Source organism: Bacteroides sp. AM54-2NS, from assembly GCF_003602935.1.
Lineage (GTDB): Bacteria > Bacteroidota > Bacteroidia > Bacteroidales > Bacteroidaceae > Bacteroides > Bacteroides xylanisolvens.
The window spans coordinates 57,672-147,196 of the sequence record NZ_QTMZ01000012.1 but is presented as its reverse complement, the minus strand read 5'-3'; the positions used below and the strand labels follow the sequence as shown (position 1 = coordinate 147,196).

The 89,525-nt window shown below is 43.2% G+C and carries 65 protein-coding genes, 1 tRNA gene and 11 pseudogenes (1 of these 77 only partly in view); 41 read left to right on the top strand and 36 right to left on the bottom strand.

Annotation, left to right across the window (positions count from 1 at the left end; genetic code table 11):
* Window positions 1–206 precede the first annotated feature (206 nt).
* Window positions 207–1,673 (bottom strand): family 10 glycosylhydrolase, encoded by a 1,467-nt coding sequence (locus DXA05_RS10055; RefSeq protein ID WP_128859131.1) that lies wholly within the window; start codon window positions 1,671–1,673, stop codon window positions 207–209.
* Between the two features lie 109 nt (window positions 1,674–1,782).
* Here DXA05_RS10055 and DXA05_RS10050 point away from each other — a divergent pair, with 109 nt between their 5' ends.
* The 3 genes from DXA05_RS10050 to DXA05_RS10040 are packed head-to-tail and all read left to right on the top strand — an operon-like array spanning window position 1,783 to window position 3,930.
* Window positions 1,783–3,213, top strand: coding sequence for a carbon starvation protein A (locus DXA05_RS10050; protein ID WP_118407255.1), 1,431 nt, complete (start codon window positions 1,783–1,785; stop codon window positions 3,211–3,213).
* A complete protein-coding gene (locus DXA05_RS10045; RefSeq protein ID WP_004300962.1) occupies window positions 3,210–3,440 on the top strand; it encodes a hypothetical protein in 231 nt (76 codons plus the stop codon). Before DXA05_RS10050 ends, DXA05_RS10045 begins: the two co-directional genes overlap by 4 nt.
* A 4-nt stretch (window positions 3,441–3,444) precedes the next feature.
* Entirely contained in the window at window positions 3,445–3,930 is a 486-nt protein-coding gene (locus tag DXA05_RS10040) for an outer membrane beta-barrel protein (protein WP_087323871.1), read from the top strand.
* A 94-nt stretch (window positions 3,931–4,024) separates the two neighbouring features.
* Here DXA05_RS10040 and uvrA read toward each other — a convergent pair whose 3' ends face one another.
* The gene (uvrA, locus tag DXA05_RS10035) at window positions 4,025–6,796 is read right to left on the bottom strand and encodes an excinuclease ABC subunit UvrA (RefSeq protein ID WP_128859130.1); all 2,772 of its coding nucleotides are present in this window, start codon (window positions 6,794–6,796) and stop codon (window positions 4,025–4,027) included.
* Between the two features lie 94 nt (window positions 6,797–6,890).
* On the opposite strand from uvrA, the gene DXA05_RS10030 reads away from it, so the two are divergent.
* Complete coding sequence (locus tag DXA05_RS10030; protein ID WP_044918767.1) at window positions 6,891–8,399, top strand: family 10 glycosylhydrolase; 1,509 nt, start codon at window positions 6,891–6,893, stop codon at window positions 8,397–8,399.
* 110 nt (window positions 8,400–8,509) lie between these two features.
* Here DXA05_RS10030 and DXA05_RS10025 read toward each other — a convergent pair whose 3' ends face one another.
* The 4 genes and pseudogenes from DXA05_RS10025 to purL form a co-directional block, all read right to left on the bottom strand.
* Complete coding sequence (locus DXA05_RS10025; RefSeq protein ID WP_004300958.1) at window positions 8,510–9,058, bottom strand: chromate transporter; 549 nt, start codon at window positions 9,056–9,058, stop codon at window positions 8,510–8,512.
* A 118-nt stretch (window positions 9,059–9,176) separates the two neighbouring features.
* Window positions 9,177–9,719, bottom strand: coding sequence for a chromate transporter (locus DXA05_RS10020; RefSeq protein WP_004300957.1), 543 nt, complete (start codon window positions 9,717–9,719; stop codon window positions 9,177–9,179).
* Window positions 9,716–13,724: pseudogene (locus tag DXA05_RS10015) on the bottom strand (response regulator). Before DXA05_RS10015 ends, DXA05_RS10020 begins: the two are co-directional and overlap by 4 nt.
* A gap of 268 nt (window positions 13,725–13,992) precedes the next feature.
* Window positions 13,993–17,697 (bottom strand): phosphoribosylformylglycinamidine synthase, encoded by a 3,705-nt coding sequence (gene purL / locus DXA05_RS10010; RefSeq protein ID WP_009040525.1) that lies wholly within the window; start codon window positions 17,695–17,697, stop codon window positions 13,993–13,995.
* Between the two features lie 258 nt (window positions 17,698–17,955).
* On the opposite strand from purL, the gene DXA05_RS10005 reads away from it, so the two are divergent.
* From DXA05_RS10005 to DXA05_RS09955, 11 genes are all read left to right on the top strand, one after another.
* Window positions 17,956–18,609: a LysE family transporter gene (locus DXA05_RS10005; RefSeq protein ID WP_004310295.1), complete on the top strand. Its 654-nt coding sequence runs from the start codon at window positions 17,956–17,958 to the stop codon at window positions 18,607–18,609.
* An 11-nt stretch (window positions 18,610–18,620) separates the two neighbouring features.
* Window positions 18,621–19,166: a DUF4924 family protein gene (locus DXA05_RS10000; RefSeq protein WP_004310296.1), complete on the top strand. Its 546-nt coding sequence runs from the start codon at window positions 18,621–18,623 to the stop codon at window positions 19,164–19,166.
* Window positions 19,167–20,033, top strand: coding sequence for a dTDP-4-dehydrorhamnose reductase (gene rfbD / locus DXA05_RS09995; RefSeq protein WP_004304426.1), 867 nt, complete (start codon window positions 19,167–19,169; stop codon window positions 20,031–20,033).
* A gap of 171 nt (window positions 20,034–20,204) precedes the next feature.
* Complete coding sequence (locus tag DXA05_RS09990; RefSeq protein ID WP_347812596.1) at window positions 20,205–21,704, top strand: peptide chain release factor 3; 1,500 nt, start codon at window positions 20,205–20,207, stop codon at window positions 21,702–21,704.
* Window positions 21,705–21,781: 77 nt separating this feature from the next.
* Window positions 21,782–22,372: a sigma-70 family RNA polymerase sigma factor gene (locus tag DXA05_RS09985; RefSeq protein ID WP_004300948.1), complete on the top strand. Its 591-nt coding sequence runs from the start codon at window positions 21,782–21,784 to the stop codon at window positions 22,370–22,372.
* A gap of 10 nt (window positions 22,373–22,382) precedes the next feature.
* A complete protein-coding gene (locus DXA05_RS09980; RefSeq protein WP_128859128.1) occupies window positions 22,383–23,222 on the top strand; it encodes a FecR family protein in 840 nt (279 codons plus the stop codon).
* 983 nt (window positions 23,223–24,205) lie between these two features.
* Window positions 24,206–24,466, top strand: coding sequence for an OadG family protein (locus tag DXA05_RS09975; protein WP_004311386.1), 261 nt, complete (start codon window positions 24,206–24,208; stop codon window positions 24,464–24,466).
* Window positions 24,467–24,492: 26 nt separating this feature from the next.
* The gene (locus tag DXA05_RS09970; protein ID WP_128859127.1) at window positions 24,493–26,328 is read left to right on the top strand and encodes a biotin/lipoyl-containing protein; all 1,836 of its coding nucleotides are present in this window, start codon (window positions 24,493–24,495) and stop codon (window positions 26,326–26,328) included.
* Entirely contained in the window at window positions 26,328–27,563 is a 1,236-nt protein-coding gene (locus tag DXA05_RS09965; RefSeq protein WP_004300937.1) for a sodium ion-translocating decarboxylase subunit beta, read from the top strand. The genes DXA05_RS09970 and DXA05_RS09965 overlap by 1 nt, the downstream gene beginning before the upstream one ends.
* Window positions 27,564–27,694: 131 nt before the next feature.
* A complete protein-coding gene (locus DXA05_RS09960) occupies window positions 27,695–27,958 on the top strand; it encodes a hypothetical protein (protein WP_049703533.1) in 264 nt (87 codons plus the stop codon).
* Window positions 27,948–28,289 carry a hypothetical protein gene (locus DXA05_RS09955; protein ID WP_008025994.1) on the top strand — a complete coding sequence of 114 codons (342 nt, stop codon included), beginning with the start codon at window positions 27,948–27,950 and terminating at the stop codon, window positions 28,287–28,289. Before DXA05_RS09960 ends, DXA05_RS09955 begins: the two co-directional genes overlap by 11 nt.
* 107 nt (window positions 28,290–28,396) lie before the next feature.
* On the opposite strand, the gene DXA05_RS09950 is transcribed toward DXA05_RS09955, so the two are convergent.
* The 6 genes from DXA05_RS09950 to DXA05_RS26475 form a co-directional block, all read right to left on the bottom strand.
* Window positions 28,397–29,668, bottom strand: a complete 1,272-nt coding sequence (locus DXA05_RS09950) for a TolC family protein (protein WP_165861507.1) — start codon at window positions 29,666–29,668, stop codon at window positions 28,397–28,399.
* Between the two features lie 48 nt (window positions 29,669–29,716).
* A complete protein-coding gene (locus tag DXA05_RS09945) occupies window positions 29,717–32,749 on the bottom strand; it encodes an efflux RND transporter permease subunit (RefSeq protein ID WP_008644861.1) in 3,033 nt (1,010 codons plus the stop codon).
* Between the two features lie 66 nt (window positions 32,750–32,815).
* Window positions 32,816–33,871 (bottom strand): efflux RND transporter periplasmic adaptor subunit, encoded by a 1,056-nt coding sequence (locus tag DXA05_RS09940; protein ID WP_004300926.1) that lies wholly within the window; start codon window positions 33,869–33,871, stop codon window positions 32,816–32,818.
* 189 nt (window positions 33,872–34,060) lie between these two features.
* Window positions 34,061–34,156 carry a smalltalk protein gene (locus tag DXA05_RS26480; RefSeq protein WP_149939068.1) on the bottom strand — a complete coding sequence of 32 codons (96 nt, stop codon included), beginning with the start codon at window positions 34,154–34,156 and terminating at the stop codon, window positions 34,061–34,063.
* A 49-nt stretch (window positions 34,157–34,205) separates the two neighbouring features.
* On the bottom strand, window positions 34,206–34,715 hold the full coding sequence (locus DXA05_RS09935) for an HU family DNA-binding protein (protein ID WP_087322471.1): 510 nt from the start codon (window positions 34,713–34,715) through the stop codon (window positions 34,206–34,208).
* Between the two features lie 36 nt (window positions 34,716–34,751).
* On the bottom strand, window positions 34,752–34,898 hold the full coding sequence (locus DXA05_RS26475; protein WP_008771318.1) for a hypothetical protein: 147 nt from the start codon (window positions 34,896–34,898) through the stop codon (window positions 34,752–34,754).
* 50 nt (window positions 34,899–34,948) lie between these two features.
* On the opposite strand from DXA05_RS26475, the gene DXA05_RS09930 reads away from it, so the two are divergent.
* A complete protein-coding gene (locus DXA05_RS09930) occupies window positions 34,949–35,143 on the top strand; it encodes a DUF4248 domain-containing protein (RefSeq protein WP_004304415.1) in 195 nt (64 codons plus the stop codon).
* On the opposite strand, the pseudogene DXA05_RS09925 reads toward DXA05_RS09930, so the two are convergent.
* The 6 genes and pseudogenes from DXA05_RS09925 to DXA05_RS09895 all read right to left on the bottom strand — a co-directional run bounded on the left by DXA05_RS09925 (window position 35,140) and on the right by DXA05_RS09895 (window position 42,078).
* A pseudogene (locus tag DXA05_RS09925) lies at window positions 35,140–36,216 on the bottom strand (Fic family protein). The gene DXA05_RS09930 and the pseudogene DXA05_RS09925 overlap by 4 nt on opposite strands.
* A gap of 142 nt (window positions 36,217–36,358) precedes the next feature.
* Window positions 36,359–38,158 (bottom strand): DnaB-like helicase C-terminal domain-containing protein, encoded by a 1,800-nt coding sequence (locus DXA05_RS09920; protein WP_004314206.1) that lies wholly within the window; start codon window positions 38,156–38,158, stop codon window positions 36,359–36,361.
* A 28-nt stretch (window positions 38,159–38,186) separates the two neighbouring features.
* Window positions 38,187–39,491, bottom strand: a complete 1,305-nt coding sequence (locus DXA05_RS09915; protein ID WP_128859125.1) for a Lin1244/Lin1753 domain-containing protein — start codon at window positions 39,489–39,491, stop codon at window positions 38,187–38,189.
* Between the two features lie 321 nt (window positions 39,492–39,812).
* Window positions 39,813–40,184: an SH3 beta-barrel fold-containing protein gene (locus DXA05_RS09910; RefSeq protein ID WP_284515501.1), complete on the bottom strand. Its 372-nt coding sequence runs from the start codon at window positions 40,182–40,184 to the stop codon at window positions 39,813–39,815.
* A gap of 319 nt (window positions 40,185–40,503) precedes the next feature.
* A complete protein-coding gene (locus tag DXA05_RS09905) occupies window positions 40,504–40,935 on the bottom strand; it encodes a hypothetical protein (RefSeq protein WP_004314211.1) in 432 nt (143 codons plus the stop codon).
* Window positions 40,936–41,670: 735 nt separating this feature from the next.
* Window positions 41,671–42,078 carry a hypothetical protein gene (locus DXA05_RS09895; RefSeq protein WP_004304410.1) on the bottom strand — a complete coding sequence of 136 codons (408 nt, stop codon included), beginning with the start codon at window positions 42,076–42,078 and terminating at the stop codon, window positions 41,671–41,673.
* 193 nt (window positions 42,079–42,271) lie between these two features.
* On the opposite strand from DXA05_RS09895, the gene DXA05_RS09890 reads away from it, so the two are divergent.
* Window positions 42,272–43,486, top strand: coding sequence for an ATP-binding protein (locus DXA05_RS09890; protein ID WP_128859123.1), 1,215 nt, complete (start codon window positions 42,272–42,274; stop codon window positions 43,484–43,486).
* 152 nt (window positions 43,487–43,638) lie between these two features.
* On the opposite strand, the gene DXA05_RS09885 is transcribed toward DXA05_RS09890, so the two are convergent.
* Window positions 43,639–43,893 (bottom strand): type B 50S ribosomal protein L31, encoded by a 255-nt coding sequence (locus tag DXA05_RS09885; protein ID WP_004300906.1) that lies wholly within the window; start codon window positions 43,891–43,893, stop codon window positions 43,639–43,641.
* Window positions 43,894–44,326: 433 nt separating this feature from the next.
* On the opposite strand from DXA05_RS09885, the gene DXA05_RS09880 reads away from it, so the two are divergent.
* Window positions 44,327–45,331, top strand: coding sequence for a class II fructose-bisphosphate aldolase (locus DXA05_RS09880; protein ID WP_004300904.1), 1,005 nt, complete (start codon window positions 44,327–44,329; stop codon window positions 45,329–45,331).
* A gap of 184 nt (window positions 45,332–45,515) precedes the next feature.
* Here DXA05_RS09880 and DXA05_RS09875 read toward each other — a convergent pair whose 3' ends face one another.
* The 6 genes and pseudogenes from DXA05_RS09875 to DXA05_RS09850 form a co-directional block, all read right to left on the bottom strand.
* Window positions 45,516–46,676 (bottom strand): sodium ion-translocating decarboxylase subunit beta, encoded by a 1,161-nt coding sequence (locus DXA05_RS09875; RefSeq protein ID WP_004300899.1) that lies wholly within the window; start codon window positions 46,674–46,676, stop codon window positions 45,516–45,518.
* Between the two features lies 1 nt (window position 46,677).
* Window positions 46,678–47,109, bottom strand: a complete 432-nt coding sequence (locus tag DXA05_RS09870) for a biotin/lipoyl-containing protein (RefSeq protein WP_004300895.1) — start codon at window positions 47,107–47,109, stop codon at window positions 46,678–46,680.
* A gap of 24 nt (window positions 47,110–47,133) precedes the next feature.
* A complete protein-coding gene (locus DXA05_RS09865; RefSeq protein ID WP_004314216.1) occupies window positions 47,134–48,054 on the bottom strand; it encodes an OadG family transporter subunit in 921 nt (306 codons plus the stop codon).
* 31 nt (window positions 48,055–48,085) lie between these two features.
* A pseudogene (locus tag DXA05_RS09860) lies at window positions 48,086–49,509 on the bottom strand (acyl-CoA carboxylase subunit beta).
* Between the two features lie 157 nt (window positions 49,510–49,666).
* Window positions 49,667–50,070, bottom strand: a pseudogene (mce, locus tag DXA05_RS09855) (methylmalonyl-CoA epimerase).
* A gap of 175 nt (window positions 50,071–50,245) precedes the next feature.
* Window positions 50,246–51,244, bottom strand: coding sequence for a GNAT family N-acetyltransferase (locus DXA05_RS09850; protein ID WP_128859122.1), 999 nt, complete (start codon window positions 51,242–51,244; stop codon window positions 50,246–50,248).
* 150 nt (window positions 51,245–51,394) lie between these two features.
* Between DXA05_RS09850 and DXA05_RS09845 the strand changes: the two genes are divergently transcribed.
* Entirely contained in the window at window positions 51,395–51,937 is a 543-nt protein-coding gene (locus tag DXA05_RS09845; RefSeq protein ID WP_004300877.1) for a carbonic anhydrase, read from the top strand.
* An 89-nt stretch (window positions 51,938–52,026) separates the two neighbouring features.
* Here DXA05_RS09845 and DXA05_RS09840 read toward each other — a convergent pair whose 3' ends face one another.
* Window positions 52,027–52,251 (bottom strand): hypothetical protein, encoded by a 225-nt coding sequence (locus tag DXA05_RS09840; RefSeq protein WP_008026002.1) that lies wholly within the window; start codon window positions 52,249–52,251, stop codon window positions 52,027–52,029.
* A gap of 180 nt (window positions 52,252–52,431) precedes the next feature.
* On the opposite strand from DXA05_RS09840, the gene DXA05_RS09835 reads away from it, so the two are divergent.
* The 5 genes from DXA05_RS09835 to DXA05_RS09815 all read left to right on the top strand — a co-directional run bounded on the left by DXA05_RS09835 (window position 52,432) and on the right by DXA05_RS09815 (window position 55,262).
* Window positions 52,432–52,968, top strand: a complete 537-nt coding sequence (locus DXA05_RS09835; RefSeq protein WP_008771322.1) for a nitroreductase family protein — start codon at window positions 52,432–52,434, stop codon at window positions 52,966–52,968.
* A 2-nt stretch (window positions 52,969–52,970) separates the two neighbouring features.
* Window positions 52,971–53,306 (top strand): hypothetical protein, encoded by a 336-nt coding sequence (locus tag DXA05_RS09830; RefSeq protein ID WP_004314220.1) that lies wholly within the window; start codon window positions 52,971–52,973, stop codon window positions 53,304–53,306.
* A gap of 7 nt (window positions 53,307–53,313) precedes the next feature.
* Window positions 53,314–54,108 (top strand): Rossmann-like and DUF2520 domain-containing protein, encoded by a 795-nt coding sequence (locus tag DXA05_RS09825; protein WP_128859121.1) that lies wholly within the window; start codon window positions 53,314–53,316, stop codon window positions 54,106–54,108.
* On the top strand, window positions 54,089–54,610 hold the full coding sequence (locus DXA05_RS09820) for an HAD-IIIA family hydrolase (protein WP_008026011.1): 522 nt from the start codon (window positions 54,089–54,091) through the stop codon (window positions 54,608–54,610). Before DXA05_RS09825 ends, DXA05_RS09820 begins: the two co-directional genes overlap by 20 nt.
* 70 nt (window positions 54,611–54,680) lie before the next feature.
* On the top strand, window positions 54,681–55,262 hold the full coding sequence (locus tag DXA05_RS09815) for a Maf-like protein (protein ID WP_128859120.1): 582 nt from the start codon (window positions 54,681–54,683) through the stop codon (window positions 55,260–55,262).
* 143 nt (window positions 55,263–55,405) lie between these two features.
* On the opposite strand, the gene DXA05_RS09810 is transcribed toward DXA05_RS09815, so the two are convergent.
* The 8 genes and pseudogenes from DXA05_RS09810 to pheS all read right to left on the bottom strand — a co-directional run bounded on the left by DXA05_RS09810 (window position 55,406) and on the right by pheS (window position 65,483).
* The gene (locus tag DXA05_RS09810; RefSeq protein WP_256145408.1) at window positions 55,406–57,613 is read right to left on the bottom strand and encodes a tetratricopeptide repeat protein; all 2,208 of its coding nucleotides are present in this window, start codon (window positions 57,611–57,613) and stop codon (window positions 55,406–55,408) included.
* 7 nt (window positions 57,614–57,620) lie between these two features.
* Window positions 57,621–58,805 (bottom strand): DUF418 domain-containing protein, encoded by a 1,185-nt coding sequence (locus DXA05_RS09805; RefSeq protein ID WP_004314226.1) that lies wholly within the window; start codon window positions 58,803–58,805, stop codon window positions 57,621–57,623.
* A 129-nt stretch (window positions 58,806–58,934) separates the two neighbouring features.
* A complete protein-coding gene (locus DXA05_RS09800; protein ID WP_049703497.1) occupies window positions 58,935–59,978 on the bottom strand; it encodes a porin in 1,044 nt (347 codons plus the stop codon).
* Between the two features lie 24 nt (window positions 59,979–60,002).
* Window positions 60,003–60,980 (bottom strand): MetQ/NlpA family ABC transporter substrate-binding protein, encoded by a 978-nt coding sequence (locus tag DXA05_RS09795; protein ID WP_128859119.1) that lies wholly within the window; start codon window positions 60,978–60,980, stop codon window positions 60,003–60,005.
* A gap of 117 nt (window positions 60,981–61,097) precedes the next feature.
* Window positions 61,098–62,356: pseudogene (locus tag DXA05_RS09790) on the bottom strand (phosphoglycerate kinase).
* A 93-nt stretch (window positions 62,357–62,449) separates the two neighbouring features.
* Window positions 62,450–63,127, bottom strand: coding sequence for an endonuclease III (gene nth, locus DXA05_RS09785; protein ID WP_118407267.1), 678 nt, complete (start codon window positions 63,125–63,127; stop codon window positions 62,450–62,452).
* On the bottom strand, window positions 63,124–64,323 hold the full coding sequence (locus DXA05_RS09780; RefSeq protein ID WP_049703500.1) for an MFS transporter: 1,200 nt from the start codon (window positions 64,321–64,323) through the stop codon (window positions 63,124–63,126). Before DXA05_RS09780 ends, nth begins: the two co-directional genes overlap by 4 nt.
* A gap of 141 nt (window positions 64,324–64,464) precedes the next feature.
* Window positions 64,465–65,483, bottom strand: a pseudogene (gene pheS / locus DXA05_RS09775) (phenylalanine--tRNA ligase subunit alpha).
* Window positions 65,484–65,603: 120 nt separating this feature from the next.
* Here pheS and DXA05_RS09770 point away from each other — a divergent pair.
* Both DXA05_RS09770 and DXA05_RS09765 read left to right on the top strand, forming a co-directional pair.
* A complete protein-coding gene (locus DXA05_RS09770; RefSeq protein ID WP_055236113.1) occupies window positions 65,604–66,620 on the top strand; it encodes an energy transducer TonB in 1,017 nt (338 codons plus the stop codon).
* 665 nt (window positions 66,621–67,285) lie between these two features.
* The gene (locus DXA05_RS09765; protein WP_117683591.1) at window positions 67,286–67,498 is read left to right on the top strand and encodes a hypothetical protein; all 213 of its coding nucleotides are present in this window, start codon (window positions 67,286–67,288) and stop codon (window positions 67,496–67,498) included.
* A gap of 20 nt (window positions 67,499–67,518) precedes the next feature.
* Here the strand turns inward: DXA05_RS09765 and DXA05_RS09760 are convergent, their stop codons facing one another.
* On the bottom strand, window positions 67,519–68,145 hold the full coding sequence (locus DXA05_RS09760; RefSeq protein WP_128859118.1) for a hypothetical protein: 627 nt from the start codon (window positions 68,143–68,145) through the stop codon (window positions 67,519–67,521).
* Window positions 68,146–68,187: 42 nt separating this feature from the next.
* Window positions 68,188–68,261: transfer RNA gene (locus DXA05_RS09755), tRNA-Ala, on the bottom strand.
* A 117-nt stretch (window positions 68,262–68,378) separates the two neighbouring features.
* Here DXA05_RS09755 and DXA05_RS09750 point away from each other — a divergent pair.
* The 15 genes and pseudogenes from DXA05_RS09750 to DXA05_RS09680 form a co-directional block, all read left to right on the top strand.
* Window positions 68,379–68,681, top strand: coding sequence for a DUF4286 family protein (locus tag DXA05_RS09750; RefSeq protein WP_004312687.1), 303 nt, complete (start codon window positions 68,379–68,381; stop codon window positions 68,679–68,681).
* Window positions 68,678–69,244, top strand: coding sequence for a crossover junction endodeoxyribonuclease RuvC (gene ruvC / locus DXA05_RS09745; protein ID WP_004312686.1), 567 nt, complete (start codon window positions 68,678–68,680; stop codon window positions 69,242–69,244). Before DXA05_RS09750 ends, ruvC begins: the two co-directional genes overlap by 4 nt.
* A 56-nt stretch (window positions 69,245–69,300) precedes the next feature.
* A complete protein-coding gene (pulA, locus tag DXA05_RS09740) occupies window positions 69,301–71,307 on the top strand; it encodes a type I pullulanase (RefSeq protein WP_128859117.1) in 2,007 nt (668 codons plus the stop codon).
* Window positions 71,308–71,749: 442 nt separating this feature from the next.
* Window positions 71,750–73,395: pseudogene (locus tag DXA05_RS09735) on the top strand (sialate O-acetylesterase).
* 21 nt (window positions 73,396–73,416) lie between these two features.
* Window positions 73,417–74,901, top strand: coding sequence for an MFS transporter (locus tag DXA05_RS09730; RefSeq protein ID WP_055236097.1), 1,485 nt, complete (start codon window positions 73,417–73,419; stop codon window positions 74,899–74,901).
* A 29-nt stretch (window positions 74,902–74,930) separates the two neighbouring features.
* Window positions 74,931–76,067: an endo-1,4-beta-xylanase gene (locus DXA05_RS09725; RefSeq protein ID WP_128859116.1), complete on the top strand. Its 1,137-nt coding sequence runs from the start codon at window positions 74,931–74,933 to the stop codon at window positions 76,065–76,067.
* Window positions 76,068–76,279: 212 nt separating this feature from the next.
* A pseudogene (locus DXA05_RS09720) lies at window positions 76,280–77,256 on the top strand (glycoside hydrolase family 43 protein).
* 303 nt (window positions 77,257–77,559) lie between these two features.
* Window positions 77,560–79,701 (top strand): alpha-glucuronidase family glycosyl hydrolase, encoded by a 2,142-nt coding sequence (locus tag DXA05_RS09715; protein WP_128859115.1) that lies wholly within the window; start codon window positions 77,560–77,562, stop codon window positions 79,699–79,701.
* A gap of 60 nt (window positions 79,702–79,761) precedes the next feature.
* A pseudogene (locus tag DXA05_RS09710) lies at window positions 79,762–80,204 on the top strand (VOC family protein).
* A 117-nt stretch (window positions 80,205–80,321) separates the two neighbouring features.
* Complete coding sequence (locus DXA05_RS09705) at window positions 80,322–81,788, top strand: ATP-binding cassette domain-containing protein (protein ID WP_128859114.1); 1,467 nt, start codon at window positions 80,322–80,324, stop codon at window positions 81,786–81,788.
* A 95-nt stretch (window positions 81,789–81,883) separates the two neighbouring features.
* A complete protein-coding gene (locus DXA05_RS09700; RefSeq protein ID WP_008026044.1) occupies window positions 81,884–82,399 on the top strand; it encodes a sigma-70 family RNA polymerase sigma factor in 516 nt (171 codons plus the stop codon).
* A gap of 641 nt (window positions 82,400–83,040) precedes the next feature.
* On the top strand, window positions 83,041–84,108 hold the full coding sequence (locus DXA05_RS09695; protein ID WP_128859113.1) for a FecR family protein: 1,068 nt from the start codon (window positions 83,041–83,043) through the stop codon (window positions 84,106–84,108).
* A 19-nt stretch (window positions 84,109–84,127) separates the two neighbouring features.
* Window positions 84,128–87,720 (top strand): annotated as a pseudogene (locus DXA05_RS09690) (SusC/RagA family TonB-linked outer membrane protein).
* A 22-nt stretch (window positions 87,721–87,742) separates the two neighbouring features.
* Window positions 87,743–89,170: a RagB/SusD family nutrient uptake outer membrane protein gene (locus DXA05_RS09685; protein WP_087317781.1), complete on the top strand. Its 1,428-nt coding sequence runs from the start codon at window positions 87,743–87,745 to the stop codon at window positions 89,168–89,170.
* A 16-nt stretch (window positions 89,171–89,186) separates the two neighbouring features.
* Window positions 89,187–89,525 (top strand): annotated as a pseudogene (locus tag DXA05_RS09680) (zinc-dependent metalloprotease); it runs 2,149 nt beyond the window's last position.

Here is an 89,525-nt window from a genome sequence, read left to right as displayed (position 1 = left end):
AAGCGGTAAAAAGGCAGATGTACAATAGGGCAGGAAGCAAACTACTGAGAGCCAAGATTCTTTATTCACAATAGAAGAAGTACCACCAAATTTGACGAAGAACCCTTTTTCAACTTTATAGTAGGAAAAACTTTCGTTCATTTCTGCACCGTTTCATTCTTTTTTATACTGTTTTGAAACAAATAAGTCGATTCTAAATACTTGGTTTACTGCTGGACCGTTTGCTCCTGTGTCGCTGTACTTTCATTTCCATAGCGGTCAATAGCCGTCACTGCGAAGTGCTTTTTTGCATTCCAAGGCAGGATAGGGGCATATACGTAACTCGTCTCTCGAATATTTTGTGCAACGATATTTTCTGGTCGGTTGATATCTACCGGATAATCATTAGAAGCATAAATAACATACATGGGCTTGTTGCGCTGATCGTTATCAGTAGCAGCCTGCCAGGTTAATTCCGTATATCCATTATCAATGTGAGTAACTTTCAGTACAGAAGGAGCAGTTGGCGCAACATTATCTAACCATGGCATCGGAGGCTGTAAAGCAGGGTATGCATAAAAATTCTCGGATAATTCATCATAAATCCCCTGCGTGTTCTCCATCAGGTATTTCACCCGGTAATGCCCTTCACCCGCCATTTTCTGCTTGCGGATAAAGTTCATCTGACGATCTATTTCGTCGCGTGTCCATTTACCTTCATCGGGATGGAGAAAATAAATGCCGAGTCCCGGAATCACCTGCCGTCCGTTGCTCTGTTCCTGCCAGTCGAGGGCGAAAGGGTAGAAATTGTTTCCCTGGAAATACATCATCGGATAAATTTGATCCATAATACCTTCTCCCATCCAACCTTGCGGGTCCTGATAAACGGTAAAGAAAGCATTCCATCCCCGGGAGGGGTAACGAGAAGTATCACGGTATTTACCTACCGGGCAGGTACTAACTTTCACCCAAGGTTTCATAGCTTTTATACCTTTATATATATAACGTACAATTTCGGAGATATTATCCCGGCGCCACTGATTCAGTGTGCGTCCTTTATTGTATCGTCGGAAATCATATTTATCAGGAAAAAGAGGAGCATTCTCCGGATAACGCAGATAGTCGAAATGCACTCCGTCCACATCATAACCGCTAACGACTTCCCGCACCAGTTTCATCAAATACTCCTTCGTTGCCGGATGTCCCGGATTGAGGAAATATTCGCGCTTGTAAGGAACGCATATTTCTTTCATCCGCTTGGTGACAGACTGACTGCCGAGCGAAGCAACATGCTTCTTATTCCCTAGTGGGATAGTTACCATCCAGGCATGACATTCCATCCCTCGCTTATGACATTCTTCAACGGCAAAAGCCAGTGGATCATATCCCGGATTTCCTCCTGGCTTTCCGGTCAGGATCGAATTGAAAGGTTCGATTGCCGAAGGATATAATACATCTCCACGAGTACGGGTTTGAAATAGGACAGTGTTGAAGTTGGCAGCCTTTAACTTATCAAGAATATCTATTAACTCTTCTTTCTGCTTGCGGATTGTTTGAGGGTTTGTCGCACGTGTGCGAGGCCAATCCAGTCCGTACACCGCTGTCACCCATGCGGCACGAACTTCGTGCTTGGGTTGCGCAACAATTGAGAGGAAAGGATACAAAAGTGAAAGAATGAAAATAGTATAGTGCATATTCTTTATTTTTTGTTTTAAATCCCTGCAAAGTTAGTAAAAGTGTCGGTATTGTTGGGCTGTTTCGTGAGATTATGTTACATTTGCCAAGTTAAAAAAACGACACGCTATGATTACATTTACTCTATGCCTGCTGGCGTTGATAGTAGGCTATTTTACGTATGGACGCCTGATGGAACGCGTCTTTGGTCCTGACGACCGTAAAACACCGGCTCTTACCAAGGCGGATGGAGTGGACTATATTCCATTGCCCACCTGGAAGATTTTCATGATTCAATTTCTCAATATTGCCGGATTAGGTCCTATTTTCGGAGCAATCATGGGAGCGAAATTTGGTAGCTCTTCATACTTGTGGATTGTGCTGGGAAGTATTTTTGCGGGGGCAGTGCATGATTATTTTGCCGGAATGCTTTCTTTGCGTAATGGAGGTGAAAGCCTGCCGGAAATTATAGGTCGTTATTTGGGACTGACTACCAAGCAGGTGATGAGAGGATTTACTGTCATTTTAATGATTCTGGTGGGGTCAGTTTTCGTTGCAGGTCCTGCCGGATTGTTGGCAAAACTCACTCCGGAAAGTTTGGATGCTACGTTTTGGATTATCGTTGTATTTGCATATTATATTCTGGCTACTTTGCTGCCTGTTGATAAAATAATAGGTAAAATCTACCCATTGTTTGCGGTTGCCTTGTTGTTTATGGCAGTAGGCATTTTGGTGATGCTCTATGTTAACCATCCGGCTTTGCCGGAGTTATGGGACGGATTGCAAAATACGAACCCGGAAGCGAGCGAACTTCCTATCTTCCCGATTATGTTTGTGAGTATTGCTTGTGGTGCCATTTCAGGTTTCCATGCTACGCAAAGCCCATTGATGGCCCGTTGTATGACTTCGGAACGGCATGGACGTCCGGTATTTTACGGTGCAATGATTACCGAGGGCATTGTTGCTCTTATTTGGGCTGCTGCCGCTACTTATTTTTTCCATGAAAACGGAATGGAAGAAAGCAATGCTTCTGTTATCGTTGATGCCATCACAAAAGAATGGTTAGGGGCAATCGGCGGAGTACTCGCTATTTTGGGGGTGATTGCCGCTCCGATTACTTCGGGAGATACGGCCTTCCGTTCGGCACGTCTGATTGTGGCGGACTTCTTGGGAATGGAGCAAAAAAGTATGCGCCGTCGTTTGTACATTTGTATTCCGATGTTTGTAGTGGCTATTGGTTTGCTTTTGTATAGTTTGCGTGATGCAAACGGATTTAATATGATATGGCGTTATTTTGCCTGGGCAAATCAGACATTGGCTGTGTTTACCTTGTGGGCTATAACAGTTTTTCTGACGGTATCCAAGAAACCTTATATCATCACTTTGATACCGGCACTGTTTATGACATGTGTATGTTCTACTTATATATGTATTGCTCCTGAAGGATTGGGACTTTCGCATACAGTTTCCTATGGCATTGGTATAGTGTGTGTAGTAGTTGCGGCAGTTTGGTTCTATATCTGGATGAATAAGCAAAAAACAAGAAAATTATCAGAATGAAGAAAATAAGAAAATCAACAGGAGTGGCGCTTGCATTCCTTATTTATGTATCCGTAACAGCGGCTTATTTGTTGCCTCGTAATACGGAGGTCAGCCTGACAGAGAAAATAATTACGGTGGCAGTTTCTTATGTCATCGTTCTTCTTCTTTGGCTGGTGCTTCGGAAAAAGGAACAAATGCGCGAACGCCGCAAAAAAGACGAACAATCTATTCACTTAAAAAAGTAAGTTTATGAAGAAATTAGCTTTGGCTCTTTGCTTATTGGCAGTCTCTTTTACTGCACAGGCGCAATTTGAGAAAGGAACTACGATTATTAATCCTTCATTATCGGGGTTGGACTTTTCGTATAGTAAAAACGATAAAGCAAAATTTGGAGTTGGTGCACAGGTCGGTACATTTTTTGCCGAAGGTATTGCCTTGATGGTAAATGCCGGAGCCGACTGGTCGAAACCGATAGACGAATATACATTGGGTACCGGAGTACGTTTTTACTTTAATAAAACCGGTATCTATCTGGGTGGCGGACTCGACTGGAACCGTTTTCGCTGGAGTGGTGGAAAGCATCAGACAGACTGGGGACTGGGTATCGAAGCCGGATACGCTTACTTCCTTTCGCGTACGGTAACCATTGAACCTGCCGTTTATTATAAATGGCGTTTCAATGATGGAGATATGTCACGTTTCGGTGTGAAGATTGGATTCGGTTTCTACTTGTAAGAGAGATTGATTTTTTCATATATTAAGCTTGCAGATATAGAACTTCTGCAAGGGCTTAATTACATAGATGTATTATTATAGTTTTGACGATTGCTTATCCTAGTTTTTCTTTCAGAAACTGCCCTGTATAGCTTGCTCCGCAGGCAGCAACTTCTTCCGGAGTACCTACTGCTACGATATTTCCACCTTTATCTCCACCTTCCGGTCCGAGATCGATTACATAATCGGCACATTTGATAACGTCCATGTTATGCTCGATGATGACGATGCTGTGTCCCCGGCGAATCAACGCATCGAAAGCATCCAACAGTTTGCGGATATCATGGAAGTGTAGTCCCGTAGTCGGCTCGTCGAAGATAAACATCGTCGGGTCGGCTTTCTCCTGACTTAAATAAAATGCGAGTTTGACACGTTGGTTTTCACCACCGGAAAGGGTAGAAGAAGCCTGTCCTAATTTGATATATCCTAGTCCTACGTCCTGCAGAGGAAGTAACTTCTTCACAATTTTCTTCTGTCCATGTTCGTTGAAGAACTCAACCGCTTGGTTGACGGTCATCTCCAATACATCGTAGATGCTTTTATCGTTGAATTTCACTTCCAGCGTGTCGGATTTGAAGCGTTTTCCATGACAAGATTCACACTCCAATACCAAGTCTGCCATAAACTGCATTTCTACAGTGATGGTTCCTTCTCCTTTACACTCTTCGCAACGTCCGCCTTCACTATTGAAACTGAAGAATCCGGGGGTATATCCCATTTGTTTCGCCAAAGGCTGTTCGGACCATAGTTTGCGGATTTCGTCGTAAGCCTTGATGTAAGTCACCGGATTTGAGCGCGATGATTTGCCAATCGGGTTCTGGTCTACAAATTCTACATTCCGCAGGTCACGCAAACTTCCTCCGATTGAAGAGAATTCTCCCGGTCGGTCACTACATTCGTCTAATTCACGCTTCAATGCCCGGAAGAAAATATCTCTCACCAATGTACTCTTACCGGAACCGGAAACACCGGTAACAACTGTCATTACATTGAGAGGGATACGCACGTTTACTCCTTTCAGATTATTCTCACGTGCGCCTTTCAATTCTATATAATTATTCCACGGGCGGCGATGATCCGGAACAGGTATTTCATCTTCTCCTAAAAGATAACGTACCGTATAGCTGTTGCTTCCCTTCTTTAAATCCTTCATATCTCCCTGGTAGACAACTTCTCCGCCCAGGCGTCCTGCATTGGGACCTATATCAATAATGTAATCCGCTGCACGGATAATCTCTTCATCGTGTTCTACCACCACTACCGTATTTCCTAATTGTTGCAGTTGGCGCAATACATGGATCAGGCGGTCTGTATCACGGCTATGCAGTCCGATGCTTGGCTCGTCGAGAATATAAAGACTACCTACAAGGCTACTTCCCAGCGAGGTTGCCAGATTGATACGCTGGCTCTCTCCACCCGATAAGGAATTACTAAGCCGGTTCAAAGTCAGATAGCCCAAACCTACATCAATTAGAAAACGAATCCGGCTATTTATTTCAACCAGGATACGTCGGGATACGTTGTTGTCGTGTTCGTCCAGTTCCAAATGATCGAAGAATTCCTTCAGCTCTGTGATAGGCAAATCTACCAGTTCGGAAATGTTTTTTCCACCCACTCGTACATATCCGGCTTCCGGTTTCAGGCGGGTGCCGTGGCATTTCGGGCAAAGCGTCTTTCCCCGGTAACGCGCCAGCATCACCCGGTATTGTATCTTATATTGATTCTCTTCCAGCATCTTGAAAAAATCATTGATGCCGTGGAAATATTGGTTGCCCTCCCAAAGTAACCTGCGTTGCGCGTCTGTCAACTCATAATAAGGAGTGAAAATGGGGAAGTCGAATTTCTCCGCATTATGAATTAATTCTTCTTTCCATTCACCCATCTTTTCGCCACGCCAGCATACGATAGCTCCTTCATGCACCGATAATGAACGATCCGGAACGACTAAGTGCTCGTCGATGCCGATTACTTTGCCGAATCCTTCGCACGCCGGACAAGCGCCGATAGGCGAGTTGAATGAAAACATCTGGTCGTTCGGTTCTTCAAAGATGATGCCGTCCGCTTCGAATTTAGTGCTGAAAGTATGAAGTTTCGTAGTTCCATCCGATAGAAAAAAACGCAGCATACAGGTTCCGTCGCCTTCATACATGGCTGTTTCGGCAGAATCAGTCAGCCGGCTGATGGCGTCTTTGCTGTTGGCAACAGCCATACGGTCCACCAGTAGATATACTTCATCACCTGCCACAGGCGTATATTCATCAATACGCTTCATCTCACCGTTCACTTCGATACGGTTGAACCCTTGTTTCAGGTCTATCTCCAGTTGCTGTTGCAAGGTGCGGTCTTCACGCAGGCGGATGGGTGTCAGTACCGTATATCTTGTACCTTCCGGGTATGAGAGCATGCAGTTGACAATGTCTTCTGTAGAGTGCTTCTTTACTTCTTGTCCGCTGATGGGGCTATACGTTTTCCCTACCCGTGAATATAACAGGCGTAGATATTCGTAAATTTCAGTCGAGGTGCCCACAGTAGAACGGGGATTGCGGCTGTTCACTTTTTGTTCGATAGCAATGGCGGGAGGAATCCCTTTGATAAAGTCACATTCCGGTTTGCTCATTCGCCCCAGGAACTGGCGCGCATAGCTGCTTAAACTTTCCACGTAGCGGCGTTGTCCTTCTGCGTAGAGCGTATCAAAAGCAAGAGATGATTTTCCCGAACCCGATAATCCGGTGATGACAACAAGCTTGTTGCGGGGAATATCTACATCGATGTTTTTTAGGTTGTTGACGCGTGCGCCTTTGATCGAAATATAGTTGTTTTCTGACATAAAATACTCCTTTTTTATGGTAGTCGGCAAAGTTAGCGAATTTATCGGGAGTTTGTATTATCTTTGCGTCACATTATTACGATTTAAGAATATTATGAAGCTGAAAAACTATCTTTTACTTTTAGCTCTTCTTCTGGTGGTAGGAGTGAGGGCACAGGTGCCATCAGGCAATAAATATCCTAAACGTGAATTCCGTGGAGCGTGGATACAAGCTGTTAACGGTCAGTTTCGTGGCATTCCCACAGAGAGGCTGAAACAAATATTGATTAGTCAGTTGAACTCTCTTCAGGAAGCTGGTATTAACGCAATCATCTTTCAGGTACGCCCTGAAGCGGATGCATTATATGCTTCCCAGCATGAACCGTGGAGTCGTTTTCTGACAGGAACGCAAGGTCAGATGCCTTCTCCTATGTGGGATCCGATGCAGTTTATGATTGAAGAATGTCAGAAACGGAATATGGAGTTTCATGCCTGGATCAATCCTTACCGTGTGAAGACCTCATTAAAAAATAAGTTGGCGCCGGAGCATATTTATCACCAGCATCCGGAATGGTTTGTTACTTATGGCGATCAGCTATATTTCGATCCGGCACTTCCCGAAAGCCGGGAGCATATCTGTAAAATTGTGACCGATATTGTGTCTCGTTATGATGTAGATGCTATTCACATGGATGATTATTTCTATCCTTATCCGGTTAATGGATTGGATTTTCCGGATGATGCAAGTTTCGCCCGTTATGGTGGAGGTTTCACCAATAAGGCAGATTGGCGTCGTAGTAATGTGAATGTGTTGATAAAGAAGCTTCACGAAACGATTCGTGGCATCAAGCCTTGGGTGAAGTTTGGTATCAGTCCGTTCGGTATTTATCGTAATCAGAAGAGCGATCCATTGGGAAGCAACACCAATGGTTTGCAGAACTATGATGATCTTTATGCCGATGTACTCCTTTGGGCACGTGAAGGATGGATTGATTATAATATTCCGCAAATTTACTGGGAGATTGGCCACAAAGCTGCCGACTATGAGACATTGGTGAAATGGTGGGCTACTCATTCGGAAAACCGGCCGTTGTTCATTGGTCAGTCGGTGCCAAAGACAGTTCAGTTTGCCGATCCGCAGAATTCTTCTATCAATCAGCTTCCCCGCAAGATGGCTTTGCAACGTGCTTACCAAACAATCGGAGGTAGCTGTCAATGGTATGCAGCAGCTGTTGTTGAGAACCAGGGTAGATATCGCGATGCTTTAATCAGTGAATATCATAAATATCCTGCTTTGATTCCAGTCTTTGATTTTATGGATGATAAAGCTCCGGGCAAGGTACGTAAAATGAAAAAGGTATGGACGGAAGATGGCTATATCCTTTTTTGGACAGCTCCGAAAGCTGATACAGAGATGGATAAGGCAGTTCAATATGTAGTCTATCGTTTTGACAGTAAAGAAAAGGTGAATTTGGACGATCCTTCTCATATTGTAGCTATCACGCGCAATCCATTCTATAGACTTCCTTATGAAACAGGAAAAACAAAATGCCGTTATGTAGTGACAGCTTTAGATCGTTTACATAATGAATCGAAATCCGTAAGTAAGAAGTTAAAACTGTAAAGGTATAGAATAAACAACGATAAAACGTGAACACTCTGCTGAATGATAACGCAGTTTATTCACCGTTTTTTTGTTTACTGTTTTTTTGTTTACTGTTCAGCCGCTCGTTATTAATAGAGCAGCAAACCTGCAATACCACAGGCGATAATCATTAATATCGGATTGGCTTTATATTTTCTTGTTCCGATGAATGCAATCAGAAAGATAATGATACTGATAACGAATGAATAAGTATCTTCCGTAGGCGAACCGAAGTTTTCTGCGTTCATTAATACCAACGCGGCGGAGGCGAGTAATCCGACTACTGCCGGGCGTAATCCATTAAAAATAGATTCTACTATCGGATGTTTCTGGTATTTTAGGAAGAATTTACTGATGGTCAACATCAAGATGAAAGAGGGAAGGACTACGGCAAAGGTAGCAATGATGGAACCCCATACGCTACCCGTAGAAGTAAACCCTACATAAGTAGCTGCGTTGATACCAATAGGTCCTGGAGTCATTTGGCTGATTGCGACAATATCCGTGAACTCCTGCGAACTCACCCATCCATAGCGGGTTACCACTTCGCCTTGAATCATGGAAAGCATGGCATAACCGCCACCGAAGCCAAAGAGCCCGATCTTGAAAAATGTATAGAATAACTGTAGGTAAATCATGTGATTAATAATTTATTATATAATAATTTTAGGCATGGATTACACGGATTTCCCGGCTTTTAGAATTATGAATCTGTAAAACAACAGCGTTAATCCGCGCCTTCTCAACTCTCCATTCTCAACTCTCAACTTTTCTAAATTTCCCCCACAGGAAACCTCCTACACCGGCCGCAATAATAATCCAGATAGGGGAGAAGCCCAACAGCCAGATTAATATTGCCGAGACAACAGGAATCCACAGATTGTAGCGGTTGATTTTTGCGGATCGTCCCATGGTAAAGGTCGGCGCCGCGATGAGTGCCACCACTGCCGGGCGAATTCCTTTAAAAATACGTTCCACTATCGGATTGTCTTTGAAACTATGAAAGAACAGGGCGATAGCCAATATAATAATGAAAGACGGCAAAATTGTTCCCAATGCTGTGATAATACTTCCCCGGATTCCACGCAGCTTATATCCTATAAAGATAGAAATATTGACTGCCAAAATTCCCGGTGCGGATTGGGAGATAGCCAGCAGATCGATAAAATCTTCCTGCGCAATCCATTTCCGTTTGGTGACAATTTCATTTTCAATCAGTGGCACCATTGCATATCCTCCTCCAATAGTAAAGGCGCCTATTTTAAAAAAGATTCCAAATGCTTCGAGATAAATGTTCATTCTTTCTTTTCTCCTCCTTCCTTACTAACTGCTTTTTTCTCTTTGCCATATTGACTGGGACTTACATTATAATGCTTCTTAAATACTTCGCGGAAGTACTTGGCGTCACTGAATCCCGTCATTTCTGCAATTTCTGTTATGCTATGTGTGTCTTCTTTTAGTAATTGTACGGCACGTTTCAGACGAATCAGCCGGATATAATCTCCCGGTGCCTGATCGGTTAATGCCCTTAATTTATTGTAAAAACTTGTGCGACTCATTCCCATCAGGCTGCATAATACATCTACCGTGAGAGCAGGATTGTCAATGTTATCTTCCACGTTCTTTTTGACGTTTGCTATGAATTTCCAGTCAATGTCTTGCGAACAGTTGATGCAGTCTTCATCATTTTCCTCATCATTCAGATCTAAATTTGCGAATTTGCTGCGCAATAGTGCACGGTTAGCCAGCAGATTGGCAACATTAGCTTTCAATATACCAATATTGAATGGCTTCACAACGTATTCATCCGCACCAATCTGAAGTCCCGAGAGAATATCTTTCTCATTATTCAAAGCAGTCAGCAGGATAACAGGAATGTGGGAGGTTTCGATATTATTCTTGATAGCTTGGCATAATTCATCCCCCCGCATTTCAGGCATCATAATGTCTGAAATAACCAGCTCTGGTTTGTACTCGGGAATAATCGTCAATGCTTCTTTTCCATTGGAGCAAACCTGTACGAAATACTCCTCGGATAACGTTTGCGACAGATAGTTGCGCAACTCATCATTATCTTCCACAATCAAGATGCGACGATGATTAATGTTCTCTTTCTTTTGTGCATTTTCGTAAATTTCAGGTGATGGAGGCGGAACGTTATCAATCGTATTTTCTATACGCTGTTTGCTCGGAGTTGCCAGATGTGCTTTCCGGAAGCGCTTGCTGTCTTTAGGGAATGTTATTTTGATAACCGATCCCTGGTTTTCGATGCTTGACAGATTAATCTTTCCTTTATGCAGGCGGACTAGCTTCCATACAAGCATCAGTCCGATACCACTTCCTGTTACTTTGGAATTAATAGCATTGCTGCCACGGAAATGAAGTTTGAACAATTTCTTTTGTTCATTGGCCGGGATGCCGATTCCTGTGTCTCTGACTTCCACGCTCCATGAGTCAGATGTTTCTGAAACGAAAACCTGTACATTTCCATTTTCCGGAGTATATTTCAGTGCGTTCGAAATGATGTTCTTAAAGATAGATTCCATCTTTTCTTTATCAAACCATACGTTCATATACCTGAAATTACTTTCATAAGTGAAGTTGATATGTTTGATGTTGGCGTACTGCTGGAACGCGTTGAATATTTCATTCATAAACGTGTTTAGCTCATGCTCTGAAATATATAATTCGGAAGAATATACGTCCGCTCTTTCAAAGTTGATAAGATTGGTGGTAAGACGTAATAGGCATTTACGTTTCGTAATGCCGTATTCATGTTCGAAATACCTTCTTTACTCAACTCCTCTTTCTCGCGTAGTTCTTCCAAAGGTGCTTTGATAAGCGTCAATGGGGTACGGATATCATGTGCCGTATTGATAAAGAAGTGTATTTTCTCATCGGAGACTTTGCGTTGCTTCCTCAAAATCAGTATACGCAATAGGACGATGGCAATGAGACAAAGGATAGCTGTATAAACCAGCATGGCCCAGAATGTCAGCCAGAAAGGTTGGGCGATAACAATATCCATGCTTCTTTCTTCAAGCATGACACGTTTGTCTTCATTGGAGATAGCACGTACTCTTAGTGTATATTTGCCCGGCGCAAGATTGGTGTAACGAATTGTATTCTCGGTTCCGGGTTTGCTCCATTTATCATAGAAACCTTCTAGCCTCCAAGAGTAAAGAATATTGGAAGGATAGTCATAGTTGATGGAAGAAACCTGCAAAGAGAATCTGTTTTGATTGTATTTTAACTTTAGTACCTTTGTATCATTGATGCTTGCTTTCAACGGAGAATCCTCATCACCCGGATAGATTGTTTGATAAAAAAGCTTGAAATCGCTGAAAATCATTTTAGAAGAATAACTTCTGGGCAATTTCATATCCTTGTCAAATTCCACTGCTCCGTCAGAACTGCCTAAAATGAATTTATTGTTTTTCCGTAACGTACCTGATAGCGCATTGAAATGGGTGGTCATCAATCCCATATCTTTGGTCCAGTTATAGAATTTTTTCTCATTGGGATAAAAACTTGTCAATCCGCTTTCTGTACTCATGATTATATCTTTGTCCGCATCCGATAATATGGTATAGATATTATTGGATATCAAAGCACAGTTTTCCGTGTGGTAATGAGTGAACAGTTTTTTATTAATATCGTAAATCAATAGTCCCGACCCGCTGGTACCTATATACAATGAACCGTTTTTTGCTTGGTACAGGGAATAGATATAGCTCGACTCTACCGGAAGTTTTATGCGCTCGAATTTTCCGGATTCTTTATCTAAAAGACATAGGCCGGTGGCACTACCGATCCACATACTTTTTTCATCTTTCTCAACGATGGCGGTAATGGAATTTAATCCATCATAAAACCGTACTTCCTGCGTCTTCAGATTAATACGCTTGAGGTTGTAGAATCCTCCCGACCAGATATAACCCTGCATATCTGTACGAATATCACGTATATATTTATCCGGTCGCTTGTTTGTATGAGTGTACAAAGGCGGCATGAAATAGCTGACACTGAACGTTTTCTTATCTATCTGGTAAGCACCGGAAGAGTACCCGCCTGCCCAGATAATTCCGGGAGCCACTTCGCATATAGTAAGAAAGATATGGCTTTTATTACCTTGCGACTCTTCAAAAGCACTAAGCACCGATCGCCATTGTCCGGTCTTTGAATTAAAAAAACTGATGCCATTGTTCGTTGCAAACCATAAATCTCCCTCTCTGTCTTCAATAATGGCATTTACTTGATCGTTGATTAAAGACTGTTTGTTACCGATGGAGTGCTTAATCCATTTGTAGCTCGTATAACGGTTGTTTTGTATCGTGATTCCGATGGGATAATTAGCCAGCCATATCCGTTCTTCATCATCCACAAAAATGTCATTGATACTGTTACCGTTCATGCCACAATTACTGTTATAATCAGCCACAATTTCGGGTACTATTTGATAAGTATCCATATTTATTTTGTGTACTCCTCCGCCATCGGTAGCTATTAATAACTCTTTGTCATTTAGCGGCTTGAACCGTGTGATACTGATATCTTTCAGGTTATAATCCGGTCGTATGACGGATTTGGTATTCATATCATAAACCATAATTCCCCGCAAGAAAGTGCCGATGAATAGTTTCCGAATCTTTTTGTCGAAGTGTAAATCGCTTACTTGGGCTTTCACGCTCTCCAACTTATCGCAATTGATAAGTTTCAATGCGTTGTTTTCTAATTGGGCATAATGAATCCCCATTTCCGTACCGATGAAGAAATGCGATTCGTCTATTTGTTCAATATCAGTGATTTCTTCACTTATATCATTCTTTATATGGGTGACTTGTTTGGTGTCCGTATTATAGAGAAAGATAGTATCTTTATTGCATAGCCAGATGTGTTTGTTCTGGTCGAGCCAGGCATAAGTGACCGGGTCCGGCTGTTCGCTGAAACTTTCCATCGGTAATTTATATACAAGACTGAAGCAGTCGTGAATCTGGTCATACCGGAATACTTTTCCTTTTTTCCCGATTTCCCATAAGACTCCTTCCTGATCAATATAAAGCCAGTTTAGATTTAACAGAGAGTTCACTTCTGCGTCACCATCCATTAACTTATATCGTTTAAACTCTTTTCCATTGTATCGATCAATACCTTCGTGCGTGAGGAACCACATGTATCCGGTTTTATCTTTTTGAATGCAGTAACCCGCCGGTTACTTAACCCATCCTCCACTCCGAGATATCGATACGTCTGCGCGACACAAATTAGAGGAAACAATAAGATTAGAAAAAGCCATTTTTTCATACAAATAGGACTTTTAAGGGTTATTGAATCTTTTATGAGGGGGAAAGTTTGACAAAATTAAGAAGATTTTTTGATATTACAAAATTTTGATGAAAGATAACAGCGCTCCAAAAATGAAGAAAATAGACTATTTTATAACTATTTGTATATACTGTTTGTTTTCGGTATTTTGGTATCTATCAGAAGTCTTCCGGTAGAATGGAAAGTTCCGTAAAATAAGAGGCTGGCACTATTTAAAGTACCAGCCTCTGTAAAATATGGAAATGATTTATTTCATTTTCGCTTCCACCCACTTGCGGGCATTGACAAACGCTTCTATCCATGGAGTAACCTGATCGCTGTTCTTGCGGTCGGCCGGATAGCAACCGTTCTGCCATGGGAAGATGGAACGTTCCAAGTGAGGCATGATAGCCAAGTGGCGTCCGTCTGCGCTGGCCAGTGCTGCGATAGAATAATCGGAACCGTTCGGATTGCCCGGATATTCATCATAGCTATACTTCGCTACTACATTATATTTATCTTCGTCATATGGCAAAGAGAATTTTCCTTCTCCGTGAGCTACCCAGATACCCAGTTTGCTTCCACTTAAAGAGCCGAACATCACACTGCGGTTAGTCGGGATAGTAAGACCAAGGAAGCGTGATTCGAATTTGTGTGAATTGTTATGTAGCATTTTTCCTTTCTTCTTCAGTTCCGGGTTGATAAGATTGAGTTCCATCATCAGCTGGCAACCGTTGCAGACACCCAATGACAATGTATCTTCGCGTGCATAAAATTTATCCAATGCTTCTTTAGCTTTCGGGTTGAACAGGAATGCGCCTGCCCATCCTTTAGCAGAACCCAGTACATCGGAGTTAGAGAAACCACCGCAGTAAACGATCATGTTTACGTCTTCCAGTGTTTCGCGTCCGCTGATGAGGTCGGTCATTGTAACGTCTTTTACGTCGAAACCTGCCAAATAGAGTGAGTAAGCCATTTCGCGCTCACCGTTTGTACCCTTCTCACGGATGATAGCCGCACGGATACCGCTTGGGGTACGACGATCCGGAGTGATACCGTATTGAGAAAGCTTACCTTTGAATTCCGGCATGAAAGCGAATTCAACAGGTTGCATCTTATAGTTTTCAAAACGTGCTTTTGCGCAACCGTTCATAGATTGTTTGCGGTCGAGCAGGTAAGAAGAAGAATACCATACGTCACGCATATAATCGATACCAAACTGGTAAGTAGCACCGTCTTTAGATACCAAAATGTGGCGTTCGTCAGTCGGTTTACCCAGCTTTATATAGCCTACGCCTGCATCTTCCAGAATCTTCTTCACTTCATCCTTATGCTTGTCGCTGATCTGGATAACGATACCCGGATTTTCAGCAAACAGAATCTTAACGATATCCTGTTCTTTCATCTTGTCGAGGCTGATTTCCATACCGCCTTCTACATTAGAGAAGCACATTTCGAGCAATGTAGTGATCAAACCACCGGCAGAGATATCGTGTCCTGCAAGAATCAATCCTTTGTTGACAAGTTCCTGTACGGCAAGGAAAGCATCACGGAAATATTCGGCATCTTGTACGCAAGGTACTTCGTCACCAACTTTACCCAGAGATTGTGCAAAAGCCGAACCACCCAGTTTCAGTTCATCGAAGCTGAAGTCAATATGATAAAGCGTAGTCTTTTCATTGTTAACCAATACCGGAGATACCACTTTCTTCACGTCGGAAACTTCACCACCGGCAGAAACAATCACAGTTCCCGGAGAAATCACTTTCTCGCCGTTCGGATACTTCTGTGTCATAGATAGAGAGTCTTTTCCGGTAGGAACATTGATCTGCAGCGCGCAACAGAAATCGCTTAAAGCTTTTACAGCGGTGTACAGACGGGCATCTTCACCTTCTTGAGAGCGGCAAGGCCACATCCAGTTGGCAGACAGTGAAATGCTATCCATACCTTCCGCCATTGGAGCCCAAACAAGATTGGTCAGCGCTTCGGATACAGAAAGAATAGAGCCGGCAGCCGGATCAGCCAATGCTGCTTGCGGAGCATGTCCGATAGAGGTAGCGATACCTTTCTCGCCACGGTAGTCGAGTGCTACGACACCGCAGTCGCTCAACGGCAACTGAAGTTCACCCTGACATTGCTGACGAGCCACTTTGCCTGTTACCGAACGGTCTACCTTGTTTGTCAACCAGTCTTTGCAGGCTACAGCTTCAAGCTGCAATACATTCGTCAGATATTCATGTAGTTTAGACAATTCGTATTTCGGCATTTCATAATGACGTTCTACGGTCTTGTCTACCATATAGGTTTTGGGAGAAGAACCGAACATCTGTTCTACGGCAAGGTCGAACGGACGTACACCGTCAGCCTGTTGGAAAGCGAAACGATGATCACCGGTTGTTTCACCGACTACGTACATTGGAGCGCGTTCGCGTTCGGCAATCTTACGTACATGTTCAATAGCCTCTTCTTTAATCAGCAGACCCATACGTTCCTGACTTTCGTTAGCGATGATTTCTTTGGCAGACAAAGTCTTGTCACCGATAGGCAACTTGCTCATATCGATCAAACCACCACATTCTTCCACGAGTTCGGACAGACAGTTTACGTGTCCGGCAGATCCGTGGTCATGGATAGAAACCACCGGATTCACCTCTTCTTCGCAAAGAGCGCGTACTACGTTGTTGGCACGTTTCTGCATTTCTGCGTTGGCACGTTGCACAGCGTTCAACTCGATACCGCTGCTGTAACGACCGGTGTCAACAGAAGATACGGAACCGCCACCCAGTCCGATACGATAGTTGTCACCACCGATTACTACCACTTTATTTCCTGCTTCCGGTGTACCTTTGAGGCAGTCACGTTGTGTACCGTAACCAACACCACCGGCGAGCATGATGACTTTGTCGTAACCATAAACTTCTTTGTTTTCTGTATGTTCGAAAGTCAGTACTGAACCGCAGATCAGCGGCTGACCGAACTTGTTACCGAAGTCGGAAGCACCATTGGATGCTTTGATAAGAATTTGTTCCGGAGTTTGGTACAACCATTTACGTACCGGAAGAATCTCTTCCCACTCGCGTCCTTCTTCTGTGCGCGGGTAAGAAGTCATGTAAACAGCAGTACCTGCAATCGGCCATGAACCTTTACCACCACCCATACGGTCGCGGATTTCACCACCCGTACCGGTAGAAGCACCGTTGAATGGTTCTACAGTAGTAGGGAAGTTATGAGTTTCCGCTTTCAGTGAGATAACACTCTTGATGTCCTTTACCTGGAAGAAATCAGGTTTTGAATGATCTGCCGGAGCAAACTGTTCCACAACCGGACCTTCAGCGAAGGCTACGTTATCTTTATAAGCAGAGATTATTTTATTCGGATTTTCCTGTGTCGTCTTTTTAATCATTTGGAACAGAGAAGATTCCTGCTCTACACCGTCGATGATAAACGTTCCGCCGAAAATTTTGTGGCGGCAGTGTTCGGAGTTGATTTGTGCGAAACCGAATACTTCAGAGTCGGTCAGCTTCCGTCCGAGGTCCTTTTCTACTTTCTTCAGGTAGTCCATTTCTTCTTTGGAAAGAGCCAAACCTTCTTTTTCGTTGTACACTTCGAGATCTTCAATGTAGATGATTGGTTCCGGCTGACGGTTTGTCGTGAATACGTTTTGGTCGAGTCCTTTGTACATGCGTTGGAGCATCGGGTCGTAATCGGCATTTTCGTCCTTAACAGGGAAGTACTCCTCGATGCGGCTTATGCCTTCGAGCCCCATGTTTTGGGTGATTTCTACTGCGTTTGTACTCCAGGGAGTGATCATTTCGCGGCGTGGGCCAACGAAACAGCCTTTCAGGTTTTCTTCACTTTCCATCACGGCTTCGCCAAAAAGCCAGCAGAGTTTATTACTTTCGTCAGGGGTGAGCTGATGGTTGCTCTCTACGGCAATCACGCTCTTGGAAGGGGTTCTGAAAAAAAGAATCATGTTGTATATTTACGATTTTACGATTTACGATTTTACGATTGAAGTTCCTGCAGGAGAAACTCTTCTCTTTTTCTGTGGCGCAAAGATAATCAATTTCGTTGGTGGTAGGAAAAAAATAGAGAATAAATTCCTATACCTTATTTAATATGTTTATTTTCGATGTACGTTTTACTTATTATCGCTATATATAGTGATTCTTGTGTGGAAAAAACGTTAATATACTATCCCCATATCACAAAAAAGTGCGATATTTGCGACATGATTCAGATAGAGACAATATTCGATATATTAGTGAAAGGCTTTATTATTGGCGTTGTTGTGTCCGCACCCCTCGGTCCGGTGGGCGTATTATGCATCCAGAGGACTTTGAATAAGGGGCGTTGGTATGGATTTGTAACAGGTCTGGGAGCCTCTTTGAGCGATATAGCATACGCTTTGCTCACCGGCTACGGGATGAGCTTTGTGTTCGATTATATTAATAAGAATATTTTCTATCTGCAATTATTGGGGAGCATCATGCTACTCCTTTTTGGTATATATACCTTTCGTAGCAACCCGGTGCAGTCCATTCGTCCGGCTTCCTCCAGCAAAGGTTCTTATTTCCATAACTTTATTACCGCATTTTTCGTCACTCTCTCCAATCCCTTGATAATCTTTCTGTTTATCGGACTTTTCGCCCGTTTTGCCTTTGTGCAGCCGGGGGTGCTGGTCTTTGAAGAGATCACGGGATATCTTGCAATTGCTATAGGAGCATTGACCTGGTGGTTGGGTATCACTTATTTTGTGAATAAGGTGCGCACTAAATTCAATTTACGTGGTATCTGGATACTGAATCGTGTTGTAGGAAGTATCGTAATGCTGGTATCTGTTGCCGGATTGATTTATACTTTGTTGGGAGAGTCACTTTATTAAGAGATAACATAATGAATCAGATAGCACAACAACTGAAAGAGAAGAATATTGCCGAATACCTTATATATATGTGGCAAGAGGAAGACTTGATCCGTGCCAATCATTGTGAACCGGAAGAGATGGAGGCAAATGTAATTACCCGCTATCCGGAAGAACAGCGGCCTGCCATGCGAGAATGGTATACCAACCTGATTACGATGATGGGCGAGGAAGGAGTACGGGAAAAGGGTCATCTGCAGATTAATAAAAATGTAATTATCAATCTGACAGAGTTGCACAACGCATTGTCCTCTTCTCCTAAATTTCCTTTTTACAGTGCTGCTTATTTCAAGGCATTACCGTTTATCGTAGAATTACGGAATAAAAACGGCAAGAAAGATGAACCCGAACTGGAAACCTGTTTTGAAGCGTTGTATGGAGTACTCCTGCTTCGTCTTCAAAAGAAGCCTATCAGCGAAGGAACTGCCAAGGCAGTGGAAGCTATCACTAGTTTCCTTTCTATGTTGGCAAATTATTATGATAAAGACCGTAAAGGTGAATTAAAACTGGATGAATAAATGAGAATTTTAGTAACGGGTGCCAACGGTCAGCTTGGCAATGAGATGCAGGTGCTTGCGAAAGAGAACCCGCAACATACGTATTATTTCACAGATGTGCAGGAACTCGACATCTGCGACAAGCAAGCTGTGTGGACTTATATGGCAGAGAAGCAGATTGAGCTTGTTGTTAATTGTGCTGCTTATACAGCTGTAGATAAAGCTGAAGATAATCAAGAATTAGCATACAAATTGAATTGTGAAGCACCGAAACAACTGGCAAGTGCGGCCCAAGCCAATGGTGCTGCCATGATACAAGTATCTACTGATTATGTATTTGACGGTACTGCGCATACTCCATACACGGAAGACTGCAATCCTTGCCCGGATTCTGTATACGGCACCACTAAACTGGAAGGAGAAAAGGAGGTAATGAATCACTGCGAGCAAGCAGTCGTTATCCGTACCGCATGGCTCTATTCTATTTTTGGCAATAATTTCGTAAAGACGATGCTTCGTCTTGGAAAAGAGCGTGACAGCCTGGGAGTTGTTTTCGACCAGATCGGGACTCCGACGTATGCCAATGACCTGGCACGGGCCATCTATGCTATTATTAATAAAGGTATTGTTCGCGGTATCTACCATTTCAGCAATGAGGGAGTTTGTTCCTGGTATGATTTCACGGTAGCTATTCATCGTCTGGCAGGAATAACCACCTGCAAAGTGAAACCTTTGCATACAGCCGAATATCCCGCGAAAGCAAACCGCCCGGCATATTCCGTGCTTGATAAAACAAAAATAAAAACAACGTTCGATATAGAGATTCCTCATTGGGAGGAGAGCCTCAAACAATGCTTGATAAAATTAGGAATGAAAAATGAAGAATGAAGAATTTCGATGCGGCTTTATAGATAGCGTAACAATTCTTCTTTCATCATTCATCATTCATCATTCATCATTCTTCATTCTTCATTCATATTAATATATGGCAGATAATACAGAAATTTTGAGACGGCGACGTTCGCCATTATTGCGCATCCGGATGCCGGTAAGACATCATTGACGGAAAAGCTATTGCTTTTCGGTGGTCAGATACAGGTAGCAGGTGCTGTAAAGAGTAATAAGATTAAAAAGACGGCTACGTCCGACTGGATGGAAATCGAGAAACAACGTGGTATTTCGGTAACGACTTCCGTGATGGAGTTCGACTATCGGGATTATAAAATCAACATTCTCGATACTCCGGGTCACCAGGACTTTGCTGAAGATACATACCGCACACTGACTGCTGTAGACAGTGTTATCATCGTTGTAGACGGTGCGAAGGGGGTGGAAACGCAGACGCGTAAACTGATGGAGGTATGCCGCATGAGAAAGACTCCGGTAATAATCTTCGTCAACAAAATGGACCGTGAAGGAAAAGAACCGTTCGACTTGCTCGATGAACTCGAAGAAGAACTGATGATTCAGGTTCGTCCCTTGTCCTGGCCGATAGAGCAGGGAGCACGTTTCAAAGGAGTATACAACATCTACGAACAGAAACTGGACTTGTACCAGCCATCCAAACAGATGGTAACGGAAAAAGTGGCAGTCGATATTCATACGGAAGAACTGGATCAGCAGATTGGCAAGCCATTGGCAGACAAGCTGCGTGGTGATCTGGAACTGATCGAAGGTGTTTATCCCGAATTTGATTCGGAATCCTATCTCGCAGGAGACTGTGCACCTGTATTCTTCGGATCAGCGTTGAACAACTTCGGTGTGCAAGAGCTGCTGAACTGTTTCGTGGAGATAGCTCCCAGTCCTCGTCCCGTACAGGCAGAAGAGCGTGAAGTGAATCCCGACGAACCGAAATTCACCGGATTCATCTTTAAGATCACAGCCAATATTGATCCCAATCACCGTTCTTGTGTGGCATTCTGTAAGATTTGCTCCGGCAAGTTTGTCCGCAATGCTCCCTATGTGCACGTTCGTCATGGAAAGACCATGCGTTTTTCATCGCCCACCCAATTTATGGCACAGCGTAAAACAACGATTGACGAAGCCTATGCAGGAGATATTATCGGTCTGCCGGATAATGGTACCTTTAAGATTGGCGATACGCTGACAGAAGGTGAAATGCTTCATTTCCGCGGATTGCCGAGCTTCTCGCCGGAGATGTTCAAGTATATTGAAAATGCCGATCCGATGAAGCAGAAACAGTTGGCGAAAGGTATCGATCAGTTGATGGATGAAGGTGTGGCACAGTTGTTTGTCAATCAGTTCAATGGCCGTAAGATTATCGGTACGGTGGGACAGTTGCAGTTTGAGGTCATTCAGTACCGTTTGTTGAATGAATACAATGCGTCCTGTCGTTGGGAACCAGTAAGCCTTTATAAGGCTTGTTGGGTAGAAAGCGATGATCCCGCAGAACTGGAAGCTTTCAAGAAACGTAAATACCAGTATATGGCGAAGGATAGAGAAGGGCGCGATGTGTTCCTGGCAGACTCCGGTTATGTACTTCAGATGGCGCAGATGGACTTTAAACACATCAAATTCCACTTTACAAGTGAGTTTTAAAACATATTCCGTTGATTTTAACTAAAAAATCAGGTAAAAAAAGGAAAAACATATCTCATATAAATGAGTGAATAGAAATGAAGACACTATCCTGGGATAAAATTCAGCAAGGGGATGAAGAGGCATTCCGGCAGCTTTATGAGCAATATGCAGATTTACTGTATGGATATGGCATGAAGATAGCCGGTGATGATACGCTGGTGACCGAGGCGATACAGTCGTTGTTTGTTTACATCTTTGAGAAAAGAGAAACTTGCGCGGCACCTCAATCCATACCCGCTTACTTGTGTGTTTCGTTGAGACACATGATAGTGAACGAACTGAAAAAAGAGAATAGTGGATCATTCAAATCACTGGATGAAGTAGGCACAAACGAATATCAGTTTGATCTGGAGATCGATATTGAAACTGCTATTATCCATTCAGAGTTGGAAAAAGAACAGCTGGAAGTTTTGCAGAAAGAGCTGAACAATTTGACAAAGCAACAGCGGGAGGTATTGTATCTTAAGTATTATAAGAAGATGAGTCCGGAAGAAATAGCCCAGGTGATGGGACTCACTTCACGTACGGTTTACAATACTACTCATATGGCTATCTCCAGTTTGCGGGAGCGTATGAGCAAATCTTTCTTGTTGTTGGTAGCAGCTAATTTGTGGATTTTTAATTGAGGTGTGAGATATGGAAAAGTGGACAGAATCTTTAGATAAATACTTAGAAGAAGGAAAACTTCCTCTGGTTGGCGAAATCTTTTCTCGTAAAAAAGAAATAGGTGATAAGCTGAAGTTGCAACGTGAGGAGAGCCATAAGATCGCCTTAAGCCGGGGAAGAAAGCAAGGTGCGGGGAGAAGTTTCTCTTTCTCATGGGGAGTGGCAGCGGCAGTTGTCCTTCTTTTGGGGATAGGCGGTTACTTCCTGGCAGAAGAAAAGGTGGTGACTGATAACACTGCTATGAACTATGAATTGCCGGATGGCAGTACTGTGCAGGTGATGGAAAATTCCCGCCTGACTTACAATCATATCACATGGCTTTGGGAGCGCAAATTGCAACTATTGGGTAAAGCCTCTTTTAACGTAACCAAAGGCAAGACATTCACGGTCCGTACAGAAGCCGGCGACGTAACCGTACTGGGAACGAAATTCCTCATCGATCAGCAAGGAAAGAAGATGACCGTCAACTGTGAGGAAGGAAGTGTGCAAGTCGAGACTGCTGTAGGTAAGCGTACATTGCTTGCCGGGGAAAGCGTTCATTGCGATGAGAACAAGATTGTGCCGGTAGAGAAAAAGGCAGAAGAATCGGAGTTCCCCGAGGTGTTGGGGTATGAAGACGATCCGCTAATAAATGTAGTGGCAGATATTGAGCATATATTTGAAGTAACAGTCGTCGGACATGAGAAATGCGAGGGGCTGACCTACAACGGGACGGTCTTAACAAAAGACCTGAACGCCACACTGGAAAAAGTCTTTGGATCGTGTGGAATCAGTTATCAAATTCGAGGGAAAGAAATTATTTTAAAATAAAAAAAGCCTCTTCTGACTATCCAGAAGAGGCTTTTTTGTTTTTCTTCAAATTTTCTTCATTTTTTCTTGGTAAAAAAACAACGGATGCTTCTCTTTCTAATAGATGAGCTATTTAATGATATTTGAAGAAAACGGTAGAATTGATTAGAAGATTAAATGTTGTAGAAGAAATTAGAAATTATCCGGCAGAAATAAGGCCGGGATTCAGAACAAACAATAGATGTTTTATAGAGAATTACAAGCTAAACTCAAAACAAACAATAGATGCTTTTTATAAAATTTAAATTTAACCCAAAACAAACAATGTTTTAAAAGAAATGCAAACTAGGGCTCAAAGCAAACAATAGACAGCGGCAGATGAATTATTCCTGCCACAAACGTAAGCCGGAAAGATTCCCTCATCGGACGTGATATGAGCTTTAGAGGCTTGTTTTTTCCGATTAAACAGACTTAGTTGGCTTAAAAAAAAGGGTTTTTCAACTAGACTGCTACGCTAATTAAAAGAATGAAAGCCGTGATGGCCCATGAGAGGTTTAACAAGACCGGTTTTTTATCTGGTAGTTTAATAGTAGGTTAAGAGGGTATGAAACCAGAAAAGGGCTGAACCGGTCTATCATTGAGTATTTTTATTTAATAATTGTTTTATCAGAGTGTGAGAGAAAGTTGAGGGGCTTTCTCTCACATTTTTTGTAGGAACAATAGATAGGACGATTTACTATTGGACTATTTACCATTTACTATTTGGGTTATGCAATAGAAGCAGATAGTAAATAAGATAATGGGAATTTAGTTTAGATGTGGATGGCACGCTAAATCATAAATCATAAATCATAAATCATAAATCATTAAACTTCCCCAGTTTTCCAATCAGAGAAATGACGTTTTTATACATTATATTCCTTTCTTAATTTATTTTATAATAAAAATTTGGTATTTTCGGACGCTTTTTAGACGAACAACTTAAAATACTAATAGTTTATTATATGGAAAATATCGAAACAGCGATCCTGCTGATGGTGGTCGGAATGGCTACCGTGTTTGTTATTCTGCTGATTGTGATTTGTTTAGGTAAGTTGTTGATTACATTAGTCAACAAGTATGCTCCTGAAGAAGTGGTTCCTGTGAAGCGGGAAGCATCGCAAGGTCCTGCCCCTGTTCCGGGAAACATCTTAGCCGCCATTACAGCTGCTGTAAATGTGGTGACACAAGGTAAAGGAAAAATCACTAAAGTAGAAAAATTATAAATCTATAAAGAATATCACTGAAAGACATGAAAAGAGAAGTAAAGTTTAGTTTGGTTTTCCGAGATATGTGGCAATCTGCCGGAAAATACGTACCTCGTGTAGACCAACTCGTAAAGGTAGCTCCTGCCATCATTGAAATGGGCTGTTTTGCCCGCGTAGAAACAAACGGCGGAGGTTTTGAACAGGTAAATTTATTGTTTGGTGAAAACCCGAATAAAGCGGTACGCGAATGGACAAAACCGTTCCACGAAGCCGGTATTCAAACCCACATGCTCGACCGCGCACTGAACGGACTCCGTATGAGCCCCGTTCCGGCAGACGTCCGCAAATTATTCTACAAAGTAAAGAAAGCACAAGGAACAGACATTACCCGTACGTTCTGCGGATTGAACGACGTGCGTAACATTGCTCCTTCCATCACATACGCAAAGGAAGCAGGCATGATTTCGCAATGCTCGCTTTGCATCACTCATTCGCCTATCCATACCGTAGAGTACTACACCAATATGGCGCTGGAACTTATCAAACTGGGAGCAGACGAAATCTGTATCAAAGACATGGCAGGTATCGGCCGTCCTGTATCGTTAGGTAAGATCGTAGCAAATATCAAGGCGGCACATCCCGAAATCCCCGTTCAGTATCACAGTCATGCAGGTCCCGGATTCAATATGGCAAGCATCCTCGAAGTATGCGAAGCCGGTTGCGACTACATCGACGTAGGCATGGAACCACTATCATGGGGAACAGGCCATGCTGACTTGCTTAGTGTGCAGGCGATGCTGAAAGACGCCGGATATCAAGTGCCCGAAATCAATATGGAAGCCTACATGAAAGTGCGCGGCATGATTCAGGAATTTATGGACGACTTCCTCGGCTTGTATATCAGCCCGAAAAACCGTCTGATGAACTCTTTGCTGATTGCTCCCGGACTTCCCGGCGGTATGATGGGTAGTCTGATGGCCGACCTTGAATCCAATCTGGAATCAATCAATAAATATAAGGCAAAACATAATCTGCCGTTTATGACGCAAGACCAGTTGCTCATCAAACTCTTTGATGAAGTAGCATACGTATGGCCTCGTGTCGGTTATCCTCCATTGGTGACTCCGTTCAGCCAATACGTGAAGAACCTCGCCATGATGAACGTGATGGCCATGGAAAAAGGAAAAGAACGTTGGGGAATGATTGCAGATGATATCTGGGATATGATTCTGGGTAAAGCCGGACGTCTGCCGGGCAAACTTGCTCCCGAAATCATTGAAAAGGCAGAACGTGAAGGCCGTAAGTTCTTTGAAGGTGATCCGCAGAATAATTATCCCGATGCTCTCGACAAATATCGCAAACTGATGAAAGAGAACAAATGGGAAGTGGGACAGGACGACGAAGAACTCTTCGAATATGCTATGCACCCGGCTCAATATGAGGCTTACAAGAGTGGCAAAGCAAAAGAAGACTTCCTGGAAGACGTAGCCAAACGTCGTGCCGAAAAAGATAAATCTCCGGAAGAAGATGCCAAACCGAAGACACTGACCGTACAAGTGGACGGACAGGCCTATCGTGTGACGGTAGCATACGGTGATGCCGAACTACCTGTTGCTCCTGCGGGTGCTGCCACTGCTCCGGCAGGAGAGGGTAAAGAAGTACTTTCTCCGTTGGAAGGCAAGTTCTTCTTAGTGAAAGGTGCGCAGGAAACTCCTTTGCAAGTAGGTGACACTGTGAAAGAAGGTGATGTAATCTGCTATGTAGAAGCGATGAAGACCTACAATGCCATCCGTGCAGAGTTTGGCGGTACAGTGACTGCTATCTGTGTCAACCCGGGAGATGCTGTTTCAGAAGATGACGTATTAATGAAGATAGGATAATGAACGAAATATTTGAGAACTTATATGACATGACTGCGTTCAGCAATATCATTGCCGAACCGCAGTTCCTGATAATGTATGCCATCGCGTTCGTTCTGCTCTATTTGGGTATTAAGAAACAGTACGAGCCGTTGCTGCTTGTCCCCATCGCTTTCGGTGTGTTGCTAGCCAACTTCCCCGGAGGAGATATGGGCGTGATTCAGGCCGACGAAAATGGTATGGTGATGGTAAACGGAGTGTTGAAGAACATCTGGGAAATGCCTTTGCATGACATTGCCCACGAACTGGGAATCATGAACTTCATCTACTATATGTTGATTAAAACAGGTTTCCTGCCTCCGATCATCTTTATGGGTGTCGGTGCGTTGACGGACTTCGGGCCGATGCTGCGTAACCTGCATCTTTCTATATTCGGTGCAGCTGCACAGTTGGGTATCTTTACCGTGTTGCTGGTAGCCATCCTGATGGGATTCACTCCACAGGAAGCCGCTTCTCTGGGCATTATCGGTGGTGCGGATGGTCCGACAGCCATCTTTACCACCATCAAACTGGCACCGCATTTGCTGGGCCCGATTGCCATTGCCGCTTATTCGTACATGGCGCTCGTTCCGGTGATTATTCCGCTGGTAGTGAAGCTGTTCTGTACGAAGAAAGAGTTGAGCATCAACATGAAAGAACAGGAAAAGAAATACCCTTCGAAGACTGAAATCAAGAACCTGCGTGTATTGAAGATTATCTTCCCGATTGTGGTAACTACTATTGTTGCCCTCTTCGTGCCAAGTGCAGTGCCTTTGGTGGGTATGTTGATGTTTGGTAATCTGGTGAAAGAAATCGGAACTAACACATTCCGCTTGTTCGATGCCGCTTCCAATAGCATCATGAATGCTGCCACCATCTTCCTCGGACTGTCTGTAGGAGCAACGATGACAGCCGAAGCATTCCTCAACTGGACAACAATCGGTATTGTGATCGGTGGATTCCTTGCATTTGCACTTTCTATAACCGGTGGTATTTTCTTTGTGAAACTGGTAAATCTCTTCTCGAAGAAGAAAATCAATCCGCTTATCGGCGCCACTGGTTTGAGTGCCGTTCCGATGGCGAGCCGTGTAGCCAATGAGATTGCTTTGAAATACGATCCGAAGAATCACGTATTGCAGTATTGCATGGCAAGCAACATCTCCGGAGTAATCGGTTCTGCCGTAGCTGCGGGTGTGTTGATCTCCTTCCTTGCGTAAGCGAGGAGAATCTTCATCATTGAAGATCTTATTTCTTCATGGAGAAATACTTTTTATACATTCAAGTTTGGCAGACTCATTTGATAACGCTACCTTTGTGAGTAATGTATAACAGTAAAAACGGAAAGCGTATGAGCACAATGTCATTAGAGGCGGAAAAGAATGCACTGATTCGTCAGATTCTGGATGTGGATGATATAGCTATCCTGAAAAAGATAAGATCAATGTTGAATCATGAAGAAGAACAGGTGAGGGTGGTTGCTGAAGAGGCAACTCCTTATCGGACAAAGACCGAAATTCTGGAAAGCCTTGATGAGGCGTGCAAGGAATTGAAGTTGAATCTGGAAGGTAAGCTGGATTTTAAGCCAGCGGAGGATTTGCTGGATGAGTTGTGATATAACGTATTCTCCTCGTTTTGCGAGAGAATTGAAAAAATTGAGCAAACATTACAAATCTCTGAAGTTGGATTATGCCAATTTATTGGAATCTCTGAAAGCGAATCCTGAACAAGGAGTCAGCTTGGGGAATAATCTTCGTAAGGTTCGCATGGCCATTACTTCGAAGAATAAAGGAAAGAGCGGAGGTGCGCGAGTGATAACCTATACGGTGATTCTGACAGAGATAGATTCGGAAATAAAGTTGCTTACTATCTATGACAAGTCCGAATGTGAAAGTTTGACAGATAAGGAAATAGAAGATATCCTGAAGCAAAACGGTATTTTGTAGTCCTTATGATATAAAAAGAAATCGTCCTGTTTCACGGTTACGTGATAACAGGACGATTTCTTTTATAAGACTAAGACTTTGTGAACAAGTTTCTTTTGTTTCTAAATTTATTCACTGATAACCTTTCTGTATTCCGCTACCGCCATCTTTTCCGACAGATACGCATTAATCAGATTGGTGTGCGCCTGCGTCCATGACAATTGCGCGGAGAGTACATCCACCATGTTTGCCTTTCCCTCATTATACGAGAAAGAAACCAAATCAAGATTTTCATTAGCCAGACTCATAGTCTCTTTGGCGGTTTTCACTTGATATTCCGTTTCCGTCAGTTTGGTCAGGGCGGCAGAAAGTTCCTCGTTGATATTATCCGTCACATAACTTTGTTGCAGTTTCTGTATGCCGATATACGCTTTCTGCTGACGGTTTGTTTTGAACCGGGCTCCCCAACGGAAGATCGGTATATTCAGGTTAATGCCGACGATGGGATTGAAAGAAACATCATAACCGAGGTTAGGTGTAGCTGTAGCCCATCCACCGCTGAAATACATATTCAACTGCGGGTTGAACTGGCTAAGAGCCGCTTTGCGTTGCGCCTGACTTTTCATGATATTCACCTCCGTACTTTCGTAATCCGCGCGACGTTGCAGTACATTCTCCAGAGAAAGTATCTGCACCGGAGCGGAAGCCGTGTCAATCGTGTACAGACTGTCTACGGGATTGTTTGGCTCTTCTCCCATCAGGATATTCAGCTTTTGCAACGCCAGGGTATAGTTCTGACGCGCCTTGATATATTGCAATTCCGCTTCTTTCAGCCGGGTGGAAATCATTAATAAGTCCGTGCGACTAATCATACCGTCGTTAAAACGATCCTGAATGATGTCATACTGTTGCTTCACGATATTTTGATACTTGTCCGCCGCCTGCAACATGGCCTGTGAAGCGGAAGCATTCCAATAAACTGCATCACTCTGATAATGAATCTGGTCGATGGTAAGCTCCTCATTTAGTTGATTCAGCCTTTCATCCGCTTTGGCAATCTTGTGTTGGGCGTTGAGTGCTCCGCCCGTGTACAACGGTTGCGAGACGATAAATACACCTTGATAGGTATGGTTGCGGTATTCGCCTACCGGTTCGTTCCAAGCATTAAGGTCGCTCATGTTGAGGGTCCCGTCCGCATTGATATCAATTTTGGGCAAGAATCCTGTGTGAGCAATCTTCCGTGCTTCCGTACTTGCCATTGTCTTTAGTTTCTGTTGCTTCAGAATTTGACTGTAAGCTTCCACTTTATCCCGGTAAGCTTCCCGGCTAAGATAGGGCTGCTGTGCCCCGGCCGTGAGGCCGAGGAGCAGCAGAGACAGAGTTATAAGTTGAGTTTTCATTTTATTCAATCTATACAATAAATTCAAGTTTCATATAAGAGAAGGCAATTAGCCTTTGATTCTCTGAATGGCACAATAAGCTACCGGAAGAACAAACAGCGTCAGAGCCGAAGCCACCAACAGGCCTCCCATAATCGTAGCCGCCATACCGCCGAACATCGCGTCGAACAACAATGGCAACATACCCAGAATGGTAGTGCCGGACGCCATTGCTACGGGGACAATACGACTCGTTGTAGCACTGACAACAGCATCCAACGGCTTTTTGCCCGTCTTTGCCTCCAGATCAATCTGTTCCACCAGTACAATCGCATTTTTGATATTCATCCCAATCAGTCCGAGCAAACCAAGGATGGAGAAGAAGTCGAACGACTTGCCTAGCAACACCAATCCCAAAACGATACCGATAAAAATAAGCGGTAACATCAACAAGATCACTGTCGGCTTACGATACGTCCTGAACAGGAACAACAGCGTGACGAACATCAGGAAGAACGTCAACGGTAAATTCTTGGCCAACGCCTCGTTAGACTCCACCTGGCTTTCCTGTTCCCCGAAATACTTCATCGTATACCCCTCCGGCACTTTTATCTCTTTCTGCACCAGCGGCCAAACCTCATTGAAAGCAGCAATCGCATTCACTCCGCGACGCGGATCGCATTGCGCCATCATCACCATTTGCCGGTTGTAATCCTTCACATTCGAGAAACGATATTGGAAATCAAATTCCGATACCACCTGTTCCAGACTGGTTGTTTCATTCCCCGTGCCGAACACGGGCAACGTGCGCAGGTCATTGATGCGGAACGAATCCACTGTGTTATCCTTCAATAAGATAGGAAGCACCTGATCGCCCTGCCGGTACTCTCCAAGTGTCATACCTGTGGTTCCGATCTGGATACTTTGTGCCATTCCCTGACGCGATACCCCTAACGGTTGCGCCCGTTCGGGACTATATACAGGCTTCCATACAGGAACTTTATTTCCCCACGAATTGCGCACATTGATTAAATCCGGATTCCGGTGCATAATCTCCAAAGCCTGGTTGGTGAGCGCCACAAGCGTGTCCACATTCGGACCGATAAATCCGATTTCGATAGCGGCATCCACCGCAGGCGACAGTTTGAACAGACTGGTGCGGGTAATCGCATTCGGATAATTCGCCTTCATGTACGCGTCGAAATCTTCTTCATACTCTTTTGTATATTTACTGTCCGTCAATTCAACCAATACATTGGCAAAATTCGGTTTCGGGCCCACCGAAGTAGAAGCCAGATAATACCTTAACGGCGTGCTGCCGAAGGTGATCGATACTTTCTTCACTTCCGGCTGCTTTGCCAGATGCTCTTCCACGGATTTCATCTCTTTCACTACATCATTGATGCTATACCCGTCGGGATAAAACACGTCCGCCCGGAAATAAGGCTTATCGAGAGAAGGGAAGAAGTTTTGCGGCATCGTCCCCATGATAACCAGCGAAGCAATAAAAAGCACTACCATCGAACCCAGTGTCAATGTTTTCCTGCGAATCAGCGTGCGGAGGATGGAGGCGAATTTGTGATAGAACGGTTTGTCATACGGATCTTTCGTGCCGTCCTTTGCTTTCGCTTTCAGGATGAAATTACCGAAAACAGTGGTCTGCGTCAGCGCGAGCACCCAGCTCAATCCCAGCGAGATGGCAAGCACCACAAAAAGCGGTTTCACGATTTCCGCCACGGCAGAAGGAGCAAGGTAGAGCGGGAGGAACGAACAGATAGCGATGAACGTAGCCCCAAGCAATCCCCATTGCGGACCGGTTGCGCCGTCTATCAGCGCTTTCCGCCGGTCTACTCCGCGGGCGATGGCAATCTGTGCGTTGTCCGTTACTACGATGGCGTTATCCACCAGCATCCCCATGGCGATGATAAATCCCGCCAATGAAGTACGGTTCAGCCCGACACCGAAGAAAGACATGATAAGCAATGTGCCGCCAATAGAGAAAATCAGTGACGAGCCGATCAGCACACCTGCGCGCAAACCCATCACCAGCATGATAATCACAATAACAATCAGAATCGATTCGATCAGGTTGATGATAAATCCGTTGTTGGCTTCGTTGGCAATTTCGTTCTCCAGATACAGGCTTTGCAGTTCCAGTCCCACAGGCATCAGTGGCAGCAATTCGTCCAGTTTGGCTTTCACGTTCTTGCCCGTCTGCACCACGTCCCGTTGCGGGTCGGTGGAGACGCCGATGCCGATGGCACGTTTGCCGTTCACGTGCATGATATTGGATGGAGGGTCCATGTACCCTTTTTCGATGACGGCGATATCGCCCAGTTTCACTTGTCCGGCTTTGGTGGTAATCACCTGGTTGCGGATATCGTCTACGGTGGTATACATACCGTTGGCAGTCACCCGGAGCTGTTGCTCGCCGGCACGGATTTCTCCGGTATTGATAATCTGGTTCTGCGATTGCAACAGACTGGCAAGCTGTTTCGGGTCGATGCCCATACCTACGAGCTTATTGGTGGAAATAAAAATATTGACCACCTCCGTCTGCGTCCCGAACAGGGCGACTTTCATCACCCCGTCCGCCGTCACTACCTGTGTCTTGATTCGTTCCGCCCAGTTGCGCATCTCTTCGTATGTGTAACCGTCGTCCGCCGTCAGACCGTAATAGATGCCGAACACGTCGCCGAAATCATCGGAAACCGTCGGTGCGGAAGCACCGCTCGGCAATTGTGGCTGTATATTTAGCACCTTCCGTCGCAACTCATCCCACTTCTGCGGAATGGAGCTTGCCGACAAGGAAGGTTGCAACTCGAATGTGATTTTTGAGAGCCCGTACATCGATTCTGATTTTATCTTGTACACACCGCTCATACTTTGAATTTCACGAGAGATAGGCTCGGTAATCAACCGCTCCACTTCTGCCGGTTCGGCACCCGGATAGCGGGTCATAATAACCGCCGACTTTATGACGAAAGGAGCATCCTCTTTCTTACCCAGCTTGCCGAAGGAAGTGATTCCCCCAATCAGCAATACAGCAAGAAAGAAATAGATGATTTTCGTATTATCTAATGAATATTTGGCTAAACTCATAATAAATGATCGTTGATAATTGATGAATGACAGCGGATAAATGATTACATAATCATTTACCAACTATCACCTGTCAACAGTTGTGATAGATTCTCCTTCTACTAGTTGGTATACGCCTGCTATGACGATTTTTTCACCGGGTTTCAAACCTTCCGAGATGAGCGCCTGTGCTTCTCCGGTCGGGGCGTTGACGGTCACTTCCCGTTTGTGGACTTTATTGTCTTCTACCACCCAGACATACATTTTATTCCCTTCGCTTTCGCCGAATACGGCACTAAGCGGTACAATCGTCCAGCTATCCTGCACCAACGGACCTACATCTGCCGTGAAACGGATGCTGCACGTAAAACCGGGTTTCACTGCATACAGATCGCGGTCGAATGACGGATCGTCAATCGTGATGCTGACCGGAATTCCTGTGCCATCCGTAGAAATATCAAGATATTCTTCCAGTTTCGCTTGAAACACGTGTCCTTTAAATGTGTCGAACTCTACAAGGAAACGCGGGTCTTTGGCGCGCAACAAATAAAGATACGCATCCGGAATGGTGAATTTGATACGTAGATTGTGTGTATTGACAAGCTGCACGATACCCTCACCGGAGTTGACACGCTGATAGTTTTCCACCAGTCGTTTTTCGATAGAACCGTCGAAAGGAGCTGTCAGCTTGGTGTCGCGCATATTGTTGGCAGACAGTTCGTATTCAGACTTCGCCTTCTGGAAGTTGGCGAGGCTGATTTCATATTCCTGCACGGAGATCGCTTGCCGGGAGAGGAGCCGTTTGTTACGTTCCACTTGTGCCGAAGCCGTTTCGTATGCCGATTTCGTAGCGGCATATTGCAACGCGATGTCTCTGGGGTCGATAGCTGCGATGAGCTGTCCTTTTTTCACTTTCTGTCCTTCGATGACAGGAAGCTGAATGATTTGTCCGTTGACCCGGAAAGCCAGCTTCACATATTCCACCGCTTCCACGATTCCCGAGAAATCTTTTCTGATAATCGATCTTGACTCGACAATCGTAGTCTTTACAGGACGTGCAGTTGTCGTTGTCGTTTCTTTTTTCTGTCCGCAGCCAGCCAGCAAGATTGCAGCCGCCAGGACGAATCCAAATTCCTTTTTCATATACCACGTTGATGTTTAGAGGTTTTGCGTTGATAAATAGCGAATAATATACTAAAACAACTCCTGTTTATTTATGTTCAATATTCCTGTCTTTTCATATCCTGCCTCTTAACCTTTATATGGAACACAAAAAAACGGGAACTTTACCGTTTCTAAGGTAAAATTCCCGTCCAACTCTTTTGTGTCATTTTACATCATCAGGTTCTGACCTCCAATGACGCCTGCAATAGCAGTAGCAACCGCAATGACGACTTTTAAAATCGTATTCCAAATGGATTTCTTCATAATTCAACACCTCCTTTCCATACCACACTATCCTCTATCACCTATTCTATTACGCTGCCGGATCGGGCGCTTCCTGACCACCGCCACCCGGTTTGTCATCACCCGAACCTCCGGTGTTGCCACTGCCTCCCGCTCCCAGTGCTTTCGTCAACTGGTTGACGTGGATATATGACGCTCCCTGAATCAGCGCACGGGTGATATTTCCACCGGCATCCCGCGTATATTCCGGGGTAAACTGGCAACGCAATCCCGTGATTTGTGCCGGACTAACATCGGCTTCCGCATCCACCCCCTTGCAGCGTGACTGGCACACCATGGTAAATGTGCCCAATCCTTCGAGTTTCACTGTCCTGCTGTTGAGCAACTGCTCGCGCATCACTGCCATCAGGTTTCGGATCACGTTGTGCACGTCACCGGCCGTCAGTGATGACCGTTCGGCAATCGTTTCGCCAATCATTTGCGTATCCACTACGTTTCCCATTTTAATCAGGCAGGGATGCCATTTCTTCTTTTTGTCCTTCGATGCGATATTGGACTGAACCGCTTTGTAAATCAACATACTGATTTCCTCCTTTTTAAGTGAATAAATAAGATTTTATTGAGTCAGTAAACGAACGTTTTCTGTCTCTTTTACAGTAGCAAAGATACCCCAACCGGCAGGGGAGGAAACATGAAACGGTATCTGCCGGTAAGTGAAGGCAAACGCTTGAATATCTGTGTATTTGCTTGCATTTCTACGCAAAAAACAGTATCTTTACATGACGTAAATAATAAATTAAAAGAAGAAAATCTATGAAGAAAACGGAATTGGCATTACTCTATATGCCGTATGCAAGTGCCGATGTGGCAAGAAGACATTTAAATAAATGCATCCGCCGAAACCGGGAGCTGCTGGAGGCTCTCGAAGCTACCGGCTGGGCGTTTTGGATACATTGGCTCACACCGTTGCAGGTGGAGCTGATTGAGAAGTATTTGGGAGAGCCTTAATCTCTATTTTTGATCTCCCAAAAACCATTACGACGACCGTTTTTACGCTCTATGATGCCCCTTTCGCTCAAGTTGACAGTCATGGTTTTAACGGTTCTTTCAGACTTTCCTATATGCTGGGCAATTTCTTTTTGTGTTGCATTAGGTTTTTCTTGAAGGTATTTCAGTACGGCCATTTCTTCCAAAGTGCAATCCAAAGTGCAATTTTTGCACTTTGGATTTTCTGTCTCTGTTTGTTTTGCACTTTGAGTAGCTTGCTTTTCAAGTTCACCAATCTGTAGATGGCGGTTTTTAAGTGCATTCTGTTCTCCAAGAATAAGATTTCTAAAGAACTTTTCTATATACTCGGTCGTAGCATAAATGCCTTTGGTCAGGTCATTATAATTAGCGCGAACAAGAGCATTACGAAAATACCAGGAATGGTCGGTAAAGGCTTCATTACTGATATTAAATCCAAAAGTATGTAGATATTTGATTATGAAACGGCTGTTGTACGTGTATTTCCTTCACCAAAAGCGTGTATTTGCCATATTCCGGATGCGAATTGAGCAATGTGTTTGATGGCTTCATCTATATTCAGTCCCTTATAATCAAAGATCTTTTCTTGAGAGAAATCATAATCCAAAGTTTCACGAATGCTTCCTGCACTGGCATAAAGCACGGTTGCTCCCTTAAGAACCCACTCGTTTTTAGTAATATTGTAATCCCGTATTTGTCCGGCATGGCTGAATATGCCTTTGAATAAACGGCGATGAATAGCAATATATTCGACGGGTGAGAACGTAAATGTTTTTTCTGAAAGGATTTCGGTTATTCTGGCTGACACTTTATCGGCTTCTTCCGTTCGATCTTCTATGGAAGACCGAACCGTCTCGATTATAATAACTATCAACTAATTGTTTGACTTCGTCAATAGTTATATCGCCTTCAATGTGTTGCCGAGCCTTTTCCTTCAAATATTCCGAAGGTTTAAGCCCATCAACAGCTTGCAAACCAATAGCTGTCTGCCACGCATAACCTTTTTCACGTTTATGCGGCTCGCCTTGTCTTATATATTCTTCGAAGTCGTTCATTCTTAATGAGAATTAAATGTGTATCTTTTATCATTTGAATTCAGTGACGAACAAAGATATATTTTTTCTTCATTCACTTGACAACTTTAAGAAAATAATTCTTTGCAACTAGCCAATATAATTCTTGTAGCAGCCTTAATCCCTAAATCCATCCCTCTGACGAGAATAAGTCTTTGGCTCCCTTCCACGGTTGCACCTGCATACCCGGTTCGGGTGGCGGCGTACAAGGGGAATATCTTCCGTTGGTTACATCGTAGCAGAACGCTGCGTTTCCCTTTGTTCCGAAATTACGGAAACGGGTTTTCTCGACGTGTATATACACGATCCCCATTTCATCTTGACGGTCTACCACTATTCCGTAGTCCGTCATGTTGAAAAAGTTGGCCGAGCCGTTGATGTCATACATGGTGGGAACTTCCGTTTTCTGCGTGCCGTATTGCTTGTTCATCTTTCTCGGATGCGCCACCAGAATGACGAGGCAGGAGTTGAGCCGGGCAAAACGTGCCAGACTATTCATGAATGAACCGATATACCCTGTCTCCGTCATGCCTGCCGGAATCTGATGGTTGATGTAATTGTACGGGTCGATGACAAACACACGGATGCCGTGACGGTGTACCAGTTCGCGTGCCTTCGACAAGACGTTGCCCAGTGTGAAATCCCCGTCCGGAAGAATGTGCCAGACGCGTTGCGAAAGATAATCCACTACGCGGGCGAATTCCTCCTCCGTAGAGAAATCTTTGCGGAAACGGTGTCCCAGCAGTTTCTCCGCCAGTTTGGCATGATGATACTCGATTGGCGTGTTCTCCGGACTGAAATATCCCGCTCGCCAATCTTGGCGGGTGCAGAGCCGGAGCACTATCTCATCTACAAAGTCCGATTTGCCATGTCCGGGAATACCGGTGACGGTGAGCACCCGCCCCGTTTCCAGCCTCATGATTTCGTCCAGATTCGGTATTCCCAATTCCACGCCCGAAGTATACCCCTCTTCAAACAGTTGGTGCAATCCCTCCCGTAAGTCTTCTGCCGTAAACGTACCTTCCAGGCGGGGGATGGGCGCGTCCTCTAGCGCCTTCAGTAGTGCGTCCGGGCCTTCCGCCACGAGCAGTTCGTTGGCGTCCTTGTATGCTTCGCCGTAGGTGACGATACGGCAGCGGTCTACCCCCAGCCGTCGGGAGAGTTCCCGGCACAGTTCCCGTCCCTTGCGGTCGGTGTCCACCGACAGATAAATCACTTGTTTCTGCTCGAAATGAGATTCCGACAATTCGTCCAGCCAGTCCAGTTGACTGTTGGCACCGTTCGGCACGGAAATGACATCCGTCCGGCCGACAGCCATGTAGGAGAGAGCATCAAATTCCCCTTCCACGAGGATGCACTCCGGCGTGTCGCGGATGGCGTCGATGTTGTAAGGGATGGTGCGCGCTCCTTGCAGCAATTTGAAGTGCTTTTGTGAGTCGCGGAACTTCGTGTTCACCAATTCCCCGTTTTCAAAAAAGTTGAAGCAGAGACAGTCCCTCTTTTCCCAGCCTTTCTCCTTTCCGGATATAGGCATCGAGATGGAGGCGAAAGCCACGCCAGCTTCCACCAATACTTCCGGCGGAATGTGGCGGACGTCACGACACCATTCAATTTGCTTCTGTGTGAGTGCCCCTTGCTCTGGGTCGCCGTGCGGCTTTTCAGTGGGCGGACAACTGGAGTTGCTACCTGTTGCCGTTGGAAATTTGACCAACGGATCACCCAGCTTTCTGCCTTTTCCGGCATATATGGCTGCCGAACCGTGTGCGCCGCAGTAGTGGCACAAATACAGTTTGGTATCGAGGTTGACACTTAGTGATTTATCACGCTTATCCGTCCGTTGGGCATGACACCAGGGACATTTTGTTTTCATTTTGCCGCTTGTGCGACCGTGGGTATCAATACCCAGTTCTTTGAATCTATCCATATTTAGTAAATGATTGAGAGATAATATGCTATCGTGTCCATTCGTTCGTCACCGGATTCCAGATATGTGCCGCCGAAGGTCGCGGCTTGGCATAAGCGGGGATGGGATGCCCGTCGTAGGTACGTATTCCGTTGGTGATGGTTTCGTAGGGCGAACATTGCTGTTGCTCTTGCCGGTTTTTGAGAAACTTCTTCAGTGCCACCTGCGTTGTGGATGACACATGGCTTCCCTGCCGGGTGAGATTGGCGAAATAGTTTTTTACTTCGTGCAGGCTGTTCATCGAGCTTTCATTCCCCCGTAAGATGATTTGCTCCCGTAAATAGTTGAAGAACCATTCTTTTTCTTCCATCATCAGCCGGGGGATGCCCGACTGAATGGCTACGACTTCATACCAGGATGTGTCGTTCATTGCCTCCTGTAGATTTTCTTCCCATGCGTTGGGGCGCATATCGGGTGTCACAGCGTTCAAGTCCGTCACCTTCAAACCATTTTCTTCTTCTTTTTCTTTTCCGCTTTCTTCAGAAGAAGAATTTTTTTTGTTTATTTCTTTATTTATAATGGGGGATGGATTTTTCTGTATATTTGACGTGTTTTTCATTTCCCGAGTGTTAAAATCCTCTGCATTTCCGTTGGCTTTCAGAGAGTTATTGACGTGCGGTTTCGTGTTGCGCTTTTTTTCATCTTCCATGTTGTCAAGTGCTTCCCTGTAGTCGTCTATTGCTTTAGAATGGAGGTTCATTTTCTCATCCAGATAAAAGAGTCCGTAATTGTATAATACGCTTTCCATCAGTTCGTCACTCACATCATAAAGGTTCTGGATGAAGGAAGCAGTTTGCGGTGCCAGAAAATGTTGTGGTTGTTGATAGAGCTTTTCCATCACAAGCCAATATAGTCCGTAGGCTTTCAGTCCGTCTTGCATAATCATCCGCAGCAGTTCGTTGTCGGTGTATGCCAGTAGGGGGTGCGGAAAATAACTTCTGATGGCAGATTCTTCGCAAAAGTCGGCATAGAGTATATGCGAGTTGTATCCTTTGCCGGGACGCCGGAAATAATGGTGGTAGAGGAGCTCAAGATGTTCGGGTTGGGCATGGAATATATTGGCGATGATTCCCATTGTCTGGATATTGACGCAGCATTTAAGCTGTGCATGAGCTTCTTCGAGCATCACCCAGTATAGTCCGTATATTTCCAGTCCTTGTTCCCGTATCAAAATACTCATGGGTATATTGCTGGAAGAAGAAGTGGGATGATTGAAGTAACCGTTATGAATCGGTTTTCTCTTTTGTGATGCGTTGTTCGATTGTTTGGTATTTGCTGAATTAGATGTTGTCATAATAAAATATATTAGTTTCTGTTTTAAATTCTATTTTTCTGAAAATACAGATACGAAGAATCCGGCCACTTCTTTGGAAAGCAGCAAATATCGTACTCATTCTTCATGATGGAATCGGAGTATTCTCTTCGTGTATGTAATCTGTAATATAGGGAATTTTCGGAGCAGGGGAGATTTAATTCCGAAGTTCTGAAAAAGCAATGCCGGAAAAACAAATAACTGCCTCTGTCAAAAAACAAGGGAGCAGCATTGACATGATTTTTTCTCTTACTTGCGGTTGCAAAGTAACTACTTTATTTCGTATATGTCCTACAACTTTCCTTATTTAATCCATGAAATTAATTTTTTTTTCACAGAAGAGCCGAATACAATCCCTGCCACTCGACACGTAAGCCATTTTCTACAATGCACGTCATAGTATGGGAGAAACCTGTTGGAGGGGTTTTCGTAGTAGGGGCGGCCGAAATAGTGTTCATATTCTGTCAGTGTCCCTGTAATGGAAAGGCAGGTTCCGTCTGTTCGTTGCAGGCAGAAATCGGCGTTGTCCCATCTCATCCGGTCTATCAGTTCTTCTACTTGGTATGCACGGCGCATAGATTCTCCCAGTGTCAACAGTGTACCGTAATTCTCTTCCGCATCTTGGCGGATAATAGCTGCCCGACGGGAAACCGTCAGGCAACTGTCATTCTTCATCGTTTTTTTCATACAGATTTCTTTGTGCTGAAATGCTCACATTTCAGTTCTTGTTAGTGGTGTAAATGTAGTGAATTTACTTGACCTTACAAAGGATAAAATTACTTATATAATGGATGATTAGTTAAATAAATGGAATAAAATATTTTGTATTTTTCATTGTCTGAATATAGGCTTTAAAGAGCTTATGGAGGAGTTTAAAGAAAGCTGTGGAGGGAATGGGAATAGGCTGCAAAGGGCAAAGGACGGCCCTCTTTATCCTCTGTGGTGAAAACCGTGCAATAATGTCCCACATGGTAATTGGTACACTGATAATTATTCACCATTGAAACCTTTTGCGCAGCCTTTTTATCCAACTGTCACTACGTATAACGTTGTTATTCTCTCCAATCGCTTTTTTCAAATCCCGGATCCGTTCATTTTGTCTCTTCATTGCTGCCTGTATTTCGTTTATCAACGTATTTATTTCCTTCTGCAGCTGAATTTCCTTTTCTTTCAATTGAATAATGTGGGCGTATTTCTCGCAGACCATTGTTTTGTCTATGCACAGTTGTTCCAGCGTATCAATATATTCTGCTGTAATGCCGGCTTTACTTCGGCGAAAGAGTTCCAGAATACATTCTTCGTCAACGTTCGGAACATTGTCTATGTATAACATAGGGAATTGTCCCATTTCCACCCAAAGCAGGATTGCTTCTTTTTCGATGTGATACTTAATCACTGCTTTTTCTACACTAATCCATTTTGGCATATTGCTTTTGTTTTAATGTGTTATAAAAAAAAGAGTAAATAACGTATTGTCCGGAGAGGTGCAACGAACACCCACGATTTTTATGATTTCGGTCGGCTGGGGAATTGGTTGGGGTATAAGGATTGTTGAAACCGACCGGATACAATAAAAGCGTGAGTGCTGTTGTACCATTATCTAAACTTAAGGCTTAGCAACACCCTTCACCAGATAATGATAAACAACAGACACCCACGCCAAACGTTTATATATAACAAATCTCTAATCGATATGTTGATATACGACTATCTACGTGGAGTATCTGTTGTATCATCTCTCGGTGTGAAAAAACTGCTAATTTTTAAGTTTGAGAGACAATACGTTATTTACTCCATTAAGGAATAAAAAAAACGCTTTTGCCTGTTTCATCACGCTGATGGGCAGAAAGCGTGTGACAAAGATATATGTTTTTTTCGGAATAGGATGGAAAAGAGGAAATAAATGCAGGAAATATGGTATGAGAATAGAGAGTATGGTATAAAGATGGTAAATATGCTATACGGGTGGCAAATATAATGTGATGATAAAAAGGAGGGAGCCAAAAGTAAAACCATCTATTAGATTGATATTATTTAGGTACGGATTACACGGATTTCGCGGTTTTAGTCTAATGGAACCGTGAAACCCGTGTAATCCGTGCCTAAACGAAAGCCATAGAAGTCTTTTGACCTCGCATTGTCTTTCCGTGCAATTCTTTTTTTAGCTGCGATTTCTTTTGGGCTTTCCGGAGAAGATAGTCAGTTCAAGAATTGCAAAGATGATTTCCGTTGTGGTATATCCGGTAAATGTATATTCCAAATTTTCATTTTCGGAGAAGTATTTGAGATAAACGGTTGGAGTGCCATTGTGGAAGTCGAGAAAAAGATAAGAAGTATAATCATAGATGCCAAGATCGGCAAACTCGTTCAGAATCGCTGTGTTGAAAATCGTGCATTGGCCTGTCTTTGATTCATTTCCGGACATTTCGAATCTGCGATGTTCTTTTGCGAGATCGTCTTTATTCACATGCCTGAATTGTTCTTGCAGCTCTTTACTGAAAGAAAGGCGTTGTCTGATGAAATTGAAAACTTCTTCCTTTGTCATTTGTTTTAAATCGGTTATTTCCATTTTTTATTAATTAGTCGGGTAAAGGTACTTTCTTTATTTGGTAATAAATCGGATTTAGTCATATTTCTTTTATTTATTTTTCGGCTTATAACCCTAAAAGAATCTGAATTTATGGATTTATTTAGGGTTATAACCCTAAAAACTTTCCGAAAATAGTATATCTTTGTGCTTATAACCCTAAAAACTTTTGAATATGATTAATCGTGAACAGTATATGGAACAAATTGTTCCTTTTATAGATAAGCCGTTTGTAAAAGTGATAACGGGTATTCGTCGCAGTGGAAAGTCGGTAGTGCTGCGTCTGATTCGTGACGAACTGTTGAGGAGAGGAGTTCGTGAAGAACGTATCATCTATCTGAATTTTGAAAGTTTTCAGTGGATAGATCTGAAAGAGGCGAAGGCTTTGTATGCTTATATTCGGGGACAGGCGGGAGATGCGGGTAAATATTATATTCTCTTGGATGAAATTCAGGAAGTGGACGGTTGGGAAAAAGTGGTCAACTCACTTCTGGTAGATTTGGATACGGATATTTATGTGACCGGCTCCAACTCACGTATGTTATCGTCCGAACTGGCAACTTATTTAACGGGACGGTATGTCGCTTTCCATGTCATGACCTTGTCTTTTAGAGAATATCTGACTTTCCATGACTTGCAGGCCAATGATCCGACGCTCAACCGGAAGGAGGAATTTCAGAAATATCTCCGTATGGGAGGATTTCCGGCCATACATACTGCCGATTATGGATATGAGGCTATCTATAAAATTGTCTACGACATCTATTCTTCTGTCATTCTTCGTGACACGGTGCAGCGTCACAATATCCGGAATGTGGAACTGCTCGAACGGGTAGTGAAGTTTGTTTTCGATAATATAGGCAATAAGCTGAACGCTAAAAATATAGCTGATTACTTCAAAAGTCAGCAACGGAAGGTGGATATGAATACCATCTATAATTATCTGAATGCATTGGAAAGTGCTTTTATCATTCAACGTATTCCCCGATATGATATTAAAGGAAAGGAAATTCTGCAGACGAATGAGAAGTATTTTGTAAGTGACCTTTCTTTGATTTATTCCGTGATGGGCTATCGTGACCGGTTGATTGCAGGTATGTTGGAGAATCTGGTTTGTCTGGAGTTGAAAAGGAGGGGTTATGAAGTGTATGTAGGCAAACAGGATGATAAAGAAGTGGATTTTGTAGCCATCCGTCGGGAAGAAAAGATTTATGTGCAAGTAACGTATCAGTTAGCTTCACAGGCCACTGTTGAGAGGGAGTTTGCTCCTTTGCTCGCCATTAACGACCATTATCCTAAATATGTAGTTAGCATGGACAGCTTGTGGCAGGATAATGTGGAAGGTGTCAGGCATCGTCATATAGCCGATTTCTTGTTGGATGATATTTAACGCTGACAGGCGGGGGCTTTCGGACTGACCTGCTGTTTGTTGTGAGGAGGATAGAAGAGGATGAAAAACGAATGTGGGGCAGGATAGAAAACGAAAAAGAGGAAATTCTCTGCGAGAATCTCCTCTTTTTTCATCTTTCACGAAAGATCGAATTATTTCTTCTTACGGTCACCGTAACGGCTCATGAACTTATCAACACGACCTGCAGTATCTACCAATGTAGATTTACCTGTATAGAACGGGTGAGAAGTGTTTGAGATTTCAATCTTCAGCAACGGATAAGTTTCACCTTCGAATTCGATGGTTTCTTTAGTTGCTACAGTTGATCTAGACAAAAACATGTCACCATTTGACATATCTTTAAATACTACCGGACGGTATGATTCTGGATGAAGGCCTTTTTTCATTTCAGTATCTGTTTTTTTAATTTATATTCTGTTACTATTTTGGTAAGAAATAGTGTAATGGTCATTTTCAGAGCGCAAAGATAATGCTTTTCTGTGAAATAGAAAAAGGTTTTCTAAAATTTCTGATTTCTAATTTATGATTTCTGATTTGCTATGCAGATTTTGGTGATTAAATGGATGAAAAATGAGGTATAAATAAGGTATAAATAAGGAGATATAAATCCGAAGGCATAAATCAGAATTCAGAAATCATAAATCCCAAAGTTTGCAAGGTAGACATTACAATCTAATGTCACACTCGTATTCCTGCTAAATTTTGCAGTCTGATTTAAACCTTTTTCTACTATATTTTTCTTTCCGATGTTCGTTATTCGATGGATAATGCTTACTTTTGCGTAGAATTTTTATTCACTAACAATAAACTTTAAACAAAATGGTAAATTACAAAGATTTAGGATTGGTAAACACAAGAGAAATGTTTGCTAAGGCTATCAAAGGTGGATATGCTATCCCAGCATTCAACTTCAACAATATGGAACAAATGCAGGCTATCATCAAGGCTGCTGTTGAAACTAAATCTCCTGTGATTCTTCAGGTTTCTAAAGGTGCTCGTCAGTATGCTAACGCTACTTTGTTGCGTTACATGGCACAGGGTGCTGTAGAATATGCTAAAGAATTAGGCTGCGCACATCCGGAAATCGTTCTTCACCTTGACCACGGAGATACATTCGAAACTTGCAAATCTTGTATCGATTCAGGTTTCTCTTCAGTAATGATCGATGGTTCTCATCTTCCTTACGAAGAAAACGTAGCATTGACTAAGAAAGTTGTTGAATACGCTCACCAGTTTGACGTAACTGTAGAAGGTGAACTTGGCGTATTGGCTGGTGTAGAAGATGAAGTTTCTTCCGACCATCACACATATACTGACCCTGAAGAAGTAATCGACTTCGCTACTCGCACTGGTTGCGACTCTTTGGCTATCTCAATCGGTACTTCTCACGGTGCTTACAAATTTACTCCGGAACAATGCCACATCGACCCGAAGACTGGCCGTATGGTTCCTCCTCCATTGGCTTTCGAAGTATTGGACGCTGTAATGGAAAAACTTCCGGGATTCCCTATCGTTCTTCACGGATCATCTTCAGTTCCGGAAGAAGAAGTGGAAACTATCAACAAATATGGTGGTGCACTGAAAGCTGCTATCGGCATTCCGGAAGAAGAATTGCGTAAAGCTGCTAAGTCTGCTGTTTGCAAAATCAACATCGACTCTGACTCTCGTCTGGCTATGACTGCTGCTATACGTAAGGTATTCGCTGAAAAACCGGCTGAATTCGACCCACGTAAGTATCTTGGCCCGGCTCGTGACAACATGGAAAAACTGTACAAGCACAAAATAATCAACGTGCTCGGTTCTGACAATAAGTTGGCACAGTAATAATCTCCGGATTATTCCATAAATAAAAGAAAGAGGCTGCTCCGGTTTGAACACCGGTGGCAGCCTTTTTTATGACGTTTAATCGTTTCAGAACGGAGAGAAGATAACACTATGGCTGTAATAAAGAACACCCGTGTCACAACTGAATGTAACACGGGTGTTCTTATCTATTATATAATGTTTCTTACATCAAGAATCCAAGCAGAATACCGGCAGCAACAGCTGAACCGATCACTCCGGCAACGTTCGGACCCATAGCGTGCATCAGCAAATAGTTGGTCGAATCATATTCCAAACCAATCACTTGTGAGATACGTGCAGAGTCGGGAACAGCAGAAACACCTGCATTACCGATCAACGGATTGATCTTATTACCCTTCTTCAGGAAGATATTGAAGATCTTAACGAAGATGACACCGGAGGCAGTTGCAATAACAAATGACAATGCACCGAGAGCAAAGATCTTGATAGAGTCGAGCGTCAGGAATTCGGAAGCTTGCGTAGAAGCACCTACTGTCAGACCCAACAGGATAGTGATTGTATCAATCAACGGACCACTGGCAGTATTAGCCAAACGGCGGGTTACACCACTTTCTTTCAACAGGTTACCGAAGAACAGCATACCCAGCAAAGGCAGACCGGAAGGAACCAGGAAACAAGTCAGCAACAAACCGATGATCGGGAAAATCACCTTCTCCGTGTGAGAAACGGCACGCGGCGGTTTCATGCGGATGACACGTTCGTTCTTGGTGGTGAGCAGACGCATGATAGGCGGCTGTATCACCGGAACCAACGCCATATAGGAGTAGGCGGACACCGCAATGGCTCCCATCAGGTTAGGTGCTAGCTTGGAAGAAAGGAAGATGGCCGTCGGGCCGTCTGCTCCACCAATGATACCGATAGCACCGGCTTGCATCGGGTCGAAGCCCATTTCTAACGCGATCATATAAGCACCGAAGATACCGAATTGTGCAGCTGCACCGATCAGCATCAATTTTGGATTAGAGATAAGTGCCGAGAAGTCCGTCATGGCACCGATGCCCAAAAAGATGAGCGGCGGATACCAGCCGGAGGTCACTCCCTGATACAATATATTCAATACAGAACCTTCTTCATAAATACCGACTTTCAGCCCGGCATCCATATTAAAAGGTATGTTACCGATCAATATACCGAAACCGATAGGAATCAGCAGCATCGGTTCGAACTCTTTGGCTATTGCCAAATAGATGAATACCAAGCCAACGAGAATCATGACTACATGCCCTACCGTAGCATTGGCAAAGCCTGTGTATGTCCAGAAGTCGGCCAGGTTATTTCCTAAAAAGTTTATAAAGTCTCCCATATTATTCAATAATTACGAGGTCATTACCTTCAAGAACAGAGTCTCCCTTGTTGACGTTGATGGCAGTAATCTTACCGTCCTTATCCGCATTGATATTGTTTTCCATCTTCATGGCTTCCAATATGATAATGGTCTGTCCTTTCTTTACAGTATCGCCTACATTCACTTTGATGTCGAGGATCACACCCGGCAGCGGAGATTTTACTCCTGATTTTCCGGTAGACGGAGCGGTCGGTTTCACTACTTGAGTAGGAGCAGCAGGAGCATTAGGCATCGGGCGTACTGTCACGGGTTTCGCAACAGGCTTCGGCTGTTTCTCCATTTCTACTTTATAGTGTGTACCGTTCACTTCTACATGAGCGATGTTGTCTTCAATATCTCCGATGGTTACTTTATATGAGTTACCGTTGATTTTATATTTATATTCTTTCATCGTTTTTACTTTTTAAAAGGTGACTTACTTTCTGGGAGGAGTTTCACGCAAAGTGTAAATCTTCGAACTCCATGGTGAGTAGCTGCGTTTTACGCGGGTGATGGTCAGTACCGTTTCTTCTACGTCGTGCACCTCATCCTGCATTTCGTGTAATGCCATAGAAATAGCAGCGTATACTTCGCCCGGAGCCTGTGACAGTTCCTTAGCTTCATGCTTGTCAATGCCTTTAGATTTCATAGCGTTGCGCTTGCTCAAATTAACGGCTACTTTTCCTACAATCTTAAAAGCAATAAAGAGAAGAATCAATCCGCAGAATACTACGCTCATGGCAGAAATGGACATTCCAACGCCATCAGCATCGTGTTCTTCAAACTTTTCCATCTTGGAATTGCTGTCAAGAGTCTTGTTGTTGGTGCTCGGAGTCACGTATTTGTCACCGCTTCCACTTTTTACTTCCCATTCAGCTGCCCCGTCGCTTACACGAGCGTATGATTGGTTGGGACCGAGAGCGCCTGCAGGCACTACAATCTGGTCGAGCAACTTCTTGCCGGAGTCGAACAGACCAACCCAGTTAGCTGTTTCCGGATTCAGCTTGAAGCTGGTATGGAAAGTACCACGGTTAGGTTCGCCATCTGCCCAGAATAGTGCATGTTGGCGTGGTTTCACTAAGGTAAGTATATCACCTTTCGGGATAAAATAAGTAACTGTATCGCCCGGTTGGCTGCTTACTTTCAGCAAGCAAGCTGCCAGGTCGGCGCTACCGAATGATTTATTGAATATTTCAATCCATGCGCTGTGCAATCCGTAATCGTCCTGAAAATTACTCTGATTGTCTATCAGGATTTCGTTTAGCACCAGCTTATTGTTCGACTTTTGCTCTCCACAAGAAGTCAGACCAATCAGCAACAGCAAAGAAAGGAATATTCCGATTTTGGTTTTGTTCATAATCGTTCTTGTTTTAATGTGAAAAGTAGGATTACAACGGAATATTACCATGCTTCTTAGCCGGATTGCTCAATTTCTTAGTCTGCAACTGCTGCAAAGCACGGATCACACGGAAACGTGTGTTGCGCGGTTCAATCACATCGTCGATGTAGCCATATTTAGCTGCATTGTAAGGATTGGCGAACAGTTTCGTGTATTCTGCTTCTTTCTCTGCAAGGAATTGAGCAGGGTTTTCCTGATCTTTGGCTTCGCGTGCGTACAATACTTCTACTGCTCCTGCACCACCCATTACTGCGATTTCGGCAGTAGGCCATGCGTAGTTCATGTCACCGCGAAGTTGCTTACAGCTCATTACGATGTGAGAACCACCGTAAGATTTACGCAATGTAATAGTAACCTTAGGCACAGTAGCTTCACCGTAAGCATACAACAGTTTAGCACCATGAAGGATAACGCCATTGTATTCCTGACCTGTTCCCGGAAGGAATCCCGGTACGTCTACCAACGATACGATAGGAATATTGAATGCATCGCAGAAACGAACGAAACGTGCACCCTTACGAGATGCGTTGCTATCGAGCACACCAGCCAGATACTTAGGCTGATTAGCAACGATACCTACCGATTGGCCGTTGAAGCGGGCGAAACCGATGATGATATTCTTTGCATAATCTTTCTGGATTTCAAGGAATTCACCGTTGTCCACAATAGCGCCGATCACTTCGTACATGTCATACGGTTTAGTAGGGCTGTCGGGGATAATATCGTTCAAAGAATCTTCCAGACGGTCGATTGGGTCTGTGCAATCTACATAAGGAGCTTCTTCAAGGTTGTTTTGAGGAATATAGCTCAACAGTTTGCGAATCAGTTCGAAACCTTCTTCTTCTGTTTGGGCGGTGAAATGAGTCACACCCGATTTAGTGGAGTGAACGCTTGCGCCACCGAGGTTTTCCTGGCTAACGTCTTCACCTGTTACGGTCTTCACCACTTTTGGTCCGGTAAGGAACATATAAGAAGTACCTTCCATCATCAGCGTGAAGTCGGTCAGAGCCGGAGAATAAACAGCACCGCCGGCACAAGGACCGAAGATACCTGAAATCTGTGGGATAACACCGGAAGCAAGGATATTGCGTTGGAAAATTTCTGCATAACCGGCCAAAGCGTTGATACCTTCCTGGATACGTGCACCACCCGAGTCGTTGATACCGATACAAGGAGCACCCATCTTCATGGCCTGATCCATAATTTTACAAATCTTCAATGACATTGTTTCTGACAGTGAACCGGCAGAAACAGTGAAGTCCTGTGCGAACACATATACCAGACGTCCTTCGATTGTACCGCAGCCGGTACTACACCGTCTCCCGGATAATGTTTTTTCTCCATTCCGAAGTTCGTGCATCTGTGCTCAACGAACATGTCCATTTCTTCGAAGCTACCCTCGTCAAGCAGCATAGCCAAACGCTCGCGTGCTGTGTATTTCCCTTTTTCATGTTGCTTCGCAATCGCTTTTTCACCGCCTCCGATACGTGCTACGGCACGGCGTTCAATAAGCTCTTTAATTTTTTCAAGTTGATTACTCATGAGTTCTTGTTGGTTTTAGAGTTTATGATTAATGTTCGCAGAGTTCTGTCAACACGCCCAAAGTTGATTTCGGGTGAAGGAAAGCAATATTCAAACCTTCAGCACCCTTGCGGGGAGCTTTGTCGATAAGGCGGATTTCTTTGCTTTCTGCTTCTGCCAAAGCATTGGCTACGCCATTTTCTACAGCAAAGGCTACATGGTGAACACCTGCACCTTTGTTTTCAATGAATTTGGCAATAGTACTCTCCGGGCAAGTCGCTCCAACAGTTCAATTTTGGTTTCGCCTACTTTTAAAAAAGCAGTTCTTACTTTCTGATCTTCCACTGTTTCAATGTTGTAACACTTCAGACCTAATACATTTTCGTAGTAAGGAAGGGCTTCTTCGATGCTTTTTACAGCAATGCCCAGATGTTCAATGTGTGAAATCTTCATAACTATACTTTTTTTATTTGGTTTTAATCATGTGCTTATATGGCATAAAACAGCACAAAGAAAGACATTTCTTACCTAATAAAGAAATATTTCTGCATTTAATTATTGGATTATTAAACAGAAAAAATGGTAGGGAAGGAGTATGAAGAGTTGTTTTGTAATCTTGAGATTACATTTAGATGTAAAATTTGACTAAGAGTTTGTTCAGCCAATTCCAATTGACACGGAACCAGCGGCGGGTACTGCTCTGCTTTCCTCCGAATCGGAGAACGAAATCACGATAACCGTGTTTGCGGAACGGAAGTCCTACATCCATAAATTCCATGTGGCGGAATCCCCGTTGGCGGGCGTCTTCCAATGCCTTCCAAACGGCCAGCACTCCCGGATACTGAAGTGCGTATGTCTTTCTCATTCCTCCGGAGAACCAAAGGTAGGCGTCATCTCCCGAGTAGATACAGACGGAACCGCCAATGATTTTCTCTTTGTATTTTACTACGAATATTTTTGCCTGTTGTCCTTTGATTAGCATATCGTTCATGTGACGGAAAAAGTCGTTGGCAGGGAAATATCTACGTATGCGGGAGGAATAAACCTTGTGCAGCATCCGTGAGAAATCGTGTATTTCTTCCACGGTATGTGCCTCCTCTACTTTGGCTCCATTCTTGAGTCCTTTTTTTATCTGACGGATGCGTGACGGGCTGAACCGGTCTTCCGTCTTTTTCATACTGTGCAGCGAATTGCGTACCCGCAGCCAATTGACAGGGAAATAATCATTGGCACGGAAAACCCGGTAACCGAACATCGAATTATTGAGGTTTCGGAATTCGATCAGGACACAGCTACGCGATGCTTCTTGTGTGAGATGTTCGAGCATATCGCCAAAGATTTCTTCTGTCTTTTCTTTGTTGGTCGAAAGCGACTCATCCAGAAATTCACCTTCGCTATATACTACGCAATGTTTCACTAAAGAGGAGGGAAGCCACTTTTTCGCTTTGCGGATGGCAGCAAGCAGGCGTGCCATAGGTCTGCCGTCTTCTGTTGCCACTATTAATAAAGGAGTATAGCCCGGAGTCGCTTCATAAATCTGAAATAACTCTTTGGAATGGAAGGCGTTTTTTCCTGGTAATTCAGGAATGTCCTTCCCATGATAATATGTGGTTAGTTTAAGTGGCATCTAGGTACAAATTTACACTTTTTATTCTTTATTCAACAACAAAACAAAGAATTTGTTGGAGCTGCTTGATATATATAGTTGTAAAAAATGCACCTTTATATATTTTTTCTATCTTTGTGTAATCGAACAGAACTTTTAAAAAGCGGAACTATGTTAGAAGAAATTTTAGCTTACAACAAGCAATTTGTTGAGAACAAGGGATACGAATCGTATATTACTAATAAATATCCCGATAAGAAAATAGCTATTCTTTCCTGTATGGACACCCGACTGACTGCTTTGCTTCCAGCCGCATTAGGAATTAAGAATGGCGATGTGAAAATGATAAAAAATGCAGGTGGCGTTATTTCCCATCCTTTCGGTAGCGTGATACGTAGTTTACTTGTAGCTATTTTTGAGTTGGGGGTAGAGGAAATAATGGTGATTGCTCATTCTGACTGTGGAGCTTGCCACATGCACAGTGAAGTAATGCTCGAAAAAATGAAAGCACGCGGAATCAATCCGGATTATATTGACATGATGCGTTTCTGCGGAGTTGACTTTCATTCGTGGCTGGATGGCTTCGAAGATACGGAAAAGTCGGTGAGAGGAACGGTAGATTTTATCGTGCGTCATCCTTTGATCCCTTCAGATGTGACAGTCTACGGGTTTATTATTGATTCTACAACCGGGGAATTAACTCGGATTGTATAGATAATTAGATAGATTAGGTAAATAGATAAACTTCTTTTTTAATCCCTTAAATATAGTGACGCTATCCTATCATGATAGTGACGCCATTCCTATTGTATAGTGTCGCTATGTCTGGAGGATAGTGACGCTATTTTGAAGACAAAAAAATAAGGCAGCTTTTTATCGGCTGCCTTTATCTTTCTGCGGTTATATACTTTCTTTGACTGGTGCACTCGTTTGTGACAAATAGGGTGCCCGTACATCTCAATTTCTGCCTCACGGCTGGCTTTACGATTCGCTTTAATGTAATCGTCTTGTGTAATTCGCTTTTTCATAATGAAATTATTTATCTGTGCAAAGATACAATATATTCTTCATTTAGTGGAGTATTTGGCACTCTTTTCATGTCATAGATTCCCTTCTGACAATAGAAATGAAAAAGATACTTTTATTTCCTATTACGCTCGGTTTGCATTATCTTTGCATACATTAATCAAATGAAACCGGAAAATAATATGGAAAATTTCAGTGAATTAATAAAGAACCGTCGTAGTATGCGGAAGTTCACCGATGAAGAGTTGACACAAGATCAGGTCGTTACGTTGATGAAAGCAGCTTTGATGTCTCCCTCTTCCAAACGTAGTAATAGTTGGCAGTTTGTAGTGATTGATGATAAAGAGGTATTGAAAGAATTGTCTCATTGTAAGGAACAGGCTTCTTCATTCATTGCCGACGCTGCTTTGGCAATTGTGGTAATGGCCGATCCGTTGGCCAGTGATGTTTGGATTGAAGATGCTTCTATTGCTTCTATCATGATACAGTTGCAGGCCGAAGATCTCGGCTTGGGAAGCTGCTGGGTGCAGGTCCGCGAACGTTTCACTGCTACCGGAATGCCTTCCGATGAATTTGTTCATGGAATCTTGGGTATTCCTCTGCAACTTCAAATTCTTTCCGTTATTGCTATCGGACATAAAGGGATGGAACGTAAACCTTTCAACGAAGAACATCTTCAATGGGAGAAAATTCACATAAATAAATTCGGAGGAAAATAAATATGGGAGCTGCTAAAGCGAGTAACAGCAAAGATACTTATTTGGCTACTGCTGTTACCTTTATCGTTATCGGAGCACTTTATCTGATTGATAAACTGATTCATTTCTCCACTATTGGACTACCTTGGGTGATGAATAAAGACAATATGTTATTGTATGCTTCGATCTGTTTTCTTATTTTCAAACGCGACAAATCAATTGGTTTTGTGTTACTTGGTCTTTGGCTGGTGATGAATATCAGTCTGGTAATATCATTGCTGGGTTCGTTATCCGGGTATCTGCTGCCATTGACTTTGCTCATTGTCGGCATCATTTTATTCTGGTTTGCAAAACGGTAAGGAAATAATGAAGAGAAGTATAGAAGATACACCGATTGTGTTTATTGGCGCAGGTAATCTGGCTACTAATCTGGCGAAGGCTCTCTATCATAAAGGCTTCCGTATTGTGCAGGTATATAGCCGGACCATGGAATCTGCCCGTACTTTAGCCGAGAAAGTTGAAGCTGAATATACTACAGATTTACAGGAAGTCTCCAAAGATGCCAAATTGTATATTGTATCTTTGAAAGATGCCGCTTTAGTAGATTTGTTGCCGCAGATAACAGAAGGAAAACAGAATTCTTTGTTGGTGCATACCGCGGGAAGTATCCCGATGAGTATTTGGGAAGGGTATGCAGAACGGTATGGAGTATTTTATCCGATGCAGACATTCAGCAAACAACGTGAAGTCAATTTTCAGGAAGTGCCTTTCTTTGTTGAAGCGAAACGACCGGAAGATGTAGAGTTCTTGAAAGCTGTTGCCGCCACTCTTTCGGAGAAAGTTTACGAAGCTTCTTCCGAGCAGCGTAAAAGCCTTCATTTGGCTGCTGTTTTTATCTGCAACTTCACAAATCACATGTATGCATTAGCTGCTGACTTGCTTGAAAAATACAACTTGCCTTTCGATGTCATGCTTCCGCTGATAGACGAAACGGCACGTAAAGTACATGAGCTGGCACCACGTGATGCACAGACCGGACCCGCTGTTCGTTACGATGAGAATGTGATGAACAATCATCTTGCCATGTTGGTAGATTCTCCGACATTGCAGGAAATATATAAACTAATGAGCAAAAGTATCCATGAGCACCATCAACTATGATTTATCCCGTATCAAGGCTTTAGCTTTTGATGTAGACGGAGTATTGAGTTCGACAACCGTACCTTTGCATCCTTCCGGAGAGCCGATGCGTACTGTGAATATCAAAGATGGGTACGCTATCCAGTTGGCTGTGAAAAAAGGACTTCACATAGCCATCATCACCGGTGGCCGTACAGAAGCAGTGCGTATCCGTTTTGAAGGACTGGGAGTGAAGGATCTGTATATGGGATCCGCCGTCAAGATACACGACTATCGTGATTTTCGTGATAAATACGGACTGACCGATGATGAAATTCTCTATATGGGCGATGATGTTCCGGATATTGAAGTGATGCGTGAATGTGGACTTCCATGTTGTCCGAAAGATGCCGTGCCGGAAGTGAAATCCGTAGCAAAGTATATCTCTTATGCAGACGGCGGACGTGGCTGCGGACGTGATGTAGTGGAGCAAGTACTGAAAGCTCATGGTCTGTGGATGGCAGAAGATGCTTTCGGCTGGTGAAATCAACTGGTGACATCAATAAAAAGTATTTTCAACCATAAACCATAAATTATAAATCATAAATCGAATCATGCTTGATAATTTAAAGAAATATCAGATTATACTAGCCTCCAATTCTCCCCGTCGGAAAGAATTGATGTCAGGCTTGGGAGTGGACTATGTAGTCAGAACATTGCCGGATGTAGACGAGTCATATCCGGATACATTGGTTGGTGCTGAAATACCCGAATATATTGCTCGTGAAAAAGCAGATGCCTACCGTACCATGATGCAGCCGGGAGAATTATTGATTACAGCAGATACCATTGTCTGGATGGATGGAAAAGTACTTGGAAAACCGGAAGGTAGGGAAGGGGCCATTGAAATGCTTCGTGCTCTTTCGGGGAAGTCTCATCAGGTTTTCACAGGTGTTTGCTTGACTACTACCGAATGGCAAAAAAGCTTTACCGCTTCTTCCGAAGTATTGTTTGATGTCTTGTCAGAAGATGAAATCCAGTATTATGTCGACCGCTATCAGCCGATGGATAAGGCAGGAGCCTATGGTGTCCAGGAATGGATCGGGTATATCGGTGTGAAATCAATTTCAGGTAGCTTCTATAATATTATGGGACTTCCCATACAGAAGTTGTATGGAGAGTTGAAAAAGTTATAGTAAGGATCCTGAATCTATCTGAATATTTCTACTTACCCCAATAATATGAGAAGGCTGCCTCAAAATAGAAAATGAGGCAGCCTTTTTCTGTATTCTTAAGCAGGGATATTTACTGAATATCCCGAATTGAAAGATGCAGGAGACTATAATAAATCCAACATCAGAGGAATGTCCTCTTCTCGAATCCCTTGTGTGAGAAGAGATTCTTCATCTTTGTGGAACATCTCCAAGAATCTTTCCCGGTTCCCACTAGCTGTAATGGCTTTTCCGTAGAAAACGGCAGCTTTCTGAATATCTCCCATTACCCAGGCCACATGCCCTGCGTTCATATAATCAATAGCCAGCGGCTTTTGTCCAATAATCTTTTCATAATATTTCATCGCCTGTTCATATTTCTGACTGATGAACGAGCACCAACCGATGCCGCGCCATGCCTTTATACAATTGTTCTCGATGAAATCCAATTTGAAGAAATAATTCAGAGCTTCTTCATATTGTCCCAGTTCAGCCAGGCAACTACCGATATAGAAAGTCACATTGGTATCTTCCGGAGCAGCTTCTTCTACCTTTTTATAATAAGTGAGTGCAGCCTGATAGTTTCTGTTTAACCGGTAACAAATAGCCAGGTGGCGATTGTTCCAGATATTATCCGGCTTCAGCGTGTCTGCTTTCAGATAAGCCTGAATAGCTTCTGCATATTTCTTTCTTTTCTGTAATGCATAGCCAAACTTCTGATAATATTCCGCACTTTCTCCTTCGAATCCTCCAATAGACTCCAGTTCTTCATAAATTTCAATAGCCTCGTCCCAACGTTCCTTTGCCAGATAAAAATCGGCAATGGGGAACAATACATCTTCCCAATACAAGATATTGTCGAGTGCAGGAACGTGATGAAGATCGAGCTTCTCTTTAAAAATATCTCTGAACTCACTCTTGCGTACACTAAGTTTGAAGAAACGGTACAAGTCGTGCAGGTATTGGTTACTGACCGTTCCCGGACGTTCATTGAACCTCTTCATTGTTTCAACATTCGATTTCTCTGCCAATTCTGCCACCTGCTGTTCGTTCAACTGACTCAACATCATATCTTGTTGCGACTGTGGCAATTGATGAATCGTGAAAAAGAGCGAGTACTTATCGCTGTTGCTGAAAAAGCCCGATTGAAGAATTAAATCCAGCAGACTGCCTCCCTGATTTCCCGCTTGTTTCATTGCTTTGAGTACATTGGACTGTTGTTTGCTGAATGGATAAAACCAGTTATGCACCTCGCGGAAGAACGGATAATTTTTCAATGCGGCAAAAGTGCTCATATACACATCTGCGCCCTCTAATTGCAATTCGTTCATTTCACGCAATTTATCTCCCAGGCCGGACTTCTCGAACGCATCTTCCCAATCCGGGTTCATATCATTGTTTTCTTCATCGTTTTCTTCAAAACCGAACCGCATATTTTTCATGGAGGAAACATTCTTCAGCATTTCAGGAATAATCTCTTCCCTCATCTTTTTATCAATCTTTTCCGTTTCCTGACACAATAGCATTTGGCGGTAAATACGTGCGACGTCTTCTCTGAATGAAGGTATTTCCTCCATGAGATCTACCCTTTTGATAAGTTCCGGATAAAAAGAAAGACGGCTTCTGTAGATGTGGAAGATAATCATTGTACCTACCAATGCCCGTTGGCTGACGTTGACGTTAGGGTGTTCGTAAGCATTGAGCAGCCACATTATTTTTCGTAAGTCGAAACATTCCATCAAGCTCAATGTGAGGGCACTGACAAATAAGCATAAGTCATCTCCCGGAAGTAATTCCGAGGCAAGCATAGCTTTTGCGTCTTCCTCGTCCTCGGGAGTCCATGCACTGTTTGTCCATGTTCTTATAAACATAAACTTGAGCGTATCTTCATGCCGTCTTAATACTTCATCCATCTTTTCGTCAGACAGTAATCCGCTGACTGCCAAGTCGTCATTAAATGACTCCAATATGTGTAATATTGTTTTGATACCATAGTTCGACAAGTCCGTCGATCTGGGAGTGCGGCGTACCTCATGATAATATCTTGATGAAGCGTTGTCCAACATGAGCAAACGTGATTGGTCGGCAATTCCCCAGGTGTCTGCTACCATTTTTTGATACAGATTCCACCGGTCAGGGTCGTTTGCTCCCTGTTTCATGTATTCCAGCATATATTTGTAGGAAGTCTGCAATTGTTCCAGGCGAGTGCGCAGATCCCAGTCAGGACACTGCCACAGCAAAGATTCCAACTGCATTAAGGCTTCTTTGAGTCTTTTCTCTTCAAGTAAAGTACGTATATATGCGTATTGTTCATTAATCGTTTTTTCGTTCATCATTCTTTAATTATTTATTTTTTCCAATCCAGGTCAAACGTTTCCAGAGACCTTCAAAAGGACCGTGCTTATGGTGTCGGAGCCACCACGAACAAAATACCATTTGTAATAGAACAAAAAGGATGCCAAAAAGGAAACTGTAAGTGATTCCTAAATATCGTCCAAGTTCAAATCCCCAATGATAGAACAAAAGAGAACCGAAAATAGATTGCCCGAGGTAGTTCGTTAAACTCATTTTACCATAAGATGTGAAACGCATAAAGAAACTGCGGTCTTTCACACGGTAGAAAGTCAGCAGTAATCCTGTTACCAGCAATACCATGAAGCTAAGGCTACTGAATGAACTTAATATCAATTGCAAGGGAACAAGGATGGCACTTCGTTCGATGAATTCCGGCAGCATATTGTTCAATCCGTAGATGGGGAAGAAGCAGAGAAGCGAAACGGCCAATGCCTTTAACCACAGGCGTTCGTTCTGTTCGCTGTACAGGAAATATTTGCGGCGACCGACAAGCATTCCGAATAAGAATAACCCCGGTGTCTGTAAGATACGTCCATGTTCCAGTGCCCAGGTCATATTGGCCAGTTGTCCTTCCCACATATTCATGCGGACTGTTTCGAGGAAAGTTCCGTTCTTTTGTACGTCGAAAGCAATGCTGAAATAATAACCTGCCAAACTTTTTCCTGCCACATAGTCAGGATTACACAAAGCATAAATCAATTTCACCCAATCGATAGGTTGTAAAATTAGTAAAGTAGCGAAGATGACAACCGTGCGGTCGCTCATCCGGCAGAATATCGGAAGGATAATTCCTAAAATCGCATACATAGTCAATATTTCACCGGTAAAGAAAGCGGCATTGAACTGTCCTATCATGAAGAGAATGAATAATCTCCATAAAAAACGCAAGCGGAAATCTTTCCCTCTCCGTTGTTGGTTGTTGTCCTGAATGTAGAAACTAAAACCGAAGAGCAGGGCAAACACAGCGTATGCTTTGTTACTGAATGTGAAGAATAACCCTCTCCAAATAGCCTGATCGGTAAATTTCATCCATTCAAAAGGTACTTCTTCTGGGAAAGAGTAGAAATTAAAATGTTCAATACTGTGTAAGAGAATAATTCCCATTACTGCTAATCCTCTTAATACGTCGGCCACGTCTATTCGGGCGTTGGTTTCCGCGATTTTGTGTTCCATGATTTCTTCGTTTCTGTTATTTATAAGGTTGATATTCTATAATTATTTGATTCCGCTGTTTTATACTGTTACTCCAGCCCTAATACCGGATGCTAATACTTAATACTTGATACTTAATTGATACTTAATTTAAAACCTTACCTGCACCTGTGCCTGTATCAGATTGGAGTCTTTTTGTCCGTCTCCTTTCTTGTCGCAAAAGGTATATTGTGCTTGTAAGCGGCATCTAGGGTAGAACCAGTATTGTACGCCTGCAATATAGTTATTCTGTTTGAAATCAGCAGCTTTGTTCGGGTTGAAATAATCGAACGAAGCGATGAAATCGAAATTCCGGGCGAAGCGTACACTGCCTGTTGCATAGAAACCTTCGCTTTTCACACTCCGGTCTTTTCCGGCAAGATATTCCGTGCGCAGATTAAAGGTGGAAGTGGTGACAACCCCTCCTGCACTCCAGCGTTTCTTGGCGTAATTTTCTCCGGCTTTAATTCCGGTATATTCCGAATCTGCTATGGCATGTCCTGTTCCGCGGATAAACGAACCACCTACGGATAACCATTTCAGCGGATTAACCATCAAGTTACCGACTACATCTTTTTGACTGTTTTTGTCTTTGGTGTTCAATCCCTGTCCGTTCATTACAGCCACTTTGTATTGCAGGAAGTCGCGAAATAATTTTCCGTGAAGCATCATACCGATATCCCGTCCGGACGTCATTCCGTAACACTTATCGCTGCCGCTTACTCCCGCCAGATAACAAACCGACTGCGAATAACAATTGATGAGTTCTACTGTGGTAGGAGATAATTCATTTTCTATGGTATAAGGAACCTTGAATTCACCGATACGTGCCGTAAGTCCGGGGAGAAACTGATAATCGGTATACACTTCGAGTAACATGCCCCCATTGTAGAAGTCATACATAAAATCACAAGTCCACCGTTTGGTGATCTTTCCGTGTGCCATGAAAATGATTCGTTTGATGTCGAATGTATTGTCCGGGTTCGCTGCATCGTCATAAGTATATCCCAATTGGGCATATCCGGAGAGACTAATCCGTTCTTTCAGTGTGTTGACAACTTGATTTAGTGGTGTCTGCTCCTGTGCCAGGAGAGGATTTTGCATACCTGTAATGCATAATACAAAGGTTAAGAGTTGGAGTAGTGTTTTTCGCATGAGTTAGTTGTTATTTGATTTTGATTATGGTTGATACTGTATTATGGTTGATACTGTGGGGATATACGTTGTGTCAATCAGATTCTTTTCAGAGTAGGTTTCGGGGATTCGGTGGTTTTCTTTCAACCACTGTATAGCTTTATCTATCCCTTCAGCCGAAGGGCGTTTTGCTTTTTGATAATTGGGGAGGGCGACGAGTCCTGTCAGATTTTCCGGTACACCTATTTCTATCAGCACTTGCTCCCATTCCTTCTGGGGATGCATTTTTATATAATCTACTCCCAGATTATAACCTGTGATGAGTAGTTCGATTTCTTTTCTTTTTTCGTTGAGCGCTTTTCGTGAGAAAGCGGTAGCCGTAAAATCAATGCCCAATTCCTGTGTACTTACCAATGAACGATGCTGGCTGTTCATGGCGATGGATGCGGCAGGGTCGGGCAGGAAAGAGGCGTCAATCTGATTGTACTGCAACATTTGCAGTCGGAGAGGAAGCTGGCCGATTTCCGGCATATTCATTTCTGAAAGACTGATTCCGGCTTTGCTTAATAACTGGTCGGTAGCATATTCGATAACTGTGTTGCGTGACACAGCAATATTCTTTTCCTTGAGCTGTTCCAGTTGATTGATATTACTTTCTTTAGAGACAATGAAGCAGAAATAACCATCATTTTTCAGGACGAACCCTAAATCTGCATGATGGATAGCTTGCAGCACTACTGCGCTGGGATAGTCGGTAATCATGCCATCCATTTTCCCGGTCTGGAAAGCAGCGTCCCGGTTGTTGGCAGAGTTGAATGAAAGAATAGTCAGGTTCAGCCCTAATGAATCGTAGATACCTTGTGTTTTAGCTATATGGAAAGGGAGTCCGTCCAGTGTAGGCATCATGCCCAGGGTGAGTGGTTGCAGTTCGGTTAGAGGTAAAAAAGAGCTGTCTCCTTTTTTACTCTGACAGGAGTAAAGGAAGAGAAGGATGAACCAAAAGAGTAGTATCGGTCTTTTCATACCTCGTTTTTGTAAATAAGAGGAACTCCGTTTTTTATAAATAAGGGCAACTCTTTTCACAAAGAACTGCCCTCTTATCATTAACTATTTAAAAAATTAACTAATTATCTAGTTCTATTATTCTTGAATAGCAGCGATACCCGGAAGAACTTTTCCTTCGATTGCTTCGAGCAATGCGCCACCACCGGTTGAAACGTAAGATACACCGCTAGCCAAACCGAACTTGTTAACACAAGCTACAGAGTCGCCACCACCCACAAGTGAGAATGCGCCGTTCTTAGTTGCTTCAACGATTGCTTCACCTACTGCACGTGAGCCGTGAGTGAAGTTGTCAAATTCGAATACGCCTGTAGGACCGTTCCAAAGAATAGTCTTAGATTCTTTGATAACGTTAGCGAAGATTTCTTCAGTCTTAGGACCGATGTCAAGACCTTCCCATCCGTCAGGAATTTCGTCAACAGCACAGAATTTAGTATTTGCATCGTTAGAGAATGCGTCAGCATCTTAGCGTCAACAGCCAATACCAGGTTTACACCTTTTTCTTTTGCTTTCTTCATCAAATCCAAAGCCAGGTCAAGTTTGTCGTCCTCACAGATAGAGATACCGATTTTACCACCCATAGCCTTAGTAAATGTATAAGTCATACCACCGGCGATGATTAAGTTGTCTACCTTGCTCAACAGGTTTTCGATGATTTCGATTTTAGAAGAAACTTTAGAACCACCCATGATAGCAGTGAACGGACGTTTGATGTCGTTCAATACTTTGTCAACGGCTTTCACTTCTTTTTCCATCAGGTAACCGAACATCTTGTTGTTTACATCGAAATATTTAGCGATCAATGCTGTAGAAGCGTGTGCACGGTGAGCAGTACCAAATGCGTCGTTTACGTAGCAGTCAGCGTAAGAAGCCAATTTCTTAGTAAATTCTTTCTGGCTTTCTTTTACTGCTTTCTTGGCAGCAGCTTTTTCTTCGTCAGTTGCATCTTCAGCCAAACCTCTTGGTTTGCCTTCTTCTTCAGCATAGAAGCGAAGATTTTCGAGCAACAGCACTTCTCCCGGTTGCAGAGCAGCAGCTTTTACAGCAGCTTCTTCGCCCATGCAGTCGTTAGCGAACTGAACTTCAACGCCCAGCAATTCAGACAGATGCTTGATGATATGTTTCAAAGAGAATTTATCGGCAACGCCTTTCGGACGGCCCAGGTGAGAGCCAATGATGATGCTTCCGCCGTCTGCCAGGATCTTCTTCAAAGTAGGAAGAGCTGCACGCATACGAGTGTCATCTGTAATGTTGAAGTTTTCGTCCAGGGGTACATTGAAGTCCACGCGAACAAATGCCTTTTTACCGGCAAAATTGAATTTGTCAATTGTCTGCATAATACTCTATTTTTATTTAAAAGTGTTTTTAAAATTCTTCTTTTAGAACGACCGCAAAGTTACTATTTATTTCGGTTCCTTGCTATTAAATCGTTATTTATTCTTGGCTTTTGGTTCCTCTTTTGTAACTTTATAGGTGTTACAGAAATATTTGCACATCATTTGCAAACCACAGGTGTCACATTTGGGAGTGCGTGCCTGACAAACATAACGACCGTGCAGAATGAGCCAATGGTGGGCAATCGGTATGAGTTTTTCCGGAATATTCTTCACCAATTCTTTTTCCACACTGAACGGGGTAGTGCAACTATCCGGCACCAGTCCGATGCGATGGCTGACACGGAATACGTGTGTATCTACCGCCATTGCAGCCTTATTAAACACAACCGACTGGATGACATTGGCTGTTTTTCTTCCTACACCGGGCAACTTTATCAAATCATCCAGATTGTCGGGCACCTGACTATTGAAGTCATTCACCAGCATCTTTGCCATACCGACCAGATGTTTGGCTTTGTTGTTCGGATAGGACACACTTCGTATATATTCGAAAATAACTTCCGGCGTAGTGGCTGCCAGCGCTTCCGGAGTCGGAAAATCTTTATACAAAGGGGGAGTGATCATATTCACCCGTTTGTCCGTACATTGTGCAGAAAGAATAACAGCGATCAGCAACTCATACGGATTGTTGTAATGCAGTTCGGTCTCGGCTACAGGTACATTGTCTTGAAACCAGGCGATTACTTTCTCATAACGTTCTTTCTTTCTCATCGTAGCTTATTTTTATGGTAATGAGGCGTCACTTTTAGTTTGAAATAGAGGGCGGAAACTACTGTCAGGCAGGCTCCGAAAAGATAAGCCTTATCAAATGTACTAATTTCTGCGATATATCCACCGGTCAGCATACCGATACCGATTCCTACGTCCCAAGAGGTAAGATAGGTGGAAGTGGCTGTTCCCCGCTGGCTATTGGGGGCAAGGTTGACAAACAACGTATTAAATGCCGGAAACATGATTCCAAATCCGACCCCCATCAACAATGCGATACCAAAAAACAGGATGTTGCAAACGGTATCATTCCATTGAATCAGATATACACAGGCTGAAAGCAGGAAGAAACTGCAAACAACCAGGTATAATCCGGCTATTATTACTTGTGTTATCTTTCCGCGATCCACCAGTTTTCCCGAAAAGATGCGGGAGATTGCCATGCCGACAGCCATAAAGGTAAAGAAGAATCCGGTTTGCGTGTTCAATCCTATTTGGCGGGCATACATGGCGACATAGTTGGTTGTCATTCCGTAAGGGATGGAAAGTAACAATAGGCTAAATCCGGCTGGCAATCCTTTCATCAAAATAAAACGGTCGAGTGAAATCGGTTCACGTTTCACAGGAGGTTTATAGGGCGTTTTTACCAGACTGGCACATAGAAAACCCAAAATGCAGGAACCGAATGCGTAACAGAAGATCGTAGCAAAAGAGACTCCTGCATCGTGCAGAAACAGTCCGAACATCGGCCCGATGGACATAGCTGTATTGTTGGTAAGCCCGTAATAGCCTAAACCTTCTCCACGGCGGGAAGATGGCATAATGTCTATCACTACCGTGTTTCCTCCTACTGTAACCATTCCGAAAGAGATGCCATGAATGATTCGGAATATAATAAATAAGGTAAGGGAGCCGGCTATTAAATATCCACCGAACATCATCATAAAGATGAAGTAAGCAAACAGATAAAGAGGTTTACGGGCAAACGTGTCGAGCAGATAACCGGAAAACGGACGGATGCAGAGAGCGGCTACCGTATAGCAGGAAAGTACAATGCCAATAGTGGAATTTCCAGTTTGGAAGAATTCTGATAAATAGAACGGCAAAACAGGAATCAACAACCAAAAGCCGAAGTAGAGCAGGAAGTTGGCTGCCAAGATGAAACAATAACTGGGAGTAATGAGTCTATCCTTTGCCATTGGAATTATTTACGATTAGACGATTTACTATTTACGATTGGGAGTGCCCATTCGGATAGTGAAAATATAGAGTGATTGAAAATTTACGATTTACGAGAGACGTTACCATCAATCGTAAATCGTAAATTGTCCAATCGTAAATTAATATGCCGCTTCGAATTCTTTCAGGAAGCGAGTATCATTTTCAGAGAACATACGGAGGTCTTTCACCTGATATTTCAGGTTTGTGATACGCTCGATACCCATACCGAGAGCATAACCGCTGTATATTTTGCTGTCTATACCGTTAGATTCAAGTACGTTCGGGTCTACCATACCGCAACCGAGGATTTCTACCCAGCCGGTGTGTTTACAGAACGGACAACCTTTACCGCCGCAGATATTACAGCTGATGTCCATTTCCGCACTAGGTTCAGTGAACGGGAAGTAAGACGGACGCAGACGAATCTTTGTATCAGCACCGAACATTCTTTAGCGAAAAGCAACAATACTTGTTTCAAGTCGGTGAACGATACGTTTTTGTCTACATACAACGCTTCTACCTGATGGAAGAAACAGTGTGCGCGATAGCTGATTGCTTCGTTACGATACACACGTCCCGGACAGATGATGCGGATAGGAGGTTGTGAAGTTTCCATCACACGGGTCTGTACGGAAGAAGTATGCGTGCGCAATACTACGTCCGGGTGAGCTTCGATAAAGAAAGTGTCCTGCATATCGCGTGCCGGATGATCTTCGGCAAAGTTCAGTGCCGAGAATACATGCCAGTCATCTTCAATTTCCGGACCTTCGGCGATGCTGAATCCCAGGCGGGCAAAGATATCGATGATTTCGTTCTTTACAATGGTGAGCGGGTGGCGTGTACCAAGTTCCACGGGATAAGCCGAACGCGTCAAATCCAATCCGTCACAATCATTGTCCTGACTTTCAAACAATTCTTTCAGCGCGTTGATTTTGTCCTGCGCTTTTGTTTTCAGTTCATTCAGTCTCATGCCGACTTCTTTTTTCTGATCGGCAGCTACATTACGGAAATCTGCCATTAAGTCGTTAATGGCTCCCTTCTTACTTAGGTATTTAATGCGGAGAGCTTCGAGTTCTTCGGCATTGGAGGCGTGTAAGGCTTCCACCTCTTTCAGAAGTTGTTCAATCTTAGCTATCATATTTTCGATGTATTGTTATTCAGTTTCTTAGTAAAAACCGTGCAAAGATATAATTTTATCACGAACCATCGAAATAATTTGTATCTTTGTTGCCGATATGTACCGAAAATCCGGCAACTTATGAAAAAGATTGTTTTCTGTCTTCTGCTTTTAACCTTTTCTTTTCGCCTGGCGGCCCAGATTGACTATTTGGAGCCGGTGAAACCTTTTTCTTCTTATACAGGCGAGTTAGGCGAATATTACCGTAGTGTGTTTTCTTTACTTAATACTGGCTTTCAGAAACAGCCATACGCGCGTTTCGCAGCTATTCCTTCCTTTTCGCCGGAGTATGCAATGTCGGTAGAAAGGAAAAACGGGCGTTATACGCTGATTTCGAATACACTATCCCGTACCTATTGGCAAGCGGAGAAGGGGACAGTGACGGTGGATACTAAATCGGTTGTCATCAGTGCTTCCCTGTATCAGTCTTTAGGGGCCATCTTTCGTTTGGTGACAGAGCAGGTGCAGGATCTGGATGGTTCTACGGCTGGTTTAGATGGAATTGTCTATTACTTTTCTTCTACGGACGCAAAAGGCAAAGAACGGATGGGACGAAAATGGTCGCCGGAAAAAGGAACGTTGATGGAACGTCTTGTATTGGTTTGTCAGTCGGCATATATGTTATCCCGGGGAGAGAATATTTTGGAACAGACATTGGCGGAAGAGGCTGCTTCTCTATTGAAAGCATTGCAACAGCGTAGTAAGGAAGAACCGGATGCTTATAAACAACCGATGTATGTTGGAATTTATCCGGTAGGTCCCCGTGCAAAGACGCTTTCCGGAAGGCAGGTGGAAGAACCTGCTCATTTCTCTGCGATGAGTCCGGAAGAATATATTGCCAATGAAATGGTTTATCCGGCAGGACTTTTAGAGAAGAATGTTTCGGGTTATGCTTTATGTGAGTTTACTATTGATAAGGAAGGGGTTATCCTTCGTCCTCATATTCTACGTTCCACTCATCCGGAATTTGCAGAGGAGGCTCTCCGCATTGTTAAAGGGATGCCGAAATGGTCCCCTGCATTGGCGGGAGGAAAGCCGGCGGATAGTAATTATACTCTTTATATTCCTTTCCGTCCGCAACTTTATCGGAATAAATAAGCAACTTTGCATCCAAAGTCCGATTAATAAAAAAGAGATATTGCATTTATAACTTGAACTTAGGCAGCCTCTCTCTAATAAATAAAAAAATAAATTTGCTGTCATCTGTCACAGATTGCAACTTAACTGTTTGATTATGAAAAGTTAATGGCGTGACAGCAACGTGGTGACAGCACTGTGACGGCAATAGTGCTGTCACTGCAAAGCCAAGGAGAAATAAACGCACTACAAAGGTGTGATAGAGGTGCATACCCGAATCAAGTAAAAATCACAGATGAAGTTTCATTACCTAAATAGTATTAACTACAGGCAGATTGGCTATTCTATTTATTACCCTTGTACTTACGGGACGGGATCTGCCTTGTGACTGATAGTTTCAAGCCTTGAAACTATTTGTTCATCGGCTTGAAACTACAGTTTCGTAGGCTTGAAACTTTTATTTCTCTTGCTTGGAACTATTAGTTTCTTACTGATGAAACTATAGTTTCACGCCGATGGAACTGTAGTTTCTCGCCGATGAAACAACCTTTACTCTGTAAGCTGGATTATGTTGGAGTACTTTTGATAGTATAATAACATGATTGATTTCTTCAAAAATCATTAAAACAGAAAACTTTTCTTCGTTTGTATTGTCTTATAGCCATAAACTTTTAAAACGAGAACTTATGAATGATATGATTAACAGGCATGATTCGATAGCCGAAGAAAATATCGAACCGAATGATCGTCCGGCCAAGGACCAGTTTGAAGAATGGAGCGGTGAGGTTGCCGACCGTGCCGATGATGTATTCAAGAATGACAAGAAAGACGGTCCTATTAAAGACCGCGAGAAACGTATAAAAGAAATGGACGAAGTGATAAAAAAGGACCTTGAGTAAAGGTCCTTTTCTTTTTTTCTTTAGTTTGCCGGAGTAACGATAGGTTCTTTGATAAAAATACTCCCTATCTCAATTGTTTTGTCATCAAATACATCTAGTCTAATATTTATCGATTCCTTTTCGGAAAGACTTATGAATTTTCCTTGAATATAATACTTCTGATTATCAATAAGATTGGAGGCTTCTTCCTCATCTAAAGCCGTTATAATTCTGAAAGAAATATTATACTTTCCGGTTTTTTGAAGGCTGCTACAGGTAAAGGATATAAGATATTTATATCCTTTATTATCAGTACTTTTAACTTTATCCATAGAAGCGAATTTGACTGCTATATCAGAAAGGAAATCAGGGTTATTCTCAAGTTCCTTTTCTAACAAAGAACGCAATTCTTTTCCTGCTTTTTTTCTTTGGATGTCATTGTTGAAACAATTAGGATGTTTAGACATATATGCGTCTAAAAAAGCATTTATTTTTTCTCCATCAGCGTTCCCTTCTTCTAGCATTGCGTTTACTGCTGCTATGCTATCATTGAGGCGTATATCATAGTCTGCATTGTTTGATTGTGTTGTTTTTGAAGACTTGTTCCCGTAGCAGGAAATTAAGCATGGGATGATTAGAAGAATAGTGACAAATTTTGTGATTTTCATGTCCAGTACACTATTAAAGTTCAAAGTTGGGAGAGAAAAAAGTGGAGCGTATCGGACTCGAACCGATCACCTTAACACTGCCAGTGTTACGCTCTAGCCAGATGAGCTAACGCCCCTTTTTTGTCTTATATGATAACGTTTGTAAACGAATCTTTTTTTTGTTGCCGCAAATATAATGCATTATTCTGAAATAATTGCTATGTTTGCGGTAAATAATAGTATGAAATTAAGATATGCTGATTTATAATACAACTTTTCAAGTGGACGATGACGTTCACGACAATTTCATGATTTGGATAAAAGAGAGTTATATCCCTGAAGTACAGAAACACGGTGCGTTGAAGGCACCGCGTATTTGCCGGATATTGAGTCATCGGGAAGAAGGAAGTGCGTATTCTTTGCAATGGGAGGTAGAAAGCAGTGGGTTATTACATCGCTGGCATTTGGAACAGGGGGTGCGACTGAATGACGAACTGGTAAAAATATTTAAAGATAAAGTGATCGGATTTCCGACCTTGATGGAGGTGATAGAGTGATTCAACCGGTAAAAGAAAAGATAATCCTGGGGATTGACCCCGGTACGACAATCATGGGATACGGGGTTCTAAGGGTGAGGGGAACCAAGCCCGAAATGATTGCGATGGGGATTATCGACTTACGTAAATTTGCCAATCACTATCTGAAACTTCGTCATATCCATGAACGGGTATTGAGTATTATTGAAAGTTATCTACCGGATGAGTTGGCTATTGAAGCACCTTTCTTCGGAAAAAATGTGCAATCGATGTTGAAGTTAGGTCGTGCACAAGGGGTAGCAATGGCAGTAGCGTTGAGCCGGGATATTCCAATCACCGAATATGCCCCTTTGAAGATAAAAATGGCTATCACCGGAAACGGGCAGGCATCAAAAGAACAAGTGGCGGATATGCTGCAAAGGATGCTACGGTTCTCAAAAGATGATATGCCTACTTTTATGGATGCAACAGATGGTTTGGCAGCGGCTTATTGTCATTTCCTGCAAATGGGGCGACCGGCAATGGAAAAAGGGTATAGTAGTTGGAAGGATTTTATAGCGAAGAATCCGGATAAGGTGAAATAAAGCATTTAATTTTATGGGGGGATAGATATGGTGTGTAGCATAGGGGGAGGTTTAGAATGAAGATAGGAAATAATTATTTAGCGATATTGGGTGTGACTACAGTGACAACAGTGATGAGTTGTTCCCCAACGAAGAAGGAATATACTTCTTTTGAATTATATCCGGTTCGTATGGGAAGCCTTACAGAGATGGAATATACGCCGTTGGCAACCAAATTTTTCCTTTGGTCACCGACTGCAGAAGAGGTGCGCCTGATGCTTTATGATGCCGGAGAAGGCGGACATGCTTACGAAACAGTAAAGATGGAACTCGGTGAGAATGGAACCTGGACGACATCCGTAGATAAGGATCTGCTCGGCAAATACTATGCTTTCAATGTAAAAATCAACGATAAATGGCAGGGCGACACGCCGGGGATTAATGCTCACGCTGTAGGAGTGAACGGAAAGCGTGCAGCTATCATCGACTGGAAGACTACCAATCCGGAGGGGTGGGAGAATGACCGACGTCCTTCTCTGAAATCTCCTGCTGATATGATTATCTATGAAATGCATCATCGTGACTTCTCTGTCGACTCTACTTCGGGAATAAAAAATAAGGGCAAATACCTTGCACTGACTGAACATGGGACGGTGAATTCCGGCAATCAACCAACAGGTATCGACCATCTGGTAGAGCTGGGAGTGACACATGTGCATCTTCTTCCTTCTTCTGATTATGCTTCTATCGACGAAACAAAATTAGATGAAAATCACTATAACTGGGGATATGATCCGGCGAATTATAATGTACCGGATGGTTCTTATTCAACTGATCCTTATCAGCCTGCTGTTCGCGTGAAAGAGTTCAAACAGATGGTACAAGCGTTGCATAGAGCTGGAATACGCGTGATAATGGATGTGGTTTACAATCACACTTTTAATACACTTGAAAGTAATTTTGAACGTACCGTTCCCGGCTATTTTTACCGTCAGAAAGAGGATGGCACATTGGCAAATGGTTCAGGGTGTGGCAATGAAACAGCAAGTGAACGGTCTATGATGCGTAAGTTCATGATAGAGTCTGTTCTTTATTGGATAAAAGAATATCATATTGACGGCTTCCGCTTTGACTTGATGGGGGTGCATGATATTGAAACAATGAACGAGATTCGAAAGGCTGTCAACAAAGTCGATCCTATTATTTGTATCTATGGAGAAGGTTGGGCGGCTGAAGCTCCTCAATATCCGGCAGATTCATTGGCGATGAAAGGGAATATTTCCCAGATGCCTGGAATTGCGGTATTCTCGGACGAATTACGTGACGGGCTTTGCGGTCCTGTATGGGAGAAGGACAAAGGAGCTTTCCTTGTCGGAGTGCCGGGGGGAGAAATGAGCGTAAAATTCGGAATTGTTGGAGCTATTAAGCATCCGCAAGTACGCTGTGATTCCGTAAATTATAGTCAGAAGCCGTGGGCGGAACAGCCTACCCAGATGGTTAGCTATGTTTCCTGTCATGATGGTTTGTGTCTTGTAGACCGATTGAAGGCAAGCATGCCGGGAGCTACTCCCGAACAGTTGGTTCGACTTGATAAGCTGGCACAAACGGTAGTCTTAACTTCACAGGGAATTCCTTTTATCTATGCAGGTGAAGAAGTGATGCGTGATAAACAAGGGATAGACAATAGTTATAAGAGTCCGGATGCCATCAATGCCATTGACTGGAGACGCAAAACGACAAACGGAGATATTTTCACGTACTATAAACGACTCATTGATCTTCGTAAGTCTCATCCGGCTTTCCGTATGGGAAATGCAGAAATGGTCCGGAAGCATCTGGAGTTCCTTCCGGTTGAAGGGCAAAACCTGATTGCGTTTCGCCTCAAAGAGCGTGCGAATGGAGATAGCTGGGAAGATATTATCGTAGCCTTTAATTCCCGTACGACTCCTGCACGACTGGAAATTCCTGTTGGTAAATATACGGTAGTATGTAAAGATGGAGTGATAGATGTGCGTGGATTGGGTACGCAAACCGGACCGGAGGTGATTGTTCCCGGTCAGTCTGCGTTGATTATGTACAAGTAGTTTTTTTCTGTTTACTACAATTCCGAGATACTCAAGTTTTTTATGCAGTAGACTGGCTACCTGTTTCAGTCTAATGGAACAAATGAAATCATGTGCCGGCTGGTTAGTCGGCACTTTTTATTTATAGCATATATAACAACTCAACGTTGGTTGCCGGCATTTCTATCATCTTTAAATAGATAGAATGAATAACAATAACTACTGTAATCCGTTCTTTCTAAATCCTTCATTTTCCTCCTATTCATCGGCAATCTTAATTTGGATGTAACATTACGACAAGTATTTGTAACATACGTAAACGATGATGTAACAAGCGAGTAATGATTTGAATCAAAATCTTTGGGTAAGCGGAGAGAAACTTCCTAAGTTTGCAAAGTGGAATTCAGGATGGAGTGTTTTTCTTTCCGGATTACTAATAAAGACATAAAAGAAAAGATGGATAATGAATAAGTATTGGTTTTATAAGGTTGGGTTAGTAGTTGTGTTCCTTTGCTTCACTCTGTTGGGTGAAGCAAAGGTTAAACTTCCCACTCTTGTTTCCGACGGAATGGTGCTTCAACGCGGGGAGCCTGTCAATATTTGGGGAACGGCTGATCCTGATGAAACTGTTAGTATAACTTTTCAAAAAAAGAAATATAAGACCGTTGCCGATGCGCAAGGCAACTGGAAAGTGATCTTGCCTGCCTTGAAAGCTGGTGGTCCTTACACGATGATTATTAATGATATAGAGTTAAAGGATATTCTTGTGGGTGACGTTTGGGTATGTTCTGGCCAGTCGAATATGGAATTACCCGTTTCACGGGTTACAGACCGTTTTCGGGATGAGATATCTGCGGACAGTAATTATCCGATGGTACGTTACATAAAAACTCCTCTATTGTATAACTTTCATGCCCCGCAGACAGATATTTCGGGAATCTTTTGGAAGGCTATGACTCCTGAAAATGTGATGTCTTTCTCTGCTTTGGTTTATTTCTTTACTAAAGATTACTTTCAGAAAACAAAGGTTCCGGTAGGAATCATAAACTCCAGTGTCGGAGGTTCACCGGTAGAAGCGTGGATCAGCGAGGAAGGTTTGAAACCTTTTCCTTATTATCTGAACGAAAAACGTATCTACGAATCAGATGACTTGGTAGAATCAATGAAAAAAGAAGAGAGCAAGAAAAGCCGTGCCTGGAATGTAGCACTGTATCAGGGAGATAAAGGAATGCATGAAACCATCCCTTGGTATGCTGCCGGCTATGATGACAGTGATTGGACACCGACCGATTTGTTTGCTTCCGGTTGGGCTACTAACGGATTGAATACAATCAATGGTTCCCATTGGTTCCGTAAAGATTTTCAGGTGTCCGGGCAACAAGCGGGAGAGAAGGCAACTCTTCGCCTGGGATGCATCGTAGATGCAGACTCCGTCTATGTAATGGTACGTTTGTGGGAACTGTTTCTTATCAATATCCACCACGTATCTATACCATTCCCGCCGGATTGTTGAAAGCTGGAAAAAACACGATAACCATACGTCTTTTCAGTTATGGCGGTTTCCCTCATTTTGTAAAGGAGAAACCTTATAAGATATTTTTCGGAAAAGGTCAGCCGGAAAAAGGAGAATCGGAGATTAGTCTCGAAGGTAATTGGAAATATCGCCTCGGCGCTCCCATGCCTGCTGCTCCGGGACAGACTGCTTTCCATTATAAACCCGTAGGACTTTATAATGCTATGATTGCCCCATTGCTGAATTATACGGTATCTGGTATTATCTGGTATCAGGGTGAATCGAATGTGTCTCGCAGAAATGAGTATAAAGACCTGTTGACGGCGATGATTGCGGATTGGAGACAGCATTGGAATCGACCTGATATGCCTTTCTATGTGATTGAACTGGCGGATTTCCTCTCACCCGAAGATAAAGGAGGGCGTGCTGCTTGGGCAGAATTCCGGAAAGTGCAGGCAGAAGTAGCCAATACAAATAAAAATGTCACTCTAATTAAAAACGGTGATTTAGGAGAATGGAATGATATCCATCCATTGGATAAAAAGACGTTGGGACAACGTGTTTCCCAGGCGGTCTTTCAACAAAGAGTCAAATAAATTAAAAAAGAGATTAGTACCATGAAAACACAGACTCAAAAAGTGTCGATGGCCGAGAAAATCGGTTATAGCTTGGGTGATGGTTCGGCGAACCTGATTTTTCAGATGATGATGATGTTCCAACTCTTCTTCTATACAGATGTGTTTGGAATCAAAGCAACAGCAGCAGGTATGATATTGCTGGTCGCACGCATTTTCGATGCGTTTGTCGATCCGGTGGTAGGTATCCTGTCCGACAGAACCAATACCCGTTGGGGTAAATACCGTCCCTGGTTGTTGTGGACAGCTATTCCTTTTGCCGTATTCTTCATTCTGGCATTTACGACACCCGATTTGAGTGAGCGTGGGAAGATTATTTATGCAGGTATCACTTATACCTTATTAATGTCTATTTACTCCTTCAATAATACCCCGTATGCCTCTTTGGGCGGTGTGATGACAAGTGACATCAAAGAACGTACCAGTATCTCGTCCGTCCGTTTTGTGACAGCTACAATCGCCACTTTTGTTGTGCAGGGGCTTACTTTGCCGTTAGTCTCCAAGTTCGGGCAAGGCGACGATCAACGTGGATGGTTCCTGACAATTACCCTGTTTGCCATCATCGGAGTTGTTCTTTTAGTAATCACATTCTTTTCTGCCAAAGAGCGTATCACGCCTCCCGTAGGTCAGAAAACTTCCGTGAAACAGGATTTTAAAGATATCGTAAGCAGCCGTCCATGGAAAGCGATGTTTATCTTAACTCTCTTTTTGTTTACGACATTGGCTATGTGGGGCAGCAGTATGTCTTACTACTTTAATTATTTCGTAGATAAAACAGCCCTTTTTGATTTCTTGCAGAACTTCGGATTAGTACGGATAGAAGGAGAAACTTATGGAATGTGGCACACTTTCCTTGATGCTTTCGGACTGATTGCGCAGCCCGATCATAGTAATGTGTTTGCTGTAGGTTTCAGTTTGTTCAATATGATTGGGCAGGTTATCACTTTGGCGGGTGTAATATTGCTTTCCGGATTTCTTTCCAATATCTTTGGCAAGCGGAATGTATTTTTGATCTGCCTGGCACTGACAGCCTTTTTTACAGCCCTGTTTTTTGTGGTAGATTCGACAAGCATAAGTACGATCTTTATTATTAACTGTTTGAAGAGTTTGGCATACGCACCTACTATTCCATTGCTTTGGGCAATGATGGGAGATGTTGCCGATCATTCAGAATGGGTGAACCATCGTCGTGCGACAGGATTTGTATTTGCAGGTGTAGTCTTTGCCTTGAAAGCCGGACTAGGTATAGGGGGAGCTATTTGCGGTGCGATTGTCGATTCGTTCGGTTTTGTATCTAACACAGTACAGACAGAAAACGCTATTTTCGGTATCCGTTTGACATCCAGCGTGATTCCTGCCATCACTTTCTTTGTAGGAGTAATTGCTTTGTTCTTTTATCCTATTTCTAAGAAGTTGAATGAGCATATTCAGGACGATTTGGCAAAACGCCGTTTGGAAAACAATTGATTAATAACTATAACTAATAGATAGACTATATGAAGATTTCGACAAGAACAACCGTAGTTTCTTTGTTGGCTGCTGTAGCCCTGATAACTAGTACTTCGGTAGCTTTTGCACAAGAAACAAAGACTTTGAAAGAAGCTTTGAAGGATAAATTCCTGATAGGAACAGCAGTGAATACACGACAAGCATCCGGTCAGGATAAGGCAGGAGTGCGCGTAATTCAGGAACAATTTAATGCTATTGTAGCAGAGAATTGTATGAAGAGTCAGGAAATGCATCCGAAGGAGAACCGTTATAATTTCACACAGGCAGATGAATTTGTTGCTTTTGGAGAGAAAAATCATTTGGCAATCACAGGACATACGTTGATTTGGCATTCGCAGCTTTCTCCCTGGTTCTGCGTGGATGAGAATGGCAAAAATGTGTCTCCGGAAGTATTGAAGAAACGGATGAAAGATCATATCACCACTATTGTGAAGCGCTACAAAGGCCGTATTAAAGGTTGGGATGTGGTGAATGAAGCGATTGAAGATAATGGAGCATATCGTAAGACTAAGTTTTATGAAATTCTAGGTGAAGAATATATCCCATTGGCTTTTCAATATGCACACGAGGCCGATCCGGATGCAGAGCTTTATTATAACGATTATTCAATGGCTCAACCGGGCAGAAGAGCGGCAGTTGTGAAGATGGTGAAAGACTTGAAGAAACGCGGTATCCGTATTGATGCGGTGGGGATGCAAGGACATATCGGCATGGACTATCCGAAAATCAGCGAGTTTGAAGAAAGTATGCTTGCCTTTGCCAAAGCGGGAGTGACGGTAATGATTACAGAATTGGATCTGACTGTATTGCCATCACCCGACCCCAAGGTTGGTGCGGAAGTCTCGGCATCTTTTGAATATAAAAAAGAGATGAATCCTTATTCGGACGGATTACCGGAAGAAGTATCAAAAGCATGGATAGAGAGAATGAATGACTTCTTCCGTCTGTTCCTGAAACATCAGGATATCATAACAAGAGTTACTGTTTGGGGAGTAGCCGATCAGGATTCGTGGCGTAACGACTGGCCGATGAGAGGACGTACGGATTATCCATTGCTTTTCGACCGCAATCATCAGCCGAAACCGGTAGTTGATTTGATTATAAAAGAGGCTATGCAGAAATGATCATTTGGAGTTCACCACAGAGGACACAGAGTTCTTCTCTCTCTTTCCGTAAGTAAAACAGAGCGATAAATACGATTCTCAATACGTGAGACTCTGTGTTACTCTATAGTGAATAAAAAGATTAAACCTCTGTGTACTCCGTGTCCTCTGTGGTGAAATAGAAATTCCCATTTATAAAATTAATTTAGAACTGTTGCAATAAGAATAAAACCATGAAAACAGAAAAAAGATATTTAGTTCCCGGTGATTATATGGCTGATCCTGCCGTACACGTGTTTGATGGCAAACTTTACATTTATCCCTCGCATGATTGGGAGAGTGGTATTGCCGAAAATGATAATGGAGATCATTTCAATATGAAAGATTACCATGTGTATTCTATGGATGATGTAATGAATGGAGAGATTACTGACCATGGGGTTGTACTTTCTACAGGAGATATTCCTTGGGCGGGCCGTCAGCTTTGGGACTGTGATGTTGCTTTTAAAGACGGCAAATACTATATGTATTTTCCATTGAAAGACCAAAATGACATATTCCGTATCGGAGTAGCTGTGAGCGATAAACCATACGGACCTTTTGTTCCGGAAGCAAACCCGATGAAAGGAAGTTACAGTATTGATCCGGCTGTCTGGAATGATGGAGATGGTAATTATTATATGTATTTTGGCGGACTGTGGGGTGGACAGCTTCAACGTTACCGGAATAATAAAGCATTGGAATCAGCCATTTTACCCGAAGGAGAGGAGGAGGCTTTGCCATCCCGTGTTGTTCGTTTGAGTGATGATATGATGGAGTTTGCGGAAGAACCGCGTCCGTTAGTCATTCTGGATGAAAACGGTAAACCTCTGACAGCAGGAGATACAGAACGTCGTTTCTTCGAAGCTTCCTGGGTACATAAGTATAATGGGAAATATTATTTCTCTTACTCTACAGGCGATACCCATCTACTTTGTTACGCGATAGGTGACAACCCATACGGACCATTTACTTATCAGGAGTTATCCTGACTCCGGTAGTGGGATGGACTACTCATCATGCTATTGTTGAGTTCAAAGGAAAATGGTATCTGTTCCATCACGATTGCGTACCTTCCGAAGGGAAAACCTGGCTTCGTAGCTTAAAAGTCTGTGAACTGCAATACGATGCTGATGGAAAAATCATCACGATTGAAGGACTGGATGAATAGTCGACAAATGATAATTTTGCGGAGTGCCCTGAAAGGGCTTAATTATATAGCGTAGGGCAACGCCCTACGTAAAAACGACAATCTGAATTTGCGCCCTGAAAGGGCATAATTTTGTATACGGTTCCGCCCTTTCAGGGCTTGTGGCTGGTGTGTCTTTTTCGTAGGGCGTTGCCCTACGCTATGTAATTAAACCCTTTCAGGGCACCCCAATAAATATATAATTGTAAGGATTTTAGCCTAACTGCAAAATTCCCATTTAACCGCTAAATTCCCATTTATGAAACGAATTTTGAACTATTACTTATGAGGATTATATCTATATTGACATTTGTCCTGTTTTTCAGCCTTTTCTCTGTTTATGCAGAAGATGGGAGCGCTTTGTGGCTTCGTTATTCAACGGGAGCAAAAGCAATAATAATGAATAAGAAACAATCTCCTACATTAAATATCGCCGTTTCCGAATTGCGGAACTTCTGGCAGGGAGGAATCCCCATAACGCTGGAAATACAGAAAAATAAGGAACTGCGTGCATTAGGAAATGACGGATACATCATCCGCGCTTCTAAAGATGGTAACCATCTGACAATCACTTCTTCCGGTGAGCAAGGAATACTTTACGGAACTTATCATCTGCTTCGTCTGCAAGCCACCGGGCAATTATCCGAATCAACATTGAAGTCTTTAAATGTCTCCGAAAAACCGGATTACCGGATTCGCGTCTTGAATCATTGGGACAATCTAGACGGTACAATCGAACGTGGCTATGCCGGACATTCGCTTTGGAAATGGGACGAACTCCCGTCGGTTGTTTCTCCCCGTTATGAAGCTTATGCACGCGCCAATGCTTCCATCGGTATTAATGCTACTGTGATAAACAATGTCAATGCAAGTCCTAAGATACTATCTGATGATTATTTGCAGAAAGTCAAAGTTCTGGCAGACATCTTCCGTCCTTATGGTTTGAAAATATATCTTTCAATTAACTTTTCTTCCCCGGCAGCTTTAGGTGGTTTATCCACCTCCGATCCGTTGGATAAAGAGGTGATTGCCTGGTGGAAGAAAAAAGCCAAAGATATCTATTCGCTGATACCCGATTTCGGAGGCTTTTTGGTGAAAGCAAACTCCGAAGGACAACCCGGACCATGTGACTACGGGCGTACTCATGCTGAAGGGGCGAACATGCTTGCCGATGTATTGAAACCTTATCGCGGCATCGTCATGTGGCGTGCTTTCGTTTACTCGCCCACGGACAGCGATCGGGCCAAACAAGCCTATCTTGAATTTGAACCTTTGGACGGAAAGTTCCGCGACAATGTGATTGTACAGATAAAGAACGGCCCGATTGATTTCCAGCCCCGTGAACCGTTCAGCCCGTTATTCGGAGCCATGAAGAAAACACCTGTGATGCCGGAATTTCAGATAACACAGGAATATCTGGGATTCTCCAACCACCTCGTTTTTCTCGCTCCCATGTGGAAAGAATGTCTGGACAGCGACACTTACGTACAAGGCGCAGGCTCTACCATCGCCCGTGTGACGGACGGCTCCTTGTTCCCCCATTCATTGACGGCTATTGCCGGTGTCACCAATATCGGTGATGACATCAATTGGTGCGGACATCCTTTTGCCCAAGCCAACTGGTATGCTTTCGGTCGTTTGGCATGGAAACATTCACTTTCTTCCGAGCAGATCGGTGAAGAATGGTTGAGGCAAACTTTTCTTCCGGTTGCCTTACAGCCGTACAACGATTCCGTCAATGAAATATCTCCCAAAGAGAGACAACAACTTCACTCTCAACTCTCCCTTCTCAACTCTCAACTTCTCCAAGAGTCGAGGGAAGCAGTAGTAGATTATATGATGCCGTTAGGACTGCATCACATCTTTGCATGGGGACATCATTACGGGCCCGAGCCTTGGTGTGATATTCCCGGTGCCCGTCCCGACTGGATGCCTTCTTATTACCATAGGGCAGATGACGGCGGTATCGGATTCGACCGCAGCAGCAAAGGGAGCAATGCGACCGCACAATATCACTCTCCTTTATGCGAACAACTGGATAATGTAGATACTTGTCCCGAAAACCTGCTTCTTTGGTTTCACCATGTTCCCTGGAATCATCGGATGAAGAGCGGGCGTACACTTTGGGCGGAGTTGTGCTATGCTTATGACCGTGGGGTGCAAGAAACCAGAAACTTCCAGAAGTTATGGGCGCCTATGGAGAAATACATCGACCCGGAACGTTTCCGTGACGTACAGCACCGGTTGAAGATTCAGACACGTGACGCAGTGTGGTGGAAAGATGCCTGCTTGCTCTATTTCCAGCAATTCAGCAAGCAGCCGATACCTTATGAACTGGAACGTCCGGTGCATGAATTGAAAGATATGATGGAATACAAACTGAATATCACTAATTTTGAATGTCCGCCTTACGGATTTACCCGATAGAATGATTATATTTGTATCTTGATTATAAGAAACAAATAACAAACCATTAATTAGCAAACAATGAAATTCAGCAACGTAAGATTATTAGTGAAAGACTTCGCCAAATGCTTCAAATTCTACACCGAACAACTCGGACTGGAACCTGCTTGGGGAGATGAAAATAGCGGATACGCCAGTTTTAAAGTAGCCGACGGAATAGAAGCTTCGCCCTTTTTGTATCCGACTGGATGGCGTCTTCGGTAGGCAATGCAGATAAGCAGCAACCCGTTGCGATGCGTGAAAAATTAATGGTTTCATTCTATGTAGATAACGTAGACGAAACCTTTGTCGCCCTAAAAGCCAAAGGCGTGACGTTTATCAGTGAACCTACGGATATGCCCGATTGGGGGATGCGTACCTTGTATCTGCGCGACCCCGAAGAAAATCTTATAGAACTCTTTACCCCTCTGTCGCCGGAGAAATTTAGCCAGGAGCTTCTCGAAGAAGATAAGAAATTTCAATAAGGGATATTGCTAAAAAGGAACTTTTAATACGGTTTTCCTGTAAATAGACAAGAAAAGTGCTTATTCTGTGATAAAATTGTTACCTTTGCGGTCAAAAATAAAACAGAATATAAGAATATGATCCAAAATACATTCTGCATGGCGGGGGGCGTAGCACGCAACCCGCTTGTGCGTTTAGCCAAACCTATCACGGCAACTATCGGAGCGAACGAACATATAGCCATTGTAGGTCCCAATGGGGGTGGCAAGAGCCTTTTTGTAGATACATTAATCGGAAAATATCCGCTACGTGAAGGAACACTCCAGTATGACTTTTCCCTTTCCGCTACTCAAACTGTTTATGATAATGTGAAATATATCGCGTTCCGTGATACTTATGGAGCGGCAGATGCCAATTATTACTACCAACAGCGTTGGAATGCGCACGACCAGGATGAAACGCCGGACGTCCGCGAAATGTTGGGAGAGATTAAAGACGAACAACTGAAAAATGAACTGTTCGAGCTCTTCCGCATCGAACCTCTTCTTGATAAAAAGATAATCCTTCTTTCAAGTGGTGAACTGCGTAAATTCCAGCTCACAAAGACACTGTTGACAGCCCCCCGCGTTCTGATAATGGATAATCCGTTTATCGGACTGGATGCGCCTACCCGCGAATTGTTATTCTCTTTGCTTGAACGTCTGACAAAAATGTCTTCCGTCCAGATTATTCTGGTGCTTTCCATGATGGATGATATACCTTCCTTTATCACTCACGTTATCCCTGTTGATAAAATGGAAGTGTTTTCCAAGATGGAACGCGAAGCCTACCTGACTGCTTTCCGCAACAGAGACACAACTACTTCTTTCGATGAATTGCAGAAACGGATTATTGATTTGCCTTATGACGGCAACAACTATGACTCGGACGAAGTGGTGAAACTGAATAAGGTAAGTATCCGCTATGGCGACCGCACTATTCTGAACGAACTGGACTGGACAGTGCATCGTGGGGAGAAATGGGCGTTGAGTGGGGAGAATGGTGCAGGAAAGTCTACATTATTGAGTTTGGTTTGTGCGGATAATCCACAATCATACGCTTGCGACATCAGCCTTTTCGGACGCAAACGGGGAACTGGAGAAAGTATTTGGGAAATCAAGAAACACATCGGATATGTAAGTCCCGAGATGCATCGTGCTTATCTCAAAAACTTGCCGGCTATTGAAATCGTAGCCAGCGGACTGCACGACAGTATCGGACTGTACAAACGTCCCCAACCGGAGCAGATGGCTGTCTGTGAGTGGTGGATGGATATATTCGGCATTGCCGGTTTGAAAGATAAACCTTTCTTGCAGCTTTCCAGTGGGGAGCAACGTCTGGCTCTGTTGGCACGTGCTTTCGTCAAAGATCCGGAATTACTGATTTTGGACGAACCGCTTCATGGATTGGATACTTACAATCGTCGTCGGGTCAAAAAGGTGATCGAAGCCTTCTGCAAACGTAAAGATAAGACGATGATTATGGTAACACATTATGAATCAGAACTTCCGGATACGATTACAAACCGCATCTTCTTGAAAAGAAATGATACGTTAATATATTAGAATATGATTTCTAATATTTTTTAATGAATTGATTGCTTTTTGTGTTATTTGGTTATCTTTGTGCTTAATTAAATGCAAAAAGTAACCACAAAGATATGAATAGTAGCCAAAATGCCATAGCTGTATTGTATAGGAAATATTGGCAAAAGCTCTATATTCATGCATATAATCTGCTGAATGACGGAGAAAGTGCAAAGGATGTATTGAGTGATGTGTTTTGCTCAGTACTTGAAAACAGCGAGCAGTTTGAAGGGAAGACTGATTTGCTGCCTTTATTTTATGTCATGGTGAAAAACCGTTGCATTGACCACATACGTCATCAGAATGTAGTGAACCGGAATGCGGAAAGATACTTGGAAGAACTTTATAGCGGTTGGACTGCCAAAGAGTATCGGGACTACGAAGATAAAATAGACCGGATGCAGGAGAGTATCCGCCAGATGGCGCCGCAAATGCGCATAGTAGTGGAAGAGTTTTTTCTGAATGAAAAGAAATGTGCGGAAATTAGTGAGATATTAAATATCAGTGATAATACAGTCAGAACTCACATTGCCCGGGCTTTGAAAATACTCCGTAAACGATTGAGTGTCTTTTTACTTATTACAGTTTAATGTGGAATCCTGCTCTTCACAGGTTTCACTCTTTAGCTGAATGGTTATAAGTCAGATATTTATGGTGAATGGAAGTAGGAAAAACAAAGTAAATAACCCTTCACACCCTTCACGCACTTATATGGATTTGTTGGGCATATATGTCTGACGTGTTGGATCTATATGTCTAACATATTGGGTCTATATGTCCAATACGCACGGTATATATCTCCTGTAAACAAGGTATTAATACCTGATAATTCAAGAGTTAATACCTTATAGCTCAATAGTTAATACTTGATAACTCAAAAGTTAATACCCAACGGGTCATTTGCTATAAGCTAATTTGTTTTTGCTTATAGCATATTCTTTTTTGCTTATAGCATATTTACTTTAGCTCATAGCATATGAAAAAGAGGTGAAGGATGTGAAGGGTTGTTTGCTTTGTTTTTCTGCTTTCCTTCACCATAAATGTCTGATTTATAGTTGTTCATCTCAATGGTGAAACCTGTGAGCCATTGGAATAGTTCATTTGTGTGTTATCGTCATTGGTATACAGGCTTCATCTTTTGTTCTTCTGAATTTCCATCAAGAAAAAAAATCTCTCATAGGTGTCATTAATTTCGGTTGGCTCTACGTATTAAGATAAACAGTTGATTATTATGATGGAAAATCCAGACCAGAATTCAGATTATGCATTGCGTGCGATACAGGAACCGAGACTAAGGGAGACGGAAGAGTTCAACCAGTGGATTAGCGTACCTGAAAACAAGAAACTATTTCTTGACCTGATGGCTTGCAAGGAAGCTGTGATGCGTGAAAGCCTGGATAGGAGACGTAAGGCAAAAACGAAAACACGTATTTGGGTAGCGGCTTCTGCTGTGGCTGCCGTTTTGGTTTTGGCCTTTCTTATACCTTCTTTACTTCCTTCTTTCTTTATAAAAAAAGAGGAACCGGTGCGATTCTTTGTCGCAACTGTCAGTGGAGAACATGTGATGCTGCAAATGGACGGCCATCATGAACAACAACTGTTGGAAGACAGTGTGATGGACATCAAAGAATGGAAAACATTGACGCCGGATACCACCTGCTGCCAAACGTTGACTACACCACGTGGAAAAAGTTTCCTATTGGTACTGTCCGACGGGACTAAAGTGTGGATAAATGCTGAAAGTAGCCTGCGCTATCCTGTCGCATTCAACGGGAAGGAACGACGGGTAGAGTTGAAAGGTGAAGCCTGCTTTGAAGTGGCAAAGGATGAAAAATGTCCCTTTATCGTAAGTGCGGACGGCATGGATACCCATGTACTGGGTACTAAATTCAATGTACGTTCATACGCAACAGAAGACCGCCACGTGACATTGGTGCAGGGAAAAGTGCAAGTGACCAACACGAACAGCCTTACGTCCGTAGTGCTTCAACCCGGACAGGACTTGACTTATACGGAAACCGGAGAAGAGAAAATATCGCGTGTCAACATAGCTACCTATACGGCATGGACAGAAGGAATGTTCTATTTTGAAGATTCGTCACTGGAAGAAATTATGAGTTCTTTGGGCAGATGGTACAACGTGAACGTCGACTTTGAACGGGTGGAACTATACAATATCCGCCTGAACTTTTGGGCGAACCGCAACGCTCATTTGGACGAGGCAGTGGAACTGCTGAATAAACTGGAAAAAGTACGTGTAGAATATCAGGACGGGACTATTACGATTAAACATATATAACTTTACAAATACAACTCTTATGAAAAAGCAACAAATTACATTGTCTCGCAAAAAGGCAATGAGAAAGGTCGTATGGATGAAAGCCGCCTTCTTATTGCTGATGTTTGTAATTGCCCTGCATGGACGGGCACAAAATACGGATAGCAAATTGATTTCTTTGGAACTAAAGGAAGCGCCATTGGGAGAGGCTTTGAAGCAGTTTAGCAATGTGTCCGGTTATAAGGTGAATTTTCCTAGTGAAGATGTCGGAGCGTACCGGGTAAGCGTAAGCATACATCAGTTGGCACCTTTGGCGGCACTTCAGAAAATACTGGAAGGGAAACCTTTTGAATATGAGGTGAAACAACATTTTATCACTGTCCGTAAAGTGAAGCCTGCATCGACTACTCGTAAAGTCAGGAACATCGAAGGGCGGGTAGTGGATGAAAAAGGGGAACCGTTGCCAGGTGCGAATATCCGGGGAATCGACAGCCCGTTTGGAGCTATTTCCGATATCAAAGGAAATTTCACTTGTAAAGTGATGGAGGAAACCCACACATTGGAAGTTTCTTTTGTCGGTATGCAAACAGAAAAGGTATCTATTAAAGGGCGTACTCATGTCAATGTGATTATGCATGAAGATAAACAGCAATTGGGAGATGTTGTAGTGACGGGTTATCAGCGCATTAGCCGTGAACGTTCTACTGCCTCTTTCGGCTTTATAGATTCCGAACAACTGACAAGCAGATGCACACTGACCTGACTTCGTCTCTGGAAGGACAAATAGCCGGTCTGCGTATGGATATCAATCCGAATAACGGGGATATGAGCCCTATCCTTCGCGGTAGAGGTACGTTCTCAGATAAGGTAGGCACAATGCCGTTGATCGTCGTAGATGATATGCCGACCGACCTGACTTTGAGTGAGATAAATCCTTATAATGTAGAGAGTATTACTGTCTTGAAGGATGCGGCGGCAGCCAGTATTTATGGTGCTTTGGCTGCAAACGGCATTATTGTGGTAGTTACCAAACAGGCCAAAGAAGAGGGGGCGCATGTGAATATCAATGCTGATTGGTTCATCACCAGCAAACCGAATTTCAACAGTTTGAACCTGGCTTCTACAAGCGACATTATTGATTATCAAACAGCTGTGTTTGATGCGAATGTAGCCGAATCAGGCAGTGCATCCGGTTTTTTGTCCAGCTATAAGGCAGGCTACTATAATCCGTTGTTCCAACTTTATCTGGATCGGGAGAATGGTACACTAAGTAATAGTGAAGTCGAAGCCACATTAAATCAGTGGCGTAATAATGACTATTATAAAGAATATCGTGACAATGCCTGGCGCACGGCTGTAACTCAGCGTTATAATGTGTCCGTATCGCAGAAAGTCGGAAAAAACAATCACTTCCTTTCGTTCAATTATGAAAATGACAAGGGGCGTACGATAAATGATAAAAGGAATAAATTCTCCTTGTATTATAAGTCGAACTATGCCATAACCAGTTGGCTGAATGTGAATGCCGGGGTGGACGCCCGTCTGGGAAGTAGCGATACACCGAATACCCTGTTTACCAGTTACACTATGCAACAACGTTATGAAAGAATAATGGATGCCGATGGTAACCGTTATAATTCTCCTTATGTGAATGTAAGCGGATATTCGGGTGGAGCTTACAATGGCAGTGTCGTGAGCAAGGCGGAAGGTGTTTCACCTTATAAAACATTTGGTTTCAATGTGCTTGACGCATTGGGTGAAGGCGGTACCAAATCACGCAATGTCAGCATCCGCCCGTTTGTCAGTTTGCAGGCACGATTCCTGAAGATGTTTAAATATAACTTCATGTATCAATATGAATGGAATCATAGCAAGAGTGAAGTGTTTGATGCGGAAGACTCCTATCTGATGCGTATGACGTACAACTCTATGATTGATACGAATGGAAATTCGGCAATGCCGAAAGGCGGACGGTTCTTTCAAAATGAGTTGAGCAGTAACCGTTATACTGTACGTAACCAGATAGACTTTGACAAAAGTTGGAAGAATCATACAGTGACTGCCATTGCCGGACTTGAATTCAGGGAAAATAAGATTCCGAAACCTACACGGCAATTAATGTATGGATACGATCCTCAGACACTGACTTCTGACATTATAGATTGGCAGGCATACCGTGACGGTGTAGGAACCAGTGCACTTTCCGGCAATACGATTACTTTGAGTAGCCTGTCGCCTACGTTGCAAGAATCACGCCATCGTTATGCATCTTTTTATGCCAATGCAAGCTATTCTTATCTGTCCCGTTATAATGTATCCGGAAGTATCCGCTGGGATCAGGCGGACTTGTTCGGACTTGATATCCGTAACCAGCGTCATCCCTTGTGGTCTGTCGGTGCGTCCTGGATTATGTCGGAAGAGCCATTTATGAAAGATATTGTTTGGCTCGACTTCCTGAAAGCACGTATGACCTATGGTATCAACGGTAATGTGGATCAGAGTTCGACTACCTATTTTGTAGTAAAGCAGAAGACCCAGAGCAATCCGATCAAGACGACATACCTGACTTATGATGATGATGATCTTCCGAACCCGAAACTCCGTTGGGAGAAAACAGCCACTTATAATGTGGGACTGGATTTCCGTCTTTTCAATAATTTAGTCAATGGTAGCTTGGAGTATTACAACCGCCACTCATCTGATTTGCTTGTACGCCGCTACATGGATCCTACATTGGGAGCTAAATCACGTGTAGTGAACAACGGTGAGATGCGTAACCGGGGTATCGAATTTTCTCTTACTGCCAATCTCATCAGGAAGAAGGACTGGAACTTTGCCGTTGATTTCAACTTTGCCCATAACAAGAACAAGATGTTAAAGGTGGATCATAGTGATTCGGACACTTCGACAAGTTTCATTATGAGCCCGCAGAACTACTTTATGGAAGGAACCAGTTATAATACGCTTTGGGCTTACCGTATCGACCGCATTGAAAATGGATATCCGGTAGCGGTGGACAAAGATGGGAATGACCTGGTGACGTTCAACGAGGATGGTACGGTTGCCAATATTACTACCGGATCGTCACTGAAAGGTACTGAGAATCTTGTAAATCTTGGCTCGCTGACTCCGAAATTCAATGGAGCAGTGTCCTTGAGACTTAGCTACAAGGGAATTGCCTTGAATGCTTTCTTTGTGTATGCAGGCGGTAACAAACTGCGTAATAGTGTGGTAAGTATGAGTGACCAGGTGGGAAGCCAGACGTTGAAAGACATAACCAACCGTTGGAGTGCGGATGCGCCGGATGCAAATGTACGTATGTATATTGATATGCCCACAAAGGTTAAAACTTACGCAAGTACTTTCCAGGATTGGTGGCAATATGGTGATATCAATGTGAAAGATGCTGGTTATGTGAAATTGCGTAGCTTGAGTCTGGGGTATAGTTTGCCGTCTAGTATCTGCCGTCAAATCCGGCTTAATTCATTGAATTTGAAGTTGCAAGTGAACAACCTGTTTACCTGGTGTAAGGCAGGAAGCGACATTGACCCGGAAAGCTACGGATTGAACAGCGGCACACGCGGCATGGCTTCACCCAAGACTTATTCTATCGGATTATCAACAAGTTTCTAATTTATTAAAAAGAATATAGGATATGCGTAAATTGCTTTATATATTGTCGGTTCTGCTTATCTTGGGATTTGCAGCTTGTGAGAATTACGTGGATATTACCCCTACAGGAAAGAAGACTGTGGACTCTACCGAGACTTATTATGAATTGGTGGCTTTGCCGAACCGGAGTTATTATCCGTCGTCTTTTGCTTTGTTGAGTGATAATGTCTGGTCAAAAGAATCGAATATTATCGGCAAGGAATATCTTTCCTCTGATGGAATCAATATGACTTTTAATGAGGATGCCGACCGTAAAGAATTAAGTGATAATAATCTGTATGCAAACTGTTATCAATACATCTTACGCTCTAATATCGTGATTTCATTGGTAGATCATAGTACAGGTGACAAGGATGTGAAGGAACTGGCTAAAGCGGAAGCAAAAATCATGCGTGCGTGGGATCATTTTATTCTGGTGAATACATTCGCTAAAGCCTATAATCCGGAGACAGCAGCCACTGACGGTGGTATTGCTATTGTCAGCGAATATGACTTGGAAGCGACTCCTACCAAAGCTACTGTTGCCCAAGTCTATGACTTTATCATCAAGGATATCGAGGATGCGTTACCTTATCTGCAGGAAGAACCGGTGAATGTATATCATCCGTCGAAAGCATTCGGCTATGCATTGGCGGCACGCGTTTACTTGTTCCACCGTGACTGGAAAAAGGCTAAGGATGCGGCGGAGGAATCTTTGAAACGGAACAATGCCTTGATAGATTATATAGCTTTGGATGCCGTAGGGGGGCCGACTAAGGTTTCAACTTATGCCAAAGGTGGCAATCCGGAAGTGTTGAATTATGCTTATATGGGTAGCACTTCGGACAATCCTGCTTATACCTATGGCATGATTAGTCCGGAACTGGTACAGCTTTTCGGAGATAATGACGAGCGTTTGAACCTGTTCTTCAAAACGACCGGTAATCTTGAGTATTATTTTGACGAGGGTTCTGGAGCTGCTTTATGGAACACTGCCCTTACCTATTCTAAGTTTCAATACATGGCTGTAGGTATGCGTACAGCCGAAGTTTATTTGATTTTGGCAGAGGCGATGGCACGTTTGAACGATTTGTCCGGATCCGTTGAAGTGTTGAATCAGTTACGTGAAAAACGAATCAAAGGAAGTGAAGCTGTGCTTCCGGAACCGGCTACACAGCGTGAGATGATGCAGGAAATCATTAACGAGCGTCGTAAAGAGTTGCTCTTTGGATTCAGCCGTTTCTGGGATTTGAAACGGTTCAATACGGAAGCCGACTATGCAAAGACGATTACCCGTACTTTTCCGCTGGTAACTACGACCGTAGAACAGAAAATATATACATTGAAACCGGATTCACGTTTGTACATCATCCCGTTCCCAGTAGCTGCCCGTGAGAAGAATCCCAATTTGACACTAAATACTAACGAATAAAATAGATAGAAAAGCGATGCGAAAAATTTTAATGATGGCGGCATACATACTCCTTACACTGCAATGTGTTGGAGTGTATGCCGGTGGTAAACTTCCGCTGGAGTATGGACCAAAAATCTGGTAGTTCATGAAGATACGGTCAAAAAAGACACTGTCAAGAAGGCTACCGCTTACGAGAAACTGTTGAAAGATGGAGGAAGTGAATGTGAGGGTATGTTCACGATCCGTCACATCAAAGATGACTGGTATTTTGAAGTACCGGATTCTTTATTGGGACGATTGTTATTGGTTGTTACCCGCTTTAAAGCTGTTCCGCAAGGATTTAAAATGCTTAGTGGAGAAGAAGTGAACCGAA

Coding starts and splice junctions, on each gene's coding strand:
- DXA05_RS10005 (WP_004310295.1), top strand. CDS start 17,956: ATGATTCAGATAGAGACAATATTCGATATATTAGTGAAAGGCTTTATT.
- DXA05_RS09910 (WP_284515501.1), bottom strand. CDS start 40,184: ATGAAGAATGACAGTTGCCTGACGGTTTCCCGTCGGGCAGCTATTATC.
- DXA05_RS09895 (WP_004304410.1), bottom strand. CDS start 42,078: ATGGAAATAACCGATTTAAAACAAATGACAAAGGAAGAAGTTTTCAAT.
- DXA05_RS09935 (WP_087322471.1), bottom strand. CDS start 34,715: ATGTTGATTTACAAAGCGGTTCAGTCCAATATCGCATCGAAGGACAAA.
- DXA05_RS09870 (WP_004300895.1), bottom strand. CDS start 47,109: ATGAAAGAATATAAATATAAAATCAACGGTAACTCATATAAAGTAACC.
- DXA05_RS10040 (WP_087323871.1), top strand. CDS start 3,445: ATGAAGAAATTAGCTTTGGCTCTTTGCTTATTGGCAGTCTCTTTTACT.
- DXA05_RS09915 (WP_128859125.1), bottom strand. CDS start 39,491: ATGACAACATCTAATTCAGCAAATACCAAACAATCGAACAACGCATCA.
- DXA05_RS09840 (WP_008026002.1), bottom strand. CDS start 52,251: ATGAAAAAGCGAATTACACAAGACGATTACATTAAAGCGAATCGTAAA.
- DXA05_RS09850 (WP_128859122.1), bottom strand. CDS start 51,244: ATGCCACTTAAACTAACCACATATTATCATGGGAAGGACATTCCTGAA.
- DXA05_RS09865 (WP_004314216.1), bottom strand. CDS start 48,054: ATGAACAAAACCAAAATCGGAATATTCCTTTCTTTGCTGTTGCTGATT.
- nth (WP_118407267.1), bottom strand. CDS start 63,127: ATGAGAAAGAAAGAACGTTATGAGAAAGTAATCGCCTGGTTTCAAGAC.
- DXA05_RS10055 (WP_128859131.1), bottom strand. CDS start 1,673: ATGCACTATACTATTTTCATTCTTTCACTTTTGTATCCTTTCCTCTCA.
- DXA05_RS09750 (WP_004312687.1), top strand. CDS start 68,379: ATGCTGATTTATAATACAACTTTTCAAGTGGACGATGACGTTCACGAC.
- DXA05_RS09795 (WP_128859119.1), bottom strand. CDS start 60,980: ATGAAAAGACCGATACTACTCTTTTGGTTCATCCTTCTCTTCCTTTAC.
- DXA05_RS09980 (WP_128859128.1), top strand. CDS start 22,383: ATGGAAAAGTGGACAGAATCTTTAGATAAATACTTAGAAGAAGGAAAA.
- DXA05_RS09890 (WP_128859123.1), top strand. CDS start 42,272: ATGATTAATCGTGAACAGTATATGGAACAAATTGTTCCTTTTATAGAT.
- DXA05_RS09705 (WP_128859114.1), top strand. CDS start 80,322: ATGATCCAAAATACATTCTGCATGGCGGGGGGCGTAGCACGCAACCCG.
- DXA05_RS09820 (WP_008026011.1), top strand. CDS start 54,089: ATGAGCACCATCAACTATGATTTATCCCGTATCAAGGCTTTAGCTTTT.
- pulA (WP_128859117.1), top strand. CDS start 69,301: ATGAAGATAGGAAATAATTATTTAGCGATATTGGGTGTGACTACAGTG.
- DXA05_RS09770 (WP_055236113.1), top strand. CDS start 65,604: ATGAAAAAGATTGTTTTCTGTCTTCTGCTTTTAACCTTTTCTTTTCGC.
- DXA05_RS09945 (WP_008644861.1), bottom strand. CDS start 32,749: ATGAGTTTAGCCAAATATTCATTAGATAATACGAAAATCATCTATTTC.
- DXA05_RS09955 (WP_008025994.1), top strand. CDS start 27,948: ATGAGTTGTGATATAACGTATTCTCCTCGTTTTGCGAGAGAATTGAAA.
- DXA05_RS09805 (WP_004314226.1), bottom strand. CDS start 58,805: ATGGAACACAAAATCGCGGAAACCAACGCCCGAATAGACGTGGCCGAC.
- DXA05_RS09760 (WP_128859118.1), bottom strand. CDS start 68,145: ATGAAAATCACAAAATTTGTCACTATTCTTCTAATCATCCCATGCTTA.
- DXA05_RS10045 (WP_004300962.1), top strand. CDS start 3,210: ATGAAGAAAATAAGAAAATCAACAGGAGTGGCGCTTGCATTCCTTATT.
- DXA05_RS09950 (WP_165861507.1), bottom strand. CDS start 29,668: ATGAAAACTCAACTTATAACTCTGTCTCTGCTGCTCCTCGGCCTCACG.
- DXA05_RS09920 (WP_004314206.1), bottom strand. CDS start 38,158: ATGGATAGATTCAAAGAACTGGGTATTGATACCCACGGTCGCACAAGC.
- DXA05_RS09975 (WP_004311386.1), top strand. CDS start 24,206: ATGGAAAATATCGAAACAGCGATCCTGCTGATGGTGGTCGGAATGGCT.
- DXA05_RS09905 (WP_004314211.1), bottom strand. CDS start 40,935: ATGCCAAAATGGATTAGTGTAGAAAAAGCAGTGATTAAGTATCACATC.
- DXA05_RS09685 (WP_087317781.1), top strand. CDS start 87,743: ATGCGTAAATTGCTTTATATATTGTCGGTTCTGCTTATCTTGGGATTT.
- DXA05_RS26480 (WP_149939068.1), bottom strand. CDS start 34,156: ATGAAGAAATCCATTTGGAATACGATTTTAAAAGTCGTCATTGCGGTT.
- DXA05_RS10025 (WP_004300958.1), bottom strand. CDS start 9,058: ATGATTTACCTACAGTTATTCTATACATTTTTCAAGATCGGGCTCTTT.
- DXA05_RS10050 (WP_118407255.1), top strand. CDS start 1,783: ATGATTACATTTACTCTATGCCTGCTGGCGTTGATAGTAGGCTATTTT.
- purL (WP_009040525.1), bottom strand. CDS start 17,697: ATGATTCTTTTTTTCAGAACCCCTTCCAAGAGCGTGATTGCCGTAGAG.
- DXA05_RS10020 (WP_004300957.1), bottom strand. CDS start 9,719: ATGAACATTTATCTCGAAGCATTTGGAATCTTTTTTAAAATAGGCGCC.
- DXA05_RS09810 (WP_256145408.1), bottom strand. CDS start 57,613: ATGATGAACGAAAAAACGATTAATGAACAATACGCATATATACGTACT.
- DXA05_RS09875 (WP_004300899.1), bottom strand. CDS start 46,676: ATGGGAGACTTTATAAACTTTTTAGGAAATAACCTGGCCGACTTCTGG.
- DXA05_RS09845 (WP_004300877.1), top strand. CDS start 51,395: ATGTTAGAAGAAATTTTAGCTTACAACAAGCAATTTGTTGAGAACAAG.
- DXA05_RS09815 (WP_128859120.1), top strand. CDS start 54,681: ATGCTTGATAATTTAAAGAAATATCAGATTATACTAGCCTCCAATTCT.
- DXA05_RS09825 (WP_128859121.1), top strand. CDS start 53,314: ATGAAGAGAAGTATAGAAGATACACCGATTGTGTTTATTGGCGCAGGT.
- DXA05_RS10000 (WP_004310296.1), top strand. CDS start 18,621: ATGAATCAGATAGCACAACAACTGAAAGAGAAGAATATTGCCGAATAC.
- DXA05_RS09835 (WP_008771322.1), top strand. CDS start 52,432: ATGGAAAATTTCAGTGAATTAATAAAGAACCGTCGTAGTATGCGGAAG.
- DXA05_RS09985 (WP_004300948.1), top strand. CDS start 21,782: ATGAAGACACTATCCTGGGATAAAATTCAGCAAGGGGATGAAGAGGCA.
- DXA05_RS09970 (WP_128859127.1), top strand. CDS start 24,493: ATGAAAAGAGAAGTAAAGTTTAGTTTGGTTTTCCGAGATATGTGGCAA.
- DXA05_RS09800 (WP_049703497.1), bottom strand. CDS start 59,978: ATGCGAAAAACACTACTCCAACTCTTAACCTTTGTATTATGCATTACA.
- DXA05_RS09730 (WP_055236097.1), top strand. CDS start 73,417: ATGAAAACACAGACTCAAAAAGTGTCGATGGCCGAGAAAATCGGTTAT.
- DXA05_RS09715 (WP_128859115.1), top strand. CDS start 77,560: ATGAGGATTATATCTATATTGACATTTGTCCTGTTTTTCAGCCTTTTC.
- rfbD (WP_004304426.1), top strand. CDS start 19,167: ATGAGAATTTTAGTAACGGGTGCCAACGGTCAGCTTGGCAATGAGATG.
- DXA05_RS09765 (WP_117683591.1), top strand. CDS start 67,286: ATGAATGATATGATTAACAGGCATGATTCGATAGCCGAAGAAAATATC.
- uvrA (WP_128859130.1), bottom strand. CDS start 6,796: ATGTCAGAAAACAACTATATTTCGATCAAAGGCGCACGCGTCAACAAC.
- DXA05_RS09725 (WP_128859116.1), top strand. CDS start 74,931: ATGAAGATTTCGACAAGAACAACCGTAGTTTCTTTGTTGGCTGCTGTA.
- DXA05_RS09695 (WP_128859113.1), top strand. CDS start 83,041: ATGATGGAAAATCCAGACCAGAATTCAGATTATGCATTGCGTGCGATA.
- DXA05_RS10030 (WP_044918767.1), top strand. CDS start 6,891: ATGAAGCTGAAAAACTATCTTTTACTTTTAGCTCTTCTTCTGGTGGTA.
- DXA05_RS09780 (WP_049703500.1), bottom strand. CDS start 64,323: ATGGCAAAGGATAGACTCATTACTCCCAGTTATTGTTTCATCTTGGCA.
- DXA05_RS09960 (WP_049703533.1), top strand. CDS start 27,695: ATGAGCACAATGTCATTAGAGGCGGAAAAGAATGCACTGATTCGTCAG.
- DXA05_RS09940 (WP_004300926.1), bottom strand. CDS start 33,871: ATGAAAAAGGAATTTGGATTCGTCCTGGCGGCTGCAATCTTGCTGGCT.
- DXA05_RS09830 (WP_004314220.1), top strand. CDS start 52,971: ATGGGAGCTGCTAAAGCGAGTAACAGCAAAGATACTTATTTGGCTACT.
- DXA05_RS09930 (WP_004304415.1), top strand. CDS start 34,949: ATGAAGAAAACGGAATTGGCATTACTCTATATGCCGTATGCAAGTGCC.
- DXA05_RS09885 (WP_004300906.1), bottom strand. CDS start 43,893: ATGAAAAAAGGCCTTCATCCAGAATCATACCGTCCGGTAGTATTTAAA.
- DXA05_RS09700 (WP_008026044.1), top strand. CDS start 81,884: ATGAATAGTAGCCAAAATGCCATAGCTGTATTGTATAGGAAATATTGG.
- DXA05_RS09880 (WP_004300904.1), top strand. CDS start 44,327: ATGGTAAATTACAAAGATTTAGGATTGGTAAACACAAGAGAAATGTTT.
- DXA05_RS09965 (WP_004300937.1), top strand. CDS start 26,328: ATGAACGAAATATTTGAGAACTTATATGACATGACTGCGTTCAGCAAT.